Annotated in this window: 107 protein-coding genes, 1 other RNA gene, 2 pseudogenes, 1 riboswitch and 1 other annotated feature (2 of these 112 cut by a window edge); of the genes and pseudogenes, 61 read left to right on the top strand and 49 right to left on the bottom strand. The window is 69.6% G+C overall.

Annotated features, from left to right (window positions below; genetic code table 11):
* Positions 1-1,510: the 3' portion of a hypothetical protein gene (locus tag A3862_RS16975; RefSeq protein WP_236961353.1), read on the top strand. 410 nt of this gene lie to the left of the window's left edge; 1,510 of the gene's 1,920 nt are visible here — the last part of the coding sequence; the start codon falls outside the window, past its left edge; its stop codon occupies positions 1,508-1,510.
* A 37-nt stretch (positions 1,511-1,547) separates the two neighbouring features.
* Here the strand turns inward: A3862_RS16975 and A3862_RS16970 are convergent, their stop codons facing one another.
* Positions 1,548-2,360 (bottom strand): hypothetical protein, encoded by an 813-nt coding sequence (locus A3862_RS16970; RefSeq protein WP_053611495.1) that lies wholly within the window; start codon positions 2,358-2,360, stop codon positions 1,548-1,550.
* A gap of 141 nt (positions 2,361-2,501) precedes the next feature.
* Here A3862_RS16970 and A3862_RS16965 point away from each other — a divergent pair, with 141 nt between their 5' ends.
* Positions 2,502-3,548 carry a saccharopine dehydrogenase family protein gene (locus A3862_RS16965; protein ID WP_111473837.1) on the top strand — a complete coding sequence of 349 codons (1,047 nt, stop codon included), beginning with the start codon at positions 2,502-2,504 and terminating at the stop codon, positions 3,546-3,548.
* Between the two features lie 51 nt (positions 3,549-3,599).
* Here the strand turns inward: A3862_RS16965 and A3862_RS16960 are convergent, their stop codons facing one another.
* From A3862_RS16960 to A3862_RS16940, 5 genes are all read right to left on the bottom strand, one after another.
* Positions 3,600-5,123 (bottom strand): UxaA family hydrolase, encoded by a 1,524-nt coding sequence (locus tag A3862_RS16960; RefSeq protein WP_111473836.1) that lies wholly within the window; start codon positions 5,121-5,123, stop codon positions 3,600-3,602.
* A 35-nt stretch (positions 5,124-5,158) separates the two neighbouring features.
* Positions 5,159-6,469, bottom strand: a complete 1,311-nt coding sequence (locus tag A3862_RS16955) for an MFS transporter (protein WP_043352792.1) — start codon at positions 6,467-6,469, stop codon at positions 5,159-5,161.
* Positions 6,470-6,576: 107 nt separating this feature from the next.
* Positions 6,577-7,647, bottom strand: a complete 1,071-nt coding sequence (locus A3862_RS16950) for a malate/lactate/ureidoglycolate dehydrogenase (RefSeq protein ID WP_053611492.1) — start codon at positions 7,645-7,647, stop codon at positions 6,577-6,579.
* Between the two features lie 120 nt (positions 7,648-7,767).
* Positions 7,768-9,276, bottom strand: a complete 1,509-nt coding sequence (locus A3862_RS16945) for a M81 family metallopeptidase (protein ID WP_111473835.1) — start codon at positions 9,274-9,276, stop codon at positions 7,768-7,770.
* Between the two features lie 32 nt (positions 9,277-9,308).
* A complete protein-coding gene (locus A3862_RS16940; RefSeq protein ID WP_111473834.1) occupies positions 9,309-10,025 on the bottom strand; it encodes a DUF1194 domain-containing protein in 717 nt (238 codons plus the stop codon).
* 243 nt (positions 10,026-10,268) lie between these two features.
* On the opposite strand from A3862_RS16940, the gene A3862_RS16935 reads away from it, so the two are divergent.
* Positions 10,269-10,490, top strand: a complete 222-nt coding sequence (locus A3862_RS16935) for a hypothetical protein (protein WP_043758316.1) — start codon at positions 10,269-10,271, stop codon at positions 10,488-10,490.
* Positions 10,491-10,510: 20 nt separating this feature from the next.
* Here A3862_RS16935 and A3862_RS16930 read toward each other — a convergent pair whose 3' ends face one another.
* The 9 genes from A3862_RS16930 to A3862_RS16890 all read right to left on the bottom strand — a co-directional run bounded on the left by A3862_RS16930 (position 10,511) and on the right by A3862_RS16890 (position 20,057).
* The gene (locus A3862_RS16930) at positions 10,511-11,278 is read right to left on the bottom strand and encodes a DUF1223 domain-containing protein (RefSeq protein ID WP_051975901.1); all 768 of its coding nucleotides are present in this window, start codon (positions 11,276-11,278) and stop codon (positions 10,511-10,513) included.
* Positions 11,279-11,285: 7 nt separating this feature from the next.
* On the bottom strand, positions 11,286-12,302 hold the full coding sequence (locus tag A3862_RS16925; RefSeq protein ID WP_111473833.1) for a lipid A biosynthesis lauroyl acyltransferase: 1,017 nt from the start codon (positions 12,300-12,302) through the stop codon (positions 11,286-11,288).
* Positions 12,303-12,441: 139 nt separating this feature from the next.
* Positions 12,442-13,464: a zinc-binding dehydrogenase gene (locus tag A3862_RS16920; RefSeq protein ID WP_043352778.1), complete on the bottom strand. Its 1,023-nt coding sequence runs from the start codon at positions 13,462-13,464 to the stop codon at positions 12,442-12,444.
* A gap of 11 nt (positions 13,465-13,475) precedes the next feature.
* Complete coding sequence (locus tag A3862_RS16915; protein ID WP_043352800.1) at positions 13,476-13,763, bottom strand: SH3 domain-containing protein; 288 nt, start codon at positions 13,761-13,763, stop codon at positions 13,476-13,478.
* Between the two features lie 33 nt (positions 13,764-13,796).
* Positions 13,797-14,564, bottom strand: coding sequence for an SDR family oxidoreductase (locus A3862_RS16910; RefSeq protein ID WP_111473831.1), 768 nt, complete (start codon positions 14,562-14,564; stop codon positions 13,797-13,799).
* Positions 14,561-15,844, bottom strand: a complete 1,284-nt coding sequence (locus A3862_RS16905) for a beta-ketoacyl-ACP synthase (RefSeq protein WP_043378480.1) — start codon at positions 15,842-15,844, stop codon at positions 14,561-14,563. Before A3862_RS16905 ends, A3862_RS16910 begins: the two co-directional genes overlap by 4 nt.
* A 187-nt stretch (positions 15,845-16,031) precedes the next feature.
* Positions 16,032-17,297 (bottom strand): Zn-dependent hydrolase, encoded by a 1,266-nt coding sequence (locus A3862_RS16900; protein WP_091994677.1) that lies wholly within the window; start codon positions 17,295-17,297, stop codon positions 16,032-16,034.
* 107 nt (positions 17,298-17,404) lie between these two features.
* Complete coding sequence (locus tag A3862_RS16895; RefSeq protein ID WP_043351693.1) at positions 17,405-17,866, bottom strand: tellurite resistance TerB family protein; 462 nt, start codon at positions 17,864-17,866, stop codon at positions 17,405-17,407.
* A gap of 673 nt (positions 17,867-18,539) precedes the next feature.
* Entirely contained in the window at positions 18,540-20,057 is a 1,518-nt protein-coding gene (locus A3862_RS16890) for a CYTH and CHAD domain-containing protein (protein WP_111473830.1), read from the bottom strand.
* Positions 20,058-20,417: 360 nt separating this feature from the next.
* Between A3862_RS16890 and selB the strand changes: the two genes are divergently transcribed.
* A complete protein-coding gene (selB, locus tag A3862_RS16885; protein ID WP_052083859.1) occupies positions 20,418-22,355 on the top strand; it encodes a selenocysteine-specific translation elongation factor in 1,938 nt (645 codons plus the stop codon).
* A gap of 44 nt (positions 22,356-22,399) precedes the next feature.
* Here the strand turns inward: selB and A3862_RS16880 are convergent, their stop codons facing one another.
* The 3 genes from A3862_RS16880 to A3862_RS16870 form a co-directional block, all read right to left on the bottom strand.
* Complete coding sequence (locus A3862_RS16880; RefSeq protein ID WP_078947409.1) at positions 22,400-22,699, bottom strand: hypothetical protein; 300 nt, start codon at positions 22,697-22,699, stop codon at positions 22,400-22,402.
* Between the two features lie 155 nt (positions 22,700-22,854).
* Entirely contained in the window at positions 22,855-23,133 is a 279-nt protein-coding gene (locus A3862_RS16875) for an MSMEG_0570 family nitrogen starvation response protein (protein WP_043758334.1), read from the bottom strand.
* A complete protein-coding gene (locus tag A3862_RS16870; RefSeq protein ID WP_043761260.1) occupies positions 23,126-24,364 on the bottom strand; it encodes an MSMEG_0565 family glycosyltransferase in 1,239 nt (412 codons plus the stop codon). Before A3862_RS16870 ends, A3862_RS16875 begins: the two co-directional genes overlap by 8 nt.
* 289 nt (positions 24,365-24,653) lie before the next feature.
* Between A3862_RS16870 and A3862_RS16865 the strand changes: the two genes are divergently transcribed.
* From A3862_RS16865 to A3862_RS16835, 7 genes are all read left to right on the top strand, one after another.
* Positions 24,654-25,463 (top strand): SGNH/GDSL hydrolase family protein, encoded by an 810-nt coding sequence (locus tag A3862_RS16865; protein WP_043758336.1) that lies wholly within the window; start codon positions 24,654-24,656, stop codon positions 25,461-25,463.
* A gap of 128 nt (positions 25,464-25,591) precedes the next feature.
* Positions 25,592-26,119 carry an ATP-dependent protease subunit HslV gene (gene hslV / locus A3862_RS16860; protein ID WP_043351688.1) on the top strand — a complete coding sequence of 176 codons (528 nt, stop codon included), beginning with the start codon at positions 25,592-25,594 and terminating at the stop codon, positions 26,117-26,119.
* Positions 26,120-26,615: 496 nt separating this feature from the next.
* Entirely contained in the window at positions 26,616-28,304 is a 1,689-nt protein-coding gene (locus tag A3862_RS16855; RefSeq protein WP_043758339.1) for a methyl-accepting chemotaxis protein, read from the top strand.
* A 135-nt stretch (positions 28,305-28,439) separates the two neighbouring features.
* Positions 28,440-30,110 carry a methyl-accepting chemotaxis protein gene (locus A3862_RS16850; protein WP_043351674.1) on the top strand — a complete coding sequence of 557 codons (1,671 nt, stop codon included), beginning with the start codon at positions 28,440-28,442 and terminating at the stop codon, positions 30,108-30,110.
* Positions 30,111-30,174: 64 nt separating this feature from the next.
* Positions 30,175-30,230 (top strand) — a sequence feature (sul1 is cis-regulatory element that is thought to sense ions involved in sulfur or methionine metabolism; They are found in Alphaproteobacteria).
* 60 nt (positions 30,231-30,290) lie between these two features.
* The gene (locus A3862_RS16845) at positions 30,291-31,787 is read left to right on the top strand and encodes a SulP family inorganic anion transporter (RefSeq protein ID WP_111473829.1); all 1,497 of its coding nucleotides are present in this window, start codon (positions 30,291-30,293) and stop codon (positions 31,785-31,787) included.
* A gap of 101 nt (positions 31,788-31,888) precedes the next feature.
* Positions 31,889-33,202, top strand: coding sequence for an ATP-dependent protease ATPase subunit HslU (gene hslU, locus A3862_RS16840; RefSeq protein ID WP_053611483.1), 1,314 nt, complete (start codon positions 31,889-31,891; stop codon positions 33,200-33,202).
* Between the two features lie 227 nt (positions 33,203-33,429).
* Positions 33,430-34,317, top strand: coding sequence for an EamA family transporter (locus A3862_RS16835; RefSeq protein ID WP_111473828.1), 888 nt, complete (start codon positions 33,430-33,432; stop codon positions 34,315-34,317).
* A gap of 9 nt (positions 34,318-34,326) precedes the next feature.
* Here the strand turns inward: A3862_RS16835 and A3862_RS16830 are convergent, their stop codons facing one another.
* From A3862_RS16830 to A3862_RS16815, 4 genes are all read right to left on the bottom strand, one after another.
* On the bottom strand, positions 34,327-34,728 hold the full coding sequence (locus tag A3862_RS16830; protein WP_043351658.1) for a PTS sugar transporter subunit IIA: 402 nt from the start codon (positions 34,726-34,728) through the stop codon (positions 34,327-34,329).
* 175 nt (positions 34,729-34,903) lie between these two features.
* Positions 34,904-35,344 carry an HPr kinase/phosphorylase gene (locus A3862_RS16825; RefSeq protein ID WP_111473827.1) on the bottom strand — a complete coding sequence of 147 codons (441 nt, stop codon included), beginning with the start codon at positions 35,342-35,344 and terminating at the stop codon, positions 34,904-34,906.
* Entirely contained in the window at positions 35,344-37,098 is a 1,755-nt protein-coding gene (locus A3862_RS16820) for a sensor histidine kinase (RefSeq protein ID WP_051975922.1), read from the bottom strand. Before A3862_RS16820 ends, A3862_RS16825 begins: the two co-directional genes overlap by 1 nt.
* A 71-nt stretch (positions 37,099-37,169) precedes the next feature.
* Complete coding sequence (locus A3862_RS16815) at positions 37,170-37,880, bottom strand: response regulator transcription factor (RefSeq protein WP_043378508.1); 711 nt, start codon at positions 37,878-37,880, stop codon at positions 37,170-37,172.
* 304 nt (positions 37,881-38,184) lie between these two features.
* On the opposite strand from A3862_RS16815, the gene A3862_RS16810 reads away from it, so the two are divergent.
* The 3 genes from A3862_RS16810 (at position 38,185) to lepA (ending at position 41,408) form a co-directional block, all read left to right on the top strand.
* Positions 38,185-38,970, top strand: coding sequence for a HugZ family pyridoxamine 5'-phosphate oxidase (locus tag A3862_RS16810; protein WP_052083633.1), 786 nt, complete (start codon positions 38,185-38,187; stop codon positions 38,968-38,970).
* Positions 38,971-38,995: 25 nt separating this feature from the next.
* Positions 38,996-39,232, top strand: a complete 237-nt coding sequence (locus A3862_RS16805) for a hypothetical protein (protein WP_236952957.1) — start codon at positions 38,996-38,998, stop codon at positions 39,230-39,232.
* Between the two features lie 373 nt (positions 39,233-39,605).
* The gene (lepA, locus tag A3862_RS16800) at positions 39,606-41,408 is read left to right on the top strand and encodes a translation elongation factor 4 (RefSeq protein WP_043761264.1); all 1,803 of its coding nucleotides are present in this window, start codon (positions 39,606-39,608) and stop codon (positions 41,406-41,408) included.
* 158 nt (positions 41,409-41,566) lie between these two features.
* On the opposite strand, the gene A3862_RS16795 is transcribed toward lepA, so the two are convergent.
* The 3 genes from A3862_RS16795 to A3862_RS16780 all read right to left on the bottom strand — a co-directional run bounded on the left by A3862_RS16795 (position 41,567) and on the right by A3862_RS16780 (position 45,008).
* On the bottom strand, positions 41,567-41,884 hold the full coding sequence (locus A3862_RS16795) for a c-type cytochrome (protein ID WP_043351655.1): 318 nt from the start codon (positions 41,882-41,884) through the stop codon (positions 41,567-41,569).
* A 223-nt stretch (positions 41,885-42,107) separates the two neighbouring features.
* A complete protein-coding gene (locus A3862_RS16785) occupies positions 42,108-43,391 on the bottom strand; it encodes a PQQ-dependent sugar dehydrogenase (protein ID WP_043378511.1) in 1,284 nt (427 codons plus the stop codon).
* A gap of 114 nt (positions 43,392-43,505) precedes the next feature.
* Positions 43,506-45,008, bottom strand: coding sequence for an NAD(P)/FAD-dependent oxidoreductase (locus A3862_RS16780; RefSeq protein WP_043758350.1), 1,503 nt, complete (start codon positions 45,006-45,008; stop codon positions 43,506-43,508).
* 191 nt (positions 45,009-45,199) lie between these two features.
* On the opposite strand from A3862_RS16780, the gene A3862_RS16775 reads away from it, so the two are divergent.
* Positions 45,200-46,987, top strand: a complete 1,788-nt coding sequence (locus tag A3862_RS16775) for a hypothetical protein (protein WP_043758352.1) — start codon at positions 45,200-45,202, stop codon at positions 46,985-46,987.
* Positions 46,988-46,990: 3 nt separating this feature from the next.
* On the opposite strand, the gene A3862_RS16770 is transcribed toward A3862_RS16775, so the two are convergent.
* From A3862_RS16770 to A3862_RS16740, 7 genes are all read right to left on the bottom strand, one after another.
* Positions 46,991-48,220: a molybdopterin molybdotransferase MoeA gene (locus A3862_RS16770; RefSeq protein WP_043758353.1), complete on the bottom strand. Its 1,230-nt coding sequence runs from the start codon at positions 48,218-48,220 to the stop codon at positions 46,991-46,993.
* Positions 48,217-48,708, bottom strand: a complete 492-nt coding sequence (moaC, locus tag A3862_RS16765) for a cyclic pyranopterin monophosphate synthase MoaC (RefSeq protein ID WP_043351646.1) — start codon at positions 48,706-48,708, stop codon at positions 48,217-48,219. The genes A3862_RS16770 and moaC overlap by 4 nt, the downstream gene beginning before the upstream one ends.
* A gap of 3 nt (positions 48,709-48,711) precedes the next feature.
* Positions 48,712-49,599, bottom strand: a complete 888-nt coding sequence (gene trpC, locus A3862_RS16760; protein ID WP_043758356.1) for an indole-3-glycerol phosphate synthase TrpC — start codon at positions 49,597-49,599, stop codon at positions 48,712-48,714.
* The gene (gene trpD, locus A3862_RS16755) at positions 49,596-50,633 is read right to left on the bottom strand and encodes an anthranilate phosphoribosyltransferase (RefSeq protein WP_043351643.1); all 1,038 of its coding nucleotides are present in this window, start codon (positions 50,631-50,633) and stop codon (positions 49,596-49,598) included. Before trpD ends, trpC begins: the two co-directional genes overlap by 4 nt.
* Positions 50,634-50,668: 35 nt before the next feature.
* Positions 50,669-51,283, bottom strand: a complete 615-nt coding sequence (locus A3862_RS16750; protein WP_043761266.1) for an anthranilate synthase component II — start codon at positions 51,281-51,283, stop codon at positions 50,669-50,671.
* Positions 51,284-51,393: 110 nt separating this feature from the next.
* On the bottom strand, positions 51,394-52,917 hold the full coding sequence (trpE, locus tag A3862_RS16745; protein ID WP_043758359.1) for an anthranilate synthase component I: 1,524 nt from the start codon (positions 52,915-52,917) through the stop codon (positions 51,394-51,396).
* Between the two features lie 3 nt (positions 52,918-52,920).
* Positions 52,921-54,822 carry a peptidylprolyl isomerase gene (locus A3862_RS16740; RefSeq protein WP_043758361.1) on the bottom strand — a complete coding sequence of 634 codons (1,902 nt, stop codon included), beginning with the start codon at positions 54,820-54,822 and terminating at the stop codon, positions 52,921-52,923.
* A gap of 187 nt (positions 54,823-55,009) precedes the next feature.
* Between A3862_RS16740 and tpiA the strand changes: the two genes are divergently transcribed.
* Positions 55,010-55,771, top strand: a complete 762-nt coding sequence (gene tpiA / locus A3862_RS16735; RefSeq protein ID WP_043348827.1) for a triose-phosphate isomerase — start codon at positions 55,010-55,012, stop codon at positions 55,769-55,771.
* A 144-nt stretch (positions 55,772-55,915) separates the two neighbouring features.
* On the opposite strand, the gene A3862_RS16730 is transcribed toward tpiA, so the two are convergent.
* A complete protein-coding gene (locus A3862_RS16730) occupies positions 55,916-56,362 on the bottom strand; it encodes a nuclear transport factor 2 family protein (RefSeq protein ID WP_043758365.1) in 447 nt (148 codons plus the stop codon).
* A gap of 308 nt (positions 56,363-56,670) precedes the next feature.
* Here A3862_RS16730 and secG point away from each other — a divergent pair, with 308 nt between their 5' ends.
* The 4 genes from secG (at position 56,671) to A3862_RS16710 (ending at position 60,980) form a co-directional block, all read left to right on the top strand.
* Positions 56,671-57,090: a preprotein translocase subunit SecG gene (gene secG / locus A3862_RS16725; RefSeq protein WP_043348833.1), complete on the top strand. Its 420-nt coding sequence runs from the start codon at positions 56,671-56,673 to the stop codon at positions 57,088-57,090.
* Between the two features lie 156 nt (positions 57,091-57,246).
* The gene (locus A3862_RS16720) at positions 57,247-58,875 is read left to right on the top strand and encodes a CTP synthase (protein ID WP_043348836.1); all 1,629 of its coding nucleotides are present in this window, start codon (positions 57,247-57,249) and stop codon (positions 58,873-58,875) included.
* Positions 58,876-58,932: 57 nt separating this feature from the next.
* The gene (locus A3862_RS16715) at positions 58,933-59,385 is read left to right on the top strand and encodes a DNA polymerase III subunit chi (protein WP_043758368.1); all 453 of its coding nucleotides are present in this window, start codon (positions 58,933-58,935) and stop codon (positions 59,383-59,385) included.
* Complete coding sequence (locus A3862_RS16710) at positions 59,385-60,980, top strand: S10 family peptidase (protein WP_100793976.1); 1,596 nt, start codon at positions 59,385-59,387, stop codon at positions 60,978-60,980. Before A3862_RS16715 ends, A3862_RS16710 begins: the two co-directional genes overlap by 1 nt.
* 63 nt (positions 60,981-61,043) lie before the next feature.
* Here the strand turns inward: A3862_RS16710 and A3862_RS16705 are convergent, their stop codons facing one another.
* Entirely contained in the window at positions 61,044-62,402 is a 1,359-nt protein-coding gene (locus A3862_RS16705; protein ID WP_043348841.1) for a discoidin domain-containing protein, read from the bottom strand.
* A 166-nt stretch (positions 62,403-62,568) separates the two neighbouring features.
* Positions 62,569-62,761, top strand: a riboswitch (cobalamin riboswitch).
* Between the two features lie 36 nt (positions 62,762-62,797).
* Between A3862_RS16705 and A3862_RS16700 the strand changes: the two genes are divergently transcribed.
* The 9 genes from A3862_RS16700 (at position 62,798) to cobJ (ending at position 72,186) form a co-directional block, all read left to right on the top strand.
* Positions 62,798-62,980 carry a CbtB domain-containing protein gene (locus A3862_RS16700; RefSeq protein WP_043348844.1) on the top strand — a complete coding sequence of 61 codons (183 nt, stop codon included), beginning with the start codon at positions 62,798-62,800 and terminating at the stop codon, positions 62,978-62,980.
* A gap of 16 nt (positions 62,981-62,996) precedes the next feature.
* The gene (locus A3862_RS16695; protein ID WP_043758371.1) at positions 62,997-63,734 is read left to right on the top strand and encodes a CbtA family protein; all 738 of its coding nucleotides are present in this window, start codon (positions 62,997-62,999) and stop codon (positions 63,732-63,734) included.
* Positions 63,727-64,128 (top strand): DUF1636 domain-containing protein, encoded by a 402-nt coding sequence (locus A3862_RS16690; protein WP_043348849.1) that lies wholly within the window; start codon positions 63,727-63,729, stop codon positions 64,126-64,128. Before A3862_RS16695 ends, A3862_RS16690 begins: the two co-directional genes overlap by 8 nt.
* Entirely contained in the window at positions 64,125-65,159 is a 1,035-nt protein-coding gene (gene cobW, locus A3862_RS16685; RefSeq protein ID WP_043758374.1) for a cobalamin biosynthesis protein CobW, read from the top strand. Before A3862_RS16690 ends, cobW begins: the two co-directional genes overlap by 4 nt.
* A gap of 71 nt (positions 65,160-65,230) precedes the next feature.
* Complete coding sequence (cobN, locus tag A3862_RS16680; RefSeq protein WP_043758377.1) at positions 65,231-68,623, top strand: cobaltochelatase subunit CobN; 3,393 nt, start codon at positions 65,231-65,233, stop codon at positions 68,621-68,623.
* Positions 68,620-69,960, top strand: a complete 1,341-nt coding sequence (gene cobG / locus A3862_RS16675) for a precorrin-3B synthase (protein WP_043758380.1) — start codon at positions 68,620-68,622, stop codon at positions 69,958-69,960. Before cobN ends, cobG begins: the two co-directional genes overlap by 4 nt.
* A gap of 116 nt (positions 69,961-70,076) precedes the next feature.
* Positions 70,077-70,649, top strand: coding sequence for a precorrin-8X methylmutase (locus A3862_RS16670; RefSeq protein WP_051044585.1), 573 nt, complete (start codon positions 70,077-70,079; stop codon positions 70,647-70,649).
* Positions 70,649-71,428 carry a precorrin-2 C(20)-methyltransferase gene (locus tag A3862_RS16665; protein ID WP_043758383.1) on the top strand — a complete coding sequence of 260 codons (780 nt, stop codon included), beginning with the start codon at positions 70,649-70,651 and terminating at the stop codon, positions 71,426-71,428. The genes A3862_RS16670 and A3862_RS16665 overlap by 1 nt, the downstream gene beginning before the upstream one ends.
* Positions 71,425-72,186, top strand: coding sequence for a precorrin-3B C(17)-methyltransferase (gene cobJ / locus A3862_RS16660; RefSeq protein WP_043345289.1), 762 nt, complete (start codon positions 71,425-71,427; stop codon positions 72,184-72,186). Before A3862_RS16665 ends, cobJ begins: the two co-directional genes overlap by 4 nt.
* Here the strand turns inward: cobJ and A3862_RS16655 are convergent.
* Complete coding sequence (locus A3862_RS16655; RefSeq protein ID WP_043758386.1) at positions 72,153-72,950, bottom strand: cobalt-precorrin-6A reductase; 798 nt, start codon at positions 72,948-72,950, stop codon at positions 72,153-72,155. The two genes, cobJ and A3862_RS16655, sit on opposite strands and share 34 nt — an antisense overlap.
* Between A3862_RS16655 and A3862_RS16650 the strand changes: the two genes are divergently transcribed.
* Genes A3862_RS16650 through A3862_RS16635 form a run of 4 tightly spaced genes read left to right on the top strand, consistent with a single transcriptional unit; the run spans position 72,949 to position 76,674 of the window.
* Complete coding sequence (locus A3862_RS16650) at positions 72,949-74,184, top strand: bifunctional cobalt-precorrin-7 (C(5))-methyltransferase/cobalt-precorrin-6B (C(15))-methyltransferase (protein WP_043758387.1); 1,236 nt, start codon at positions 72,949-72,951, stop codon at positions 74,182-74,184. The genes A3862_RS16655 and A3862_RS16650 overlap by 2 nt on opposite strands.
* On the top strand, positions 74,163-74,585 hold the full coding sequence (locus tag A3862_RS16645) for a cobalamin biosynthesis protein (protein ID WP_043345283.1): 423 nt from the start codon (positions 74,163-74,165) through the stop codon (positions 74,583-74,585). The genes A3862_RS16650 and A3862_RS16645 overlap by 22 nt, the downstream gene beginning before the upstream one ends.
* Entirely contained in the window at positions 74,582-75,358 is a 777-nt protein-coding gene (cobM, locus tag A3862_RS16640; RefSeq protein WP_043758388.1) for a precorrin-4 C(11)-methyltransferase, read from the top strand. Before A3862_RS16645 ends, cobM begins: the two co-directional genes overlap by 4 nt.
* Entirely contained in the window at positions 75,355-76,674 is a 1,320-nt protein-coding gene (locus tag A3862_RS16635; protein ID WP_043758391.1) for a cobyrinate a,c-diamide synthase, read from the top strand. The genes cobM and A3862_RS16635 overlap by 4 nt, the downstream gene beginning before the upstream one ends.
* 59 nt (positions 76,675-76,733) lie before the next feature.
* Here the strand turns inward: A3862_RS16635 and A3862_RS16630 are convergent, their stop codons facing one another.
* A complete protein-coding gene (locus tag A3862_RS16630) occupies positions 76,734-77,168 on the bottom strand; it encodes a helix-turn-helix domain-containing protein (RefSeq protein WP_078947404.1) in 435 nt (144 codons plus the stop codon).
* A gap of 356 nt (positions 77,169-77,524) precedes the next feature.
* On the opposite strand from A3862_RS16630, the gene A3862_RS16625 reads away from it, so the two are divergent.
* Both A3862_RS16625 and A3862_RS16620 read left to right on the top strand, forming a co-directional pair.
* Positions 77,525-77,863, top strand: a complete 339-nt coding sequence (locus A3862_RS16625; RefSeq protein WP_043758394.1) for an antibiotic biosynthesis monooxygenase family protein — start codon at positions 77,525-77,527, stop codon at positions 77,861-77,863.
* Positions 77,864-78,197: 334 nt separating this feature from the next.
* The gene (locus tag A3862_RS16620; protein WP_043378576.1) at positions 78,198-79,703 is read left to right on the top strand and encodes an undecaprenyl-phosphate glucose phosphotransferase; all 1,506 of its coding nucleotides are present in this window, start codon (positions 78,198-78,200) and stop codon (positions 79,701-79,703) included.
* A 112-nt stretch (positions 79,704-79,815) separates the two neighbouring features.
* Here A3862_RS16620 and A3862_RS16615 read toward each other — a convergent pair whose 3' ends face one another.
* Positions 79,816-80,301, bottom strand: coding sequence for a Fur family transcriptional regulator (locus A3862_RS16615; RefSeq protein ID WP_043347562.1), 486 nt, complete (start codon positions 80,299-80,301; stop codon positions 79,816-79,818).
* Between the two features lie 124 nt (positions 80,302-80,425).
* Between A3862_RS16615 and A3862_RS32375 the strand changes: the two genes are divergently transcribed.
* The 3 genes from A3862_RS32375 to A3862_RS16605 are packed head-to-tail and all read left to right on the top strand — an operon-like array spanning position 80,426 to position 82,229.
* Positions 80,426-80,560, top strand: a complete 135-nt coding sequence (locus A3862_RS32375; RefSeq protein ID WP_257787422.1) for a hypothetical protein — start codon at positions 80,426-80,428, stop codon at positions 80,558-80,560.
* On the top strand, positions 80,557-81,357 hold the full coding sequence (locus tag A3862_RS16610) for a metal ABC transporter ATP-binding protein (protein WP_043378579.1): 801 nt from the start codon (positions 80,557-80,559) through the stop codon (positions 81,355-81,357). The genes A3862_RS32375 and A3862_RS16610 overlap by 4 nt, the downstream gene beginning before the upstream one ends.
* Before the next feature lie 47 nt (positions 81,358-81,404).
* Entirely contained in the window at positions 81,405-82,229 is an 825-nt protein-coding gene (locus A3862_RS16605; RefSeq protein ID WP_051044682.1) for a metal ABC transporter permease, read from the top strand.
* Here the strand turns inward: A3862_RS16605 and A3862_RS16600 are convergent, their stop codons facing one another.
* From A3862_RS16600 to A3862_RS16590, 3 genes are all read right to left on the bottom strand, one after another.
* Entirely contained in the window at positions 82,230-83,093 is an 864-nt protein-coding gene (locus tag A3862_RS16600) for an SDR family oxidoreductase (RefSeq protein ID WP_111473826.1), read from the bottom strand.
* A complete protein-coding gene (gene queG, locus A3862_RS16595; protein WP_043761274.1) occupies positions 83,090-84,187 on the bottom strand; it encodes a tRNA epoxyqueuosine(34) reductase QueG in 1,098 nt (365 codons plus the stop codon). The genes A3862_RS16600 and queG overlap by 4 nt, the downstream gene beginning before the upstream one ends.
* Positions 84,188-84,264: 77 nt before the next feature.
* Complete coding sequence (locus tag A3862_RS16590; RefSeq protein ID WP_043347569.1) at positions 84,265-84,957, bottom strand: glutathione S-transferase family protein; 693 nt, start codon at positions 84,955-84,957, stop codon at positions 84,265-84,267.
* 253 nt (positions 84,958-85,210) lie between these two features.
* Between A3862_RS16590 and A3862_RS16585 the strand changes: the two genes are divergently transcribed.
* From A3862_RS16585 to A3862_RS16565, 5 genes are all read left to right on the top strand, one after another.
* Positions 85,211-86,014, top strand: coding sequence for an undecaprenyl-diphosphate phosphatase (locus A3862_RS16585; RefSeq protein WP_043758400.1), 804 nt, complete (start codon positions 85,211-85,213; stop codon positions 86,012-86,014).
* 303 nt (positions 86,015-86,317) lie between these two features.
* Positions 86,318-88,207: a methylmalonyl-CoA mutase family protein gene (locus tag A3862_RS16580; protein WP_043758402.1), complete on the top strand. Its 1,890-nt coding sequence runs from the start codon at positions 86,318-86,320 to the stop codon at positions 88,205-88,207.
* Positions 88,208-88,247: 40 nt separating this feature from the next.
* Positions 88,248-88,622, top strand: coding sequence for a hypothetical protein (locus A3862_RS16575; protein ID WP_043758405.1), 375 nt, complete (start codon positions 88,248-88,250; stop codon positions 88,620-88,622).
* Positions 88,623-88,757: 135 nt separating this feature from the next.
* Positions 88,758-89,207 (top strand): hypothetical protein, encoded by a 450-nt coding sequence (locus A3862_RS16570; protein ID WP_043347577.1) that lies wholly within the window; start codon positions 88,758-88,760, stop codon positions 89,205-89,207.
* Positions 89,208-89,254: 47 nt separating this feature from the next.
* Entirely contained in the window at positions 89,255-89,974 is a 720-nt protein-coding gene (locus tag A3862_RS16565) for a glutathione S-transferase (RefSeq protein ID WP_043758407.1), read from the top strand.
* A 10-nt stretch (positions 89,975-89,984) separates the two neighbouring features.
* Here the strand turns inward: A3862_RS16565 and A3862_RS16560 are convergent, their stop codons facing one another.
* The gene (locus A3862_RS16560; RefSeq protein ID WP_043758410.1) at positions 89,985-91,742 is read right to left on the bottom strand and encodes a bifunctional protein-serine/threonine kinase/phosphatase; all 1,758 of its coding nucleotides are present in this window, start codon (positions 91,740-91,742) and stop codon (positions 89,985-89,987) included.
* Positions 91,739-92,644 (bottom strand): annotated as a pseudogene (locus tag A3862_RS16555) (YifB family Mg chelatase-like AAA ATPase); the annotation flags it as partial. The gene A3862_RS16560 and the pseudogene A3862_RS16555, both read right to left, overlap by 4 nt.
* Positions 92,645-92,806: 162 nt before the next feature.
* Between A3862_RS16555 and A3862_RS31130 the strand changes: the two are divergent.
* From A3862_RS31130 to A3862_RS31550, 3 genes are all read left to right on the top strand, one after another.
* Positions 92,807-93,259 carry a hypothetical protein gene (locus tag A3862_RS31130; RefSeq protein WP_124262993.1) on the top strand — a complete coding sequence of 151 codons (453 nt, stop codon included), beginning with the start codon at positions 92,807-92,809 and terminating at the stop codon, positions 93,257-93,259.
* Positions 93,256-93,897, top strand: a complete 642-nt coding sequence (locus tag A3862_RS31125; protein ID WP_124262992.1) for a hypothetical protein — start codon at positions 93,256-93,258, stop codon at positions 93,895-93,897. The genes A3862_RS31130 and A3862_RS31125 overlap by 4 nt, the downstream gene beginning before the upstream one ends.
* A gap of 465 nt (positions 93,898-94,362) precedes the next feature.
* Positions 94,363-94,509: a hypothetical protein gene (locus tag A3862_RS31550; RefSeq protein ID WP_164706376.1), complete on the top strand. Its 147-nt coding sequence runs from the start codon at positions 94,363-94,365 to the stop codon at positions 94,507-94,509.
* A 17-nt stretch (positions 94,510-94,526) separates the two neighbouring features.
* Here the strand turns inward: A3862_RS31550 and A3862_RS31120 are convergent, their stop codons facing one another.
* Entirely contained in the window at positions 94,527-95,636 is a 1,110-nt protein-coding gene (locus A3862_RS31120; RefSeq protein WP_124262991.1) for a hypothetical protein, read from the bottom strand.
* A 350-nt stretch (positions 95,637-95,986) separates the two neighbouring features.
* The gene (locus tag A3862_RS16545; protein WP_111473823.1) at positions 95,987-96,550 is read right to left on the bottom strand and encodes a recombinase family protein; all 564 of its coding nucleotides are present in this window, start codon (positions 96,548-96,550) and stop codon (positions 95,987-95,989) included.
* 270 nt (positions 96,551-96,820) lie between these two features.
* Between A3862_RS16545 and A3862_RS16540 the strand changes: the two genes are divergently transcribed.
* The gene (locus A3862_RS16540; RefSeq protein WP_124262990.1) at positions 96,821-97,009 is read left to right on the top strand and encodes a hypothetical protein; all 189 of its coding nucleotides are present in this window, start codon (positions 96,821-96,823) and stop codon (positions 97,007-97,009) included.
* A 421-nt stretch (positions 97,010-97,430) separates the two neighbouring features.
* On the opposite strand, the gene A3862_RS16530 is transcribed toward A3862_RS16540, so the two are convergent.
* Complete coding sequence (locus A3862_RS16530) at positions 97,431-97,673, bottom strand: hypothetical protein (protein WP_111473820.1); 243 nt, start codon at positions 97,671-97,673, stop codon at positions 97,431-97,433.
* A gap of 200 nt (positions 97,674-97,873) precedes the next feature.
* Here A3862_RS16530 and A3862_RS16525 point away from each other — a divergent pair, with 200 nt between their 5' ends.
* A complete protein-coding gene (locus A3862_RS16525; RefSeq protein WP_111473819.1) occupies positions 97,874-99,022 on the top strand; it encodes a phage late control D family protein in 1,149 nt (382 codons plus the stop codon).
* A 38-nt stretch (positions 99,023-99,060) separates the two neighbouring features.
* Here the strand turns inward: A3862_RS16525 and A3862_RS16520 are convergent, their stop codons facing one another.
* The gene (locus A3862_RS16520; protein WP_111473818.1) at positions 99,061-99,336 is read right to left on the bottom strand and encodes a hypothetical protein; all 276 of its coding nucleotides are present in this window, start codon (positions 99,334-99,336) and stop codon (positions 99,061-99,063) included.
* Positions 99,337-99,477: 141 nt separating this feature from the next.
* Here A3862_RS16520 and A3862_RS16515 point away from each other — a divergent pair, with 141 nt between their 5' ends.
* The 6 genes from A3862_RS16515 (at position 99,478) to A3862_RS31115 (ending at position 102,500) form a co-directional block, all read left to right on the top strand.
* Positions 99,478-99,750 carry a hypothetical protein gene (locus tag A3862_RS16515; protein WP_111473817.1) on the top strand — a complete coding sequence of 91 codons (273 nt, stop codon included), beginning with the start codon at positions 99,478-99,480 and terminating at the stop codon, positions 99,748-99,750.
* 315 nt (positions 99,751-100,065) lie between these two features.
* Positions 100,066-100,563, top strand: coding sequence for a hypothetical protein (locus tag A3862_RS16510; RefSeq protein ID WP_111473816.1), 498 nt, complete (start codon positions 100,066-100,068; stop codon positions 100,561-100,563).
* 228 nt (positions 100,564-100,791) lie between these two features.
* On the top strand, positions 100,792-100,971 hold the full coding sequence (locus A3862_RS16505; RefSeq protein ID WP_124262989.1) for a hypothetical protein: 180 nt from the start codon (positions 100,792-100,794) through the stop codon (positions 100,969-100,971).
* A 307-nt stretch (positions 100,972-101,278) separates the two neighbouring features.
* Entirely contained in the window at positions 101,279-101,518 is a 240-nt protein-coding gene (locus tag A3862_RS16500) for a hypothetical protein (RefSeq protein ID WP_111473814.1), read from the top strand.
* A complete protein-coding gene (locus A3862_RS16495) occupies positions 101,515-102,036 on the top strand; it encodes a hypothetical protein (RefSeq protein ID WP_205782294.1) in 522 nt (173 codons plus the stop codon). Before A3862_RS16500 ends, A3862_RS16495 begins: the two co-directional genes overlap by 4 nt.
* A complete protein-coding gene (locus A3862_RS31115) occupies positions 102,036-102,500 on the top strand; it encodes a hypothetical protein (protein ID WP_124262988.1) in 465 nt (154 codons plus the stop codon). The genes A3862_RS16495 and A3862_RS31115 overlap by 1 nt, the downstream gene beginning before the upstream one ends.
* A 422-nt stretch (positions 102,501-102,922) precedes the next feature.
* On the opposite strand, the gene A3862_RS16480 is transcribed toward A3862_RS31115, so the two are convergent.
* Together A3862_RS16480 and A3862_RS16475 are read right to left on the bottom strand one after the other, a co-directional pair.
* On the bottom strand, positions 102,923-104,656 hold the full coding sequence (locus A3862_RS16480; RefSeq protein WP_111473810.1) for a recombinase family protein: 1,734 nt from the start codon (positions 104,654-104,656) through the stop codon (positions 102,923-102,925).
* A 48-nt stretch (positions 104,657-104,704) separates the two neighbouring features.
* Positions 104,705-105,349 (bottom strand): annotated as a pseudogene (locus tag A3862_RS16475) (magnesium chelatase domain-containing protein); the annotation flags it as partial.
* A gap of 146 nt (positions 105,350-105,495) precedes the next feature.
* Between A3862_RS16475 and A3862_RS16470 the strand changes: the two are divergent.
* The 4 genes from A3862_RS16470 (at position 105,496) to A3862_RS16455 (ending at position 108,194) form a co-directional block, all read left to right on the top strand.
* Positions 105,496-105,756, top strand: coding sequence for a PepSY domain-containing protein (locus A3862_RS16470; protein ID WP_043347585.1), 261 nt, complete (start codon positions 105,496-105,498; stop codon positions 105,754-105,756).
* A gap of 41 nt (positions 105,757-105,797) precedes the next feature.
* Positions 105,798-105,896, top strand: an RNA gene (ffs, locus tag A3862_RS16465) — signal recognition particle sRNA small type.
* Between the two features lie 35 nt (positions 105,897-105,931).
* Complete coding sequence (locus tag A3862_RS16460) at positions 105,932-107,797, top strand: DNA polymerase III subunit gamma/tau (RefSeq protein WP_043758413.1); 1,866 nt, start codon at positions 105,932-105,934, stop codon at positions 107,795-107,797.
* Between the two features lie 73 nt (positions 107,798-107,870).
* Entirely contained in the window at positions 107,871-108,194 is a 324-nt protein-coding gene (locus tag A3862_RS16455) for a YbaB/EbfC family nucleoid-associated protein (RefSeq protein ID WP_043347589.1), read from the top strand.
* Positions 108,195-108,408: 214 nt separating this feature from the next.
* Here the strand turns inward: A3862_RS16455 and A3862_RS16450 are convergent, their stop codons facing one another.
* A complete protein-coding gene (locus A3862_RS16450; RefSeq protein ID WP_043758414.1) occupies positions 108,409-110,028 on the bottom strand; it encodes a phosphoenolpyruvate carboxykinase in 1,620 nt (539 codons plus the stop codon).
* A 403-nt stretch (positions 110,029-110,431) separates the two neighbouring features.
* Here A3862_RS16450 and recR point away from each other — a divergent pair, with 403 nt between their 5' ends.
* The 3 genes from recR to fmt all read left to right on the top strand — a co-directional run.
* Positions 110,432-111,037 (top strand): recombination mediator RecR, encoded by a 606-nt coding sequence (gene recR, locus A3862_RS16445; RefSeq protein WP_043347593.1) that lies wholly within the window; start codon positions 110,432-110,434, stop codon positions 111,035-111,037.
* A 104-nt stretch (positions 111,038-111,141) separates the two neighbouring features.
* The gene (def, locus tag A3862_RS16440) at positions 111,142-111,657 is read left to right on the top strand and encodes a peptide deformylase (protein ID WP_043347596.1); all 516 of its coding nucleotides are present in this window, start codon (positions 111,142-111,144) and stop codon (positions 111,655-111,657) included.
* A 7-nt stretch (positions 111,658-111,664) separates the two neighbouring features.
* Positions 111,665-112,280, top strand: the 5' portion of a protein-coding gene (gene fmt, locus A3862_RS16435; protein ID WP_043758416.1) for a methionyl-tRNA formyltransferase. Its footprint extends 314 nt past the window's final position; the window shows 616 of its 930 coding nt (coding positions 1-616); its start codon is at positions 111,665-111,667; its stop codon lies beyond the right edge, outside the window.

Below are 112,280 nucleotides of genomic sequence, written 5' to 3'. Positions count from 1 at the left end.
TTCCGCCGAGGAGGCTTATCCGCCGCGACCGGGTGGACCGGCCATCCTGACGATTCACGGCGATCTGTTCGAGGATCCGGAGGGAAGGCTGGCCTTCATCGGCCTCCGATGTGGGCCGGGCGGGGCGTCCTACGGGCTTTGCCGCCTGGAGCGAACCGACGGGTCGGTGCGCTACGATCCGCTTCCGGACGCGGTGAAACCGTATTGGTTCAGCCCGAGCGGCCGCTACGCAGTCACGCCGCGCCTCGATCCTTCGCCCAGGGAATCCGAAGCGGCAGCGGATGCGGTGGGGGACGAGCCCCGACACCGCGCACAGGCCGTCGAACTCTGGACGACCGAACCCGTCGCCCACGTCGCGACCCTCGTCGCGCGCCCGGGCCCCGAGCAGCACCGCGTCATGACGGAGGTGGCCTGGGAACCGGACGAGCGGGCGCTCTGGGTCAAGTACGGGTTCTTCTGGGATCGGAACACGGAGTTCCAGCGCATCGGCCTGGACGGCGCCCGCTCGCCCGTTTTCGCGTTCGGCCGCTATGCGGGCGCCAAAGCCGTTTCCACATTCGGCGACGTGGCCGATGCCGAGAGGGTCGAGATCCGCTTCTACAGCGACGCAGTCTTCATTCCGCGACCCTGGTGCGCCGATTCGGGACCCGCGCGGCTGATCGCGCAGGACGAGGACGGGTATCGCCCTCTGGCGTCGGCGGGGCCGAGCGCGTCGGCGGTCGGGCGCTTCCTGGCGCGCTCGCTACCGGTGGTCACCGTGGCGGATTTCTCGGCTGCGGCCATCGCGGAATCGTTGGGCTGGCTCACAGGTCAGATCCGGACGGATCTGGCCGCTCTTCTGCGGAGCGACGCCCTGGCGCTGACCTTCAGGGTCGGCGGGAAGGCGATGACGGAGCCGGCCTTCTTCGCGCGGATCGCGCGCGAGCGCATTGCGGTGGCGCCCGGGCTGCGTGAGCTCCTGACAACCTATCTCGAAGTCCAGCCCGCACTCGTGGCCGCCAAGAACCTGTACCGGCAGATCTGGGGGCCCGATGACAACCAGGGAGCGCTGGCGCCGGCGATGCAGGCGCTGCTCCATCTCGATCCGGCGGCCCACGACGTGTTTCGTGACTATCTCGCCCAGCGCGACGGGGAGCACGAGGACTACTCCACCACGGTAATGATGCAGACCTACATCGCCGCGACGGGCTGGCGGGACCGGGCCATGATCGGGTTCGGCGTCTATTTTGCGCTGATCCGGTACAGGGACGGCGTGATCAGCCTGGGCGGAGGCTTCCTCGAGGAACACGGTGTCCTCGATGCCGCCGAGGGGTTGCTGGATCCCGCCGACTTCGCCGTGCTCATCCGCGAGGAACTCGACGGGTTCGCAGCGCGGCCCGATCTCGATTGCCGCCTCGGCCCGGACGCCCTGTCTCGCGAACTCCGAGCCAGCCTCGCGACCACCGCCTATGGCCGGCGGGTCCTGGCGGCGCTCGCGGACCGGCCGGCCGCACCGCCCGGCCCGACCTGAGGCCGCGGGACGCGAAACGGTCCGTCGCGCGATCCCGTTACTTCATGGCTTGGGCGTGGGCGGCCTCGATCGCCTCGGTGAGGAGGGGCTGGGCGCCCTTGCGGCGCAGGGTGGCGGTGGGGATCACCACCGGATCGGCGCAGGCCTGGACGACGTGCGCCAGGTCGAACTGCACCGCGAGGCCTCCGGCCTTGGCGTCGAGCCACGCCATCATGGCCGGGGGCTGGCCGTCATAGGTCTCGGTGACCGCCTCGCGGCATTCCTTGTCCGCATCGACGGACTTCGGATCGCCCGTCCTCGGCCGATAGCCCGCGAGGTAGAGTTCGTGCAGCGTCTTGGAGGCGAGCGTCACCATCTTGGTGCCACCCGCGCCCTCGGCGAGGGCGAGCGTGCCGGTCAGGGATGCGGGCAGCAGGGTGGTCCAATCCACGGGGGCGCCGGTCGTGAGGTCGTAGACGATCGACATCGTGCTGGAGTTCGGATGCGCGCCTCCGCAATACATGCTGTCGGAGATCACGAAGCTCAGGAAACGCGGGCCGCGCATCGGGGTCTCGACGGTCCGCTCCCAGGAGCCGTTCTTCCCATCCTGCGCCTTGCAGTCCCGCGCCGCCGCGAGGGCCTTCCTGTCGAGGCGCTTCACCGCCGCGTTGATCCGCCGCTCGGCGTCGTCGGCCGGCGCAGCGATCTGCGGCATGGCCGCGAGGCCGGGAATCAGGTCGGCCGGCGCCTTCAGGACCACGGGTCCGTCGGCGGCCCAGGCGGGTGTGGTCAAAGCCAGGAGGACCGCGGTCCAACCCGCAGCCCTGCCGCGGGTTCGCCGTGCGCTCGGCCGGACGGTTCGCTTGAACATGGTGCCGCTTCTCCCGATGGCGGCGGGTCCGACATCCGGGGCCGCCCGCCGTGTCGCGATTCGATGTGTCCGTCCCTACCATCGGCGAACGCCGTTCGGCGCGCGCTTTGACACCTGCGGAAGCGGTGGCAGAAGCCCCGCATGACCGCGATCCTGATCTACGGCGCCACCGGCTATACCGGCCAGCTCCTGGCCGCGCAGGCCGTCGGGCAGGGCCTGCATCCGATCCTGGCGGGGCGCGACGCGCACACGCTGCGGCCGCTTGCTTCCCGGCTCGGTCTGGAGATGCGGGTCGCACGCCTCGACGATGCCGACGGCCTGCGCGCCGCGCTCGCAGGTGTGGCGGCGGTGATCCACGCGGCCGGCCCGTTCTCGAAGACGGCGCGGCCGATGGTGGAGGCCTGCCTCGCCGCGGGCGCGCATTACGTCGACATCACCGGCGAGATCGCGGTGCTGGAGGCGCTCGCCGCGCAGGATGCGGCGGCGAAGGCGGCCGGCCTTGTCCTCCTGCCGGCCGCCGGCTTCGATGTGGTGCCGAGCGATTGCCTCGCCGCCCACGTGGCCGGGCGCCTGCCCGGCGCGACGCATCTGCGCATCTCCATCGGCGGGTTCGGCGGCTTCAGCCGCGGCACCGCCCGCACCATGGTGGAGGGCATCGCCTGGGGGACGCGGGTGCGCCGGGACGGACGCATCGTCGAGTTGCCGAGCCCGCCCCGCGGCACCGCCGATTTCGGCGCCGGCCCGCGCCGGACCGTGGGGCTCGGCTGGGGCGACGTGTCCAGCGCGTGGTACTCGACCGGGGTGCCGAACATCGACGTCTACTTCGAGGCCTTCCCCGCCATGGCGGCGGCGGCCGGTCTGCCCGCCGGAATCCGGCGGATCATCGCAGGCGAAACCGCGCAGCGCCTGATCAACCGCGGCATCGACCGGCTGCCCGCCGGCCCGTCCGCCGCCGCGCGGGAAAAAGCCCGCAGCACCTTCCTGGCGGAAGCCTGGGACGGCGCCGGCCGCCGCGCGGCGAGCCGGATGGAGACCGCCGAGGGCTACACGCTGACGGTCTGGACCGCCCTGGAGATCGCCCGGCGCGTCGCCGCGGGACAGGTCGCGCCGGGCTTCCACACGCCCGTCACCGCCTTCGGCGCCGACTTCATCCTGGGCTTTCCGCATGTGACGCGGACGGATCTCTAACCGGCGCTTAGGACTGGCGCAGCGCTCGATCCGATGCGAGCGGCCCAGGGCTCACACGGTCGCGCCGATCTGCCAGGGGGCGAATTCCGAGGAGCCGAAATCGAACTGCTCGCTCTTCGTCCGCTCCCCGCTCGCGACCCGGAGGATCAGGTCGAAGATCCGGCGCCCGGCCTGCTCCACGCTCTCTTCGCCGTCGAGGATCGTGCCGCAATTGACGTCCATGTCCTCCTCGAGCCGCCGGTACATGGCCGAGTTCGTGGCGATCTTGATCGACGGCGACGGCTTGCAGCCGAATACGCTGCCGCGCCCGGTGGTGAAGCAGACGAGATTCGCCCCGCCCGCCACCTGCCCGGTGGCCGAGACCGGATCGTAGCCGGGCGTGTCCATGAACACGAAGCCCCTGGCGGTGACGGGATCGGCGTAGCGCAGCACGTCGACGAGGTTGGTGCTGCCGGCCTTCGCCATGGCGCCCAGCGACTTCTCCAGGATCGTGGTCAGGCCGCCGGCCTTGTTGCCCGGCGACGGGTTCGCGTCGATCTCCGATCCCTCCTTGCGGGTGTAGTCCTCCCACCAGTGCATCAGGTCGACGAGCTTCTGGCCCACCTCCGGGCTGACGGCACGGCGGGTGAACAGGTGCTCGGCCCCGTAGGTCTCGGTGGTCTCCGACAGGATCACCGTGCCGCCGTTCTGCACCACGAGGTCGCTGGCGATCCCCAGAGCCGGATTCGCCGAGACGCCGGAATACCCGTCCGAGCCGCCGCATTGCAGGGCGACGATCAGTTCGCTCGCCGGCACCGGCTCGCGGCGGACCACGTTCGCCTCGGCCAGGATCCCCTTCACGAAGTCGATGCCGGCCTCGACGGTCTTCCGCGTGCCCCCGAGGCTCTGGATGTTCATGCTGCGGATCCGGTCGCCGAGCCCCTGCTCCTCCAGGAACGCGCCGATCTGGTTCACCTCGCAGCCGAGCCCGATCATCACGATGTGCGAGAAGTTGACGTGCCGCGCGTAGCCCGCGAGCGTCCGCCGCAGGAGACGCAGCGGCTCGCCCATCGCCATGCCGCAGCCGGTCTTGTGGGTCAGCGCCACGACGCCGTCGACGTTGGGATAGGGGGCGAGCGGGTCGAGGCCGAGGATCGGGTGGCGGCGGAACGCGTCGGCGATCAGGTCGGCCACGTGCGCGCTGCAATTCACCGAGGTGAGGATGCCGACGTAGTTGCGGGTAGCCACGCGCCCGTCGGGGCGGCGGATGCCCTGAAAGGTCGCCGCCGGCGTGACGAGCCGCGTCGGCTTGGCGTCGACGCCGAACGCGTAGTCCCGGGCGAATTCGCCCATCCCGAGATTGTGGACGTGGACGTGCCGGCCGGCCGCGATGTCCTCCTTCGCGAAGCCGATGATCTGGCCGTACTTGGTCACCGGCTCGCCGCTGCGGTGCTCCCTGACCGCAACCTTGTGGCCGGCCGGGATCCGCTCCGCAGCCGTCACGCCGTCGGCGACCGGGGTGCCCGGCTCGATGGCGCCGCGGGCCACGGCCACGCCGTCGGCCGGCCGGAGGGTGATCACGGGATAGGTGGACATCGGTCTCTCCTGGGATTCGGTGGGGCCGGTCGCCGTCACCGCGCCGCCTCGGGGCGCAGGGCCGGGACGCGGGAGTCGCGGACCGGAAGCGGCGCGATCTCGCCGACCACGAACAGGTAGATGAAGGCGCCCAGCAGGCAGAACCCGCCGGCCACGATGAGGGGGATCACGAACGAGCCCTGGGTGACGGTGAGCATGATGCCCGTGAAGGTCGTGGTCACGATCCCCGCGACGTTCGAGGCGAAGTTCTGGATGCCCCCGATCGAGGCCACGTGGGCCGGGGTCGGCGCCACGTCGCCGGGCAGCGCCCAGATCGACGCCGCCGTGAAGGCGAGGCTGCCATAGGCGACCGCGAAGCACAGCAGAGCCACGTAGACGTTCGGGGCGATGATCGACAGCGTGATCACCGACGACATCAGCATGCCGCCGACGAGGCAGGTCTTGCGGGCCGCGGTGAGGCTCCAGCCGCGGCGGTAGAGCGCGTCCGACGCGAAGCCGCCGAGCCAGCCCGCGGGGATCGACGCCAGGGCCGGCAGGCTGCCCAGCGTGCCGAGTTCGGCCAGTGAGAAGCCGCGCGCCTTGACCAGATAGGTCGGAAACCACGTGATGAAGAAGTAGATCACGAAGTTCAGGCAGAAGAATCCTGCCATCATCCCCCAGACGGTGCGGTACCGGAACAGCGACAGCCACGGCACCTGATTCTGGGCGTCGGCGGCATCGACGGTCTTCGGCCGATCCTGCGCGGCGCGGAGCCGGGCCAGTTCCTCCGGCGAGACCTTCGGGTGGTTCTCCGGCTCGCGGTAGAGCCACATCCAGAACACCGCCCAGACGAAGCCCAGCACGCCGGTGACGATGAAGGATTCCCGCCAGCCGAGCGTCGCGATCACCCAGGAGACCAGCGGGATCGCCAGCGCCGAGCCTACCCGGGAGCCGCTGTCGAAGATGCTGCTGGCGAAGCTGCGCTCGCCGCGGGGAAACCACGAGGCCGCGACCTTGGCGAAGGACGGATAGGCCCCGGCCTCGCCGATGCCGAGCAGCATGCGCAGGCCGAGCAGCGACAGGAAGCCCCGTCCGGCCGCGGTCAGCGCCGTGCAGGCCGACCACCAGACCACCGCGACCACCAGCGAGAGCCGGGCGCCGACCCGGTCGGCCACGTAGCCGAAGGGCAGCTGCATGATCGCGTAGGTCCAGAAGAAGCCCGACAGGATCAGGCCCATATCGGTGGCGTCGAGCCCCAGTTCCTTGGACATGGACGGCGCCGCGACCGCGAGATTGGCGCGGTCGATGTAATTGATCGCGTTGGCGGCCATGCAGAGGCCGATCATGAGCCAGCGCAAACGAGGCATCGCGTTCTCCTCCCGAATGCCGGGGATGGCGTCCCCGGGCCGTGCGGCGCCCCCGTTTTGGCCGGGGGTCGCCGCCGATCGTGGTGTCGCGCCGGGCCTTGTCCGGCTCAGTCGCGGTAGGCGTTCCCGTCGAGGCCGTGCGGCCGGCCGGCGGCCAGGAGGGTTTCCCACACGGGCTCGGGCAGCGGCACGCCCTCGGCGAGGCGTTCGGCGCGCATCCGCCGCTCCGGCTCGCCCGGCAGCAGAACCTCGGCGCCGGGCATCGGCTTGGCGCTCTTGAAGAAATCGAGATAGGCCCGTGTCTCGGCGGCGAGCGCATCCTCGGTGCCGAGGGCGGCGGGCGTGACGTAGATCGACAGCATGCCGTTGCAGATCCGCCGCTGCCCGGGGCCGGCGGTTCCGGAGCCGGTGAGCGCGCCGGCGAGCAGCTCGCACATCAGCGCGAGGCCGGATCCCTTGTGCTCGCCGAAGGCCCGGATCGCCCCGGCGCCGCGCTGGTTGTCGCGCTCGACGCCCTCCAGTGGTCCGAACAGCGTCGCCGGATCGGCGCTCAGGCGGCCGTCGGGCTCGATCAGCGCGCCCTCCGGCAGCGGCTTGCCGCCCCGGGACGCGACGAGCACCTTGCCCTCGGCCACCAGCGAGGTGGCGAAGTCGAGGATGATCGGCTCGGAATCCGGAACCGGGAAGCCGGCCGCGAACGGCGCCGTCGAGAACCGGCGCTCCACCGAGCCGAAAGGCGCCACGAGGAGGCTGCCCGCCACGTTGACGAAATGCACCGAGACGAGCCCCGCCGCCGCCGCCCGCTCGGCCCACTCGCCGATCCGGCCGATATGCCCGGCATGCCGCAGGGCAATGATCGCGACACCGTTCTCCCGCGCCTTGGCGATCCCGAGATCGACGGCGACGGGGCCGGCCGTCTGGCCGAATCCGTAATGGGCGTCCACGAGGGCGAAGTTCGGCGCGTCGGTGACGATCTCGGGCGTGCGGCCGGCCTCGACCTCGCCCGCGCGCAGCCATTCGACGTAGCGGGTGACGCGGACGACCCCGTGGCTGTCGTGGCCGGTGAGGTTGGCCGCCACCAGGAACCGGCCGATCCGTTCGGCCTCCGGCTCGGCGCAGCCCTCGCGCACGAAGATGTCCCGCACGTAGGCGGACAGCCTGTCGGCCGAAATCCGCATTCCGTTCCTCCCTCGCCGCGCTTCACCGAGCGCGTGCGGGATGAACCTAGCGGTCTCGGACGTGCAGGGCGAGCACCCGGGGGTGACGGCGGACGCCACCTGTCGTCCCCGAGGGCTCGGTCAACGATCCGACGGGACCGGGCCGGGCGGATCGCCGTAGGGATAGAAGTCGGCCGCCCGCATCTGCGCGTAGGGGAGATGATCGAGCCGCACCGTCCCGAGGAACGGCTCCGGGGGCTCCACCAGCAGGATCGTGCGGGCGTAGCCGCTGTCGTCGAAGCCGCGCCGAAAATGCACCCGCGACTTGATCGCCACGACGTCGAAATCGGCCGGCTCCAGGCCGAGACGCCACAGCTCCCCCGGGTCGACGATCTGCGCGAGCTGCGGGCTCAGAACGAGCACGTTGCCGCCTCCGAAGGCGACGCAGATCCAGGTTCCGCCGCCACCGCCGCTGCCGGCGACACCGGGCTCCGGTGCCGCGACGACGCGCAGCACGGTTCCGGTGATCCGCACCGGATCGCCCGCGGACGGGTCGCCGCCGCCGCCGACCGACGCGTCGAACGGGTCGCCCACCGCGATCTCCCGCGCCGCCGCCAGGACCGCGGGCGACGCGACGGTGGCGACCAAGGTGCGGGTGAGACCTTGCCGGAGGATCTCGCCCAGCAGCCAGGTCGCCCGGCCGGACCGATCGCTGTGGTCGGCGAGGACGACCGGAACGGCGCCCTCCGCGACCGCCGCCCGGGCGAGGCGCACGCCGTCGGCAATCGTATGGATCGGCGTCGCCTCGAGCAGCGAACGCCGCTGCCGCCACGCGAAATCCGCGACGTCCCGCGCCACGCGGTCGGCGAGGTCCGGATCGCCGTTGGTGATCGCCTGCACGGTCATCCCGCCATCCGGAGCATCGCCCCACGGGAAGCCGAAGAAGACGTTGACGAACACGTCCGGCTCGCGCGCCTCCCAGACGAGGGCGCGCTGCACGAGGTCGGCCCAGGGCGTGGCACCGGTCCATTGGACCACGGTGGGTGACAAGATCGGCACCTTGAGGGTCCGATGCGCAGGCCGGTAATCGCCGCGCACGGCGCGGACCAGCATCCGGGCGGCCCGCTGGCCCTGAAGGTGGCCGTCGTAATGCGGGAAATACTTCACCGCGAAAGCCAGGTCGGCATGGTCGAGGAAGGCCTGATCCTCGTTCCCGTGCAGATCGAAGGTCCCGACGAGAACCGCCGCATCGCCCACCGCCGCGCGGACCTGCCGGGCGATGTCGGCCTCGGGCCGGGGAACGCCGCGCACCGCCATCGCGCCGTGCAGCGCGAGGTAGACGCCGTCGAACGGACCCATCTCCCGCAACTCCGAGATCATCCGTCCGAGGAAATGCGCGTAGGCGTCCGCAGTGATCCAGCCGGAGGCGGTGCCGGTGCGCGGCCAGAGCGGCGAGGTGATGCCGACCAGCGCGACGCCGTCATATTCCCGCGCCACCTGCACGAAGCCGCCCATGTAGCCCTTGGGATCGGTGGCGAGCAGCGCGTCTCCGGCGGCCGGCGAACCGGGATAGATGAAGTCGTCCCGGGTCGTGTCGTTCGGCAGGAACGTCACGGTCTCGTGCGTGAACTGGAGAACGGCGAGGCGCATCGATGGTGGGCCCTCTGGGATCCGGGTGACGATCAGGCGATCTCGCGCACGAGCTTGGCGATGAGCGCGCGGCCGAAGGCCGCGAAGCTCTCGGCGGTCATCACGAAGGCGCCCTCGCCGCCGATGACGACGGCCCGGTAATACGCCGCCAGACCGCCCGACGGGTTGGTGTGTTCCTTCAGAAAGTCCGGCATGCCCTCGGGATCGCTGAGGATCACGATGCCGTTCACCGTGATGCCGGACGCCACGGCGGCGTCCCGGGCCTCCGCGATGGAGCGCCCGGCATTGCCGGTGCCGTCGCCCGAGATGTCGATCACCCGCCGGTCGGCGCGGAACGGCGCCCGCGCCAGCAGATCGGTGGCGAAGGCGATCGCCGAGCCGATGGCGGTGCGGCCATAGAACGGGCGCGGTACGGTCAGCAGACGGGCGGCGAAGGCGGCCGCATCGCCGGCCGAGCCGATCACCATCCAGTCGACCGCCACCTGCTGCTCGCCGGGGCCGGCCCAGTCGAACAGGGCGACACCGATGCGGCCGGTCGGGCCCTCGCCGATGGCGCGGAGCACGCGCGGATCCGCGAAGGCCTCCGCGTAGCCCCTGCGCTCGAGTTCGAACCGGGCCGCGCTGATGCTGAGCGACACGTCCGCCGCCAGGACGAGGAGGAGGTCGACCCCCGGATCGGCCGCATGGGCGCGGCGACCGACCAGCGACAGGGCGGCAAGCATCCCGGACAGAAACGGGCGTCGCCGCATGGTCGACCCTCGATGGCAAGCGCCTGTGCGGAACGGCGGACGCTCACACCTCTGCAACGAGCCTGCCACCCCGCCGGTTCAGGCCGTCCGGCCGCACTGCGCAAATGGGGGCCGCGGCGCGGAAAAGTTCCGCCCCCGGCACGCGGATCTGCGCCGCTTTCCGCCGCATCACGCTCCGAACGCGCTGCCCTACCTGCCGCGGATCGAGGCGCTGATGGCGCCGCCTTTCCAGAGTCCGTCGACATGAAGCTTGTTCGCCGAATCGGTCGCGCCATCGAGAGCGGGATCGTCGGAGCCGTCACCGGTACCGTCGCGCTCGTCAGCCGGACGATCGACGGCGCGATCGGGCTGGTGGGCCGCCTGTCCGACCGGCTCGACGGCCGGCTCGCGGCGCTGGCGCGCGAGTCCCGGGCGCGCCACGAGCGCGAGGGCCGCCGACAGATCGACCCGATCTCGCTGAAATAGGCGTAGCCGGCACCCGGGCGCTACAGCCCGGGTCCCTTCGCGGCGCCGAAGATGCGGCCCGGCCTGCCATCGGCCGCGCCCTGCAGGAGGACGACCCAGCTGTCCGCGTCGGCGATGTGGGCCTGGGCATCGGGCACCTCGAAACTGATTGGCTGGCCCGTCCAGTGGCCGAGGCGCTGCATGCCCCGCACGACGTTCACGTAGGTCGCCGTCCGGCCGCCATTCTCCCCGGCCTGGATCGCGATGGCGCGGCTGCGCAGCACCGGCACGAGCCAGACATCGCCGCGGATCTCGGTCTTGGCCTCCGGGGCCGCCCCGACCTCCACCAGGATCCGGTCGCCCTTCATCTCCCCCCGCACCGGGACCGGCAGCCCGCCGTGCTGGCAGGCCTCGCGGATCAGCCGGTCCAGTGCCGGCCGGTCGGAGCCCACGGCGAACCCGTTGCCGTCAACCACCACTTGCGGTGTGAAGACCTGCCGCGCCCCCCGGCCCCGGGCGTAGGCCCGCTGGCGTTCGGTCAACGGCCGCAGCGCCAGCGTGTCCTTCCAGCCGAGATAGTCCCAGTAGGTCACCGGCAGGGTCAGGGCGACGACGCCGGGCTTGCGGGCCAGATCGCGCAGAACCGGATCCGCGGCCCGGCAGGCGCCGCATCCCTGGCTGGTGAACAATTCCACCACGGCGCGGACCGGCTCGGCCCGCGCCGGCATGGCGGCGAGCGCCGCGCAGGCCAACACGGCGGCGCGGAGCGCGCGGCGGTCGCGGATCGGGGCGCGGGGCCGGGGCGTCATCGATCCATCAGACCGTCTGGGAGGCCGAAGGTGAAATCACGTTGGCTTGAGAAGCCTCTACCGTCGGTTGAGATAGTGCTGGGGTCACTCTTGCCCTCGGCAGCATGTCGGGCCGCCAGCGGCGATGCATCCACAGCCACTGCCCGGGATTTTCGCGCACCCAGCCCTCCACGACGGCTGTCATCGCCTGCATGGCACCGGCCACGTCGATGGTCCCGTCGGCGGCCCGGGGCAGGTCGAGGGGCGGGGTCAGGTCCAGGCGGAAGCGGCCCTCCGGCAGGCGCACGACGCGCACGCCATGGACCGGGCAGTCGTAATGGCGGGCGAGCTTGGCGAGCAGCGGGTTGGCGAGGCAGGGCCGGCCGAGGAAGTTCACCACGACGCCGCGGGTGAAATGCTGATCGATGAGCTGGCCCAGATGGCCGCCATTCTCGACCACGTCGCGCATGGCGAAGACGGCCCCCGGCGTGGATGCGGCCAAGCCGCCCATCGTCTTGCGCCGGACCTCTTGGACCAGGCGCGCCGCGGCCGGATTGTTGGGCGGCCGGAAGACCGCGGTGGCGTCCAGGCCGAACCGGGCCGCGCAGATCGCCGGCAGCTCCCAATTCGCCAGATGCGCCGAGAAGATGAGACCCGGTTCGCCGTCGTCGCGCAGGGCGTAGAAGTGCTCGATGCCCGACACCTCGGTCCGCGTCGGGCCCGTCGCGGCGGGATCGTAATCGAACAGGGTGTCGAGATGGGCGTACTCGGCCCCCGTCCGCCCGAGATTGTCCCAGGCCTCCAGGGCGATCCGTCTCCGCTCCGCGTCCGGCAAGTCGGGGAACGCCGCCCGCAGATTGGCCATCGCGGTGCGGTGCGCCGGCAGGAGCGGTCCGAGGGTGCGCAGCAGCAGCGCCGCGAATGCCGTGGACCGCACCGGCCCGAGGAGGCGCGCCAGAAGGACCAGGGCCCGGATCACCGGAACCATGGCGAAGCCCGCGAGGCGCGGGTACGATCGTTTCAGCAGGAGGGCGAGACGCAGCACAATCAATTCCAGGGATACGGTCCGGGCGGCCCCCCAGCGACCCGTACGGCGACGTTTACGCCAAGTCTCTCGCGGCGCGAAATGCTGATCGCGACACCCGGAGACATTGCAGCGCCCGACGGGCGCGCCGCCGTCGGCGCTACAGGCTGACGAGGATCTTGCCGAACACCCGGCGCGATTCGAGCCGCTCCAGACCCTGCGCGAAATCGGCGAGCGGGTACACCGTGTCGACGACCGGCCGGATGCCGGCTTCCATCTTCGCGAGCGACTGACCGATATTGGCGAGCGAGCAGCCGAAGGAGCCGGTGATGCGGTATTGCTGCTGAAACAGCTGCATCAGGTTCATGGTGGTCGAGACACCCGAGGTCGACCCGCAGGTCACGAGGCGGCCGCCGCGCTTCAGACAGAGCAGGGAGCCGTTCCAGGTGTCGGCGCCGACATGCTCGAACACCACGTCGACGCCCTTGCGCTTCGTCAGCCGGCGGACCTCGCCCTCGAAGCGCTCGGTGCGGTAGTTGATGACGTGGTCGGCGCCGAGTTCCGCGGCCTTGCGGCCTTTCTCGTCGTCACCGACGGTCGTGTAGACGGTGCAGCCGATCGCCTTGGCCATGCGGATCGCCCCGGTGCCGATGCCCGAGCCGCCGGCATGGACCAGCACGCTCTCGCCGGGCTCCAGCCGGGCATTGTCGAACAGCATGTGCTGGACCGTGCCGAAGGCGATGCCCGCACAGGCGGCGTCGGTGTCGCTGACCCCGTCCGGCACCTTCACGACGAGGCGGGCCGGCAGGGTGACCAACTCCCGGGCGAAGCCGTCGAGATGGAAGCCCATCACCCCGGACACGTCCTCGCAGAGGTTGTCGCGCCCCTCGCGGCAGGCCCGGCATCGGCCGCAGGTCATGGCCCCGTAGGGCACGACCCGGTCCCCGGCCGCGAGGCCGGTGACCCCCGCTCCGACCGACTCGACGATCCCGGCCGCTTCCGCGCCGACGATCAGCGGCATCTTCCGCTTGGCGAAGGCCATGCCGCGGAAGCCCCAGACATCGATGAAATTGAGGCCGACGGCGCGGATGCGGATCCGGACCTCGTCGGCGCCCGGTGCGGGCGGCGGCTCGATCTCGGTCAAGCGCAGGTCGCGGTCGCCGAACAGCTGCAGGGCTTTCATCGTCTCTCTCATCACTCCGGCGCCAGATATCGCCGCCGCGCCCAGCCCAGGACCCGTCCGGCCTTCACCCGGCACCACGTGGTGCGGCTCGGCGTGTCGTTGGTGCAGCCGAAGACCAGGGCACGCGTGCGGATCTCGCCGATCTGCTCGGCGGACGGATCCGGCTCGGCGCGGATGCTGAGCGGCTCGCCCGGCGGCAGGCCGGAGATCCGGTAGACCTGCGGCTCCGCCCGGGCGTGGCCCGGGATCAGGACGGCCGCACAGCAGAAGGCGGCGGATAGGGCGAAGCTGGCGCGCATCGTCAGGGTGGTCCGGTTCGGCGGGGCCACCGGTCAGGACCGGTGGACACCCATCATGGCGGTCAGGCCGCCATCGACGGGCAGCACGGCCCCCGTGATGTAGGCGGCGCCCTCGCCCATCAGGAAGGCCGTCAGCGCCGCGACATCCTCGGGCCGCCCGAACCGGCCGGCGGGAATCTGGCGCTCCATCCCGTCCCGGTAGGCGGCGTAGCGCTCCATCATGGCGGTGTCGACGAAGCCCGGGGCGATCACGTTGACGGTCACACCGCGCTTGGCGGTTTCGATCGCCAGCGTGCGGCAATAGGCGATGAGCGCGCCCTTGGTGGCCGCGTAGGCCGCGTTGCCGGCATTCGCCCGCAGGGCGGCGACGGACCCGATCGCCACGATGCGGCCCGACCGCGCCCGGGTCATCTCCCGGACGAGCGACTTGGCGAGCCGCGTCAACGAGAAGAAGTTGACCTGCATGGCCGCCTCGGCCCGCTCCTGATCGAGCATCGCCGCGAGGGCGTCACAGGACTGGCCGGCATTGTGGACGAGGCCGTAATAGCCCGCCGCTTCCGCGATCTCGCAGAACGCCTCCAGCGCCCCCCGATCGCCGAGATCGACGGAATGGGCCGCGAAGGCCCGGTCCGGATGCGCCGCACGCAGGTCGGCCAGCAAGGCCTGCGCGGCCTCGGCGGAGGCGCGATAGGTGAAATCGACACTCAGCCCGGCCTCGGCCAGGGCGCGGACGATCGCGGCGCCGATTCCGGACGCGCCGCCGGTCACGAGGACGCGGCTCTGGGCAGGTGCGGCGCTCACGCGGGCTCCGCGCCGAAGACCAGGCAGGTATTCTGGCCGCCGAAGCCGAACGAGTTCGACAGCACGGTCCGCACCGGCAGGTCGCGGGCGGTCTCGACGATGTCGAGGGCGATGGTGGGGTCCGGCACCCGGTGGTTGATGGTCGGCGGGATCCGGCCGTGGCGGATGGTCAGGAGCGAGACCGCGGCCTCGATGGCGCCCGCCGCCGTCAGGGTGTGGCCGATCATCGACTTGTTCGAGGTCACCGGCAGGCTGGCCGCGCGGGCGCCGAACACGGCCCCCAGGCCCAGGGCCTCCATCTTGTCGTTCTCCGGCGTCGAGGTGCCGTGCGCATTCACCGTGTCGATCGCCTCGGCCGCGACGCCGGCATCCTCCAGGCTGGCCCGGATCGCCGCGATGATCGGCGCGCCGTCGGGACTGGAGCGGGTGCGATGGAAGCCGTCGCCCTTCTCGCCGCAGCCGAGGACGTAGCCGAGGATCGCGGCGCCCCGGGCGATCGCGGCCTCGGCGTCCTCAAGAACCAGAGCGGCCGCGCCCTCGCCCATCACGAAGCCGTCCCGGTCCTTCGAGAACGGCTTCGAGGCCGCTTCCGGCGCATCGTTGCGGGTGGACAGCGCCGAGAGCAGCGAGAAGCGGATCAGCGATTCCGGGTTCACCGACCCGTCGGTGCCGATGCAGAGCGCCGCCGCGGTCTCGCCGCGCCGGATCGCCTCGACGCCGAGCTGGATCGCCGTGGCCCCCGACGAGCAGGCGGTGGAGAGCGAGATCGGCGAGCCCTTGGTGCCGAAACGGTCGGCGATGCGGTCGGCGACCGTGCCGAAGATGAACAGGTCGTGCCAGGGATCGAAGCGGCGCGTCGCGGCAGCCCGCAGCAGGCCGGCATAGTCGACCGGACCGTCGCCGCCCGCGGCCTCGGCCAGGGCCTGCCGCTGGGGCCATTCCATCTCCACCGGCGGGACCGCGATGAACAGCGCGCCCGGGAAATCGCCGCTGGTGCCGATCCCGGCCTGCGCCACCGCTTCCTCGGCGGCGACGGCGGCGAACCGCTCCGACAGGAGCGGCGCGACGAGGGGATCGGTGTCGAGGAAGTCCACCGTCCCGGCGATGCGCGTGCGCAGACCGTCGGTGGGAAACCGCGCGATGGCATGGATGCCGGACCGGCCCTCGGTCATGGCCGTCCAGGTATCGGCCTGTCCCCGACCGAGGGAGGAAACGACGCCGATGCCGGTCACCGCGACGAGCGGCCGGCCCTTGGCGTCGCGGTAGGATCGCGCGCTCATGGAGCGGTCCTTACGGGATTTTCCGCCGCGGTACACCTCCGGACCGAGGGGCTTGCGGCCGCGCTGCCATCATTCCGAGGCGCCGGAGGCGAGCCCGGGACGATGGCAACGTGGTCTCGGATCGGCGACGTCCGAGACTCGGCGCGCCGCTTCTCCTGTGCGGCCGGAACCACCAGGCTGCAGGTTTCTAGGTGCGCGGGGCGTTGGCGAGACGGAGCACGGTCTGCAGCAGCACGTCGGCGCCGGCCGCGCAGTCGGCCTGTGTGGCGGATTCGGCCTCGTTGTGGCTGATCCCGTCCTTGCACGGCACGAAGATCATCGCGGCGGGGACCTTGGCGGCGAGGTTGCAGGCATCGTGGCCGGCGCCCGAAATGATCCGGCGCCGCGCATGTCCCAGGCTCTCGGCGGCCGCATCGATCGCCGCCACGATGGCGGGATCGAACGGCACCGGCTCCTTCCGCCAGATCCGCGTCAGCGCGATCTCCAGGCGACGGCGTCCGGCGATCTCGGCGGCCGCCTCGGCCAGGGCCGCCTCCATGGCGTCGAGGGTCGCCGAGCGCGGGTCACGCACATCCACCGTGAAGGCGACCCGGCCCGGCACGACGTTGCGGGACGGCGCCAGGATCGCGGCCTCGCCGATCGTGGCCACGGCAGAGGGCGCGTGCGCCAGGGCGATCCGCTCGGCCGCGAGGGCGAACTCGGAGAGGGCGAGCAGCGCGTCCCGGCGGCGCGGCATCGGCGTGGTGCCGGCATGGCTCTCGAAGCCGGTGATGACGCCGTCGAACCACATGATGCCCTGGCCGCCCTCGACCACGCCGATGGTCTTGCCCTCGGCTTCCAGGATCGGGCCCTGCTCGATATGCAGTTCCACGAAAGCGCCGATCTCCCGCGTGCCGACGGCCTCGACCCCGCGATAGCCGATGGCGTCGAGGGCTTCCGCCACCGTCGTGCCGGCGGCGTCGCGCTTGGCCAGGATCTCGTCGGTGGTGAAGTCTCCCGCATAGGCCGCCGAGGCCATCATGGCGGGGGCGAAGCGCGAGCCTTCCTCATTGGTCCAGTTGACCACGAGCAGCGGCGCCTCGGTCTCGATCCCGGCATCGTTCAGGCTGCGCATCACCTCGAGGCCCGCCAGGACGCCGAGGACGCCGTCGAACTTGCCGCCGGTGGGCTGGGTGTCGAGATGCGAGCCGAAGGCGATCGGCTTGCGGGCCATGTCCCGGCCCGGCCGCAGGGCGTATTGGGTGCCCAGCGCATCGACCGACACCGTCAGCCCGGCCGCCTCGCAGGCCTCCCGGAACCAGTCGCGGACTTGGCCGTCCTCGGCCGAGAGCGTCAGGCGGTTGATGCCGCCGGCCGGCGTGCCGCCGAACGCCGCGGTCTCCAGGATCGTCGCCCAGAGTCGCGCACCATCGGCGCGCAGGTTGTGGGTCTTGCTGAGGCTCATCTCGGCCATGCCGGTTCCTTTCACGGCGGGTCGCCGTGCGACGGGGTCTTTATAGGCGGGCGCGGCCGGCTGGGCAGCGCGTCCGCGCCGAGCAACCGCGATGCCAACCGGATCTGTCAGACCGGCGGGCGTCGGACCGGATTCGCGCGGAGCAGTCCGATCGCGTCGACCCGCAGGGCTACGGCGATCTCGCCGAGGGCGCTCGCCTCGATGTTGCTGATCCCGTCCTGATCGGCGACGTCCGCGGCGATCAGGAAGACGTTCTCGCGCTGGTTCGCGGGGCGCTCGGCGACCGCCGCCACATGGCGCAGATTCTCTGCCCGGCCGAGCCGGGTCCGCGCCCGAGCGATGCCCTCGTAGAGTTCGGTCTCCAGCATCAAAGCGTCGTAGCCCTTCATCAGGACCGGGTCGGCCTTCAGGCCGAGCAGAGCCGCGTCGAATTCCGGACCGGCGACCTCGCCGTCGGCGACGATGACGTTGGCCGCGGCCGAGACTGCCGCGAGCATCAGCGCCTTGTCACCGGCATAAGCCGTCACGGTACGGCCGACATGGCCGAAGAGGTCGCGCAGAAGGCTCATTCGGGACTGTCGGCGGCAGGGTCGGACGTCGGGAGTGATCGGGAGGGATAGCAGACGGCGGCGCGGAGGAAACCCATCCCCGAAGGTCAGCCAATAAAAGGGGTCGGATCCCGAGACCAGACATCCTTCGGCAACATGGCCATGCGAGTTTTTCGGTCGACCGCGTTCCAAAGCGCGGCCGGCGAAATGCGGCTTCAGCGATTCCCCCTCCGCGGAAGCCGTGCACGTCGTCACGCCGCCGGAACGACGTTCGGGTGCCCCCCAGGCCCGCGCTTCGAGCCGGCGGCGGTCTCCCCCGGGCAATACTCCGCTGCTATCGACAGGGCCGCGGGCCGGCGGGCGCCGGATCTGTAACCCACGCCGATAAACGCCCCGGGTCGGTCGGCGCTCCGTCCGTCAAAAAGCGCGTTCCGTGGCTCGGCGCGACGCGGATCGACCCGTTCGACCTCCGGTACGATTCGGGCGCTCGCCCCGTCGACGCGGGTCGCCGTTGCGGCGCCGGGCTCCCCCGACGGTCAGAGTTCTCGAAGATCCCGAATCCGCGTCTCCGGATCAGACGCCCCCGGAGACGACGAGCCGCCGGGCGCGCAGGTCAGCATGGCCTGCGCGGCACCGCTCTCACGAGGGGCGCCGCGCAGACCCGGCTCCGGCCCGCAGTGCGGCCCGGATCGCGTCAGCGCCAGAACGGCTTGACGTCGAGGAGGTCGGACCGGGCCTCCGCGGCGGCGTCGAGCAGCTTCTGCGCCCCGGGGTCGTCCGGTCCCGGCATCGGCGGGCCGGACAGGCTCTCGGTCATCGACCGGGCCGTCTCCAGATCGTTGAGTGCGCCGAGATGGTCCTGCAGGTCCGAAAGCGCGGCGCCGAACTTCTCCTGCCGGCGGACCGCCTTTTTCTTCCGGTAGAGATCGGCGAAGAACTCGGCACCGTAGCGCAGCTTCTTGGCGGCGATCCGGGCCCGATGGCGGGTATGCGGGTCGAGGTGTCGGAGACCGCGCCCGCGCTTCTTCAGCCGCGACCGCGCCTTATCGAGCACCTGCGCCGCGAAGTGCCGCCCGTCGACGGCGGCGTCGGGCCCGTCGGCCCAGGACCCCGCCTCGACCCAGCCGGCCAAGTCGATGATGAGCGCGCGCCATCGCGGGCTTTCCAGGGTCGCCATCACGGCCTCGTAGGCGACGGCGCGCTCCGCTTCGGCCCGCTGGCGCAGCGCGTCGAGGCCGGGCTCGTCGGGCCGCTGCTTCGCGAGATCCGGAAGCGTGTCGCTGAGGAACACGTCGAGGTTGCGGGCGTGACCGAATGGCTCGGTGACCTGCTTGATCGAATCGTTGAAGCCCGTGGCCCGGGGATCGGCCTGCAGCATCGGACCGAACAGCGACAGCGCCGAGCGCAGGCGCCGCAGGGAGACGCGGATCTGGTGCAGGGCCTCGGGCGGGCGCCCCCCCTCCAGGAAGGCGGTCTCGTTGAAGCGCATGTGGCGCAGGCAGGCGCGTGCCACGTGACGGAAGACGTCCCCGGCACTCGCTCCCTCCGGCAGGTCCACCGGCTCGGCCTTCACCACCGCCGGGCCGCGCCCCTCGAGCAGGGCGTAGCCGACGGCGCTCTTCGCGCGCACGCCGAGGCGCAGCGGCACGGTCTCGGCGAGGGACTGGGCCAGGACGAACAGGTCGGCCGGGTCGCCGTCCTGGAGTTCCAGCTCGACTTCGCAGAGCGGTGCATGGCCCCGCGCAGTCTCGACCTGGCCCTCGTCCAGCGTGACGAGAATCCGGGACGTGCCCTGCTCCACCGGGATCTCCCGGCGCATCACGACGGTGGAGAAGACCCGCTCCAGCGGGGCGTCGGCCTTGCGCAGGATCCGCGCCGCCGCCGTGTCGGCCCAGGCGGCCGGGTCCGGCGCTTCCCCGGCGATCTCGGTTTCCCACTCGGCCCGGTCGAACAAGCCGACGCCGCCGCTCCCGGCCTTCACGGTCTGGACGTGCCGGCCGCCCTTAGCGCGCACCCGGAGGGTCAAGCCGGCCTCGCGAAGCGCGCCGTCGGGGGTGTCGTAATAGGTGGTGACCAACCGTTCGGGCTCGGCTGTCGCCGCGTGCTTCAGCCGGGGGTGGGACGCGAGCGCCGTCAGGTCCGCACCGGCGCAGTCGAGCTTCAACTCGACCTCGCGGGGTTCCTCGGCGGCGTGGCTCTCGGTGTCGCTCATACGCTCCTCTTGATGACCTGCCTCGCCTAACGATGCACAGATGCCCCTGGGTTGCATCGGCCCCCGCGGCATCGGCATCGGGGCGTGACCGTCCGACGCACCCGATCCACCAAAGGCGGCAGGCCTCCCGGCGTCAAGCAGAGAGCGCGGCACTCCGGCACGGAAGCCCCATGCTGCACTGCGTTAAAAACGCGCTTTCCCGGAACGGCACGACGTGGCAAGACAAATTGTCCACAATCCATCTGCCGCGCACGCCCCCGCCCCGACCGTCCGGCGGCCAACGGCGCCGCAACGCGCCGGCGCGGCGGATTCTTCTTTCGCGCGAGCGGTGCGCCCCGGGTGGACGGCGGCACCGCGGAGATGGTCCGGTCGGTGACTGCATTGAAGACACTCCTCGTCGGCGTGATCGGGCACGTCGATCACGGCAAGACGGCCCTCGTCCGGGCGCTCACGGGCGTCGAGACCGACCGGCTGAAGGAGGAGCGCGCCCGCGGCGTATCCATCGTGCCGGGCTTCGCGCTGCTGGCGTCCGATCGCGGTGAGATCGACCTCGTGGATCTGCCGGGCCACGAGCGGTTCGTCCGCGCCATGATTTCCGGCGCCACCGGCATGCGGGCCGTCCTGCTGGCGGTGGACGCGCACGAGGGCATCAAGCCGCAGACGGTGGAGCATCTGGAGATCGCCCGCCTCATCGGCGTGCGCCGCGGCGTGCTGGCGCTGACCAAGGCGGACCTGGCGACGCCCGAGACCGTGGCGGCCCGCGCGGCCGAGATCGCCGCCGCCGCCGCCCGCGCGGGGATCGCGGCCGGTCCGGTCATCGCGACGTCGACCGTCACCGGCGCCGGCCTGCCGGAGCTGTCGGCCGCCCTGTCGGGGCTGCTGGACGAGACGGAGCCCAGCCGCGACGACGGCTTCCCGTATCTTCCGGTGGACCGGGTCTTCTCCCGGCCGGGATTCGGCACCGTCGTCACCGGGACGCTGCGGCGCGGACCGCTCGCCGTCGGCGACACGGTGGAGATCGCGCCCGGCGGCCGCACGGCGGTGGTGCGTGGCCTCCAGATTCACGGACGTGCGGTGGAGCGCGCCGAGCCCGGGCGCCGCACCGCCGTCGCCCTGCGCGGGATCGACCTCGACGAGGTCGCCCGCGGGCAGGCTTTGTCGCCGCCGGGCCTGCTCGCCCCGAGCGCTTGGCTCGACGTGGCGATCACCGCGGCGGCCGGTGCGGACGCCCTGGCGGGCGGCTCGGCCTGTCGCCTTCTGTTCGGGACCACCGAGGTCGAGGCGCGGCTGCGCCTGCTCGACCGTGATGCCCTGGAGCCCGGCGCCAGCACCCAGGCCCAACTCCATCTCGGCGAACCGGTCGCCGTGCCGGCACGGGAGCCTTTCGTGCTGCGGCTCGACTCGCCCTCCGTCACGGTGGCAGGCGGGCGGATCCTCGATCCGGCGAGCCGCCGCCGTCGGCGCCACGACCCGCGGGTCATGGCGGACCTGGCCGCACTCGCGGCAGGCCATGCCGGAGAGGCGATCACGGTCCGCCTCGGTCAGCTGGGCGCGGCCGGGGCACCCCTCACCGAACTCGCCCGGATCGCCGGCATCGCGCCGGAGCGCGCCCGGCAGATTCTCTCCGAAGCGGGCGCCCGCGCGATCGGCAACCGCTACATCGGCGCCGCGGCCTTCGCGGCCCTGCGCAGCGGCACGCTGGCGGCCCTCGCCCACCATCACCGCGACAACCCGATGGATCACGGGATCGCCCTGGAGCGGCTCGCCCGTGCCCTGGCGCTGCCCGAGACGGTGACCGGTGCGGTGCTGCGCGACCTCGCGGCCGCGGGCGCTGTCGCCCAGGCGGGCGCCCTGTGGCGGCGAGCCGAGTTCGACCCGGCCCGCAACGAGAGCGAGGCCGCCCGCCGGCTGGAGCAGGTCTTCCGCCGCGCCGGACTCAGCCCGCCCGACGAGGCGGAGGCCATCGGACGCGACGTGCGGCGGCGCGAAGCGCTCACCTACCTCGTGGGCGCCGGCACGGTGATCCGCGCCGTCGACCGGGTCCAGCGCCGCGCCGTCCTGTTCCACCGGGAGGCGGTCGCCACCGCCAAGACCCGCCTCGTGGAGGCCTTCCCCGAGGCCGGGACGCCCGACATGGGCTTCCTGGCCCGGGAAGCGGGCGCCACGCTGGGAATCTCGCGCAAGTTCTCGATCCCCCTGCTGGAGCACCTCGACGCGACGGGCTTCACCCGCCGGGCGGGGGATCGCCGGGTGATCGTGGCCCTCGAACCCGCGCGCGCCGCACCGGACGCGGGCTGACGGCCGCCGGGGCACTCCAACGACGCCGCGGACCAGTAAGCGGACTAGTAGTCAGCGCCGAACCAGTCGCCGGCCCCCGGCTCGTAGCAGGTGTAGCCGATCAGGCAGTTCGGGTTGTCGCGGGTCGGACGGAAGGCGCGCTTGGCGATCTCGGTGGGCTCGCAGAACGACCGGTCGCGGACGAACCGGTCGTAGGTCATGCCGCCGGTCCCCAGGACCAGGGCGCCCCGGGCCTGAACGAGGCGGATCGTCTGCTGGCAGGTCATGGCCGTGCTGGACGGCCGCGTCTGCGCCGCGGCGGGTGACGCGGCCAGGACCAGGGCCGCCGCAATTCGGGTCATCATCGCCGACGCCTGTCCTCGTCCCATCGATCCTGCGGACAACCCGCCGGGGACGCTCACCCGTCCTGCGTCGCCTCGCCGCAACGCCGCTCGTCGGGGACGGCGCTCCCGTCCCCTGAGGTCCGAAGCCCCGCGGCCGGGCCGATCGAAGCCCGGCGTCAGACCTCGAAGGATTCGACGTACACGGTTCCCGGCGCCTGCCGGCGCGCGGTTTCCTCGATCCGGGCGAGCTGCGCCTCGGCGCGGCCGCAGGGAAACCCGTAGCGGGCGCGGACGCGCGCGCTGGCGATGCCCAGGGCAAGGCGGCTCAGGGCGACGAATTCCGCGACGGGATAGTCCTGCCCGACCGCGAGGTGCTCCTTGATCACCAACGAGGGCGCGTAGCAGGCCTCGCGGGTGCCGTCCGGCCAGCGGATATGGAAACGCATCTCAGGCATCGCGGGGGATCCGAAGGGTGTTCCAGGCCGCGGCCCCCGTCGCGGCCGGCAGCACCGGCGCGTCCCGGGGCGCCAGTTCCGCGTAGGTCGGCAGGTGGCGCGCGGCGCAGGCGTCCCAGACATGGGCCCGGGCGACCTCCCGGCCGGCATTGCGCAGGCGCCCCCGCCGGCCCGGTTCGAGACTCGCCTCCATGGCCGCCGCGATGGCGCCCGTGTCTTCCGGGTTCACCGACAGGGCCTCGCCGGGGGCGAGATACTCGGTGAAGGGCGGACGGACGGAGACGATCACCGGCGTGCCGCAGGCCATGGCCTCCAGGACGCACAGGCCGTAGCCTTCCATGAGCGAGGGAAACACCAGGGTATCGGCGATCCGGTAGAGGCTCGGCATGTCTGCCTGGTCCACCGGGCCGGTGCGGATCACCGGACGGCCGGTGCCGACCGCGAGCCCCTCGCGCTCGAGGGCGGCGCAGCAGCGGGCCTCGTATCCCGCATGGTCGAGCAGCGAGGCGCCGCCGGCCACGACGAGCTGCGCGCCGGGATGGGCGCGGCGCAGGGCCGCGAAGGCCTCGATCACCGCCAACGTGTTCTTGCGCGCCTCGAACCCGCCGACGCTGAGGAAGACCGGGCCGCCGCCGAGTCCGAGACGTCGACGGAGGGCCTCGTCCTCCGGTCCGGGATCGGGCGTGTAGGTCGCGCTATCCACGCCGGTGCCGACCACCTCGGCCCGGGCGCCGTATTCCACGGCCAGCGTCGCCGCCCAGGTCCGGCTGAGGCAGAGCAGGCGCCCGGCATCGAGGATCGCCCGCTCCTCCCACTGCGCAAGCTGCGCATCCGTAGACGCATCGATGTGGTGCACGGTGCGCACGAAGCCCGGGATGAGGCGGCGGCGGGTCAACGTGGCGAGGGCGTTGCCGCTGATGCAGCATTGGGCGTGAAACACATCGAAGTCGCAGGCGGCGGGGGTGGAGAAATGGGCGAGGTAGTCGGCGATCCGGGCACCGACCAGCGCGGCAGCCGATCCGCCCGCCGGCTTAGCCGCGACCGAGATCGCCGGACATCGCGCCGCGCGGAAGAAGCCGCGTCCGGTCGGATCGGGGGCGTGGACGACCGCCTCGTGGCCGAGCCGGCACAGGGCCTCTCCGAGAGCCAGAGCGTGGGCCACGCCGCCGCGCGGATGGGTCGAGTGCGTGAGGATCGCGATGCGCAAGCGGCCGACCGGGGGACGGTTCATGGAGGCCTCAAGCCGGTCGGGGATCGCGCCCGAAACCCTGACCACGCGCTCCGCCGCCCTCACGGAGATGCGCCCAGCACCGGTCGCATGGTTCATGCCGAATGCGGCAGCATCCTGCCGAAACGTCGCGTCGGCGCCGTTTCGGGGGCCGGCCGGTCGCCAGCCCCAAAAGCCGCCTAATTTTGCGTTACGAATTCAGTGTGTTTTCAAGCTCGGCACGGAACCGCTCTTTTCAGCACCGTGTGTCAGACTGTATCTAACGCTCACGAGAGCCGGAGCCGTCGGTCCCGTGTCCAAGTCGCTGAACACTGCCTTCCCCGCCCGCAAACTGCTGCGCCGTCTGGGCTTGCTCAGCGCCTTGCTGGTCCTGCCGACGGCGGTTCTGGCCTATGCGGACCTCCTGCCCGAATCGCTCGACATGCTGGGTCTCGACCTGCGTGAGAGCCCAGACCTGCCGCACGTCGCCCGTCAGATCGCCATCGGCGCACCGCTGAAGATCGTGGCCTTCGGCTCGTCCTCGACGCAGGGTATCGGCGCGTCGACCCCGGCCAACGCCTACCCGGCCCGCCTCCAGATCGACCTGCGCAAGAAGCTGCACGGAATCGACGTCGCGGTCATCAATCGCGGGATCGGCGGCGAGCACGTCGACGACATGCTGGCGCGGCTCGACCGGGACGTTATCGCGGCCGAACCGCAGCTCGTGATCTGGCAGACGGGCAGCAACGACCCGCTGCGCGGGGTCTCGGTCGAACATTTCCGCGAGGCCACCGTGTCGGCCATCCGCCGGATCCGCGAGGCCGGGATTGACGTGGTGCTGATGGAGCCGCAATGGTGCCCGAAGCTGGAAGCCACGCCGGGCGCCTCCCGCTTCCGTGACGCGGTCCGCAGCATCGGCGACGACCTCGACGTTCCGGTGATCCGCCGTGCCGATCTCATGCACGGCTGGGTGCGCGAGGGTAAGCTGACCACCAAGCAGCTCTTCGCCGCCGACGGGCTCCACATGGCCGATCGCGGCTACGCCCTCCTGGCCGAGGCCGCGGCGCAATCGATCCTGCAGGATGCGGGTCCTGTGCGGAGCTTCGAGCCTGTGGCCGAATAGAGGGCGCCCCACCGCCCCTTCCGGCTGGACTCGGCCGGCGAAGCTCCCCATCTCGGCGCGATCGAGAGCGGAGCCGAACCTTGAGCCAGGACGCATTCAGGTACGAAGACCGGGGCGCGGTGCCCCAGATGCACGCGACCACGATCCTGATGGTGCGCAAGGGCGGCCGTGTCGTCATCGGCGGCGACGGTCAGGTCAGCCTGGGCCAGACCATCGTGAAGGGGAATGCCCGCAAGGTCCGGCGCCTGGCCAAGGGCGCGGTGATCGGCGGCTTCGCCGGCGCCACGGCTGACGCCTTCACCCTGTTCGAACGCCTCGAAGCCAAGCTTGAGCAATATCCCGGTCAGCTGACGCGGGCCTGCGTCGAACTCACCAAGGATTGGCGGACGGATCGCTACCTCCGCCGCCTCGAGGCGATGATGCTGGTCGCTGACCGCGATGTCAGCCTGCTTCTGTCGGGCTCCGGCGATGTGCTGGAACCGGAAAGCGGCGTCATGGCCATCGGCTCGGGCGGCAATTACGCCCTGGCGGCCGCCCGCGCGCTGGAAGACGGAGACCTCGATGCAGAGGCGATCGTCCGGCGCGCCATGGGCATCGCCGCGGAGATCTGCGTCTACACGAACGGCAATCTGGTGATCGAGACCCTCGAAGCCTGACCTCCCGCGGCTGCGGCCTGAGCCGGCGTCGATACCGTACGATCGACGCCGCTTCTCGCACCGTGGCCGCCCGCATCCGGATCGTCGGGGCGCTCATGCCCCGCCGGGGCGGGCTAAGCAGTGCATCCCCATCGCACCCGCAGCGGGCTCTGCCCTGCAGGTCGTATTCGCGTGCAATGAGGAAAAGAAGCGGCTCCAGCCGACTTCATGAGATCCCCTCGATCCTAAATTTCACAATGAAAATTCGACGATCAATCAATTTATTGATGTAAAAACGGTCAGATTAGATAAATTTCGTGCGCTTCATCTACTGCGTACGAGAGCTTCCGGATCCATCACTGAAATTTGAGCGCCGGGTCCGCCATCTCGCGGCACAGCTCCAGCCGAGATTTACAACGACGACTGCATCGGTAAGGGAATTTTCACGCTGTAAAATGCATAGTCGGCCCATAATAAGCAAAATTCGTCGCGCAACATGCGCGCTGAGGGCTGAACTATGCGATCGATTAATGACGTCCGCATCGTGACGAAACTGACCGCCGCCTTCGGCAGCTTAGCGGCGGTAACGGTTGGGATCAGCGCGATCGGATACAGTCATCTAACGTCGATCGAGCGGGTCAATCATCTTACGGAGCATACCTACCAGGTCATCTCTGCGCTCGACGGCGTGACGCAGTCGATGCTGAACCAGGAAACGGGGCTCCGCGGCTACCTGCTCTCGGGCGACCCGAAATTTCTGGAGCCGTTCCGCAACGGCCAGAAGGCCTACAAGGCGGCGCTGGAGACCGCGCAGGCGCTCACGGTGGACAACGCAGCGCAGCAGGCGCGCCTGGCGGCCGTGAACAGCTTGGCCGCGACCTGGTCGAACGACATCGCCCGGAACGAGATCGCCCTCGTCGAGGCGGGCCAGCTCGACGCGGCGCGCCAGATCGAGGCGAGCGGCGCCGGGAAGGCGTCCATGGACGCCCTGCGCGCGAAGCTTGCCGACGCGGACCAGGCCGAGCGGGAGCTTCTCGCGGCCCGCAGCGACGAACAGGGGCGCTCGTTCAGCGCGGCCTATCTCGCCAGTCTTCTCGGCAGCGTGGCCAGCGTCGTCATTGCAGTGCTCCTGGCGTTCCTGGTCTTCGCGATGCTGACCCGCCCGCTCGGCCGGCTCGTCGCGGTGCTCCAGCGGATGGCCCGGGGTGAGATCGAGGCCGAGATCGCAGAGGCCCGACGCGGCGACGAGATCGGCGCGGTCGGGCGGGCCGTGGAGGGAATCAAGACCATGGTCGCTAGGAAGGCGGCCGAGGATGCCGAGATCAAGCAGATCGCCGACACCGCGGCGGCCGCCGAGCGGCGGCGGACCATGATCGAGCTGGCCGACAGCTTCGATCGCGCCGTGGGCGGGATCGTCGGGATGGTGTCGTCCTCGGCCACGGAGCTGCAGGCGACCGCGCGGACCATGTCGGCGACCGCCTCCGAGACGTCGAGCCAGTCGACCACGGTGGCGGCAGCCGCCGAAGAGGCGGCCACCAACGTGAACACGGTGGCGGCGGCGGCCGAGCAGCTGGGCTCCTCGGTCCAGGAAATCGGCCGGCAGGTGGACGGTTCGGCCCATCTGGCGCAGCGGGCCGTCTCGGACGCCGACCAGACCGGCGCCCTGGTCCAGGAGCTGAGCAATTCCGTATCGCGGATCGGCGACGTGGTCGGTCTGATCTCGAACATCGCCGGCCAGACCAACCTGCTTGCGCTGAACGCCACCATCGAGGCCGCCCGCGCCGGTGCCGCCGGCAAGGGTTTCGCCGTCGTCGCCGCCGAGGTGAAGGCGCTGGCCGAGCAGACCGCGAAGGCGACCCACGAGATTTCCGGCCAGATCGCGCAGATCCAGGCGGTGACCGGTCAGGCCGTGACGTCGATCGGCGGCATCACCGAGCGGATCCGGGAGATCAGTGGCGTCGCCACCTCGATCGCCGCCGCAGTCGAGCAACAGGGCGCGGCCACGCAGGAGATCGTCCGGAATGTCGCGCAGGCGGCGGTCGGCGCCGGCGAGGTGACGAGCAACATCTCGGGTGTCGCGGGCGCCGCCGAGGAGACCGGCATGGCGGCCGGCCAGGTGCTCGACGCGGCGTCCGAGCTTTCGCGGCAATCGGAGAAGCTGACCGCCGAGGTCGACCGGTTCCTCGTGAGCGTCCGCGCGGCGTGAGCGGTGCCGCGCAGCGGGCTTCCGGCGACGGAGGCCCGTTCGTCAAAACAAATAATGCCGACGGCGATTAGTTTACGCGGCTTTGACGAATAACCGGCATTTTAGCGCCAATCGAGCCTCTGCGGTTGGATCTCAATGAAAATCGGCGGAAAACTTCTGGGCTTCGTCGGCGCGTGCAGCCTGACGACGCTGATCGTAGCCGGGGTCAGCGTCGCGACGCTGAGAAGCTTCGAGCACTCCCTCACGAGCGTCGAGAACGCCTCAATCCGGGCGCTCGACGCCGCCAACTTCAACCGCCTCGCCGCCGAAGTGACCATGGATTCGCGGGGCGTCTACGCCTCCGCAGACCGGACGGAGGCGGCCAAGTACACCGCCGGCATCCGCAAGGGTCTGGCCGAGATGGACGCGCTCCGGGCGGACTGGGCGCCGCGCGTCACCGAGGCCGAGCGCCCGCTCTTCGACGCCATGGTGCGCAATGCCGAGGCGTTCCGGACCCTGCGCAGCGCCCTCGCGGAGGCGGGCGACACGACCGGCCCCAAGGCGGCCGCCGAACTCGGCTTCAACGACGCCAATCGCGCCAACCGCAAAGTCTTCCAGGCGAGCATCGATGCCCTGGTGAAGCAGGGCCGGACCGAGATGGCGGCGATCAAGTCGGACACCCAGGCGCTGTTCCAGGCGCGGACTCTGCTCCTCCTCGGCCTCGCGCTGGCCGGAACCGCGATCTGCTGCGCTCTGGGCCTGCTCATCGGGCAGCGGCAGATCGCCCGGCCGCTGCGGGCGGTCTCGGAGGCGATCCAGCGCCTCTCGCGCGGCGACCTGACCCTGCCCGCGATCAAGCCGGGGCGCGACGAGATCGGGGCGATCTGGACCAGCATGCAGGTCTTCAGCGACACGATGCGCGAGGCCGAGACCCTCCGGCACGAGCACGAGCGGATGCGGGTCGATACGGCGGCGCGCAAGCGTTCCGAGATGGCCGGGCTCGCCGATCAGTTCCAAAGCAACCTCGGCGGGCTGGTCGATCACCTGGCCGGAGCGGCAGCCGGCTTGGAACGCGCCGCCGCCACCATGGCGGGCAACGCCGATCACGCCGGCACGCAGTCCCAGGCCGTGACCCGCGCCGCCGAGACCACCGCCTACAACGTCGAGGCCGTCGCCGCCGCCACCGAGGAACTCGCCGCGACGGCGAGCGAGATCGGCGTTCAGGTCACGCAGACCTCCACCGCGGCCGAGGGGGCCGTCGAAGCGACGCGGCGGACCCGGACGAGCGTCCAGGCCCTCGCCCGCAGCGCCGAGGGCATCGGGCAGGTCGTCTCCCTCATCTCCACGATTGCCGGCCAGACCAACCTGCTGGCGCTCAACGCGACGATCGAGGCCGCCCGCGCCGGCGAGGCCGGACGCGGCTTCGCGGTCGTCGCCACCGAGGTCAAGGATCTGGCCACCCAGACCGCCAAGGCCACCGAAGAGATCGCCGGGCAGATCGCCGCCATGCGGGCGGCGACCCACGAGGCCGTCGCCGCGATCGAGGAGATCGGCGGCACGATCGAGCAGGTCCACGGCATCGCCCTCGGTGTGGCCGCGGCCGTCGAGGAGCAGCAATTGGCCACGCAGGAAATCGCCCGCAGCGTCTCGGAGGCCGCGAGCGGCACCCGCTCCGTCACCGAGACCATGGCGCTGGTCCTGGGTGCAGCCCGCGAGACCGGCGCGAGCGCCGCGGAGGTGCTGGCGGCCGCCGCCGACATCGCCCGCCGCTCCAACGGGCTGGGGAGCGAGGTGGCGGGCTTCGTGGCGCAGGTCCGGGCGGCCTGACGGTCCCTCCGCTGCGCGCGGATGTTGCATTGCAGCGCGCAGGCCCCTAGGGTCCGCGCATTCGCAAGGACCCGGTGAAAGCCCGGGTGGCTCTTCCGGCCGCCGATCCGCCGGACCACGCATTCGAGACGCGCCATGACCCGCCAGCGACGCGGGCACGCCGCTCGTGCGGAATCAAGCATGTCACTCAGCTCACCCGGACAGACCGGGTTTCTCCGGTCGTGGACATCCAAAATCCGCGGCGACACCCTCTCGGGGATCGTCGTCGCCCTCGCGCTGATCCCCGAGGCCATCGGCTTCTCGGTCATCGCCGGCGTCGACCCGAAGGTTGGTCTCTACGCCTCCGTGGTCATCGCCTGCACCATCGCCTTCGCGGGCGGCCGCCCCGCCATGATCTCGGCCGCCACCGCCGCCACCGCCGTCGTGATGGTCGAGCTCGTGCGCGACCACGGGGTGCAGTACCTCTTCGCCGCCACCATCCTGATGGGCGTGATCCAGATCCTGGCCGGCCTCCTCCGGTTGGGCCGGCTGATGCGGTTCGTCTCGCAGTCGGTGATGACCGGCTTCGTCAACGCCCTGGCGATCCTGATCTTCCTGGCGCAGATGCCCGAACTGACCGGCGTCACGCCGGCGACCTACGGGCTCATCGCCCTGGGCTTGGCGATCATCTACGGCGTGCCGCGGATCACCCGCGCGATTCCCGCCCCGCTCATCGCCATCGCGGTGCTGACGGCGATCACCGCGATCTTCCACCTCGACGTCCGCACGGTCGCCCATCTCGGCGCCCTGCCCTCGGCGCTGCCGAGCTTCGCCCTGCCGGACGTGCCCCTCACCTTCGAGACCCTGCGGATCCTTCTGCCCTACGCGGCGACGTTGGCCGCGGTCGGCCTGCTGGAGAGCCTGCTCACCGCGCAGATCGTTGATGACCTGACCGACACGGGCAGCGACAAGAACCGCGAATGCATGGGCCAGGGCGTGGCCAACATGGCCTCCGCGGTGTTCGGCGGCATGGGCGGCTGCGCGATGATCGGCCAGTCGGTGATCAACGTCTCCTCGGGCGCCCGCGGCCGCCTCTCGACGCTGGTGGCCGGCGCCTTCCTGCTGCTGCTCCTCGTGGCGCTGCAGGATCTGCTCGCCGTGGTGCCCGTGGCGGCCCTGACCGCCGTGATGATCATGGTCTCGATCAACACCTTCTCCTGGCGTTCCCTGGCCCGCCTGCGGACCAACCCGCTGCCATCCTCCGCGGTGATGCTGGCCACCGTCCTGGTCGTCGTGGCCACGAAGGATCTCGCCATCGGCGTGCTGGTCGGCGTGCTGCTCTCGGGCGTGTTCTTCGCCGGCAAGGTCTCCCGTCTCAACCGGATCACCTCCAGCCTCTCGGCCGATGGCCGGACCCGCACCTACGCCATCACCGGGCAGGTGTTCTTCGCCTCCGCCGGCACGTTCTCCGAGGCGATCGACGTGCTGGAGCCGGTCGAGCGTCTCGTGATCGACGTCAACGCGGCGCATTTCTGGGACATCTCGGCCGTCGCAGCCCTCGACCGGGTGGTGCTGAAGGCCCGCGCCCGCGGGCGCCTCGTCGAGGTCGTCGGCCTCAACGCCGCCAGCTCGACCCTCGTCGAGCGGTTCGGCCAGCACGACAAGCCCGGCGTTACAGCGGTGCCGGCAGCGCATTGAGGCGGCTATCGGCCCACGCGGCGCCCCCTTGCGCGGGGCCGCGTGGGACCCCATTCCCGGCGCGGGGCCGATTTCGGGCCGGGAACAGGGATGGCACAGCGGTGACGACGTTCTCTCCGCGCGAGATCGTGTCCGAACTCGATCGCTTCATCGTCGGGCAACACGACGCCAAGCGCGCCGTGGCGATCGCGCTGCGCAATCGCTGGCGACGCCAGCAGCTGATCGGTCCGCTCCGCGAGGAGGTCGCGCCCAAGAACATCCTGATGATCGGGCCGACCGGGTGCGGAAAGACCGAGATCGCCCGCCGCCTCGCCCGGCTCGCCAACGCCCCGTTCCTCAAGGTCGAGGCCACCAAGTTCACCGAGGTCGGCTATGTCGGCCGCGATGTCGAGCAGATCATCCGTGATCTCGTCGAAGTGGCGATCGGCCTGACCCGGCAGGTAAAGCGCGAGGGCGTGAAGGCCAAGGCCGAAGCCGCGGCCGAGAACCGCCTCCTCGACGCCCTCGTCGGGCCGACCGCCAGCCAGGCCACCCGTGACAGCTTCCGGCGTAAGCTCCGCAACAGCGAGCTCGACGACAAGGAGGTGGAGCTGGAGCTGACCTCCGGCGCCCCCACGGGCATGCCGATGTTCGAGATTCCCGGTGTGCCGGGGGCCTCCATGGGCGCGATCAACATCGGCGACATGCTCGGCAAGGCACTCGGCGGCCAGCGCGGCAAGCCGCGCCGGATCCTGGTCCGGGACGCCTATGCGCCCCTGATGGCCGAGGAATCCGATAAGCTCGTCGACGACGAGGCGCTGGTCCGCGAGGCGATCGGCGAGGTCGAGAACAACGGCATCGTGTTCCTCGACGAGATCGACAAGATCTGCGCCCGCGAGGGCCGGTCCTCCGGCGACGTGTCCCGCGAGGGCGTACAGCGCGACCTTCTGCCGTTGATCGAGGGCACCACGGTCGCCACCAAGCACGGCCCGGTGAAGACGGACCACGTCCTGTTCATCGCCTCGGGCGCCTTCCACGTCTCGAAGCCGTCCGACCTCCTGCCCGAGCTGCAGGGCCGCCTGCCGATCCGCGTGGAGTTGCAGCCGCTGACGGTGGACGACTTCAAGCAGATTCTCACCGCCACCGAGGCGAGCCTGATCAAGCAGACGGTCGCGCTGATGGAAACGGAGGGCGTGACCCTGTCCTTCACGGACGACGCCGTCGACGCGCTCGCCCGGGTCGCGGTCGAGGTGAATTCCTCGGTGGAGAACATCGGTGCCCGCCGGCTCCAGACGGTTCTCGAACGGGTGATCGACGAGATCTCCTTCACCGCCACAGACCGCTCCGGCGAGACGGTGCCGATCGACGCGGTCTATGTGCGCGAGCGGGTTCAGGACTTGGCGTCCAACGCCGATCTGAGTCGGTTCATCCTCTAGGACCTGGACGTCATCCGCGCTCCGGTTTGCGGCCACGCCGTCATTCCGGAGCGCCGCGCCGGAGCGCCACGCCGGAGCGCCAGAGGCGAGCCCGGGCTTCGCGACGCGGTCCCGGAACCTCCAGTCATGATTGAGGGTGGCGTGAGCCATGCGGCCCGGCGCGGCCCTTGGCGGCCGCCGCGTCTGCTAGGCCCGCGCCGGGGCGCGGTGCTGGGGAATGTCGACGCGTGTCACGCATAAGATTCGGCCTCGGCGACACGATGCTCTCGGTCGCCGCGCTGGTGACCGGCATGGTCTCCCTCCAGAGCGGAGCGACCTTCGCCAAGAGCCTGTTTCCGGCGGTCGGTGCATCCGGGACGTCCGCCCTGCGGGTCGGCTTCTCGGCACTGATCCTCGTTGCCGTCTGGCGGCCGTGGCGGCGCAGCCTCCCGGCGCGCGAGGCCGGCTGGATCGCCCTCTACGGGACGGCTCTCGGGCTGATGAACCTCCTGTTCTATCTCGCACTGGCACGGCTGCCCCTCGGACCGGCCGTGGCCATCGAGTTCGTCGGGCCGCTGGCCGTCGCTCTGATCGCGTCGCGCCGCCGGTCGGATTTCCTGTGGATCGGCGTGGCGGTCGCCGGACTCGCGCTGCTCCTGCCGATCTCCGGTCAGGACGGACTCGATCCGATCGGGATCCTGCTCGATCTCGGCGCGGCCCTGTGCTGGGCGCTCTACATCCTGTTCGGACAGCGCGCGGGGCGGATCGACGGCGGCCAGGCCGTGTCCCTCGGCATGTTCACGGCGGCCATCGTGGTGGCGCCCTTCGGCCTGTCGGAGGCCGGACCGGCCCTGCTCACCCCCGGCATCCTGGCCGCAGGCCTTGGCGTGGCAGTGATGTCGAGTGCCCTGCCCTATTCCCTGGAGATGTTCGCCCTGCGCCGGCTCGACCGGAAGAGCTTCGGCGTCCTGATGAGCCTGGAACCCGCCGTGGCGGCCTGCGCCGGCCTCGTTCTCCTGGGGGAGCGAATCAGTCCCATCCAATGGCTGGCGATCGGATTGGTGATCGCGGCCTCCGTGGGAATCACCGTGAGCACGCGGCGGACGACCCCGACCGCGGCCGTACTGGAAGCCTGATCGTGAAGACTACTTCCCCGCCAGAACCCGCGAGGCGACGTTGATGTATTTGCGGCCCGCTTCCTGGGCGTGAAGCACGGCGTCGCCGAGCTTCTCCTCGTCGCGGACGCTGGCCAGCTTGATCAGCATCGGCAGGTTGATGCCCGCCACGACCTCCACCGAGCCGCCGTTCATGCAGGACAGGGCGAGGTTCGACGGCGTGCCGCCGAACATGTCGGTGAGCACGACCACGCCCTCACCGGTATTCACCCGACAGACCGCGGACATGATGTCCCGCCGTCGCAATTCCATATCGTCTTCCGGCCCGATCGTGATCGTCTCGATCTGATCCTGCGGGCCGACCACGTGCTCCAGAGCGGCCTTGAACTCGGTCGCCAGTAGCCCGTGAGTTACGAGCACCATGCCAATCATCGACACGTGTTCCAACGTCCTGTGAATGCCGCCATGTTGTGCATCGCACAGCCCCCCACAAGGCGAACGCGACTTTTTTGCCCGGACATTTCCGCGATCATGCCACGGCCGCAGCGGCTGCGCCATGGGGGTATACCAGTCTTAGGCGAATCGAACCGCCTGTGCGGCTGCGAAGTCACGGCCGATGCTTTCGCAGTGCCGCACGGATGAGCAGCGGCGCGAGGCCGGCGGCGCGCACGCCCCGGTCGAGAACGAGGCGCGGCAGGGTCAGGCCGAGGAGCGCCGCCGCCTCGGGAGGCTCCGGCAGGCGCGGTGCCGTCTCCACGAGATCGACGGCAAGATCCAGAACCACATCCGGGCGGAACGGGATGCCGAGCTCGGCCACGGGCAGGATCCCCTGCCCCCGGATCTCGACCCGTCCGGCGAGGCTCGGATGGGGACAGGCCACGAGTCGCCCTTCGCGCACCGTGCAGACGACGCGGTCGTCGGCCACGAAGGCCCCGTCGGCCGCGGCGGCGAGCAGGAGCGCGAGACTGGATTTGCCGGCGCCCGACGGGCCGCGAATCAGGATCCCGGTCTCGCACAGCGCGATACAGGCGCCGTGAAGGGTGAGCATCAGGCGTGGAGTTGCCGCGGGGCCGCCGGCAGGCGGACCACGAAGCGGGCGCCGCGCACGGTGGGCTCGCCATCCTCATCCGGGGCGCCGGGCCGGTTCTCGGCGCGGATCGTGCCGCGATGGGCCTGGACGATCTGGCGGGAAATGGACAGGCCGAGCCCTGAATTCTGGCCGAAGCCCTGCTCGGGCCGGTCGGTGTAGAAGCGCTCGAAGATCCGCTCCAGGGCGTGCTCCGGGATGCCCGGACCCTCGTCCTCGCAGATCATCTCCACCTCACCGCGGACCCGGCGCAGCACCACCCGGACCTTCGCGTCGCTCGGCGAGAACGACCGAGCGTTGTCGAGGAGGTTGTTGACCACCTGGCCGAGCCGGCTGTCGTGGCCGATGATCGTGAACGGCGCGTCCTGCTCCGATCCGATCGATTCGACGTCGAGCTGGATCAGGCAGTCCTTCGGGCGCCGCCGCTCGTTGGCCACGGAGACGACGGTGGTGAGAAGCCGCCGGAGATCCACGCGCCGGGCTTCGGCGCGCGCGAGTTCCGCATCGAGCCGCGAGGCGTCCGCGATGTCGCTGATCAGCCGGTCGAGGCGCTTCACGTCGTGCTGGATGATCGCCATCAGGCGGCCGCGGGATTCGTCGGTCTTGGCGAGGGGCAGGGTTTCCACCGCGCTGCGCAGCGACGTGAGCGGATTTTTCAGCTCATGGCTGACATCGGCCGCGAAGCTCTCGATGGCGTCGATCCGCCGGTAGAGCGCCTGGGTCATGTCGCGTAGGGCGCCGGACAGATGGCCGATCTCGTCGGTCCGCTCGGTGAAATCGGGGATTTCCTCGCGGGTCTTGATGCCCATCCGGACCTTCTCGGCGGCCTCGGCAAGGCGGCGCACCGGCCCCGCGATGGCGCCGGCCAGCAGGAACGACAGCACCACCATCACCGCCGAGGCGACGAGGAAGACCTGGAGCAGACCGAACCGCTCCGAGGCGATGACCCGGTCGATGGCATCGCCCTGGGTCGAGATCAGCAGGGCGCCGCGGACGGAGCCGGCCCGGTGGATCGGCACGGCCACCGACACGGTGGTCTCGCCGAGCTTGTTGCGGCGCACGAGGCTGCCGCGGTTGCCGCCGAGCGCCGCCTGGACCTCCCGGAGGGAGTGGCCGTTCACCGGCCCGGTCTCCTCGGCGGTCTCGGTCCGGCTGCGGAACAGGCCGCCGAGCTTCGCCTGGATCGTCTCGAAGGCGGATTCGAGCATCCCGGGCTTGTGGGGCTTGGGCTCCAGCGGATCGGGCCGGCTGGCGTCGCCGCGCTTGAACAGGGTGCGGGTGTCGAACAGGAGGCCGCCCTCCTGATCGTAGACCCGAGCGCGGTTGCCCGTCGGCGTCACGAGGCGCGACAGGAGCGGCGCCACTTTCTCGGGGTTGAGCGAGAAGGCGAGCGGCTGCGATTCCTCCTCCGCCGCCTCGCCGGCCTGCTGCTGGAGCAGCTTGTCGGGATCGATGCGGATCGTGTCGGTGTCCACCGAGGCCGAGGCGGCGATCGCCCCCGCGATGATCTCGCCCTGGATGGCGAGGCTCTGGATCCGGGCCTGGATCAGGCCCTGGCGGAACTGGTTCAGGTAGAGGAACCCGACGAGCAGCGCGATCAGCCCGACGAGGTTGAGGACGACGATGCGGCGCGTCAGGCTCGACGAGGCGCGCTGGCCGATTGCGTCCCACACGGCGCGGGGCAGGCCGAGCGGTCGGGACAGAATCTGGGCCAGGGAGGCGCGGGGCGGGGCATCCTCGGTCTGGGGCTGGGTGGTCCGGGCGGTCACGGGGCGGATCCTGGAGATCACGCCTCCTTGAAGCGGTAGCCGACGCCGTAGAGCGTCTCGATCATGTCGAAGCTCTGGTCGGTAACCTTGAACTTCTTGCGCAGCCGCTTGATGTGGCTGTCGATGGTCCGGTCATCGACATAGACCTGATCGTCGTAGGCCGCGTCCATCAGGGCGTTGCGGCTCTTCACCACGCCGGGGCGCTGCGCGAGCGCCTGCAGAATCAGGAACTCCGTGACTGTCAGGGTCACCGGCTCGCCCTTCCACGTGCAGGTGTGGCGCTCGGGATCCATCATCAGCGCGCCGCGCTCCAGCGACCGGGCCGCCACCTCGGCCTCGCCCCGGGGCGCGCTGCCGGGGGCCTCCTTGGCGAAGCGCCGGAGCACCGCCTTGACCCGCTCCACGAGGAGCCGCTGCGAGAACGGCTTATGGATGAAGTCGTCCGCGCCCATCTTGAGGCCGAACAGCTCGTCGATCTCCTCGTCCTTCGAGGTCAGGAAGATCACGGGAAGGTCGGATTTCTGCCGCAGGCGTCGGAGAAGCTCCATCCCGTCCATGCGCGGCATCTTGATGTCGAAGATCGCGAGATCGGGCGGCGAATGGCGCAGACCGTCCAGGGCGGAGGCGCCGTCCGTGTAGGTCTGGATGCGGTAACCTTCGGTCTCCAGCGCGATCGACACAGAGGTGAGGATGTTCCGGTCGTCGTCGACGAGGGCGATGGTCGGCATGCGCGGTCCCTGACTGAACGGGCTCAGGCGCAGTCCCGGCTCTACGCACAGGCCGCGCCGCATCCCGGCCCACGAGGGGCAGACGAAAACGCGAACCGGGCAGTTTCGGCGCAGCCCGGCACACGCAAAGGGACAGGTGCTTTAGTACGACCGATCGGAAAAAGCGAGCGGCGGTCATAGCTTGGCCGTAACAGCGGCACGCCGCGGCCCATCTGACGCGGTTCAGACGCCTCGCGCGCGCTGCGGCAGATCGCTAACATGGCGGCGGAATGCGGCGGCAATTCGGACCGGGGAGGAATCGCGGATGGGCGAGACGATGGACACGGGTCCGGGTCCCGGCGGACCGGCCCGTCCGCTGCCCGCCGAAGCGGCGCCGTTCGACGCGATCGGCCTGTCGCGGATGCTCCTGCGCAGCATCCGTTCGGGTGCCCTCGCGACCTTGGATCCGGACGGCACGCCCTTCGCGTCCCTCGTCACCATCGCCACCGACATGGACGGCACGCCGCTGATGCTGCTGTCGCGGCTGTCGGCCCATACCCGCAACCTGCTCGCCGAGCCGCGCTGCTCACTGCTGTTCGCGCAGGGCGGCAAGGGCGATCCCCTCGCCCATCCCCGGCTGACGGTGGTCGGCCGCGCCGTCCAGACAACTGAGGCGCGGGCGCGCGAGCGGTTCCTGGCCCGCCACCCGAAGGCCAAGCTCTACGCCGATTTCCCCGATTTCGGCTTCTTCGCCCTCGCGCCGGACGCCGGCCATCTCAACGGCGGCTTCGCCAAGGCCGCGACGCTGACCCGGGACCAGCTCCTCCTCGATCTCTCGGACGCGCAGCCGATCGTGGCCGGCGAGCGCGGCGCCGTGGAGCATATGAACGCCGACCATGCGGACGCGTTGGCGCTCTACGCCGCGGGCGCGGGCGGCGAGGCCGGGCTGCCCTGGCGGCTCACCGGCCTCGACCCCGAGGGCATGGACCTGATGGCGGGCGATCGCACCGTCCGGGCCCCCTATCCGGAGCGCGTCACCGACATGGGTGCGCTGCGCAAAAGTCTCGTTGCCATGGCCGCGCGGGCGCGCGCGACCGGTGCGGACGCGTGAACGCGCAAGGACTTCACGATCAGGCATGGCGAAAAGTCGCTGCGTGCCCCATATCGGGGCGATGAGCGATACCCAGACTGATACCTACCCCTTCAGCCTCGATGTGGAGCCGGTCGGCGAGAGCGGCTCCCTGTTCCAGTGGAGCATCCGCAAGCACGGCAAGCTGCACCAGCGCTCGGACCGGAAACATCCGACCGAGGCCAAGGCGCGCTCCCATGGCGAGGCCGAGATCGAGCGCCTGATCCGCGACCGCGGTCGCTGATCGGACGGACGATCGTCGGCGACAGTCCCGTCGTTCACCCGGGGGCCGGCACGTTCCGGCCCCCGTCGTTTGTCCGCGGATCGGACGACCGGGTCCATGCCCTCCGTCATTCCGGGACCGCGACGCGCAGCCCGCGACCGGGACACCCGGCGGGATCCGAGGGCGCCAGCCGGTGCGGTTCCGGTATTCGGGCCCTTCTGCGCCCGCCTGGAATGACGGGACGGGACCCTCATCGCGACGGCGCCAGTCCTCAGGCGCTTAGGCCGCGCTTGGCGCCTTCCCGCGGCGCTGCTATCTCGCGCGGGAGCCGATCTTCTCGAATACGTCCCGACGTCAGAGGGTGCGCGCCGGCGTGCGCCCGAACGGAATGCCGATGACAGCCCCGATCGAATCCATCCGCAATTTCTCGATCGTCGCACATATCGACCACGGCAAATCGACCTTGGCCGACCGGCTGATCCAGGCCACCGGCACCGTCGCGCTCCGCGACATGAGCGAGCAGATGCTCGACTCGATGGATATCGAGAAGGAGCGCGGCATCACCATCAAGGCGCAGACCGTGCGCCTGGAATACAAGGCGCAGGACGGCAAGGATTACGTCCTGAACCTGATGGACACGCCCGGCCACGTGGACTTCGCCTACGAGGTGTCGCGCTCGCTTGCCGCCTGCGAGGGGTCCCTCCTCGTGGTCGACGCCTCGCAGGGCGTGGAGGCGCAGACCCTCGCCAACGTCTATCAGGCGCTCGACGCCAACCACGAGATCGTGCCCGTCCTCAACAAGGTCGACCTGCCGGCGGCCGAGCCGGACCGGGTGAAGGAGCAGATCGAGGAGGTGATCGGCCTCGATGCCTCCGACGCGGTGCCGATCTCGGCCAAGACCGGGCTGAACATCGAGGCGGTGCTGGAGGCGATCGTCACCCGCCTGCCGCCGCCGAAGGGCAAGAGCGACGCGCCGCTGAAGGCGCTCCTCGTGGACAGCTGGTACGACGCCTATCTCGGCGTCGTCGTGCTGGTGCGGATCATCGACGGCACCCTCAAGAAGGGCATGACCATCCGCATGATGGGTGCCGACGCGGTCTACGGCGTCGACCGGATCGGCGTGTTCCGGCCGAAGATGGCCGATATCGACGCCCTCGGCCCGGGCGAGGTCGGCTTCTTCACCGGCTCGATCAAGGAAGTGGCCGACACCCGCGTCGGCGACACCATCACCGAGGACAAGCGCCAGACCACCGAGATGCTGCCGGGCTTCAAGGAAGTCCAGGCGGTGGTGTTCTGCGGCCTGTTCCCGGTGGACGCGGCCGAGTTCGAGAACCTCCGCTCGGCCATGGGCCGGCTGCGGCTCAACGACGCCTCCTTCTCCTACGAGATGGAGTCTTCGGCCGCCCTCGGCTTCGGGTTCCGCTGCGGCTTCCTCGGGCTCCTGCACCTGGAGATCATCCAGGAGCGGCTTGAGCGCGAGTTCAACCTCGACCTGATCTCGACCGCGCCCTCGGTGGTCTACCGCCTCAAGATGCGCGACGGGGAGGTGAAGGAACTCCACAACCCGGCCGACATGCCGGACATCATGAAGATCGAATTGATCGAGGAGCCCTGGATCCGCGCCACGATCCTGACGCCCGACGAGTATCTCGGCGGCGTTCTGAAGCTCTGCCAGGACCGCCGGGGCGTCCAGATCGACCTCAACTACGTCGGCAAGCGCGCCATGGTGGTCTACGACCTGCCGCTGAACGAGGTGGTGTTCGATTTCTACGACCGGCTGAAGTCGATTTCGAAGGGCTATGCCTCCTTCGATTACCACGTCTCGGATTACCGCGAGGGCGATCTCGTGAAGATGTCGATCCTGGTGAATGCCGAGCCGGTGGACGCCCTGTCGATGCTGGTCCACCGCACCCGCGCCGAATCGCGCGGCCGGGCCATGTGCGAGAAGCTCAAGGACCTGATTCCCCGCCACCTGTTCCAGATCCCCGTCCAGGCGGCGATCGGCGGCAAGATCATCGCCCGCGAGACGATCAAGGCTCTGTCCAAGGACGTCACCGCCAAGTGCTACGGCGGCGACATCTCGCGCAAGCGCAAGCTTCTGGACAAGCAGAAGGAAGGCAAGAAGAAGATGCGCCAGTTCGGGCGCGTCGAGATCCCGCAGGAAGCGTTCATCGCGGCGCTGAAGATGGACGATTGAGGCGCCGCGTTGGTGAGGCGCTTTCCGTCATCTGTCACGAGGAAGACGCGAGAGCCGATCTTGCTTGTGCGTTCGAACGTGATGGCCGATTCTGAAATCGGAACCGGCCTTCTCCGTCGTTGCGAGCGCAGCGACGATGCGGGGCGCAAAAAGAGCGTCTACCCCGGCGGCAGCACGTCGATCTGAATCCCCGCATAATACGCCGCCAGATTGGCGATATCCGCGTCCGACAGCTCCTTCGCGACCACGTTCATGATCTCGTTCTGCCGCTTGCCGTCGCGGTACTCGGTGAGCGCCTTCACGAGGTAGGGCTCGACCTGACCCGCGAGGTTCGGCGCCTCCGGCAGCTTCGAGAGCCCGTCCATCCCGTGGCAGGTCTGGCAGGCGGTCGCGCGCTTCTTGCCCGCAGCGGCGTCGCCGGCCTCGGCCGAGAGCGGGACGAGCGTGGCGGCGAGGAGGAGAAGCAAGCGAATCATCGGGGCGGGCTCGAACTCTCGGACCGGTGGAGACTGGCACCCGCGCTTCCGGACGGGGCGCGGGTCCCCTCTCCCGTGCGGGAGAGGGACAGGGTGAGGGATCGGATCTTTCCGGAGACGGCGCACCCCTCATCCCAACCCTCTCCCGTCCGGGAGAGGGGGTGCGTCGCGCCCGTTCGCGACGGGGCGTCCCTCTCGGTGAGGGGCGCCCCGTCACAAGACACTACTTCTCGTACGAGATCCGATAGATCGCCCCGGCGGAATCGTCCGAGACCAGCAGCGAGCCGTCGAGCATCACCGCCACGTCCACCGGGCGGCCGAGATACTCGCCGTCGCCGGTGAGCCAGCCCTCGGCGAAGGGCTTCACCGATTCCACCTTCCCGTCGGCGCCGAGCTTGGCGAACATCACCCGGGCGCCCACCGGCTCGGTGCGGTTCCAGGACCCGTGCTCGGCGATGAAGATCCCGCCCTTGTAGGAGGCCGGGAACTGCTTGCCGTTGTAGAAGGTCATGCCGAGATCGGCCGCGTGCGGCGGCAGCTCGGCCTGCGGCGCGACGGCGTCGGCCGGCGGGGTCTGGTCCTTGTACTCCACCGTGCGGACCGCACCGCCGCCGAACCACGGGAACCCGAAATTCTCGCCGGCCTTGGTGGCGCGGTTGAGTTCGCCCGGCGGCTTGTCGTCGCCCATGCCGTCCACTTGGTTGTCGGTGAACCAGAGGGACTTGTCGGTGTTGAAGTCCATCCCCACCGAGTTGCGGATGCCGGTGGCGTAGACCTCGCGGTTCTTGCCGTCGGCATCGATGCGGATGATGCCGCCGATGCCGGTCTTCTTGTAGAGATCCATCTTCTCGGGCGGCGGCACGTTGTAGGGCTGGCCCAGCGCGATGTAGGTCTTGCCGTCCGGCCCGACCCGGCAGACCCGGGCGGTGTGGTTGAAGCTCTCCTCGGAGGCCGGGATCAGCGCGCCCTGCTTGACCAGCACGCCGGCGGCGACGTCCGGATTCTCGTAGAAGAACTCGGCGGCCGGGAAGGCCAGGACGCGGTTCTGCTCCACCACGGTGAGCACGCCGTCCTTCGAGAAGCAGACGCCGTTGGGGATCTTGAACGCGATGCCCGGCGCGAAGGGCCGGACCTCGTCGGCGACCCGGTCCTTGTCGCGGTCGGTGACCGTGAAGATCTTGCTCTTGCGCGTGCCGACGAACAGCACCCCGGCATTCGGGCCGACCGCGATGGCGCGGGCATCCGGCACCACGGCATAGAGATCGATCTTGAAGCCGTCCGGCAGCTTGATCTTCGACAGGTTCTTGCGGATCGCGTCGGCGCGCCGGCCGGTCTGCGGGATTTCGGCGGCGGCCTGCGTGTCCGTGCTGTGGAAGCCCTCGAGCTTCTCCAGATCGTCGGTCTTGGCCTTGGTCTCGGCAGGGGCGGCGCCCTGCGACAGGGCGGGCAGAACCGCCGCCGGCATGGCCACGCCCGCGACGAGCGCGGCGAGAAGCAGAGATCGCATCGAAACAAATCCTCCCGGCGGCCCTCGGTTCAGGGCATTACCGGAAGGGAACGATAGGGGCGCGGGAGAGACCGGCAAGCCGCGTCGGTGACGCGGGCCCGGTGCTGTTGCGCGTCAGGCGACCTTGCGCGGCACGAGACGCTCGCTGCCCAGCGCCGCCTCGGCCCCCGACACGCCGGCCTCCGTGTACTCGGCGTCCTCGTTGACCCGCCAGACGTCGTGCCGCCGCCGGCCGCAGAGGATGTTCTCCACGGTCAGCATCGCGGTCATCATCGCGTGGTCCTGGTTGTTGTACTTGTGCATGCCGTTGCGGCCGACGAGGTGCAGGGTCGGGAAATCCCGCTCCAGCTCCCGCCGCACGGTGACGACGTGGCCGGCATATTCCTCGTCGTAGACCGGGTAGGCCTTCGGCTGGCGGACCACGCAGGCATCGACCACGTCGGCCGGGTCGATCAGGCCGATCTGACCGATCTCGCGCTTGGCGAGCTCCACCAGCTCGGCATCGTCGGCGTTCCAGAGGCCGTCGCCCTCGAAGCAGAAATATTCGAGGCCCAGGCAGGTATGGTCCGCGTCCGGCACCATCTCGGGGGACCACGAGCGGAAATTCTGCACCCGGCCGACCTTCACCGACGGGTCGTGGATGTAGATCCAGTTGTCCGGGAAGTTCTTGTCGGACTTGGCGATGAGCGCCACCGTCAGGAAATCGCGGTACTTCAGCGCCCGGGCGTTGAAGGTGCTGAGCGGCCGCGGGCGGATCGCGTCGACCAGCTCACGGACCGGCGCGGACGAGATGACGTTGCGGGCCGTGAAGGTCTCGCGGCTGCCGTCGGCGCGGCGGGCCGCCACCGTCCAGATGCCGGTCCCGGCATCGTAGCTGAGGGAATCGACGCTGCGGTCGAGGCGCAGGTGGCCGCCCTGGGCCTCGATCTTGGCGGCGGCGGCCTCCCACATCATGCCGGGTCCCCGGCGCGGATAGCGGAACGACTCGATCAGCGTCTTGATGACGGGACCGCCGGCCGGGGCCCGCTTGCGCAGGCCCAGGGAGCGCTTGATGCCGTCGCGGATCGCCGCGCCGAGGTCGAGCCCCTTGATGCGCTGCGCCGCCCAGTCGGCCGAGATCGCGTCGCAGGACATGCCCCACACCTTCTCGGTGTAGGTCTTGAAGAAGATCGCGAACAGGCGCTCGCCGAACTGGTTGCGCACCCAGGCGTGGAAGGTCTTCGGCTCCTCGATCGGCCGCAGGCGGGCATAGAGGTAGGAGGCGACGCAGGCCGCACTGGTGAAGACGCCGAGGTTGCGGAGCGCCTCGAAGGCCTTGAGCGGGTAGGCGTAGTACCGGCCGCGATAGTAGATCCGGGACAGGCGCGGCCGCTCGATGAAGTCGTTGGGAAGGATCTCGTCCCAGAGATCGACCACGGCCTGCGACTTCGAGAAGAAGCGGTGGCCGCCGATATCGAACAGGTAGCCGTTGTGGGAAACGGTTCGCGAGATCCCGCCGACCTGCGCCGGATCCCGCTCCAGGACGGTGACGGAGCGCCCCTTCTTCGACAGCAGGTAGGCGGCGGTCAGACCCGCGGGCCCCGCGCCGATCACCAGCGTCTCGGTGTGGTGGCTCATCCCATGCTCCGGCGATTGGTGCGGCGCGCGACGCGCAGGACGCCGACCGGACGGCAGGATGCCGGGTCGTGGTTAAGGAATCGCTGGCGCGGCGGCGGGAACGCGCCGCCGATGTCCCTTGACCGCGCGTTAAGCCGAACCGCGCCAGCATGACGGCGAGGGCATCGACCGCCCGCCCGGGTGATCCAACCATGCCGGCTCCGGCGCCCCTGCCCTCCCGACCGCGCCGGCGGATCGAGACCCGCACGCTCCTGTGGGTACTCGCCGCCCTCTGCATCGCGACGATGAACGCGCCCCACGCGGTGTGGGAGACGATCCGGCACCTGCGGGTTCCGGATACCGACGACGCCATGCGCCTCGTGGAAGTCCGCGACCTGCTGGCCGGACAGGGCTGGTTCGACAACGTCCAGTACCGGTTCCTGGCCCCGGCCGGCACGCCCAGCCACTGGTCACGCCTCGTGGACGCACCCATCGCGGCGATGATCCTGGGACTCACGCCCCTGACAGGTCGCGCGCTGGCGGAAGGCCTCACAGCCGCCTTCTGGCCCATGGTGCTGTTCGGGCTCTACGGCTGGGTTCTGTATCGCGGCGTCCGGCACAGCTTCGGGAGCCGGGCCGCGCTCCTGGCCCTGGTGGCGGCGACGCAGACCTTCGGTGTCACGATCCAGTTCCAGGCAGGCCGGGTCGATCATCACAATCTGCAGATCATCGCGATCCTCGGCCTCGCCTTCTGCATGATCGGCGGCGATCTGAAGCGGGGCGTGATCGGTGGGATTCTGGCCGCCGTCTCCCTGGCGATCGGGCTTGAGGGGCTGCCCTTCGTGGCGCTGGCCGCCCTGTATCTCACGGGCGACTGGTGCCTGCGCGGAGCGCCCGCCCGGGCCCCGCTGGCGGGCTTTGGCCTCGGGCTCGGGGCCGCCGCGCCCGCATTGTTCGCCGTGCAGACAGCGCCTTCCCTCTGGGGTGTCTCGCATTGCGACGCGCTCTCGCCACCGTGGCTCTGGCTGACCGTGGGCGGCCTCGTCTTCGCCACCGGAGTCGCCGTCGCGGGAGAGCGCATGGCGACGATCCGCGCCCGGCTCGCCCTCGCAGGCTTGGCCGGATGCGTCCTTCTGGTCGGGTTCGTCGCCGCCTTCCCGGCCTGCCTCGGCGGCCCCTTCCCGGACATGCCGCCTCTCGTGCGGATCCATTGGCTGCTGACCGTCAACGAGATGGCGCCACTGACGAAATTCGTGGCGCGCGGCCAGTGGGAGGCGCTGGTCTTCTATCCCGTCGTGATCCTCGCGACCTTCACCGCAACCGGAATGGCCTGGCGCGGGCCCGAGCGTCGGGCTTGGTCGGTGATGGCGCTATTCCTGTGGCCCGGGCTGATCCTCGGCATCATTCAGTTCCGCGGCCTCTACATCGCCTCCGGCTTCGTGCCGCTGGTGGCGGGCATCATCCTCGATCGGGCGCTGGCGCGCGCCGCAGGCCCGCCTGCCGATGGCCGGCGCTGGCAGATCGCGCTCCTCGGCGCCGGAATGATCAGTTGCCTCTGGATGATCCCGGCGCTCCTGTTCGGAGCGTTGGCGCCGGACCTGCGCACCGCGCCGGATGCGGCCGAGGTCACAGCCTGCCTCAGCGATGCCGCCGTAAGCCCTCTCGCGGCCCTGCCGGAGGGCACCGTGCTGGCGCCGATCGTCCTGGGACCGTCGATCCTGTTGCGGACACCGCATAAGATCGTGGCCGCGCCGTATCACCGGGCGATTCCCGGACTCACGGCCGCAATCGAAGGGCTGGGCGGTACCGAGGCCGACCTCGACCGGGTGCTGACGGAGTTCGGCGTTCAATACCTCGTCGCCTGCCCGGCCCGGCCGGCCGACGATCTTCAGGCCGAGACGGCCTTCGCCACGCGACTCGCCCAGGGCAGCGTCCGGAGCGCCCGCCTGATGCCGCTGGACCTGCCCGGCCCTCTCAAGGCGTGGCGCGTGATGCCCTGAGCGTCAGAACAGGCGACGATCGAGACGGATGATCCGGCAAAGATCGCCGGCGGTCGCGGCCGGCGCGTGCGGCGCGCGGATGAGCAAGGCCTCAGAGCGTCCGAGAACGCCCAGCATGGAGGAATCCTGGCGCTGCTCGGCGGTCGCGATGGGCAGCTGGCCAGGTTCCACGGTGAGGCTCGCGCGCATGTAGTCGGCGCGGCCGTCATTCGCCGAAAGGTCGCGGCCGAGCCTCGCCGGCTCGCTGCGGTCGGCGCCCGCCTGCGGATCCCCCTGGAGCGCACGGATGGCCGGAACCACGAACAGCAGCCCGCAGACGATCGACGAGACCGGATTGCCCGGCAATCCGATCACCAGCATGTCGCCGAGGCGGCCGTGCATCAGCGGCTTGCCCGGCCGGAGGGCGACCCGCCAGAACCCGAGTTCCAGTCCCTCCTTGGCGAGCGCGCTCTGAACCAGATCGTGGTCGCCGACGGAGGCGCCCCCGAGGGTGATGAGCAGGTCGGCCCGCGCCTCGCGGGCCCGACGGAACGCATCCGCCAGGGCGGCGTGGTCGTCGGCCGCGATTCCGAGATCGATGATGTCGGCACCCGCCTCCGCCGCGAGGGCCGCCAGCGCGAGGCTGTTCGAAGCGACGATCTGGTCCCAGCCGGGCGTCGCCCCGGGCTCCACCAACTCATCACCGGTGGCGAGGATCGCAACCCGCGGCCTCCGCCGCACGGAGAGGCGCGGATGGCCAGCCGCCGCGGCCAGCGCCAAGCGCCGGGCGTCGAGGCTCATGCCGGCCGGGATCAGGGTTTCGCCCGCGGTGAAATCGAGGCCCGCCCGACGGATGAACCGCATCGGCTCGACCGGCTCGAGGACGCGCACCGTCCCATCCTCCGCGGACGCATTCTCCTGGATCAGGATCGCGTCCGCACCGTCCGGAACCGGCGCGCCGGTAAAGATCCGCACCGTCTCGCCTGCGCCGATGCGTCCCGAGAAGCCGTGTCCGGCCGCACTGGTGCCGATCATCCGCAGGGATGCCCCCACCTCTGAGGCGTCGGCGCTGCGCACGGCGTAGCCGTCCATGGCCGAGGCCGGGAACGGCGGCTGTGTGCGGGAGGCGCCGACATCCGCGGCGAGCGTCCGGCCGGCAGCCTGCGCCAGCAGCACGGTTTCGGGTTCGACCGGACCGGCGACGCTCGCGAGAACGCGCGCCAGCGCCTCGGCGACCGGGATCAGGTCGCTCATTCCTGCGGGGCCCGATACGCGCCCGAGCGACCGCCGTCCTTTGCGATGAGGCGTATGCCCTCGATGCGCATGCCGCGATCGACCGCTTTCACCATGTCGTAGACCGTCAGGCAGGCCACCGAGACCGCGGTGAGGGCCTCCATCTCGACACCCGTCGGACCCTGCACCCGGACTTCGGCGGCGATGCGCAGGCCCGGCAACGCCGCGTCGGGCTCACACTCGACCCGGACCTTCGACAGCAGCAGCGGGTGACAGAGGGGGATCAACTCGTGGGTGCGCTTGGCCGCCATGATGCCGGCGAGTCGCGCCGTGCCGATCACGTCCCCCTTCTTGGCGTCGCCCTCGCGGATCAGCGCCAGGGTCTCGGGCCTCATCACGATCTGGCCTTCCGCCCGGGCGGTCCGGTCGGTGGCGGGCTTGTCGGTGACGTCGACCATGTTGGCCGCGCCGCTGGTGTCGAGATGGGTCAGCGTCGAGCCCGGCTCCATCGCTTAAGCCTTCTTCCGCGGCTTGCCGCCCTTGGTCTCCGCATCGCCGAACAGCAGGGTCCGGGCCGCCTTCGCGACGTCCGGCTGCCGCATCAGGCTCTCGCCGACCAGCACCACGCCGAGGCCGTTGTCCCGGAGACGCACCACGTCGGCATGGTCGCCGATCCCGCTCTCGGCCACGGCGATGCGATCGGCCGGTATGCCCGGCGCGAGCCCGATCGCGGTCTCGAACGACACCTCGAAGGTCTTGAGATTGCGGTTGTTTATGCCGATCAGGGCCGTACCGAGGGGGATCGCCCGGATCAGCTCAGCCGCGTCATGCACCTCGACCAGGACATCCATGCCGAGGAGATTCGCCGTCTCAACCAGGGCCACGGCCTCGTCGTCGTCGAGGCAGGCCATGATGACCAGAATGCAGTCGGCGCCCCAGGCCCGCGCTTCGTAGACCTGATAGGGCTCGAACAGGAAGTCCTTGCGCAGCACCGGAAGCCCGCAGGCTTCGCGCGCCGCCGTCAGGTACTCGGGCCGGCCCTGGAACGAGGGCTCGTCGGTGAGCACCGACAGGCAGGTCGCGCCGCCGGCCTCGTAGGCGGCGGCCAGGGTGGCCGGATCGAAATCGGCGCGGATCAGACCCTTGGAAGGCGAGGCCTTCTTCACCTCGGCGATGAGCGCCGGGCGGTCCTCGGCGAGGTGGGCGCGGATCGCCGCCGCGAAACCGCGCACCGGTTCCGCCTGCGCGACCCGCCGTTCCAGCTTGGCGAGCGGCACGCGCAGCTTCGCTTCGGCGATCTCGCGGCGCTTGTAGGCCTCGATCCGCGCGAGGACGTTCGGCCGCTCGGGCGGCGCCTCGGCGCCGGTCTGCTGGGTCGCGTCGTGCGTCAGCGAGCTCATCGGCCCTCCTCCCCGTTGGAGTGGTCGTTCGAAGCCCGGACAAGGCGGGCGAGCGTCGCCCGGGCCGCCCCGGAATCGACGGCATCCTGCGCCCGCGCGACGCCGTCCGCCAGGGCCTGCGCGGCACCCGCGACGACGAGGGCCGCCCCCGCATTGAGAACCGCGATATCCCGGTAGGCGTTCTGGGCGCCGGCCAGGACGGCCTCGAGCGCCCGGGCATTGTCGGCCGGATCGCCGCCGCGCAGTTCCTCGGGCGCGCGCAGCGCCAGCCCGAATTCCCGCGGGTCGATGGTGAAGCGAGACAGCCTGCCGTGATCGAGGGCCACCACCCGCGTCGGACCCGTGACGGTGATCTCGTCGAGCCCGTCGGACCCGTGGACGGTCCAGACCCGGCGGCTGCCGAGTTCCGAAAGGACGCGCGTCAGCGGCTCGGCCAGCGCCTCCTGGGCGACGCCGAAGAGCTGATAGCCGACGCCGGCCGGGTTGCTGAGCGGGCCCAGCAAATTGAAGATCGTCCGGACAGGCAGTTCGGAGCGAACCGCCGCCACGTGTCGCATCGCCGGGTGATGGGCCTGGGCGAACAGGAAGCAGAGACCGGCCTCGTCGAGGCAGCGCACCTGCCCGGCCGGATCGAGGCCCAGACGGACGCCCAAAGCCGCGAGCACGTCGGCCGCGCCCGACCGGGAGGTCGCGGCGCGGTTGCCGTGCTTGGCCACCGGCACGCCGCAAGCGGCCACCAGGATGGCGGCCAGCGTCGAGACGTTGACGCTGCCGGAATGGTCGCCGCCGGTGCCGACGACGTCGATGGCGTTCGCGGGCGCCGCGACGCGCGTCATGCGTTGCCGCATGGCCTCGGCGGCGCCGACGATCTCGTCGACGGTCTCGCCGCGCACCTTGAGGGCGGTGAGGAAGGCGCCGGCCTGGACCGGCGTCACCTCGCCCGACAACAGGTCGTCGAAGGCGGCACGGGCCTCGGCACGGTCGAGGGCGAGGCCCCCGGCGACCTTCGCGAGATGGGGTCTGAAACGATCCATGGCTTCTGACGGAGGGCCGCCCCGGCCTCCCGGCGTCAATGCACGTCGGCACGCGTCCTGTCACGCGCCGTATTCCAGGCCGTGGCAAGATCGAGGAAGTTCTTCACGATCTCCGTGCCGTGCTGCGACCGGATGCTCTCGGGATGGAACTGGACGCCATGGAGCGGACGCTCGGCATGCTCGAGCCCCATGATCAGGCCGTCCGCCTCCGCGGTGACCCGCAACGCGGCCGGGCAGGTCGCACGATCGACCACGAGGGAGTGGTAGCGGGTCGCCTCGAAGCTGTCGTTCAGGCCGCGGAACAGGCCGCGGGCTCCGTGCCGGATCGTCGATACCTTGCCGTGGAGCGGCAGGGGCGCCCGCACGACATCGCCGCCGAACGCTTGTCCGATGGCCTGGAGACCCAGGCACACGCCGAAAATCGGGATCTCCTCGGACAGATCACGGACCACGTCGAGGCAGATACCCGCCTCCGTGGGCGTGCATGGCCCGGGCGACAGCACGATCGCGTCCGGCGCCCTGGCGCGGATGTCGGGGATCGTGAGCGCGTCGTTGCGCACGACATCGACGGTCCCGCAGAGCGGACCGATCAGGTGCACGAGATTCCAGGTGAAGGAATCGTAGTTGTCGATGACGAGGACGTTGGGCATCGCGGCGGCACGCTCGGGCATGCAGGCGATGTGACCGCTCGCATTCGCGCGGTCAACCATCCCCGTCGTTCGGCAATCGGATCGGGCGCGGAACCGGTTCGCGGCCCCGCCTACTGCCCCCGTTTCGCCTGCGCGGCGAACCGCACCGCCTCCTCGGCGGCGCGGAACAGCGCCTTGGCCTTGTTGACGCATTCCTGCTGCTCGGAGGCAGGATCCGAATCGTACACGATCCCTGCCCCGGCCTGGACGTGCATCTGACCATCCTTCACCACCGCGGTGCGCAGGACGATGCAGGTGTCCATCTCGCCCCGGGCACCGAAATAGCCGATGCAGCCCGCATACGGCCCGCGCTTCTCGCGCTCCAGCTCGTCGATGATTTCCATGGCCCGCACCTTCGGCGCCCCCGAGACCGTCCCGGCCGGGAAGCCCGCCGCCAGCGCGTCGAGGGGATCGTGGCGTGGATCGAGGTCGCCCTCGACATTCGACACGATGTGCATGACCTGGCTGTAGCGCTCGATGAAGAACGAGTCGGTTACCCGGACGCTGCCGATCCGCGAAACCCGGCCGGCATCGTTCCGGCCGAGATCGAGCAGCATGAGGTGCTCGGCCCGCTCCTTCGGATCGGCAAGGAGTTCCTCGGCGAGCGCGGCATCCTCGGCCGGGGTTGCGCCGCGGCGGCGGGTTCCGGCGATCGGGCGAACCGTGACGGTCCCCTCGCGCACCCGGACGAGGATCTCCGGCGACGAGCAGACGATCTGGAACGTCTCGAAATCGAGATAGCACAGGAACGGCGCCGGATTCGTGCGCCGGAGGGAGCGGTACAGGCTGAAGGCCGGCAGGGTGAACGGCGCCGAGAAGCGCTGGGACAGCACCACCTGGAACACGTCGCCCGCGACGATGTACTCCTTGGCGCGCGCCACCATGGCGGCGAACGCGTCCGGCGACGTGTTGGAGACCGGCTCGGGATGGGCGACCGCCGACAGGTCCACCCGCGCCTCGATCGGCAAGGGACCTTCCAGGGCGGCGGCGACCCGGTCGAGACGCTGAAGCGCCTCCTCATAGGCGGCCCGGGCCGTCGTCCCGGCCGTGGGCCTCACCGGCGACACGACGGTGATCAGGTCGCGGATGGAATCGAAAACCACCATGACCCGCGGACGCATCAGGATGGCGTCCGGCACGCCGAGGGGATCCGGGTTCGGCTCCGGCAGCCGCTCCATGGCGCGGACCATGTCGTAGCCGAGATAGCCGAATAACCCGGCCGCCATCGGCGGCAGATCCTGGCCGTCGGCTTCTTCGCCGATGGCGCTCTCGGCGATCAGCGCCCGCAGGCTCGCCAGCGGTGCCCGGTCATCCGGCTCAAACCGGGTAAGGTCGGCACCGCGCGCGATCGCGGGCGCGCCATCCCGGCAGCGCCAGATCAGGTCCGGGTCGAGGCCGATCATGGAGTATCGGCCGCGCACGGCACCACCCTCGACCGATTCGAGGAGGAAGGCCGGACCGGAATGGCCGGCGCGCAGCTTGAGGAACGCCGCGACCGGCGTCTCCAGATCCGCGACGAGGCTGACCGCGACGAGGCTCGGCTGCCTGGCCTCGTAGCGCGCCGCGAAGGCCGCATAATCGGGCGCTTCGGCCATGCCTCAATACTCGCCGCCGATGGCGCGGCGCAGGGCCGCCGGATCGACCTTGACGCCCGCGTTCTTCTGAACCTCGCTGATGTACTGAGACAGGACGTCGTCGGCGAGGGCGGCCTGGAAGCTCTGCGTGATCTGCTTGTCGCTGGGGCTGTCGGCAACGAAGGCCGGAACCGTCGCCGCCGTGACCTTGAACACCGCGCGCGAATCTCCGGCCGCCGCCGTACCGGCCTTGCCGACCGGGGTCGCGAAGATCAGGTTCACGTCATCCGGCTTGAGCATGTCCTTGGCTTGATTGCGTGCGAGATCCTGGGCCTCCTGCAGGTTGACGCCGACCTCCTGCGCTGCGGCCTCCACGGTCTCGCCCTTGTTGATCTTCTCGACCAGCTCGCGGCCCTTGGCCTGAAGGCGCTTGGCGATCTCGGTCGCGGTCCAGCCGGCCTTCACGCCGTCCTTGACCTCGTCGAGGGGCTTGTCGTGGGCGGCATCAATTCCGGTGACGTCGTACCAGACATAGCCGCCGGTCTTAGTGCGCAGAGGCTCGTTGTCGCCGCCGATCTCGGCGCGGAACAGGGCCGGCACAGTGGTGTCCGGATCGGGGATGTCGGCGACCCGTTGCCCGTCCGGTCCCTTGCCGTTCACGTCCACGGCCTTGACGCTGACGATCTTGAGACCACGCTCCGCCGCGATGTCGGCGAGGGGCTTTGCACCGGCCCGCTGATCCTCGATCGTGTCGCGGGTGGTCTCCATCGCGTCGCGGGCGCGGGCCAGGGCGAGGCCCTTGCGGATCTCACCCTCCACGGCCTCGAAGGGCTTCACCGTCCCGGGCTCGATCTTGGTGACCCGCAGCAACACCGTGCCGAAGCGGCCCTGGACGGGCTGGCTCACACCGCCCTCCGGCAGCGCGAAGGCCGCGTCGGCCACCGCCTTGTCGAACAGCTCGCTCTTCGTCAGCGTTCCCAGGGTCAGGTCCTTGTCGTCGGTGCCGCGCTCCGTCGCCACCGCCTCGAACGTCTTGGCGCCGTCGGTGATCGCCTTGCGGGCCGCCTCGGCGGCAGCCGGGTCGGGGAAGACGATCTGCTGGATGGTGCGTTTCTCGGGCGCGCCGTAACGATCCTTGTTGAGCGCGTAGGCGGCGCGGGCGTCGGCCTCGGTGATCGCGTCCGGCTTCGCCATCGCCTCGGGTTCGACCACGAGGAGGTTGACCGCGCGGAATTCCGGCGCCCGGAAACCGGACTTGTTGGCCTCGTACCAGGTCTTCAGCTCGTCGTCGGTCGGCTCGGGGATCTGCCCGGCGACCGAGGGCGTCAGCATCAGGTAGGCGGCGGCACGGCGCTCGGTGGTGTAGCGGTGGACCGCCTCCCGCATGGCGACCGGCACATGCAGGTCCGACGACACCGCCTCGGCGAGTTGCAGACGGGCGATCACGGAGCGCTGCTCGCGCACGAACATGCCCTCGTTGAGACCCGCCCGCTGCAGGGTCTGGTAGAAGAGCTGCGGCTCGAACTGGCCCTGCGCGTTCTGGAAGCTCTTCTCCTCGTGGATCGCCTTGATCACCGCGGAATCCGGCACGACGAGGCCGAGATCGTGGGTCTTCTGATCGAGGGCGGCCTCGGTGATCAGCTGAGACATGACCTGCCGGTCGAGGCCGAGCATCCGCGCCTGATCGGGCGTGAGGGGACGCTTCAACTGCGTCTGATAGCGCTGCAGCTGGTTCTGATAGGCTTGGCGCACCTGCTCGGCGGTGATCGGCGTGCTGCCAACGGTCGCCACCTTGTTGCTCGCGCCGCCGCGGAAGAACTCCTCGACGCCGAAGATCCCGACGCCGGCGATCAGCAGCGTGAAGATGATCGTCAAGACGATCTTGCCGAGCCAGTGCTGGCTGGCGTTGCGGATGCCCTGAAGCATGGTCTGTGATCAAGTACCTTCGGCAGCCGTCCCGTCGCCGGGCCGGCGCTGTTCCTGAGAGCCGACCGCGATAGACCATTCGCGTCCACAGGCAAAGACTCAGGCGCTTCGGCGCGTTTGCGCGCTCAAGCTCGCTCTGGTAGGCCCCGGCAACTTCGGGAAACGCCGCGGCGGAGCGAGGGCAGGAATGACGCAATCGGGGCGCAGGCCGCTTGTCGCCGGCAACTGGAAGATGAACGGGACCCGGGCATCCATCCAGGTGGTCGAAGCGATTCGCGACGGGCTCTCGCCCGACCTCGCGGCCCGCATCGACGTGCTGATCTGCCCGCCCGCGACGCTGATCGGCTCCTGCGTGGCGGCGGCCGCCGGCTCGCCCATCGCCATCGGCGGCCAGAACCTCCATGCCCGCCCCAGCGGCGCTTTCACCGGCTCGATCTCGGCCGAGATGCTCGCCGATCTCGGCGCGCAATACGTGATCGTCGGTCATTCCGAGCGTCGGGCCTACCACCACGAGACCGATGACGGCGTCCACGCCAAGGCGCTGGGTGCCCGGCGTGCCGGCTTGTGCGGCATCATCTGCGTCGGCGAGACCATCGAGGAGCGCGAGCAAGGCCGGGCCCTCGACATCGTCCGGGCGCAGCTCGCCATCGGCCTGCCGAAGGGCGCCACGGCGGCCGATACGGTGATCGCCTACGAGCCGGTCTGGGCAATCGGCTCGGGCCGGACACCGACGCCGCGCGACATCGCTGAAGTCCACGCATCCCTGCGCGAGATGCTCGACAAGCTCGTGGGCGACGAGGCGCACAAGATCCGCATCCTCTATGGCGGCTCGGTGAAGCCCGGAAATGCCCGCGAACTTCTGTCGGTGGACAACGTCGACGGCGCCTTGGTGGGCGGCGCGAGTCTCGTGGCCGCGGATTTCCTGGGGATCTGCGCCGCCTACGCCTGAGCGCGCCTCTGACGGTTCGATGCGCTCGCGGCGCTTGCCGTCGTCACGCGTTGCAAAGAGACTTCAGTCTTTGCAGGGCCTGAGTGGGGCGGCACCGGACTGCTCCGCTGGCGCGGGCGGAGCGGCGATCGCACGGAGGCGCTGTCAGATCTTGAAGGCCTGACGCGCGAGCAGCCGCCAGCGGCCGTGATCCCGGTGCCAGACCTGCATCACGCCGATATGCACCGGCGCCGTCTTGCCGCCCGAGACGACTTCGCCCGTGAAGACATGGCGGGCGACGGCGTCGTCGCCGACCACCGAGACGGAGCGGTCCGACAGGGTGATGCTCGGGAAGGCCGAGCGCTTGCTGGTGAGCGTTTCGACGAACGCCGTCTTGTCCTGCACCTGACCGCTGGAATGTCCGTAGCTCAGACCGTCGAGGACCAGGGCGTCGAGGGCAGGCCCGTCCGCGGCCAGCAAGGCTTGGGTCAGAGCGTCGACGGCCTGCTCCACGGCGGCGGCGTCGGGCCCGGCGGCCGTGCCGGGGACGGCGCGGATCAGAACGGGCGCGGCGATGGCGGCAACGAGCGCCACCCGGCGTGACACGGACATGGTTGGCCTCCCGGACGGGGCGGCGCGTTCGATCGGCCGCTCTCTCCCGTCCAGAAACCACGCGGCGCGGCCGAAGGCGAGGGGCGCCGCCGACAGCCGGCCGCGCGCGTCAGGTTGGCGGCGGACGGCCGGTGGTGTATGCCGTCGCCCAATTCCGGCCGGTCCGCCCGCAAAGTCGCCCACGAGGCTTCCGCTGCACGCATGCGTGCCGGGGAGCACCGGAAGCGACGGCGGGCTCCGGCCCTCGTGCGTTCGTCTCCCGGTGCCCGCTGCCGGCGCGCGGCGCTGAAGAAGATCCCGGAACACCGATGCAGACCGTCCTGATCGTCGTCCACCTCATCATCGTCCTCGCGCTGATCGGCGTCGTGCTGCTTCAGCGCTCCGAGGGCGGCCTCGGGCTCGGCGGCGGAGGCGGCGGCGGCGTCGCGGGGTTCATGACCGGCCGTGGCCAGGCCAACGCCCTGACCCGGGCCACGGCGATCCTGGCGGCCCTGTTCTTCACCACCAGCCTGGCGCTCGCCATCCTGTCGCATCGCTCCGCGGCGCCGAAATCGATCCTCGATACCGGCGCGCCGCAGACGTCGGGCCAGCCCGCCAAGCAGCCGACCGGCGCCGACAACCTGCTCGACACGCTCCGCCAGCAACAGGACCGGGTGCCCGCCACGGCGCCGGCCCAGCCGGCCGCGCCCGCCCAGCCGGCGGTCCCGGACGCGCCGCAATCCCGCTGACGGGCTGCGCCCGGAACGGCGCAGCGTCTCATTCCATCTCCGACGGGCCGGCACTCAGCCGGTCCGTGCCATGCGTTCCATGATCCCCAGCCCATGCGCGGGCCGGGGCACGGGTCGTTTGGCAAACGGCAGCAGCTTCTTTATGGACCGAGGCCCATGACGCGGTACGTTTTCATCACCGGCGGCGTGGTCTCCTCCCTCGGCAAGGGGCTCGCCTCCGCAGCCCTGGCGGCGGTGCTGCAGGCCCGCGGCTACCGGGTCCGGATGCGCAAGCTCGACCCCTATCTGAACGTCGATCCGGGCACGATGAGCCCGACTCAGCACGGCGAGGTGTTCGTCACCGACGACGGCGCCGAGACCGATCTCGACCTCGGGCATTACGAGCGCTTCACCGGAGTCCCGGCGAGCCGGGCCGACAACATCACCACGGGCCGGATCTACCAGGACATCATCGCCAAGGAACGCCGCGGCGACTATCTCGGCGCCACGATCCAGGTGATTCCGCACGTCACCAACGCGATCAAGGACTTCGTCCTCGACGGCAACGACGCGTTCGATTTCGTGCTCGTCGAGATCGGCGGCACCGTGGGCGACATCGAAGGGCTGCCGTTCTTCGAGGCGATCCGCCAGCTCGGCCAGGAACTGCCCCGCGGCACCTGCTGCTACGTCCACCTGACGCTCTTGCCCTACATCCCGTCCGCGGGCGAACTGAAGACGAAGCCGACGCAGCATTCCGTGAAGGAGCTGCGCTCCATCGGCATCCAGCCCGACATCCTGCTCTGCCGCTGCGACCGGGACATCCCGGTCGATGAGCGCCGCAAGCTCGCGCTGTTCTGCAACGTCCGCGAGACCGCGGTGATCGAGGCGCGGGACGTGGCGTCGATCTACGAGGTGCCGCTCTCCTACCGGACAGCCGGCCTCGACCGCGAGGTGCTCGGCCATTTCGGCCTGGAGCACGGCGAGGAGCCGGATCTCGGCCGCTGGCGGACGATCTCCGAGCGCGTGCGCAACCCCGAGGGCGAGGTCTCCATCGCCATCGTTGGCAAGTACACGGGGCTCAAAGACGCCTACAAGTCGCTGACCGAGGCGCTGACCCACGGTGGCATCAGCCATCGGGTCAAGGTCAACCTCGAATGGATCGAGGCCGAGGTGTTCGAGCGCGAGGATCCCGCGCCGTTCCTGGAGGGCCTGAACGGAATCCTGGTGCCGGGCGGGTTCGGCCAGCGCGGCGCCGAGGGCAAGATCCGCGCGGCCCGCTACGCTCGCGAGAAGCGCATCCCCTATCTCGGGATCTGCTTCGGGATGCAGATGGCCGTCATCGAGGCCGCCCGCTCGCTCGCGGGAATGCCGGACGCCAATTCCACGGAGTTCGGCGAGACGTCCGAGCCGGTGGTCGGCCTGCTCACCGAGTGGCTGCGCGGTAACGAGCTGGAGCGGCGGGCTGCGGCCGGCGATCTCGGCGGCACGATGCGGCTCGGTGCCTATGAGGCGAAGCTCGATCCCACATCCAAGATCGCCCAGATCTACGGGTCCGAGCAGATCTCGGAGCGCCACCGCCACCGCTACGAGGTCAACATGGCCTATCGCGAGCGGCTGGAGGCCAAGGGCCTGCGCTTCTCCGGCGTCTCCCCCGACGGCCTCCTCCCCGAGACCGTGGAGCATGTCGGGCACCCGTGGTTCATCGGCGTGCAGTTCCACCCGGAGCTGAAGTCGCGCCCCTTCGAGCCGCACCCGCTGTTCAAGGGCTTCGTCGGCGCCGCGATCGAACAGAGCCGGCTGGTCTGAGCCGCGGCGGCGCGCCGCTGCTCGCGCGGCGGGCCGGAGCCCTATATCCTCGGCATCGTGACCGAGATCCTCTTCTACCATATGCAGCGGCAGCCCCTGGAACGGGTGCTGCCGAGCCTCGTCGAGCGCTCGCTGGACCGCGGCTGGCAGGCCGCGATCCAGGCCGCCAGCGAGGAGCGTCTGCAGGCGCTGGACGACCACCTCTGGACCTATTCCGACGAGAGCTTCCTGCCGCACGGGACCGATCGCGAGCCCGACGCGGCGAGCCAGCCGGTGGTGCTGACACTTCGGGACGTGAACCCGAACGCGGCCTCGATCCGCTTCCTCGTCGAGGGCGCCGACCTGCCGCCCGATGCCGGCGCGTATGAGCGGATCTGTATCCTGTTCGACGGGACCGATCAGGACGCCCTTCTGAGGGCGCGCGAGCAGTGGAAGCAGGCCAAGGAGGCGGGCCACACGGTCGCCTACTGGCAGCAGGACGATTCCGGACGCTGGAACAAGAAGGCGTGATGGTGGCCCTCAACAGACGTCTCGCGCGCGCCGCGCTCGGCTTCGGCATGCTCATCGCCCTGCCCTCCGCCGGCTGGGCAGAGGAGGCGCCGCACGGACATCCGCCCGCGGAGAGCAAGCCGGCACCGCGCGGGCCGGACGGACGACGCCTGCCCCCGGATTCCGTCACGAAGCAGAGCGTCACGCTGCCTGACGGCAGGGTCCTCGACTTCACCGCCACGGCCGGCAGCCTGCCGCTCGTCGACGAGGCCGGCAAGCTGCAGGCCGAGATCGCCTTCGTGGCCTACACGGTGGCGTCCAAGGACGGCCAGGAGCGCCCGGTGACCTTCGCGGTCAATGGCGGCCCGGGCGCCGCGTCGGCCTACCTCAACATCGGGGCGATCGGCCCCTGGCGGCTGCCCGTCGGCGGCGACAGCATCAGCCCGTCGCAGCCGGTCACGCTCACGCCCAACGACGGGACGTGGCTCGGCTTCACCGATCTCGTCTTCATCGACCCCGTCGGCACCGGCTACAGCCGGGCCGCGGACGGCAACGGCAAGGCCTACTGGTCGATCGAGTCCGACGCCGCGACCCTCTCGGCAGCCATCGCCCGCTACCTGCGCAACAACGATCGTCTAGCGAGCCCGAAGTTCTTCGTCGGCGAGAGCTATGGCGGGTTCCGCGGCCCGCTGATCACGGAGAAGCTCCAGGAAGAGATCGGCGTCGGCCTGTCGGGCATGGTGCTGCTCTCGCCGGTGCTCGACTTCGGGTGGCTGGAGACCCCGCGGGCCAATCCCTGGGGCTACGTGCTGAAGTTGCCGTCGCTGGCGGCCGGCGCGCTGGAGCGGGCCGGGACGGTACCCACGCCGGCCTTGCTGGGGGATGCCGAAGCTTACGCATCCGGTGCCTATCTAACGGATCTCCTGAAGGGGCCGAGCGATTCCGCGGCGGTTGCGCGGATGACCGAGAAGGTCGCCCCGCTGGTCGGGCTCGATCCCGCCCTGGTCCGCGCACAGGCGGCGCGCCTCTCGACCCGAAGCGTCCAGCGGGAGATCGATCGTGCCGAAGGTCGCGTGACGAGCGCCTACGATACCGGCATCACCGGCTGGGACCCGAATCCGGCCGCCGCGCAATCGAGCTTCGAGGATCCGCAGCTCACCGCGCTCCAGGCGCCGCTGACCAGCGCGATGCTCGATCTCTACGCGCGCACGCTGAAATGGCCCGTGGCCAACATGCGCTACGAGCTCCTGAACAATGCGGTCAATCGGGGCTGGAGCTGGGGCTCGGGACGACAGGCACCGGAGGTGCTCTCGAACCTTCAGGGCACCCTGGCCCTCGACGGGCACCTGCGTGTCCTCGTGGCGCACGGATTCACCGATCTCGTAACCCCGTATTTCGCCTCGAAGCTCCTGCTGGCGCAGGTCCCGGCCTACAGTGCCGGTCGCCTGAGCCTCGCAGTCTATCCCGGCGGCCACATGTTCTACACGCGTCCGGATTCCCGCGCCGCCTTCAAGGCGGATGTCGAACGGATGTACATGGACGCTCTGAAGGTCCGCGATGGCGGCTCGGCGCGTTCGGCCGGCGCACCCGCGGAACGTCTCAGGACCGCACCGTGACGTGTTCGGCCGGGATGCAGGCAGCGGGGTCGTCGCCGGTCGGATCGTGACCGGCGCGACCGATCAGACATCGTCGAAGGCGAGAGCTTCGGCCGGGTACTCCACCATGCTCCGGCGCTGAGCGTCGGTATTCTGCCACTCGCCGACCTTCATGTACCGGCCTTCGCGATCGCGAACCTCGACCACTTTCCCGATCGTGGGAATCGACTGGAAGCCCTGCGGCCAATTGGACGCGAAGTAGAACACCTGCTCGACGCGCTCCGAGAGGTGGCAGATCGCCGGCCCGAAGGTTCCGAGCCCGAAGACGAGGTAGCGGCCGTTCACCAGAGCGGCGACGTCGGAGATCAGCGATTCGCTCTGGATCTCTACGGGCAGGCCGCGCTGCGCCGCATAGGCCTCCACTTCTGCAATGACCGGGTTGAGACGGTTCTCGAAGACGAGCTTGACGGAACGAATGCGGCCCTCGGCCTGCAGCCGGTCGATGACCATCCGGTAGAAGGCGAAGGGCGGCTGCGGATAGTGCGGGTCGACCCAGGTGCTGAAGATGTCGCCCGACCGGATATGGATCAGGAGCTGATCGTCGGGCTTGGCCGCAAATGTCCGCGGCAGGCCGTTGAACAGGGGCCGGATCACATCCTGAACGATCGCGCGCGAGTCGATCGGGCCCTGCAGCGCCGTCACCCGCTCGAACTGCGTCGGATCGAAATACAGCCCGGACAGGAAGTAACCGTCCGGCGGAAGCGGCTCGTCCGGCGGAATGAACGTGATGCCGTCGCAGGTCAGCCTCTGGGTCAGAAAGATCACCTTGCTGCGGTCGACCTTCGGGACCTTGATGTATTTCAGGTTGAGCGCCTTCGCGATCGAGACCGCGATGATGTACTGCACGAGGCAGTTCCCGAAGGCGCCGTTCTCGAACAGCGACAGGCCGACGAGGTTGCGGCTTGCCTGGCCAGGCGCGGATTCGAGATTGTAGGTGACGTAGACGTTAGCGCCGGGCTTCTCGTTCAGGAGCGTGATGTCGAGCCCGAGCAGCGCCCGCAGGGCGATGAGGTCGATGGCGGCTTCATCGGCGCGGATGTCGACGCCTGCGACGAGCGCCGGATCCGGCACCGCGATCCGCACGAGACGCGCCCAGGCCCGCTCGTCGGCGCCGATGGCGGCCACGAGGGCGCCCGGCTTGGCGATCCAGCCGACGATGTCGGGCGCGGACCACGTGACGCCGTCCTGCGAGACCTCGACGGCCACATCGCCGACCTCGGGCGCGACAGTATCCTGTACGGGTCGCAGCGCGACCGCGCGGATCGGAAAGCGACCGTCCAGATCGATCTCGAGCCAGGCGGTGCCTTCGTCCTGTACGATCCGGGGGCCGCGGCCGGTGGCGAGATCGACGAGGACCGGGCTCGGATCGTCTGCGAGGGCCATCGGGTCTCCGAGAACTGAGCGGAGGCGCCCATGCCGGGCCGGCCGGGCATCCGGTGCGGCGGTGCCCGCATCGGGGCGCGGACGTCAAGCCCGGCCACCCGCGAAGGGACGCACGGGAATCCGAACGGATCTGGCGCCGCTCCGTTGTGTCGTCGCCGGCATGCGTCTACAACGTGTCGGTGACGGTGCCCTGGCAACGGGGTGAAAAGGGAATGCGGTGAGGGGTTTCGCCCCGATTCCGCGGCTGCCCCCGCAACTGTGAGCGGCGAGCGCCTGCCAAGCGCCACCGGAGCGATCCGGGAAGGCGGTGGGCGCGCCGAGCCGCGAGCCAGGAGACCTGCCGTCGCAACAGGATCCCGCAATGCCGCCGGTGGGGCGGCTGGAGACACTCGACGATGACCGCTCAGACCCTCGCCCCCGTCGCCGCCGGTACCCGCTCGTCGGAGCGTCCGGTCGCCGTCGCGCTCGCGGCCATGCTGGGCCTCGGCCTGCTGTTCATGGCGGGTTTCTCGCCGGCGATCGCGTTCCACAACGCGGCGCACGACTTCCGCCATACCCAGAACTTCCCCTGTCACTGACGCCCTCGGCGCAGGGATGATCATTCGGCTTCTGTCGGCGGCCCTGGCCGCCGGCTTCTTCGCGGCTGCCGTTGTGACGGGCCTCGAACTCACGCTGACCTCGCCGCTGATCGTCGCGGCCGAGCGCTACGAGCAGCAGGAACCCTCGCATCAGGCCGCGAAGGCCCTTCCGATCGTGCTCGCCCATGCCGGGCATGACCATGCCGCGCCCGACGCGGCACCGGAATGGCAGCCCGGCCCCGGCCTGCCGCGGATGGCCTTCACCGGTCTTGCGACCCTCGTCGGCGGCGTCGGCTACGCCCTGCTGCTCGGCGCGGTGATGATCGCCTGCGGCCGCGAGCCGACGCCACAGGTCGGTCTCGCCTTCGCGGTGGCGGGCTTCGCCAGCGTCGCCCTCGCGCCGGGCCTCGGCCTGCCGCCGGAACTGCCCGGCAGCGCCGCTGCACCGCTGGCCGCGCGGCAGGCCTGGTGGGTGATGACCGCGGCGGCGACCGGAATGGGGCTCTACCTGATCACGATCCGCCGTGCTCTGATTACGATCCTGGGTGGCCTCGTCCTGATCATAACCCCCCACGTCGTCGGCGCCCCGCAGGCACCGGAGGCCGCGTCGGAGCTTCCGGCCGCGCTGGCCGCACAGTTCGCCGCCCGGTCGCTGGCGATCAGCTTCGTCTTCTGGATCCTGATCGGGTTGGGGCTCGGCTGGGCGTGGCAGGCGTTTTCCCGCGACACGCAACGGGGAACGGCCCGTGCCTGAGACCGTCCTGTACGTCTGCACGACCTGCCGCCGTCCGGACGACGATCCGGATGGACCGCGCGCCGGAGCACGCCTTCTGGAGGCGCTGCAGGCCGGGAGCGCCGGCACGCCGGACCTGCGGGTCGAGGCGGTGGAATGCCTGTCGGTCTGCAAGCGGCCCTGCACCGTGGCGGTCGCCTCGGCCGACCGCTGGACCTACGTCTACGGCGACATGGATCCGGCCGCCTCGGCGGAGACCATCCTCGCCGGACTCGCGGCCTATGCGGCGACCTCGGACGGCATCGTGCCCTGGCGCGAGCGTCCGGAGGCCTTTCGCAAGGGCGTGATCGCCCGCATCCCCCCGTTCCCTGAACCCCGCCCGCTCCCCGCCGGCACCCTGGAGGCCGCGGAATGACCATCGTGAACAAGATCCCCTGCACCATCGTCACGGGCTTCCTCGGAGCCGGCAAGACGACGCTGGTCCGCCACGTGGTCGAGAACGCCAGGGGGCGCCGCCTCGCCATCCTGGTCAACGAGTTCGGTGACGTCGGCTTCGACAAGTCCTTCCTCGCCGCCTGCGGGGTCGAAGGCTGCACCGAAGAGGCTATCGTCGAGCTGCCGAATGGCTGCATCTGCTGCACGGTCGCGGACGATTTCGTTCCGGCGCTGGAGACTCTCCTCGGCCGCGCCGAGCCGCCGGAGCACATCCTGATCGAGACCTCGGGCCTCGCGCTGCCGAAGCCGTTGGTTCAGGCGTTCCAGTGGCCGGCGATCCGCTCGCGGGTCACCGTCGACGGGGTCGTCGCAGTGGTCGACGGCCCGGCCGTCGCCGCCGGCGTCTTCGCGGACGATCCGGAGGCACTGGCCGCCCAGCGGGCCGCGGACCAATCGGTCGATCACGACAATCCGCTGGAAGAGGTCTTCGAGGACCAACTCCTCTGCGCCGACCTCGTGGTCCTCAACAAGGCCGACCTCATCGATGCCCCGACCCGCGCTCGGGTGCGTGCCGAGGTGGAAGGCCACCTGCCCCGGGCCGTGAAGGTGGTGGAGACCGAGAACGGCGTCATCGACCCGCGGGTGCTGCTCGGTCTCGCGGCGGCCGCCGAGGACGATCTCGATTCCCGTCCGTCGCATCACGGCGAGGGCGAGGATCACGACCACGACGACTTCGAGACCGTGGCGCTGCCCGTCCGCCCCGCGATCACGGCGGGCGATCTGGCGGCCCGGGTCGAGAAGGCAGCCGAGATCCCGGGCGTCCTGCGGATCAAGGGTTTCGCCGAGGTCGAGGGCAAGGCGATGCGCCTCGTGGTGCAGGGGGTCGGCCGGCGCGTGGCCCACCATTTCGACCGGCCGTGGAAGTCTGGGGAGGCCCGGGACGGCAACCTCGTGGTGATCGGCCTCAAGGGGTTCGACCAGCGCGCTGTCGCTGCGGCCCTCGCGGGATGACGGCCGCCGCGCGCGCCTGCGCGGCTGACGGCGGCGCGCCGGTGCGCGCGGCCGCGGTTTAGGGGCCGTCGATGCATCTCGTGCGCATCGATACCGTCTCGCTCGACGAGGGTGAGGCGGCGGTGGATCTCGGGCAAGAGCCCGGCGATCTGGTTGTGCTTTCGTTCACCGACAGCGACCTCGCGGCGGTCGGTCAGGCCCACGCCGCAGAGCCCGGTCTGCCGAGTCTCCGGCTCGCGAAGCTCGCCAAACTGCGGCATCCGCTGTCGGTCGATCTCTACGTCGAACGCGTCGTGGCGCACGCCAAGGTCGTGGTGATCCGTTGCCTGGGCGGACTGGATTACTGGCGCTACGGGATCGAGCGCTGCGCCGAAACCGCGCGGGCGCACGGCGTCGTGCTCGCGGTCCTGCCGGGCGACGACCGGCCGGACCCCCGTCTCGCGCCGTTCTCCACCGATCCCGCCCTCGCCGGGGAACTCGACGCCTATTTCCGTGCCGGTGGTCCCGGCAATCTCCGGCGGATGCTGCGATCCCTGGCCATCCGGCTGGGCGCCGAGGGGGCGGTCGAGCCTCCGCAGCCCCTGCCCCGCGGCTTTCCCTGGTGTCCGGGTTGCGGCGCTCTTCCCCTCGAAACAGCCATTGCCGCGGCTGAAACGGCGATCCCGCTCGACGGCGCGCCGTCGCCCGCCCATCCGCTGGCCCTGCTGCTGATCTATCGCTCCGCCGTGCTGGGCGGCGACACCGAGCCGTTCGTCGCACTCTCAGCCGCCCTGCGCGCCCGCGGGATCGGGGCTCTGCCGTTGGTCGTGTCGAGCCTGAAGGAGCCCGAGGCCGCCGCGGCAGTCGCCGATGCGGTGCGGGCGCGCAGGCCCGACCTCGTCATCGCAGCCACGGCGTTCTCCGCGCGTGAGGACGGCACCGACTTCGTCCTCGACGGCGCCGGCTGCCCGGTCATTCAGGCCTTCACGGTAGGGTCACCGCGCGTGGCCTGGGAGGCGTCGGCCCGTGGCCTCGGTGCGTCCGATCTCGCCATGCAGATCGCGCTGCCGGAATTCGACGGCCGGCTCTCGGGCTTTCCGATCTCCTTCAAGGAGGAAAGCCCGGAGGTCGCCGGCTTCACCCAGCGGCGGGCCGTGCCCTACCCCGCAGGCATCGCCGCCCTGGCAGACCGGGCCGCGGGATGGCTGCGGCTGGCCGCCCTGCCCCGACCGGCGCGCCGCGTGGCCCTGGTCCTGTCCGACTATCCGGCCCGGGGCGGCCGGGCCGGTTTCGCCGTCGGTCTCGACACGCCCGAGAGCGCCCGCGCCATCGCCGCCGACCTCGCCGCCGCGGGCTACGCGACGGGGGCGCTTCCGGAAGCCGGAACGCTGATGGCGGATCTCACGGAGGGTCCGGCCGCGTTCCGCGTGCCCCTCCCCGCCTACCAGGCCTGGTGGAACACCCTCCCCGAAGAGACGCGCGCCTCGATCACCGCCGTCTGGGGCGAGGCCGAATCCGATCCGGCCTGCGTCGACGGCGCCTTCCGGTTCCGGATGCTGACGGGCACGACCGCATCCGATCGGAGCGTCGCTCCGGATCGCACCGGGGACGGGGCGATCCGTGACCGCGGTCGGCTCGACGTCTTCCTGCAACCGGACCGCGGGCGCGATCCCGATCGCAAGGCCGGCTACCACGATCTCGACCGGGCTCCGACCCATGCCTATCTGGCGTTCCATCTCGGCCTGCAGCAGCACTTCGACGTTCTGGTGCAGCTCGGTACGCACGGGACAACCGAGTGGCTGCCCGGCAAAGCCGTGGCCCTGTCCCCCACCTGCTTGCCGGCGCTGTGCGTCGGCGGCCTGCCGGTGGTCTATCCCTTCATCGTCGATGATCCGGGCGAGGCCGCGCCGGTCAAGCGGCGCCTCGGCGGCGTCGCGCTCGGTCACCTGACGCCGGACGTCGCCGTCCACGCGTTGAAGCCGGAGGCCGCACGCCTGCGCGAGTTGGTGGAGGAATACGCCGCCGCGAGCGTGCTCGATCCCCGCCGCGCCGAACTGGTGGCCCGCACCATCCTCGAGGAGGCCGAGGCCGCCGGATTGCTCGACGGCGCCGGCATCGGCGCGGACACGCCGATGGACGAGGCGCTGACCCGGCTGGACGCGCACCTCTGCGACCTCGGCGAGACCGTCTTCCGCGACGGTCTCCACGTCTTCGCCCGAGCCCCGGGCGAGGCCGCGGAGGCGGTGCTGGCAAGCGCCGCCGCCGAGCGGACCGGGCTGCTCGCAGCCCTCGACGCCCGATTCGTCCGGCCGGGGCCCTCCGGCTCGCCGTCCCGCGGGCGCAGCGACGTGCTCCCCACCGGACGCAACCTCGCAACCCTGGACCCACGGGCCATCCCGAGCCGCGCCGCCGCGCTCCTCGGTGAGAGGGCCGCCGCCGCCGTGGTGACCCGCTACCTTCAGGACGAGGGTGCCTATCCGGCCCGGATCGTCATGGATCTCTGGGCCTCGCCGACACTGCGCACCGGCGGCGAGGATGTGGCGCATGCCCTCGCCCTCATGGGCGTGCGGCCGGTCTGGGACCATGCCAGCACCCGCGTCACCGGTTTCGAGATCCTTCCGCTGGCGATGCTCGACCGGCCCCGGATCGACGTCACCGTGCGGGTCTCCGGAGCGTTCCGCGACACGTTCCCGGAGACCCTGGCGCTGCTCGACCGGGCGACCCGCGCCGTGGCCGACAGGGACGAGGCCGACGACGAGAATCCGCTGGCGGCGGCCCGCCGACGCGGCGAGACGGCCGTTCGGGTCTACGGCGCCGCGCCGGGCCGCTACGGCGCCGGTACCGCCGCAACGGCCCTCGACGGCACATGGGATGGCCGCGCCGATCTCGGTCGCGCCTATCTTGCGGCCAGCACGCACGCCTATGGCGACCGCGAGGCGCCGGATGCGGACTTCTCCGCCCGGGTGGCGGGAGCCGACGCCTATCTCCACGCCTTCGACGTGGCCGAGCGCGATCTGTTCGACGGGGATGCCGCTGTGGACGCGATGGGCGGCTTCGCGGCCGCCGCTGCCCTGGAGGGGGCGAGCCCCGCGCTCTACAGCCTCGATGTCTCGCAGCCGGAGCGACCGAAAGCCCGAACCGCCCGGGAGGACGCGGCCCGCCTGATCCGAGGCCGCCTCGCCGATCCCCGCTGGATCGCCGCCCAGCTCCGTCACGGCTATCGCGGCGCGCAGGAACTGGCTCAGGGGCTCGATGCGGTTTTCGTCCTCGCCGCCGCCAGCGATGCGGTGTCCGATGCTGGCTTCGAGACGCTGTACGCCGCCTGGATCGCCGATACCGAGGTGTTCGAGCGCCTGCGGGCCGCCAACCCCGCGGCCACCCGGGCGATCCTGGAACGGTTCGACGCTGCCCGGGACCGGGGACTCTGGCACAGCCGGCGCAACGCTCTTCCGGCGGACGCCTTGCTGCACGAGGCCGCCGAATGAGCGTCGCTCCGCGCCCGCATGGACGTGCGCTGCCCGAGGCGGCGAGCCGTCGGGGCTGGTGCCCCGGCCTGACCCGGCCAATGCCCACGGGCGACGGCTTGCTGGCGCGGGTACACCCGCCCCTGGGCGTCCTGACCCTCGGTCAGGCCCGCGCCGTGGCGGAGGGCGCGCGGCGCTTCGGGAACGGGCACCTGGATCTCACCGCGCGGGCGAATCTCCAGATCCGGGGCGTCACCGAGGCGACGCAGGCTTCCCTTGCCGCGTGGCTCTCGGCCCAGGGCCTCGGCGACGTGCGGGCCGATGGCGGGCCTCAGCGCTTGACGCTCACGAGCCCGCTGGCGGGCCGCGATCCGGAGGAGGCCATCGACGTGCCGGGACTGGCCCGTGCCGTCGAAGCGGCGGGGCTGACGATTCCCGGCCTGCCGGCCAAGACCCTGGTCGTGATCGAGGGACGCGTCGATCGGGCGACCGCGGAGGCCGATTGCGCCGTGATCGCTAACGCACCCGGCCGCGTTGCGATCACGATCGCTTGCGGCGAGGGGCGGCAGGATCTTCTGACCTGCGGGGAACGGGAAGCGCCAGACGTGGTAGCCGCCGTGCTCACCGCCTTCGCGCGGACCGGCCGGCGCCGGATGCGCGATCTGTCGGAAGACGAGAGGGCGACGCTGACGGAGGCGCTGCGGAGCGGAAAGCGACCACACGTCGCAGCGCGCGGAGGCGAAAGCGTATGGCCCGGCCAAGCCCGGCAGCCACGAGGCGGACAGGACCTTCAGATCCTCGCCATCGATGCGCCCTTCGGTCGCAGTACGGCCGACGCCCTCGACCGGCTCGCGGATGCCGCGCTCACGCTCGACGCGGACGAGCTTCGACTGTCGCCGACCCGCGGTTTCATGCTCCTGGCCCCCCCGGACGTCCCGGCAGCGGCGGTGCGAGAGGCCCTGTCGGTGGACTTCATCGTTGCCGCCGACGACCCGCGGCGGGCGATCGATGCCTGCACGGGTGCCCCGGGCTGCGCCTCCGGGTCGACCCGGACCCTCACCGATGCGGCGCGCCTCGCGGCGGCGTTCGCTCCCCTGGCGGCGTCGGGCCGCGCCGCGCACGTCTCGGGATGCGCCAAGGGATGCGCCCGACCGGGCCCGGCCGACCTGACCCTCGTCGGTCGCGATGGTCTGTACGGCGTGGTGATCGGCGGTGCCCCCGCCGATGAGCCGGCGATGCATCTCCCTATCGAGGCCGTGCTGGAGCGGTTAGGAAGAGCCAAGATCGTCGGGCTGTCCGCCGCCTTCGCGCCGGAGACGACCTGGACGGACAGCGGGAGGACCAGGAGACCGGCATGAGCGCGAGCCAGAACGCCCTGCGCCAGACAGGATCGGAGCCGGCCGCGGCCCACGAATCCCCGTCCCGCTATGAGTATATCCGCGACGGCGGCGCGATCTACGCGCGCTCCTTCGCGATGATCCGCGCCGAGGCGGATCTCGGACGCTGGTCGGGCGCCGCCGAGCGCGTCGTCGTGCGCATGATCCATGCCTGCGGGATGACCGACCTGCCGACCGATGTGGAGATGTCGCCGGGCTTCGCGGAAGCGGGCGTCGCGGCCCTGAAGGCCGGCGCGCCGATCCTGTGCGATGTCCGCATGGTCGCCGACGGCGTCACCCGGGCACGGCTGCCCGCCGATAACGACGTGGTCTGCACGCTCGGCGATCCCCGCGTGCCGGAGCTCGCCCGGAGCCTCGGCACAACGCGGTCCGCAGCCGCCATGGAGCTGTGGCGCGAACGCCTGCCGGGTAGCGTCGTGGCGGTGGGCAACGCGCCGACCGCCCTGTTCCGCCTTCTGGAGCTGCTCGACGCCGGCGTCGCGCCTCCGGCCGCGGTGATCGGTATCCCGGTGGGTTTCGTCGGCGCGGCCGAATCGAAGGAGGCGCTGGCCCGGGACGGTCGCGTGCCGTTCGTGGTCGTGCACGGGCGGCGCGGCGGCAGCGCCATGACGGCCGCCGCTATCAACGCGCTCGCCAGCGAGGTCGAGTGATGGACGGTTTCGAACGCCTCGACGGCCCGACCGAGGAGCTGTCCGCGGCGGCGATGACGGGAACGCTCTACGGGGTCGGCATGGGCCCGGGCGATCCGGATCTGCTGACCGTGAAGGCGCAGCGCATCCTGATGCGCGCGCCGGTGCTGGTGCATTTCTGCAAGCGCGGCCGGCGGGGCAACGCCCGCACCATCGCGGACGCGATCCTGCGCGATCCGGCCCGCGAGATGGCACTGGCCTATCCCTACACCACCGAGATTCACCCCGAGCATCCGGAATACGTCACCGCGCTGGCGGGCTTCTACGACGAGGCGGCCGGTAAACTCGCCGACCACCTCGGCGCCGGGCGCGACGTCGCGATCCTGTCGGAGGGCGACCCGTTCTTCTACGGCTCGTTCATGCACCTGTGGCGGCGCCTGAAGGACCGCTTCCCCGTGGAGGTGATTCCGGGCGTCACCGGGATGTCGGGTTGCTGGACTCGGGCCGGTACGCCGATCACCTGGGGCGACGACGTCCTCACCGTCCTGCCGGCGACCCTGTCGCTCGAGGCCCTGACGGAGCGCCTGCGCGGCACCGACGCCGCCGTCGTGATGAAGCTTGGGCGCCATCTGCCGAAGGTGCGCGCCGCTCTGTCGGCCGCCGGGCTGCTCGCCCGTGCGGTCTATGTGGAGCGCGGCACCATGGCGGGCGAGCGGGTGGTGATGCTGGCCGACAAGGCCGACGACGATGCACCCTACTTCTCCATGGTCCTTCTGCCCGGAGAGGGACGGCGGCCGTGAGCGGAAGCCTTGCCGTCGTCGGCCTCGGCCCGGGCGATGCCGCGCTGCTGACCGAGTCCGCCCGCCGGGCGCTGGATGCGGCGGAGGATGTCGTCGGCTACTTCCCCTATGTCGCCCGCGTGCCCGAGCGACCCGGCCTGGTCCGGCATGCCAGCGACAATCGGGTGGAGGTCGACCGGGCGCGCCACGCGCTGCAGCTCGCCGCCTCCGGACGACGGGTCGCGGTCGTCTCCGGCGGCGATCCGGGGGTCTTCGCCATGGCGGCGGCGGTGTTCGAGGCGGTGGAGCAGGGCGAGCCCGACTGGCGCGACCTCGCGATCACCGTGGAGCCGGGCGTCACCGCCATGCTGGCCGCCGCTGCCCGGCTGGGCGCGCCCCTCGGCGGCGATTTCTGCGCGCTGTCGCTCTCGGACAACCTGAAGCCCTGGCCGGTGGTGACCGCGCGGCTGGAGGCGGTGCTGCGCGCCGACTTCGTGATCGCGCTCTATAATCCGATCTCCGCCGCCAGGCCCTGGCAGCTCGGGGCGGCTCTGGAGATCGCGTCCGGGATCCGCGCGCCCCACACGCCGGTGATGTTCGCCCGCGCCATCAGCCGGCCGGACGAGGCGATCCGGGTCGCGACCCTCGCCGAGGCGCGCGACGTGCCGGCCGACATGGCCACGATGGTCATCCTGGGCGCCTCGACGACGCGGCTGATCCCGCGCGCCGGCCGGACGCCCTTCGTCTACACGGCCCGCAAGGTTGAGGAACCAGCGTGATCGCCCGCCTCCAGCCAGCGGAGGGCGCCCGCAGCGTCCGGGACGCTCGGTACGTCGGGCTTGCCCGGCCGGCGCACCATGACGACGGGGATTCCGAGGGTGCGCGCCGCCGCGATCTTGCCGTAGGTCGCCGCCCCGCCGGCATTCTTGCTGACGAGAATCTCGATGCCGTTCGTGCGCATGAGCGCAGCCTCCGACGCGACATCGAAGGGCCCGCGGGCTTCCAGGGCGGTGAGGTGCGGCACCGGCAGGATCCCGCCCAACGGCTCGACCGTCCGCGCCAGATAGGTGTGTTGGGGGGCCGCCGCGAAGACCCCGGCCTCCTGCCGGCCGATCGTCAGGAACACGCGCCGCGGCGCGGATCCGAGGGCGGCGACCGCCTCATCCATCCGGTCGACCTCGATCCAGAGATCGCCGGGCTCGCGCGTCCAGGCGGATCTGCGGATCGCGAGGATCGGCACCGCCGTCAGGGCGGCTGCGCACGCCGCATGGTGCGACATCGTCGCGGCGAAGGGATGGGTCGCGTCGATCAGGCAATCGATCGCGTCGGCTTTCAGGTAGTCGGCGAGGCCCTCGATCCCGCCGAATCCGCCGATCCGGGTCGGCACGGGCTCGGGCTTCGGCGCGGCCGTCCGGCCGGCCAGCGAGAGCGTCACGGACAGATCCGCCCGACCAGCGAGCGACCGGACCAGGGTGCTCGCCTCGCCGGTCCCGCCGAGGATCAGAATCCGCATCGTGCCGCTCGTCAGGAACGCCGTGTCCATGGACGCCTTGTCCATGAGCCCTGAGGCGCTGTCGAGCTTACCCTGGCTGTCGATCGTCGGCATCGGCGAGGACGGGCGGGCCGGATTGACGCCGGCCGCCGCCGCCGCGCTCGATGCCGCCCGCGTGGTCTATGGCGGCCGACGCCATCTCGCCCTCGCGGGTCCGCTCGTCGCGGAGACGCGGCCCTGGCCGAGCCCGATCCACGAGGCCTATCCGGAGATTCTCGCGCGGCGGGGGCAGCCGACCTGCCTCCTCGCCACCGGCGACCCCTTCCACTATGGCATCGGCGCCGAGATCGCCCGGATGGTGCCGGCGGCCGAGATCCGCGCCTTCCCGCAGCCCTCGGCCTTCAGCCTCGCCTGTGCGCGGCTCGGCTGGCCGCTGGCCGAATGCGCGCTGGTCACGCTCCATGGCCGCGCGCTGACCCGGATCGTGCCGTATCTCCAGCCGGGGGCGCGGGTGCTCGTCCTGTCCTGGGACGGCACGACCCCCGGCGCGCTCGCCGCATTGCTTTGCGCGCGGGGCTTCGGCGCGTCGACGCTGACGGTGCTGGAAGCGATGGGCGGCCCGAATGAACGGGTCGGTACGACCCGCGCGGACGCGTTCGACCGCGCCGACATCGACGCGCTGAACACGGTGGCGATCGCGGTGGCGGGGCCCGGTCACGCCCTTCCCCTCGCCCCGGGCCTCGACGACGGCCTGTTCGAGAATGACGGCCAGCTCACCAAGGCCGAGATCCGGGCTCTGACCCTATCGGCGCTCCGTCCGCATCCGGGCCTGCATCTCTGGGATGTCGGCGCCGGCGCAGGCTCGATCGCGATCGAATGGATGCTCCGTCACTGGAGCCTGCGCGCCACGGCGATCGAGGGACGCCCGGACCGGGCCGAGCGCATCCGTCGCAACGCCGTCGCACTGGGGACGCCGGACCTCTCCGTCGTCGTCGGCACCGCCCCCGGGGCACTCGAGGGCCTGCCGACGCCGGATGCGGTCTTCATCGGTGGCGGCGTCTCCGAGCCCGGGGTCCTGCCAGCGGTGCTTGCGGCCCTCCGGAGCGGTGGTCGCTGCGTGGCCAATGCCGTCACCCTCGAAGGCGAGGCCGCGCTGCTTGCGGCCTTCGCGGCGCAGGGCGGAAGCCTGCGTCGCTACGGTGTCGAGCGGGCGAGCCCGGTCGGCGGGATGCATGGCTGGCGCACCGCCATGCCGGTGACCCAATGGGCCTGGACCAAGCCGTGACCGGATTGCTGGTCGCCGGGATCGGCTTCCGTCGGGGGACCGACGCCGACGAAATCGCGGCGCTGATCGAGCGCGCGCTCGCGGCGCTCGGCGCCGACCGGTCGAGCCTGACGGCCGTCGCCACGGCGGCCGACCGGGCCGCAGAGCCGGCGATCCGCGCGGCGACGGCACGGTTCGGCCTGTCGCCCCAGCCCGTGGCAGCCGCCGCGCTGCAGGCGCGCGACGCCGAGATCGTCACCCGCTCGGCGCGGATCGAACAGCTGCGCGGCGTCGGCTCGCTGGCCGAGGCGACGGCCCTGGCCGGCGCCGGGCCGCAGAGCCGCCTCGCCCTGCCGCGGATCACGAGCGCCGGCGCCACTTGCGCCCTGGCCGTCCGATGCGACACGACACGGGACACATGACCGTTCATTTCATCGGCGCCGGACCCGGCGCGGCCGACCTGATCACGGTGCGCGGGCGCGACCGCATCGCGGCCTGTCCCGTCTGCCTCTACGCCGGATCGCTCGTGGCCCCCGAGATCCTGGGCTGGTGTCCGCCCGGCGCCCGGATCGTCGACACGGCCCCCCTCGACCTCGACGCCATCATGGCGGAGATCCGGACGGCGCACACGGCCGGACAGGACGTGGCACGCCTCCATTCCGGGGACCTGTCGATCTGGAGCGCGCTGGCCGAGCAGATGCGCCGCCTCGACGCGCTGGCGATTCCCTATACGGTTACGCCGGGCGTCCCGGCCTTCGCCGCCGCAGCCGCCCTGCTGCGCCGCGAATTGACGGTCCCCGGCGTGGCGCAGACCGTGGTCCTGACCCGGACCTCAGGCCGCGCGAGTGCAATGCCCGAGGGGGAAACCCTGTCGGCCTATGCGGCCACCGGGGCGACCCTGGCGATCCACCTGTCGATTCATGTGGTCGAGGCGGTCGCCGCGGAACTGATCCCGTTCTACGGACCGTCCTGCCCGGCGGCGGCTGTGTTCCGGGCCTCCTGGCCCGACGAGCGGGCGCTGGTCGGCGATCTCGCTACGCTGCCCGGCCTCGTCGCGGCGGCCGGCCTGGAGCGCACCGCCCTGATCCTGGTTGGGCCCGCCCTCGGCGCCGAGGGCTTCCGCGAGAGCGCGCTCTACGCGCCCGATTACGACCGGCGATACCGGCCCGGCGGCACCGTGGGCCAGCCGTCGTGAGCGCCCCCGGCCTCCTCGTCGCGGCGCCGCGCTCCAGCTCCGGCAAGACGACCGTGACCCTCGCCCTGATGCGCGCCCTCACCCGGCGCGGCCTGCGGGTCCGCGGCGCGAAATGCGGTCCAGACTACATCGACCCGGCCTTTCACCAAGCCGCCACCGGCCATCCGAGCTTCAATCTCGACAGCTTCGCCATGGCGACGCCCCTCCTCGACACGCTCGCGGGCGAGACGGCGGCGGCGGCGGATCTGGTGATCGCCGAGGGCTCCATGGGCCTGTTCGACGGCGTCCGGGCAGCCGAGAACCGGACCGGGGCGAATGCCGACATCGCGGCGCGCTACGGCTGGCCGGTCGTGCTCGTGGTGGACGTGTCGGGCGCGGCGCAATCGGCGGCTGCAGTAGCGCTGGGCTGCACGCTCTACGATCCCCGCGTGCGGATCGCCGGGGTCATCCTCAACAAGGTGGCGAGCGACCGCCATCGCCGGCTCGTCGAAGCCGGCATGGAACGCGCTGGATTGCCGGTGCTCGGCGCCCTGATGCGCGACGCGCAGCTGGTCCTGCCCGAACGCCATCTCGGGCTCGTCCAGGCCGGCGAGACCGCGGATCTTACCGCCCGCCTCGACCGGCTGGCCGACCTCGCGGAAGCCGGTATCGACCTCGACGCCGTCACGGCCAGTGCGGGCGGCACCGTGCCGGCCTCCGGCGGCCGGCTACCGCGGCCGCCCGGACAACGCGTGGCGGTCGCTCGGGACGCGGCGTTCAGCTTCCTCTATCCACACCTTGCGACCGGGTGGCGGTTGGCCGGTGCCGAACTCGTCCCCTTCTCACCCCTCGCCGACGAAGGCCCACCGGAGGATTGCGACGTCTGCTGGCTGCCGGGGGGCTATCCCGAACTGCATGCGGGCCGGATCGCCGGCGCCGTCCGTTTCCTGGACGGGCTGCGCGACTTCGCCAGGACACGCCCCGTCCACGGAGAGTGCGGCGGCTACATGGTCCTCGGGCAGACGCTTCAGGACGCCGACGGCACCACCCATCCCATGGCGGGCCTCCTCCCGGTGGCGACATCCTATCACCGCCGCAAGTTGCATCTCGGCTATCGCGTCGCGCGGCTCTGCGGATCCGGCATGCTCGGAGAAGACGGGGCGCGCCTCATCGGCCACGAGTTCCACTACGCCACCGAGCTCTCGCCGATCGCACCGGAGGCATCAGCGCTCGCTCGCGTTTCGGATGCGGAGGGTGTGGACCTGGGGTTTGCCGGACATCGGGTCGGCCCCGTCACCGGCAGCTTCTTCCACCTGATCGCGTCTGACGCACCCTGAAACCGTCCCGGATGCAGCCGCCTCCGGGGCGCGCCGGGCGAGGCCCGCCAGCCCGCCTGTCAGGCCGGATCCGCCGCCGGCGCCGCCGTGCGGTTCTGCGCGAGGCGCGCGGCGCTGCGGACCAGCGCCAGCACATCGCGGCGCATCTGCTCATCCTCGATCTGGGCGTAGGCGCGCAGAAGCTCGATGGCACCGTGGGCGCTGAGGAAGCCGAACACGTCCTCCTGGGCGTTCTCGCGGGGCTCGGTCTCCTCGAAGAACGCGGAAACCGGAACTTCGAGAAGGCGCGCGATCTCCCGCAACCGGCCGGCGCCGACCCGGTTCTGACCCTTCTCGTATTTCTGGACCTGCTGAAAGGTCACCCCAACCGCATTGCCGAGAGCGGTCTGGCTCATGCCCCGCGCCTTGCGCAGGGCTGTGATGCGAATCCCGACGAGACGATCGACGTCGGTGGTCTGCTTCGGCATCGTTTGCCCAGGGGAATCCTTCTCCATGGAGTGGGATGCATCCTCCTGCGAATGCGGTGTTTTCGCCTCGCTATCGCGCCGCTTCACCGCCCGCCCCTAAGTCGCATGTCGTGCACGCCGTGTGGCCGGTCATCCCTGCCGCTCATGCGGCTATAGCCCTGATCCCGACACAGGTGGCGTGCACCGCAGTTGGACACCAAGTTGTCAAGCTTCGCAAGTCAAAGGTTACAGCTTCTAGTTTAAGTACACACATCTTTGCAACATTGTTGCGGAAATGTCGATGGCGATGATTGGGCAGCTTAAGTGGTGCGCCTTGTCGCCGCGCAGGTGTTCCCCTTAGGACCGCCGATGCTTGTAGGATTGGTAGCGCGCAGGAGAGACGCATGTTCATCGCGATGAATCGCTTCAAGGTCGTCAAGGACGCGACGGCCGACTTCGAGGCCGTCTGGCTCGGCCGCGACAGCCATCTCGGCGAGATGCCCGGCTTCGTGGAATTCCACCTCCTGCGCGGCCCCGAGCACGAAGACCACGTCCTGTACGCCTCGCACACGATCTGGCGGTCGCACGCGGATTTCGAAGCTTGGACCCGATCCGAGCAGTTCCGCAAGGCGCACGGTCGCGTGCCTTCGACCAAACCCCTGTATCTCGGTCATCCCCAGTTCGAGGGTTTCGAGACGATCCAGACCGTCGCCAGACCCGCCGACGCCGAGGCGACGTCTTAAAGCTCAACCGAGAGTCCTTGCCCGTTCCGCATGCGGGGCGGGCGCAGGGCCGGTTGAAACTTCGGACGAAGAAACGCGCTTGAATTGAAACGACGCGTTCGATGACGGCCGAACTCCAACATTGGCGGCCGCCGCATGCGTCATGCCGGCGCTCAGCATTAATCATGTATTGCAACGGCTGGGCGCGCGCTCTAGGTCGCAGCCTCCCTCCGTGACAGCGAATGCGACCCTGCCGGGCCCGCGGCTTGCTCCGTCACCGTCACCAGGCGGCGCCGAAACCTTTCGTGTCTCAGACTGGTACAGAGTCCGACTAAGACGGGACGTTGCGGGTCAGATGTTTCACGATCGGCTTCCGGAGACGTTTCAGGCGCTGCCCACCTCGGCGGAGCGCCGACGCAACGTATGGTCGGCGCTGCTGCCCCGGCGCGGTCGTGCGCTGGCGCGGATCGCCCTGTCGACGACGCTCGCCGCGACCGATCTCGTGGCGATCGTGATGGTGGCCCTGGGCGTCGAGTTCGCCTACCACGCCCTCGCCCAGGACAGCGCATTCTGGGCGAGCAGCGTTCGCGGCCTGCGCCTGTCGGCGCTGCTGGGACTGGTGATCATCGCCGCGAACGTCCTGCGCGAGGAGTACAGCCTCGAGAACGTCATGGCGCAGAAGCCGGGCGTTCAACGGGTGGCCTCCCTCTGGCTGGTCGCCTGGGCCGCCGTGCTGGTCGTGAGCTTCATGACCAAGACGACCAACGATTATTCGCGCCTGATCTCATTCGGGACGTTCGCCGTGGGCCTTCCGGTCCTGATCGCGGCCCGGGCATCGGTGCGGCGCCTCGTGCGGGCGCGGCTCAGTGCCGGCTCGGCCACGGCCAGCCGGATCCACCTCGTCGGCTACGAGGAGGACATCGCGCGCTTCTACGCCGGCAAGGAAGCCGATCATCTCGGCTCGCGGATCATCGGGACCAGCTACCTTCGACGGGTCGATCCCGGCGCCGACGTGGCCACCCGATACGACCAGCTGCAGGAGGATCTCGACCTCGCGGTCTCGGTGGTGCGATTCCTCCGGCCGGACGACGTCTTCGTGCTCGTGCCGTGGGCCGACACCGCGGAGGTCGAGCGGTGCATCGACGCGTTCCTGCGGGTGCCCTCGGCCCTGCATCTGCGCCCCGGCGCCGTCCTCGATCGCTTTCCCGATCTGCAGGTCGCCCGGGTCGGCGGAGTCTCGGGGATCAATATCGGTCGTCGGCCGCTCAATCTGGGCGAGGTGATGCTGAAGCGCCTCCTCGATCTGACCTTGGCGACCATCGCCCTGGTGTCGCTGTCCCCGCTGCTGGCGGCCATCGCCGTTGCGATCAAGCTCGACAGCCCCGGCCCGGTTTTCTTCCGGCAGAAGCGCTACGGTTTCAATCAGCAGCCGTTCGGCGTCTTCAAGTTCCGGTCGATGCGCACGGATGCGAATGCCGCCTTCCGGCAGGCGACCCGCAACGACAGTCGGATCACCCGGGTCGGCGCGATCCTGCGCCGGACCAATCTCGACGAGCTGCCCCAGCTGATCAACGTCCTGCGCGGGGAGATGTCGCTGGTCGGTCCCCGCCCGCATGCGCTGGCCCACGACCGGAGCTTCGAGCGGCGGATCGCCCTGTATGCACGCCGCCACAACGTGAAGCCTGGGATCACGGGTTGGGCTCAGGTCAACGGCTACCGGGGGGAGACCCAGACCGACCTCGCCATGGAGCAGCGCGTCGCCTGCGACCTGCACTACATCGACAACTGGTCGATCTGGTTCGATATCCAGATCATGATCCAGACGGTGATTTCGCGCCGCGCATACCAGAACGCGTTCTAAGGCGCGGGCGCGAGGCGGTCGGGAGGCGCCATGCCCGCAGGCGTGGCACGCCCCTGGATTGCTCCCCTCCGTCAGCGCGGACGGGATGGATCAGGCAACCTGGTCTCGCGGCTCAGGGTGCCAGCTTCCGCTGACGACAGGTGCCGCAATCGCCCTCGACCTCCAGGATACTGTGGGTCGGCGTGAATCCGGCCCGCTCCAGAGTGCGCCCGAGGCTGCCCTCGACCTCCTCCGACGAGGCCTCGTCGACGCCGCCGCAGGTCCGGCAGATCAAAAAAATCACCCCCTCCCCGGGCGCGTGGCCGTGCGCGCAGGGGATGAAGGCGTTGCGGCTCGCGATCCGATGGACCAGCCCCTGATCCATCAGGAAATCGAGGGCGCGGTAGACCGAGACCGGGGCCACACGCTTGCCCGGCGCGCTCAGCCGCTCGGCGATGTCGTAGGCGCCCTGAGCCTTCCCGGCCTCGGCCACGGCCTCCAGCACCTCGCGGCGCAGGGGCGTGAACTGCAGACCGCGCTCGCGACAGAGGGCCTCGGCCCGCGCGAGAATGTCACCGGTGCCGGCGTGGCACGCGTCGTGACCCTCGTGACGGTGCATGATTGCTCCAAACATGATCCGCAGGTTGTCCCGCGGGTTTGTTACAGTGTATCACCGCGGCCCAGGACCGCACCAGTAGCTCCGCGTGGTGCCCGCGCCGGTGTCAGTGCGCGACGAGGATTCCTTGCCGACCATTCCCAGCCCGAGACGCGCGGCCCGACGATCGCTGTTCCAGAGCGGGATCGGCCTGCGGCTGGCGCTCGCCGCGACGCTCGCGGCGCTGGTCTGGCTGACCATCGCCTGGGCGCTTTCGGCATGAGCGGCCGGAATCCGGATCCGATCCGCCTCGTCGGCCTCACCCTCGGTTACGACCGGCATCCAGCGGTCCACCACCTCGACGGGACCGTGCGAGCGGGCGACCTGCTCGCGCTGGTCGGACCGAACGGCGCCGGCAAGTCGACGCTGCTGAAGGGCATGGCCGGAGAGATACGCTGCCTCGACGGCCGCATCGAACGTGCGGGCGCCCTGGCCTACATGCCGCAGGCGGACGAGATCGACCGGAGCTTTCCGCTCACCGTCATGGATCTCGCCGGGATGGGTCTCTGGCGGCAGGCGGGGGCGTGGCGCAGCCTCGTCCGGCGGCGGCCGGCCATCGAGGCCGCGCTGGCGGCGGTCGGTCTCGAGGGCTTCGCGGCGCGGCCGATCGGCACCCTGTCGGGTGGTCAGTTCCGGCGCGCGCTGTTCGCCCGGCTGATCCTGCAGGATTGCCCCGTCGTGCTCCTCGACGAGCCGTTCACCGGGATCGATGCGCGGACGGTCGACGATCTGCTGGTGCTGATTGCGACCTGGCACAAGGAGGGGCGGACCGTGATCGCCGCCCTGCACGACCTCGCGCAGGTCCGCGCGCATTTCCCGACGACGCTGCTGCTCGCCCGGGAGCCCGTGGCCTGGGGGCCGACCGCGCGGGTCCTGACCGCCGAGAATCTGGCCCGCGCCCGCAACCTGTCCGAGGCCTGGGACGAGGGCGCGGCGATCTGTGAAGGACCGCGGAAGCCCGCGGAGCCGGCGCACGATCACGGCCGGGCAGCGCATCACCATCACGAGGACGCCGCGTGACCGATCCGTTCGGGTCTCTGTTTGCGCCGTTCGTCGAATTCGGCTTCATGCGCCGGGCGCTGGCGGGTTGCCTCGCCCTGTCGGTGTCGGCACCGCCCATCGGCGTCTTCCTGACGCTGCGCCGCATGAGCCTCATGAGCGACGCGATGAGCCACGCGATCCTGCCGGGGGCTGCGGTCGGCTTCCTGGTCGCCGGCCTGTCCCTGCCGGCGATGACGCTGGGCGGCCTCGTCGCCGGCCTCGCGGTGGCCCTGCTCGCGGGCGCCGTCACCCGGGCGACCACGATCCGGGAGGACGCCAACCTCGCAGCCTTCTACCTCATCTCGCTCGCCGCCGGCGTGCTGCTGGTCTCCCTGCGCGGATCGCAGATCGACCTCATGCACTTCCTGTTCGGCTCGGTCCTGGCCCTGGACGATTCCGCCCTCTGGCTGCTCGGCGGCATCAGCACGCTGACCCTGCTGGCGCTCGCCGTGATCTACCGGCCGCTCGTGATGGAATGCGTCGACCCGCTGTTCCTGCGGAGTGTCAGCCGCAGCGGCGGTCCCGTGCACCTCGCGTTCCTGGCGCTCGTGGTGGTCAACCTCGTCGGCGGGTTCCAGGCCCTCGGGACCCTGCTGGCGGTCGGCCTGATGCTGCTGCCCGCAGTGGCGGCCCGGTTCTGGGCCCGCGACTTGGCCGGACTGATTCCGGTCTCGATGCTGATCGCCGCCCTCGCGAGCGTCTCGGGGCTCAGCCTGTCGTACCAGTACGACCTGCCGAGCGGCCCGGCCATCGTTCTGGCGGCGGGGGCCCTCTATGTCGCCTCGATGATGGTGGGGCCGCGCGGCGGCCTGCTGCGCCGCCTCGTGCGGCCGCGTCACCTCGAAGCCTGATCAGGGCTGGTCCTTCAGGGCCGCGAGACCTTCGCGGTAGGTCGGATAAGCGAGGGCCACGCCGAGCTCCTCGCGGATCAGCCGGTTCCGCACGCGCTTGTTCTCGCCGTAGAAGCTGCGCGCCATCGGCGACAGGGCGGCGGTCTCGAAATCGATCTCGGGCGGCAGCGGCAGGCCGGTGAGGGAGGCGGCGTGCTCGGTCACCGTCTGGGGCGCGGTCGGCTCGTCGTCCGTGACGTTGTAGATCGCCCCCGGCCGCGGGCGGTCGATGGAGGCCAGCAGCGTCGTGGCGATGTCGTCGACATGGATGCGGTTGAAGACCTGCCCGGCCTTCACGATCCGCTGCGAACGACCCTCGCGCAATTTCACGATCGGGTTGCGCCCGGGTCCGTAGATGCCCGAGAGCCGGAAGACCTGCACGGCCTTCCCGGTCTCGGCGCCGAGCGCGAGCCACGCCGCCTCGGCCTCGAGGCGCACCTTCGACCGGGCGCTGCGTGGCGCCGCGGGTGTCGCCTCGTCGATCCACGCGCCGCCCTGGTCTCCGTAGACGCCGATCGTCGAGAGATAGCCGATCCAGCCGATCCGGCTCGCCGCGATGGCGTCCCCGTAGCGGGCGAGAACCGGGTCGCCGGCCTCGCCGGGGGGGGCCGAGGCGAGCAGCACGTCCGTGTCGGCGAGATCCGCGGCGATCCGGGGATCGTCGGCCTCCGGCCCGAAGGCGCGCATGGCGAACCCGGTCTCCGCCGCGACGCGGTCGGCGGCCGCGGGATCCGTGACGCTGGCGCGGACGGTCCCGAAACGCGCTCGCGCCCGTTCGGCGAAACGGCGGCCGGTGAAACCGAGCCCGAAGACGAAGAGATTCATGGGGCGGATGTCTCGCCCACGGGCGATTCCGTCAAGGCGGCGGCGGCCGTCCACTCGTCGCGGACATGGGTGTCGGTCTCGTGGTCGCCATGAAGGCGGCAGAGCGCGTGCACGGCATCCGGCGCGAGCAGCCGGCCGCAGGCCCAGACCGCCATGCCGCGCACCAGGGGAGACGCGTCATCGAGCGCCGCGACAGCCGCGCCCGCCAGATCGGGATCGCCGGAATTGCCGATCGCGATCATGACGTTGCGCAGGAAGCGGTCGCGCCCCGTGCGCTTCACCGGCGTGCCGGCGAAGAACGACCGGAACGCCGCATCGTCGAGACCGGCGAGATCCGCCAGCGCCGGGGCCGCCAGATCCGCGCGCGCGGCGAGCCGATTCTCCGCCGCCGTACGGGCGAACTTGTTCCAGGGACAGACGGCGAGGCAGTCGTCGCAACCGAAGACCCGGTTTCCGATCGCCGGCCGGAACGCGGCAGGGATCGGACCGGCATGCTCGATCGTGAGATACGAGATGCACCGGCGGGCATCGAGCCTGTAGGGGGCCGGAAAGGCGTCGGTCGGGCAGATGTCCAGGCAGGCGCGGCAGGAGCCGCAATGATCGCGCTCCGGCGGGTCGGGCTCGAATTCCGCGCTCGTGTAGATCGCCCCGAGGAGCAGCCAGTTGCCGTGCCCGCGGGAGATCAGCACCGTGTGCTTGCCCTGCCAGCCGAGGCCGGCCGCCTCGGCGAGGGTCTTTTCCATGACGGGGGCGGTGTCGCAGAAAACCTTCACGCGCACGTCGCCCTTGGCGGAGAGATACCCCCCCAACTCTTTCAGACGACCCTTCAAAACCTCGTGATAATCCCGCCGCTGTGCATAAGCGGCGATGGCCCCGCGATCCGGCCGGGCCACGAGGTCCAGGGGATCGTGCTCGGGCCGGTAGCTCATCGCGAGCACCAGGATGCTGCGCAGGCCGGGCCACAAGTCCACCGGGCTCGCCCGCTGGTCGGCCCGCTCCGCCATCCACTCCATGGTGCCGTGCGCGCCCTCGGCGAGCCAGGTCGACAGGCGGCCCGGAAGGTCCGGGAGCCTGTCGGGACGGGTGACGCGCAGGCCGCAGAAGCCGAGCGCCCGGGCCCGGGTCTCGACGAGGCGGCGGAGATCGGCGCCGAAATAGGTTCGTCGGGCGGTCAGAAATCCAGATCCGCGTAATGGGCGGCCGGTGCCATGCCGGGCACGCGGTCGGCGAGCAAAGCGCGGAACGAGGGCCGCGACTTGACCCGCGCGTACCAGTTCCGGGCCATCTCGTCCTCGTCCCAGGGCACGTCGCCCAGGTAGTCGACGCAAGACAGATGGGCGGCCGCCGCCAGATCGGCATAGGTCAGGTTGTCGCCGGCGATCCATCGCCGCCTGGCGATCAGGTAGCCGATGTACTTGAGGTGGTAGCGCACGTTGGAGCGCGCGGCGCGGATCGCGTTCATGTCGGGCGGGCCGCCGCCCTCATGAGCCGACATGAAGCGCTTCGAGATCTTCTCGTTCACGAGGTAGGCCGTCACCTCGGACTCGAACTTGACCAGGAACCAGTCGAGCAGGCGCCGGACTTCGACGCGCTCGACGGTGTCCTCCGGCAGCATGCGCCGCCCCGAGAGCCCGAGGCCGCGGGTCTCGTCGAGATACTCGGCGATGACGCCGGCACCGGGGACGACGAGCCCGTTCTGCTCCAGCAGCACGGGTGTGACGCCCGCCGGATTGATCAGCAGGAAGTCGTCGCGCCGTTCCCAGGGCCGTTCCTCGAACAGCGTCGGCTCCATGCCCATCTCGGCGAGTACGAGACGGATGAACCGGGAATTCGCGCAGAAGGGGAAGTGGTAGAGGGTTGCCATCGAGGCCGTGGAGGACGTTCGGTCTGCCAACGCGGCCTGTCCCGCGCTCGTCGAGGGCCCTGATGCGCAGGTGTTCGGCGCGCAGGACTTCGGACCGAGCGTTATTGCCCGACCGTTTCCGAGCCCTTAACACGCCCGGCCCGGCCCGGTAACCGCTCGTCAACCCTAATGGGCGAAGCCTCGGGCTCAACCATTTCGCGTGGCAGGCGGCGGCTCGACGGGGGCCGCAGCGCCCACGGCACAAGGCGTCACGATGGATCCGGCAAGCATCGGCAAGGCAGTGCTGCTCGCCCTTGTGGAGGGGGCGACCGAATTCATCCCGGTCTCGTCGACCGGCCACCAGTTGCTGGTCGGCCACTTCATCGGCTTCCACTCGCCCAACAACACCTTCGAGGTGCTGATCCAGCTCGGCGCGATCCTGGCGATCCTGCTGGTGTATTTCCGCCGCCTGCTGGCGATCGCCACGGCGGTGCCGTCCGATCCGAGGGCGCGCCGGTTCGTGCTCGGCATCCTGGTGGCGTTCCTGCCGGCGGCGATCATCGGCGGCCTCTTCTCCAAGCTGATCAAAGCCTACCTGTTCAATCCGTGGATCGTGTGCGCGACCCTGGTGGCCGGCGGCCTGGTGCTGCTCGTCATCGACGACACCGACCTCGAGGTGAAGAAGAAAGACGTCTACGACTTCACCCTGCCGATGGACCTGAAGATCGGCATCTTCCAGTGCCTCGCCATGATCCCCGGCGTGTCGCGCTCGGGCGCCACCATCGTGGGCGCGATGCTGATGGGCGCCGACAAGCGCTCGGCCACCGAGTTCTCGTTCTACCTGGCGATGCCGACGATGGCGGGCGCCTTCGCCAAGGACCTGCTCGACAATTACAAGTACCTTTCGAGCAACGATGTCGGCCTGATCGTGATCGGCTTCGTCGTGTCGTTCATCTCGGCGCTGTTCGTGGTGCGGGTGCTTCTCGACTACGTCTCCCGCCACGGCTTCTGGCTGTTCGCGTGGTGGCGGATCATCGTCGGCGCCCTCGGCTTCGCCGGCCTGATCATCCTGGGCTGACGGGCCGGTCCCTCTCGGGCCCGGACGACCGGATCGGCGGATCCGCCTCGGCGGCTTGATCCGTCCGGTCGTCGGTCCGGGCGCCGTAGACGGGCCCGCAATCCGGAAATGCTGGCTTTGCCGAAGCCTGCCGGGTCGGCATGTCCGGTTTCCGGGCTCCCCGTCGCGCCGCCGGGACCATCAAAAATCGGTGATGGGCGGCTTCAGCTTTCCTCAACCATCGGGCGATTGCCAGCGGCGGAGCGGCGTGCGAGGCAAACGCATGGAAGCGGTGCAGAAGACGCCGCGCTCTGGGACGTTCCGATGGAAGACACACCGCTCGCCGACCTCTTCGAGCCCGTAGACCGGGCGCGCTGGCTCGGCCTCGTCGAAGGCGTCCTCAAGGGCGCCGATTTCGAGAAGCGGCTGGTGTCGCACACGGCCGACGGCCTGCGGATCGAACCCCTCTACGGACCCGCCGCCCCGGCGGCCCAGCCGGTGCGTGAGCCGGGCCCCTGGCGCATCGCGCAACGGGTCGATCACCCCGATCTCGCCGCCGCCAACGCACAGGCGCTCATCGACCTCGAAGGCGGGGCCGACGCCCTCGTCCTGGCCTTTGCGGGCGCCGCGGGCGCCCGCGGCTACGGCCTGACCGCCGCGAGCGTCGAAGACCTCGACGCGGCGCTGAAGGGCGTGATGCTGCCCCTGATCGCCCTGCGGATCGACGCCGGCGGGCGCGGCCTGGAAGTGGCCCGGCTGGTGAGCGCGCTGGCGCAGCGCCGGGGCGAGGATCTCTCGACCTACGACCTCGATCTCGGCATCGATCCGGTCGGCGTTCTGGCGGCGACCGGAAGCCTCGGAGCGGTCTGGAAGGACATCGCCCCCCGTCTCGCCGAGACCGTCGCGGAGCTGGAAGCGGCGGGTTTCACCGGCCGAGCCTTCCTGGCCGACGGACGGCCCTATCACGAGGGCGGCGCCGGAGAGGCGGCGGAACTCGGGGCTGTGCTCGCCACCGCCGTCGCCTACCTGCGCGCCCTGGAGGATGCCGGTCACGACCTCTCCACCGCCCGTGACCGCATCGCGATGCTTCTGACGGCCGATGCCGACGAGTTCGTCACGGTCGCGAAGTTCCGCGCGATGCGACGCCTCTGGGCCCGGGTCGAGCAGGCCTGCGGGCTCGATCCCAAGCCGCTGCGGCTCCATGCCGAGACCGCGTGGCGGATGATGACCAAGCGCGATCCCTTCGTGAACATCCTCCGCACCGGCATGGCGGCCGCCTCGGCCGGCATGGGCGGCGCGGACAGCGTCGCGGTGCTGCCCTACACCCAGGCCCTCGGATTGCCCGACGCCTTCGCCCGGCGCGTCGCGCGCAACAGCCAGATCGTGCTCATCGAGGAATCGCATCTCGCGCGCGTCAGCGACCCCGCGGCCGGCGCCGGGGGATTCGAGGCCCTGACCGCCGAACTCGCCGAGGCGGGCTGGGCGGCATTCCAGGCGATCGAGGCGGAGGGCGGCATCGTCGCCTCGCTCAGCGTCGGCAAGCTGCAGCGGCGGATCGAGCTGACCCGCGAGGCCCGGGCCAAGGCCGTGGCGAACCGCCGTGAACCGCTCACGGGCGCGAGCGAATTCCCCAACCTCTCCGAGAAGCCCGCGGCCGTCCTCGACGTGCCGCCCGTGGCCGGGCCGCGCGGGTCCAATTTCGGCGCGGGTTCGGCCGTCGCCTGCGACGCGCTGCCGTCCCTGCGCCTCGCGGAGCCCTACGAGGCCCTGCGGGACGCCTCGGATGTCTGTCTCGCCAAGACGGGCCGCCGGCCGGCGGTGTTCCTCGCCAATCTCGGCCCTGTGGCGTCGTTCAACGCCCGTGCGACCTTCGCGGCCAACGCCTTCGCGGCGGGCGGGATCGAGGCGCTGTCGAACGAGGGCTTTTCCGACGCTGAGGCGGCAGCGGCGGCGTTCCGGGATTCCGGTGCCAGCTTGGCCTGCATCTGCTCCACCGACGCGATCTACGCCGAGCACGCCGTCGCGACGGCGGAAGCCCTGGCGAGGGCCGGCGCCGGTCCGATCTACCTCGCGGGCAAGCCGACGGACCTCGCCGAGCCGCTGAAGCAGGCGGGCGTGGCCGCCTTCCTGCATGTCGGCTGCGACCTGCTTGCCCTCCTCAACGCGGCCTTGCGCGCGGCTATGCGGGGTCCTGCGCCGCAGACCCCACGCTGAAAGGCGCCAATCCTCGCGAACCCGCTTCGTCCCGGATCCGATGACGTCTCGCTTCGCTCTCGCCCTGTTACTCGCCGGCATGAGTCCCGCCGCCGCCGCGCCGCGCCAAGCGGCCCCGCCCGACCGGTTCGACGGCACTTGGAGCGTCGAGATCATCACCGAGACCGGGAGCTGCGACCGCGCCTATCGCTATCCGGTGCGGATCGAGAACGGACGGGCGCGCTTCATCGGGACCGCCTTCGTGGTCGAGGGCGGGGTGACCCGGAACGGGGCGATCCGGGGATCCATCTCGAACGGGGCCGCCACCGCCGACGTGCGGGGACGGCTTGACCGGAACGGATTCGGGGCCGGCACCTGGGTCGCGTCCGGCGCCCTCTCCTGCCGCGGTCACTGGAACGCCGAGCGGCGCGGCTGAGGCCGCGTGTGGCCGTCGCGAAACAGTCCGGATCTCGCCCTGAATCGGGCAGCTCGACTGTGCCGAAAGCCCCGATCCCGACGCAATCATGAGCGAGACCTGAACACCGTTCGGACACCCGACGAGGCCGCCCGCATGAAGACTTCGATCCTCGCCACCTTCGCTGTCCTCGCTCTCGTCTCGGGGGCCGAGGCGCGTCCTCACCGGCTTCCGGCTGCGTCGAAAGTGAACACGGCGGAGGCCGAGAAGGTGCTGGCGCCGCTGCGGCAGGCCGCCACCGAATGCTTCGCCGACACGGTGCTGTCGAACCCGAAGGCGACCGCCGAGGCGCGGGCGGGCCGCTGGTACGAGGCCGTCGGCATCACCGGCTTCCTCTGCCGCCCGGAAGTCGCCGCGATGATCCAGGCTCATGACCGCCTGTACGGCGCAAAGACGGGCGAGCGTTATTTCAAGGGCGCCTACGTCAAGCATCTCGACCAGCAACTCGCCGAGCGGCTCCAGCCGATGTTCGCCCGCAAGGCCGTCGCCAGCGCCGAGCCGCCGGTGGAGAAGGCCTCGGCAGAGGACTCGGCCGAGGGCAACTGAGCGGGAACCGTCCGGGCGTCCGTGTCTTCCCCGAGGCGGAGACGGCGATGCCTTACGAACTGCATTACTGGCCGATGATCCAGGGGCGCGGCGAGTTCGTCCGCCTCGCCCTCGAGGAAGCCGGCGCCGACTACATCGACGTCACCCGCCAGGATGACGAGGATGGCGGGATCGGCCCCATGCTCGACCGCCTGTCCGATCCCGGCAACCCGCGGCCGCCCCTGGCGCCGCCCTTCCTGCGCGATGGTGACACCGTCATCGGGCAGAGTGCCGCGATCCTGCTCTATCTCGGGCCGCGGCTCGGCCTCGTCGGCGCGTCGGAGCGCGACCGGATCTGGACCCATCAGCTCCAGCTCACCATCGCGGACGCGGTCGACGAGGCGCACGACACGCACCATCCCTTGGGTGTCGGCCTGTACTACGCGAATCAGAAGCCCGAGGCCCTGCGCCGGGCCGCGGAATTCCGCACCGAGCGCATCCCGAAATTCTTCGGCTATTTCGAGCGCGTTCTGGCGGGGAATGGCGGCGGTCGGCTCGTCGGCGCGGATCTGTCCTACGCGGACCTGTCGCTGTTCCAGCTCGTCGACGGCCTGCGCTACGCCTTTCCCAAAGCCACCGCCGCAGCCCTGCGCCCCAACGCGAACGTGGCGCGGCTCCACGAGACCGTGGCCCGGCGACCGCGGATCGCCGCCTATCTGGCCAGCGACCGCCGGATCCCGTTCAACGAGGACGGCATCTTCCGCCGCTATCCCGAACTCGATCCCTGAGGCGCAGGCCTCACCGCCGCGGCCCGGCGATCAGGATCGCCGCGAGCGTCAGCGCGACGAGCCCCAGCACCAGCGACAGCAGGCGCCAGAACAGCAGCGGATCGCGCTCCAGCAGAGACGCCCGCCGTCCGTCCGTGAAGGCCGGATTGGGATGCCGCAGGTCGTGGACGAAGGCGGACAAGGCCGTGTAGCGCCGCAGCGGATCGGGATGAACGGCCTTGCGAAGCGCCCCGTCGACCCAGACGGGAAGCAGCGGACGCACCGTGAGAGCCGACATGTAGCGAAGCCGCCGTTGCGCCGCGCGCGTGCGCGCCCGCGGAACGGCGTCGCCGTACGGCAGCCGTCCCGTCAACATCTGGTAGGTGATGACGCCGACCGCGAAGATGTCGGACCCGGCATTGGCCGGCGCGCCGAGGAAGCATTCGGGCGCCGTGTACTGGACCGTGCCGAGGATCTCCGCAGGATCGATCCGCGGATCGCCCTCGACGACGCCCGCGACCGTCGTGGCTCCGAAATCGATGATCTGGACGGTCCCTGCGGTATCGATCAGGACGTTGTCGGGCCGCAGATCCTGATGGACCATCTCCCGCCGGTGAAAGGCCTGCACGCCCCGGGCGAGCTGCTCGACGAGGCCGCGCACCGTTTCCAGATCGGGGGTCGCGTGGTCTCGCATCCACTGGGTCAGGGTCTGGCCCTCGACGTAGCGCATGACCGTGTAGAGGTGGCTGCGGCGGCCGGCCCGGGGATGGGCCTTGAGCACGTGAGGATTGTCGATCCGCCGCGCGATCCACTCCTCCATCACGAAGCGCTTCCGCTGGGCCGGGTCGTCCCGCAGGTCCAGGGACAGCACCTTCAGCGCGGCCTGGGCACCCGTCTCCGCCTCGACGGCGAGATAGACGCGGCTGCGGGGTCCGGAATGGAGGATCCGCACGAGACGGAAGCCGTCGAGTTCCGCGGGCGGGTCGAGGAGGGGCGCGGGGTCCAGCCCCTCGGCCTCCCCGAGGAGATCCGCCGGCGCGCCGGCCGGTACGGTCTCGACCCGCACGATCTGGATCGTCAGGTTGTCCTGACTGCCGGCGGCCAGAGCTGCCTCGACGATCGCCCGCGCCGCCGCGTCGAGCGTCGCGGCTCGCGCGATCGCCGCAACCACGTCGCGGGGCCGGACATGCTCGTGGACGCCATCCGTCGTCAGCACGAAGGTGTCGCCCGCCTCGATGCCGACGACGTGGTAGTCGATCTCCACACGGGCATTCGCCCCGAGGGCGCGGCCGAGATAGGATTCCGCTGCGGAGACGACGACGCGGTGGTCCTCGGTGAGCTGTTCGAGGGACCGGCCGGACACGCGCCAGATCCGGGCATCGCCCACGTGGAAGAGGTGGGCCATGCGCGATTTCAGGACGAAGGCGTCGAAGGTGGTGACGTAGCCCCGGTCGGCATCATTCGGATCGGCGCCGCGCCGGGTCTGGGCGTAGAGCCAGGAATTGGCCGCCGCGATCACGCGCTGGGCCGAGGTCTTCACCGACCACGTGTCCGGCGTGGCGTAATAGTCGCTCAGGAAGCTCTTGACCGCGGTCTCGCTCGCCGCCGCGCCCACCGCGCTGCTGCTGATCCCGTCGGCGAGCGCCACCGCGATCCCCTTCAGACCCAGAGCGGGTTGAACCGGCACCAATATGCCATTGAAGTCCTGGTTGGCCGCCTTCCGGCCGGCGCTGCTGTACTGGCCGATCGTGACCGTCAGATCGCCGGAGACGTCCGATCCGGTGCTCAAGCGGCGGCTGCCGCGCCCGCGCCGCGCCCGCGGTACGAGAGGGCCTCCGCGAGATGGAGCCGGCGCACCTGTGTCTCGCCGTCGAGATCGGCCAGGGTCCGGGCGACACGCAGCGTGCGGTGAAAGCCGCGTGCGGAGAGGCGCATGGTCTCGGCCGCCTGCCGGATCAGCGCCGTGCCGTCCGCGTCGGGGCTCGCGACCTCTTCGATGAGGTTGGCCGGACAGGTCGCGTTGGTGCTGGAATCCGGCAGGCCCCGCGCGGCATAGCGGCTCCCCTGCAACGCGCGGGCCGCCGAGACCCGGGCCGCGGACTCGCGGGAGCCCTCCGCCGGGGCCGGCAGGATCAAGTCGGCGGCCGTGACCGCCGGCACTTCGATGCGCAGGTCGATGCGGTCCAGCAACGGGCCGGAGATCCGCGCCTGATACTGCGCCATGCAGCGCTCGTTCGGGCCGCGGCGGCAGGCGTAGCCCGGCTCGAGGCCCTGGCCGCAGCGACAGGGATTCATTGCGGCGACGAGTTGGAAGCGCGCCGGGTAGGTGACCCGGTGGTTGGCGCGGGCGATCATGACCGCGCCGGATTCCATCGGCTGACGCAGGCTGTCGAGAACCTGGGGCGAGAATTCGGGCAGCTCGTCCAGGAACAGGACTCCCCCATGGGCGAGGGATACCTCCCCCGGTCGCGCCCCGAGCCCGCCGCCCACCAGCGCCGCCATCGAGGCGGAATGGTGCGGCTGCCGGAACGGCCGGCGATTCGACAGGGCCCCATCCTTGAGCTCGCCCGCCACCGACTGAACCATGGAGATGTCGAGGAGTTCGCGCGGACTGAGCGGCGGCAGAATCGAGGGCAGGCGCGCCGCCAGCATGGATTTGCCCGAGCCGGGGGGCCCGTTCATCAACATGTTGATGGCGTAAAGACCCCTTAGCGCTTTCAGCACGGATCGCGTCTGTGGCAAAAATACCTCGTGAGAGAACATTTGGTGAATGGCGGAATTACGGATGCAACCTTCAGCGAGATTTCCGACATGTGTTAGAGGCCGTGGCGGGTCACAACCTACGAGACTGTTTTGGATCTGGAAGCAGGCAACGACGACAGCCCTCCCCTACCCGGGGGCGGGTTCAAGCTCGTCAGGCAGATCATCGGCAAACTGAAGGATTGGGCGGCCCTCACCATCATCGCCCTCTACCTTCTCGCGCTGCCTGCAAGCTGGGCATTGAAAGATCCAACCTTAGCTTTTGGGATGGCGTTTGCCTTCAGCGTCGTCATTGCGGTTCTCCGCGCATTCCAGATGTCCCTGGAGTCTCGGAATTTGACCGCACGTATCGATGCCGATCGCGATCTGAAGTTGCAGAAGGCCCGCAACGATCTTGAGGTGAAACTTGCCCGATTGAACAAGCCGGGTGGCGCGGCTCCATCGCCCGTTCCGGGTGTCGGGGGGCGCTCGTCGCCTACCCTAACAAACTCGACATCGAAGAGAGCGGTCGCTCCGCCGAAGCCGAAACCGCTGGGCAGCCGTTGAACTTCGAACAGGTTTCTTGCGTTGCCCAGCACTTTCGTTTAACGAAAATTTGGGGAGTTCCGGCGTTGTTAGGTGAAACGATGTCTGGAGGCTTCATCGTGTTGGCGGTGGTTTCCTTCATCCTGTCTGGTGTATTTTTGCTCGCTGCATTGGGCTTCTTCAAGCTCATTCACGACATGCGCATCAACGCGCTTCGTGAAGCAGATCAGATGTTCGAAGACCATTTCGCAGCGCTTGATCGCTTTATCAAAGATCCAGCATCTCCGGAGAGGCTCGCGTCGCTTGCTCTAGACATGAGCAACACCACGCGGGATCCAAAGTTTGGGCAATTTGCAAGCAGCAGGTTGCTTGAGATCAAATCTGGCAACTCGCCGAAGCCCGATGGCCGGACCTCTGAGGCATTGACCGAGCTAGAAGAATTGTCTCGTCACCGTCCTGATCTCGTTCGCGAGTTCAACAAGGCGGTGGCAGGCGCATTTTTCGGCGCTGTTTATCGACATGTCGCTGAAGAGATGTCTCCGTTTCGAGCCTACAGAGAGGCTAAGGCAGCCAAAGCCGCAAAAGTGGGTCGCAAACCCGATGCTACCGCGAGAGACCTGCTTGCATCGGATGTTCTAGACTGGTGCAAGGCTGCCTAAAGGGCGGATCAGGCGACATCCGCGATTTGGGCCGAACGGCTTTGCCGGTTCCGATCCGCCTGATCGCTCTCCTCGTTGTACCCCGGACGGATCTGACAGGATGCCTCCTCGACACCGGCATCCAGTTCGGGCCCAGACGCAGTCACGCGCTGTAAGGCCGACCGTGCCGGCACACGCTGCGCCTGGGTAGCGCTCCACTCGCCCCCACGAGCCGTGCGAGCGCCACGCGCATCCATCTCGGCCGCGATGGAACGGTGGGTGCCCCGCCCCTTGACCTGTAGATCTAGGATGAAGGGCGCCCCCCCCGCGAAGACATCGGTGTCGGCCTTGATTGGCGTTGTCGATCTCGATGCGCGAGCCGGTCGCGGCCGAGCGTCTCGGTTCAACGGTTGAGATCCGGTTAACGTTAAGCCCGCTTTAGCCGGTCTCGGGCAACACTCAGGCATCACCGTCACGGGATGCCTCATGCCGGACCCTCAGACCCTCTACGCCGTCGCCGCCGTCATCACGGCGCTGTCACCCGTCGCCATCGCCGCCATCGTGGAGACCGGCCGATTGCTCCGGAGCCGCAGGGGGCGTGGCAAGCCCCCGTCCGACCCGCCGGACAAGTGAGGCGGCTCAAGTGGCAATTACTCCAGGGCTATGATGGGAGGGAGCGGCTCCATGAGACATCCATGGATGGGGATGTTTCGGGCTCTTCGGTCGATCTCACCCAATAGCAGCACGCCTGCGCTGATGTATTTCGCTCTAACTCTCCGAATTGCACGATGGTCCCGCCCCCATGTACCCAGGGTCTCGATGTTCGACGGCCTCAAAAATTCGCGGAGATCGCGGAGTTGAGCGTGAGCATCACCCAACATGTCCCAAGCTCTGCGGATCCGGAAAACAACCTCTTCGAGGCTGTCTTGGAATTCCGTCGCGACCGCCAGGACTGCATCTTCATCATCTGCCCTAAGGCCTTCGAGCAACTTCTTCGCCGTGATCAAACGTGCCTCTGTTCGGTCATCGAGGGATTTCAGAGCAGGCAACCCGCCGAACTCGAACCTTTCCTTCACCACAGGGACTTCCTGCGTGATGACCTCGCCGTCCTTGTCGTACCTATAGTTGCCAAATGCATCCATGACGGGCGCTTTGACTACATCAAACCAATGTAACTGACCCGTCCCACCCATGTGACGGTTTATTTCCGAGATAGCTTTTTTGGGGATGACGGTGCGAATAAGATCTTTCGTACGATCCGCCAATCGAGCTCTCGCATGCAACTCGTCTATCCGAGCTTCCGCCCAAGAAATCTTGTAACAATTCCGGATCATGAACTCGAAATTCTGATCCGCGGCAGCATCGCGCCTGTATCTTGCAACCGCTTCCGAGAAATCGCCTAAAAAGTGGTGCCCGCATTCCCGCCCAATTGCTCGAATTGCATGTTCTTCCTCGAACCACGCGAGCATGCCCTCCCAGTACTTGGGGTGACGAGGGGAGCAGATCGGACAGGGAGCCATCAGAACATGCTTCCTCAGCCTCTCTGGGACAACAAATTCGGTGAGAATTCGTGGTCGCGCGCCCCTAGGGGGACTTGTGCTGAGATGAAATTTCCAGTCCTGAGGCTTTCCAGTTAGCCTGAGGTGCTCGAGAAAGTCATCCTTGATGTCTTTTCCCGGGAAATGCTCGAACACCTTGATGGACGGGTCGTCTTTTACCTCGTACGCCGGTTCGGAAATCTTACGTTTGGTCTCGGGCATGAAGCAACCCTTCATCTATTGCTACATTTCGCCATGATCCCTGATCGGAAATTTTCTTGGGTACGCACTACAAACGCCTGAACCAAACAGGAACTTAGCGGAGCCGTTGCGGTCCGTCTAGATGTTGTGGCGCAGGTTCGGCAGAGTCACAAAATGTGGAACGCGGCGCGACCCCTTGTCCAGCCGATCGGACGAGCCCTCCACAGCAATTTCGGCTTTCGTCCCTTTTTGGGCTACTTTAGTTCCGGTCGAGGCCAGTGCTGGGCGCTCAACCGCAGAACGAGGAAGGGCGCTCCGGTCCCCCGGAACGCCCCGCCTTTGTTTGTTTGTCTCGCGCGGAGACGTAGTGCTCAGGCGGCCCGCGCCTTCGGGTTGAGAGCGCGGTGGACCGACATGCGGCTGATCCCCAGATCCTTGGCGATGGCAGACGGCCCCATGCCAGATGCGGCCTTCTCACGGATCGTCTCGGCCGAGATGGTGGCGGGGCGTCCCTTGCCCTCGTAGACCCCGGCAGCCTTGGCCTTGGCAATGCCTTCAAGCTGACGCTCACGGCGTAGGTTGGTCTCGAACTCAGCGAACACGCCAAGCATCCCGAGGAACGCCTTACCAGCCGCCGTCGAGGTATCCACCGGCTGCTCAGTCGCCCGAAGCGCCACACCCTTGGCGTCCAGCTTCTGCACGATAACGGCCAGGTCCGCGATCGAACGAGCCAGGCGGTCGATCCGGGTGACTACGATGGTGTCCCCCTTCCGGGCGAATTCGATCAGCGTCTGAAGCTCGGTGCGGCCCTCGGTGGTGGTGCCGGATTTCTTCTCGGCCCGGATGATCTCGCATCCGGCAGCGCGCAGGGCGGCTTCCTGGATGCTCAGGTCCTGATCCGTCGTCGAGACCCGCGCGTAACCGTAGACCGCCATGACCCGCTCCGCTGTAACAGAACCCTCTAGACCCTCCCGGTCTATAGTCCCATAAATCCTCAGTCAACCGTTTTGTTACGTAGCGCGGCTGTATCACAGACGTGTCGCCCAGCCGTGTACCCTTCCGTTACGCCCCGGCCATGCACGCGACGATCGCGGCGGCCCAACAAGAAGAAGACCAACATGACATCAATCGACAGATGGGGGCCGTTTGCCCCCGGCCTATCGGACTGCGAACGGCTCGCACGCCTCAGGTCATTGCGGGCGATCGTGCATCTGCTCTTGGGCCGGCGCGGCGATGTGCTGGAGCGGGCGATCGAGTGCGCGGAGGAGAGCGCGATCGACCTCGACCTCTTGCACGCGGCCCTGAGCCGCCTCCCGTCCCTGGACTACCGGAAGGTGCTGGCAAGCTACGCCGCCATCTCGCGGCCGTCACAGCCCTGCGGGGGTCCGGCATGACGGGTCACCCGGTTCTAACCGCCCTCGCGGACCTCAACGTCCTGAGCCCTGCGGACCTCGACTTCATCCGGCGGCACGGGCGCTCGTATCGAGGCATCCCGCTCCCGAGCCACATCGAACCCTGGCGACCGGGCCATTGCCTCGACACCGCTGACTTTCTTGAGGAAGAGGGCCATGGCCGGTTCGTGCGCGGATGGGCCCTACGCCCCGGATCGCGCGCGCCTCTGATGCACGCTTGGGTCACGGCTGACGGCGCGAAGGCGATCGACGCCTCTTGGGACAACCAAGTCAGATGCGCTTACTGGGGCTTGGATCGGAGGCACGAGGACACGCTGAGACGCCTCACAGACGTTGTAAACGAGGCGATCGACGAGCGCGGGCGCGCCTCGTGGTACGGCTCAGTTTTCGGCGGGAGCTTCCGCTAGGCGCTGCCGGCGTCGGCCGTAGCCCGGCCCGATCGACCGGCCCGGAGATCGAGCAGGTTGCCCAGCGCCTCGACCGCATCCGCACATGCGTCAGCCATCACGGCATCGGCGTTCGCCTCAGCGACGAGGCCGTGAGCGAAGATCTCTTCCAACATCAAGCGCAAGCGCTCGCTCGTGTCGGGGCCCAGCTCCGCCAGTCGCGCTTCCGCGCGCGCGAGATGTCCGTCGAGCCCTGCCACGCCTTTGCCCCCGCCCCGGTGTTCCCCAGAGGTAGACCACGAAGGAGTCGGTGAAGCAAGGAGGAAATGAAGTAACAATCCAATGGATGTGTAGTTTTCGAGTTTTTTTATTGGCATCCCCCGTGGGTCTGGGGAAACGTGTCTAGAAATCGCACCCCTAAAAGGCCCCTTTTTCCAAACAGCAACAAGAAGAAACTACAATGTCAGTCGGCTACACGCCTATCTTCCGCATCGAGCAGGAAGGGGTAGACATCACCAGCCGGTTCAACGACCGGCTCATCAGCATCGAAGTCACCCTCGGGCCCGGCATGGGCGAACAGGACAAGTGCGAAATCGTTCTCGACGATCGAGAATGGAAGATCGCTGCCCCAACCGTAGGCCGGAAACTCGAGATTTATCTTGGCTACAAGGAGGTTGGTCTCGCCCAACAGAACGTGTTCGAGATCTCGACGGTCGAATACCTATGGCCCCCTAAGTCGATCAAGATCACGGGTAACGCCGCCGGTATGACCGGCAGCCTCAAGGTGGCGAAGATCAAGGAATTCGAGGGCAAGACGCTGGGCGACATCGTTGGTGACATCGCCAAGACCGCCGGTGTGGAGCCCATGGTCGAGGTCGGTCTCGCTGAGACCGTGGTTCCCTTCCTCAACCAGACACAGAGCAGTTTTCACCTGCTCCAGGAGCTAGAGCGCCGCTACGGGGCCATCGCGAAATTCGAGAACGGCAAGCTGATCTTCGTGCCCCGCGAGGGCAACGAGAGCGCGGGCGGCCTCACCTTGCCGATCCTGCTCCTGAAACCCGAGCATTTCGCCAAAGGCGCGGTCCGGCACAACCAGCGCGGAGCCTATAGCTCAGTGCGCGCGGCCTACATGGACCCCGACACCCACCAGCCCGTCTGGTTGGAGACGCCCAACAAGTTCGCCCCCACGGACGAGAACGGCAAGCCGATCGACGCCCCCTTCCGGATGCCGGCTCCACAGCGGACCAAGGAAGAGGCGCTGAAATGGATGCGGGCGACCCTGGAGACCCTGCGGCGGTCCATGGGTGAGGCGAACTTCGAGCTGTCGAAGGGCGACCCATGGATCCGGGCGAACCAGCGCATTCTGGTTGCAGGAATGCGCGAGGGCGTAAACGGCGATTACCTCGCCGAGACCGTCACGCACACGTACACCAAGAGCACCGGCCTGTTGACGAAGATCATCGGGAAGCCGCCGGGCGACGACGCGATCGACGTCCTGTCTGAAGCCCTCAGCGAGAAGGCCCTCGACGCCGGAAAGGAGCTCCAATCCCCGACACCGGGCAGGAAGCTGGGCGCCCCCTACGTGCCCCCAGTGTTCGACGCGACATGAAAGTGACGGCGGCGGGTTTCGGCCCGCCGCTGAACGCCTCAGGCTTGCTTGGCATCATCGGGATCCAATTCTTGGATGCCCTTCGACGTCATTCCGAGAGTGAGGAAATGGAAGCCGTTGTCATCGCTCAGTCTTGCGACGGCCGGCTTCTGATGGCTAGCGACACTCGGGTCGCCTCTTAGGTCGGTGAACCTTTCCAACATTTTGGCACGAGCATCCTCAACGCTGGCAAAAGACCGAACGGTGTCCAAGATGCCTGCATCGCCCGGCTCGCTGCGGTAGAATTCCATCACGAAGACGGTAGTTTCGCTCAACGTCACCTCCTGTGGTGCCCCTGCATATGGCAATGGCCAGCCTCGCGCGAGAGCTACGGGCAGAGCCTCTTGGGTGCTCCCCTTGTAGCCCGCCCTGCCGTCGCCCATCTCGTTATATAACGAGAACGAAAGCGGAACAGTATGGCCCTCACGAATGCGCAGCGGCAGGCCCGGCACCATCAGCGGAGGAAGGCCCGGCTGGCCCTGGCCGCAATGGTGGAGGCCTTTCAGCTCAAGATGCGGGATCAGGTGGCGGAGGCTGGAGGAAACCCGGACTGCCCCACCGACGTGTCTGACCATGTGGGCCGGATCATGAAGACCCAAGAGGGCGCCGAGATGCTGTTGCCCTTGCTGGCCCAAGCCCTCGACGTGCCGGTCATGCCGAAGGCGGAGAAGGCGGAGAAGGGGGCGTAGAACCCTGCCGGTTCGCCGACAAATCCTTATAAAAGGCTGGAAAATGTCTTTTCGGAGCCTATCAAGGCGCTGAGTTGCAGATAAGTCGTTGCAACTCCAAATGAAATCACTCCCGTATTAAAATAAATAATACGGTTTCAATTATCCTGTGTCTCGACAAAAGAAACCCCAGCCACGCGGGGAAGCGGGACCGGGGCAACAAGGTAAATCAAGCGAATGACAGATAGCAATACAGAGCCCAAAAACCAAGAGGATCGAAAGCGGTTTGCCGCTCGCAAAGGCGCCTTTTGCAAGGCTGTACGAGCTGACACGGGGTTGAAGCTGGCATCGAAGTTGGTGGCTCACAGCCTACTCGACCACCTCAACTTCGGGGATACCTTCGTCTTTCCCAGCATCGCCACTATCGCCAGGGAGAACGGCATCAACATCAGCACCGCCCGGCGGGGCGTTGAGGATCTCAGGTCCGGCGGATGGTTCGTCGTCTCGCCTCGTTGGGACGACAAGGGCGACCGCACGTCGAGCGAGTTCCGGCCGGTGTGGGAACGGATGAGCAGGCCCCCGCAGGTTGTACAGCCTGTCGCTTCCAAGGCTCCGCCATCCGTATCAGTGGCCCCGACGCCGGCCATCGTGTGGGTGTCCGGCGTGATCCAGCTCAACGCGAAGCAGTACGCCACCCTCGAAGAAAGTCTCGGGGACCGACTCGAAGCCTTCCTAAACATGATCCAGCGCGAAGGCGTCGCCTGGACCTCTGAGAACTGGCGCGACAGCACCAACAAGCTGCTCGACGAATGGTTAGAGCCAGAGCCGTTCTAGGTACTGGCAAGTTGCCACCACCCCCTAGCAGGATGCCAGTACCCCCCTGGCAGAATGCAACCACCCTCCTGGCAAAATGACATGACAGGTACTGGCAAAACGCCACCCTAATTATACCAAGGGAATTCTCCCAATGAGTTCCCCCATGGAATTCAGTAGAAGGTGGAAACTTAGTGCTGTACCTCGCGCGCGAGCGCTCGACGGGTCCGGCATGGGGTGGACACCATCTTGACCGAGATCCTAGGCGGCAGGGCGGCGGAGACCTTCCTCGCCTTCGGCACCACCATGACCAGCTCGACCATGCCGGACCGCCTCGACCTGGACAGGCAGCTCGACGACGACGTTGTGCGCTTCGCGCCACCACCATGCCGGATCGATCGACATGGCCTCCACGGACCCATTCCTTGAAAAAAGTATAGCCTATGCTAAATTATGTACAGGCAGGGATGCCGGAATGTGAACGAGGGCTTAGCCCTCCGGGTGTGGGGCCGGACCCTGCGGCCCGTCAGGTGCAGGTCACTACGCAACTGCGCGAGAGCGCGTCCGGACTGGCATCGAGCCCGGCCCACCGATGAGGCGGTTCAAACCCGCCACGGTAGCAAACCTGCAGAAGCGCAGCCGGCGACCACCCCGTTCCAGGCGTTCGCCACGGGTCATCTGCTCTTGTTCTGCCGGCATCCTCCCATCATCCCCCAACCCATAACGGGAACAATTCATGAACATCATCAATGCTGGACGTCGAAAGGTGCCCAAGGATGCGAGGCAAATCGGCGTCGTCTGCACCAAGGAACTGCTCCGGGCGATCGACGATGCCGCCGCTGCTCACGATCAGCCCCGCGCCGCCTTCGTCCGGACGGTCCTGGCGGCTCGCCTGCGGGAGCTAGGCACCCTTCAGGACGGCGCCCCGATCTCGAACCTCGACGCCCGCCGGCAAGCCGCAGGAGACGCCCTGTGACCATGCATCAGGATACCGCCGCCGGCCTCATCCGGTCCGCCGCCCAGCAAGGGGGCTTCACGCTCACCCCGGAAGCCGAGGCCACCGCCGCCGCCAAGCTCGCCCCCATGCTGCAATACGATCAGGAGGCCGGCACCTACGTCTACGCCCACCACTCGCCGGACACCTGCACCATCGTGGATGGCCAGCTCGTTGACGTGCCGGTCGGGACCTTCGTCCTGAACGTCGCCCAGCGTCACGGAACCCGCTCCCAGCCGGCCGGCTCCCCCGAGACCAAGCTCGCCCCCGCCTACGTGCGGACCGATACCATGGGGCAGCTCGCCCGCGCCTTCGATGCCGGACAGGCGGCGGCGGCCAAGTCGGCGACCGACAAGCTCGTGGCCGACATCCTGGCGAGCGGCCGGAACCCGTGGCTGACCGGCAACCGAACCCATCAGGCGGCGATCCAAAGTCGAATGCCGGCAGTCGCCGACAAGATGAAGATTGAGGCCGACCCTCTTAGAACGCAGGTGAAGTGATGTTTTCGAGCAACTGGAGACAGCGCGAGCAGAACTCCAAAGATAGAGAGGCTGAACGGCTGGAGCGCGAAGCAGATCCTGTTTATCAGGCCGGACGCGCTGCACAGAAACAACTCATATGGGATCAGGAGGCCGAGTATAGGGCGGAGCAGGAACGCCTACGCCTAGAGCGCGAAGGCCCGTTGCGCCCGGTGGCGGCACTGTTCCGCGAGCGCTTCCGCGATGATCTCCCCGAGATCTACACGGTGCTGCGGAAATCGGACGGTCTCCCAAAGTTGCTCCGCCTCCTGAAGCCGATGGTGGAGGAGGATTTGAAGGCCCGCCGTGAAGCTGCGGAAGCCGCCCGGATCGAGGCCGAGAAAGCCAAGATGCTGGCCGATGCCGAGCGCCGACTTCGGGAGCAGGCCGAACGAGACGCCAAGCGCAAGGCGAAGGCAGCTCAGACTGAGGGGGCGGAGGCGTGAGCTCCCCCGAACCCCCCTTCTCCGCCCACGAGATCGTCCGGCCCGGAGAGACCATCGTCGGCGCCCGGCACCTCAGCGAGGATGATCTCGACCGCCCGGTTGGCGTGGGTCTCGTGGGCCTGGCGCCCGGCCCTCTGAGCGCGCATGTCAGCGTGCATAACGCGGCGATCCGCTGGGCGACGGACGGCGGTCTCGCAACCCCTGACCGCTTCGGCAGCTTGGCGCCGGCCGGAACCGCGATAGACGTTCACGATGCGCACGGGCTTCGGCTCGTTGGCGCTGAGCCTGGTGCCAGCGCCACCGTCACGCTGAAACGACCGGCCTCAAGCCGCTAGGAGACTCCAGGACGGGCGCGATGGCATTTCGGCTACATCGGCCGCCCCCGACCCGGCGATGGCCGTTCCTGACTCGTTCTGGCGATCCTAGGGCCGGTCCACCCGAGGAGCATCGCCAGCAGGCGCGATAGGCACGGCGAGAACGCGCTGAACAGAGCGCTCAACCGAAAGGGGATGCGAAGTGACGGCGAAGTATGCCTCCTCCGTCATCGGGGTCGAAAATGCCGGCAGTTCCTCGGTCAGTCTCTTGGCCTCGACCTGCCACTCCTCCGGTGCGCGCGTGTGGTCGTCGCGCTCGTCGTACTTGATGACCGTCTCGCCGCTGTCCTTCCATTTGAAGATCAGGAAGCCGGTTCCGTAATGAACCGTGACGGACGACAGGCTTTGCCGCAGCAGTACGTTCACCCGATGGCGATCGGGTGCGTGGTCGGCAAGAAGGCCGCGAAGTTCGTCGAACCTGCGGGAGACCGCCGCATGGTCCGAGACCGCCTTCGTGCGCAGCAGCTCAAGCTCGCGACCCCGGAAGACCTCAATGGCCTTCTCCTCAGTCACAAGTGCGATGCCCAGGGTTGGGGAGGTTGACCCTTCCGCGATGGCCCGGACGAGGTTGTCCCGCCTCGCCTCCGCCTTCTGGATTGCCTCCCGAACCTTTTCCAGGGGGTCACCCAGGCTCCCATACGGACCGTCGATGCTCCGGACCTGAAACAGCCAATCGGCGTCGGCTTGGATTGCGCCCTCGACGTGATCCAGCCGGACGGCACGATACCGACACCCTCCGCCGGCCTTCGCCTTCGTGCAAACCAGCGAAGGGCGCCCGGCCTTGGCCTTCGCCCCTTTCGAGACCCGCGTCATGGTCCCACCGCACATTGGGCAACGGGCCAGCCCGGCGAGCATGTTCCTGATTTCGCCGGCCGCGTGTCGTCCGCGCTGAGGGTTATTCGACGAAGCCCGAAGGGCGCGAACCGTCTCCCGCGTCTCATCGTCGACGATGACCGGAAAGTGGCCCTCGACCGGCGCTTGGCGCGTCCGCACCTTCCGACCTTCTACATGCTCTTGGGTGTAGGGCTGCAGCACGCCCCCTGCGGCGGGGTTGTCCAGAATTTTGATGATCGAGGTTCGGTGCCAGTGAGCGGCGACGCGCGACCCGTTGCCGAATGGCGGCACCCCATCCCGGTTGAGCGCGGCCGTGATCGCGTGCTCACCAGATCCCTCGGCTGCCATCGCGAAGATCCGGCGCACTACCGCCGCACGATCCTCGCGCACCCGCCACGTTCGATCGGGCGTCATCTCCAGCCAAGCCGGCGCGCGAGCCGTCAGCGGTCGTGAACCGGCGGTGTCGCGCTTGTTCGCCCATGCCGCCTTCAGGCGCCTCGACTTCGTCGCGCTCTCCTCGTTCGACCGGATGAAGATCATCAGGGCGAGCATCAGCGACATGGGATCATCGTCGATCCCATCAGCCGTGTAGGCCTTGCCGTCGCTGAGCGTGACGACGGTGATCCCAGCTTCGACAATGTTCTCCAAAGCCCGCAGCGCCTTCCTAGCTGCCTGCCGGGAGATGCGGTCCAAGCTCTCCACCAAAAGGTAGGAGCCCTGCGGGACGGTGCCGTCTTTCACGGCCTCCAAGAACTCGCTCAGTCGGCCGGTTTCGGCATTCCGCCCCCGGAAAGCTGAGACGCCAAGATCCTCGAAGGTCAGCTTCTCGTCGAGGTCGAGACCATGGCGAAGGGCATAGTCCCTGGCCAACGCCGTCTGACGACGCGAGCTGTCGCCCTTGGCCTGCTCAGGCGTCGAGAACCGCAGATACGAGTACGCCTTCGGCATGGCCGACCTCCCGGGGCAGCAATGCCATGGGGGTCTCTAAGACGTCAACATGAAGAGGTTGTGGCCGCCGGCCGCCGCGATCTCCAGGGCACGCTTGGCGCCCTCCTGGCCCTTGATGTCGGCAAGATCCGGGAGCGGTCCCGCCAGCGCGGCGACGGCAGGCTCCGGCCGGGCCATGACCTGGCTGCCCTTGAAGTGATTGGCGAGCTGGATGAGCGAGCGCGGCGCGAGCACATCCAGCTCGCCTCCGGCCCAGGCCGCCTCCGGACCGGTGGAGGCCGGGCAGATCAGCCCGAGCCCCCGCTCCCCCGCCGCCATGGCGGCCGGCAGCACGCCGCTGACCGCCGTGATGCTGCCGTCGAGGGCGAGTTCGCCGAGCACGCAGTAGCCGGCGAGCGCGTCGGCCGGGATAGCGCCGATCGCCGCCATGACGCCGAGCGCGATCGGCAGGTCGTAGTGCGAGCCCTCCTTGGGCAGGTCGGCGGGCGCGAGATTGACGGTGATGCGCTTGGCGGGCAGCGCCAGTCCGGAGGCGATGAGCGCGCCGCGAACCCGCTCGCGCGACTCCGCCACCGCCTTGTCGGGCAGGCCCACGATGGTGAACACCACCGAGCCCGGGATGATCTGGATCTGCACGTCCACCGCCCGCGCCTCGATGCCCTCGAAGGCGACGGTGGCGACGCGGGTGACCATCGATGCACTGCCCTCGCCGCCATATTCCGGTGCGGCCAAGATGTGCGGCAGATTCGGGAGCGGCTCAAGGGGACCGCTGCCGCGACGGAACTCCGGTGCCGCATTCCTGTTCAAAGCCGGAAACCCTCGACGGACTGGAGAAAGCCATGCGTCTGACCACGCCCCTCCTCGCCCTGACCCTGATCGCCGGCACCGGCCTCGCAGCCCACGCCGACGAGAAACTTCCTCCCGACCAGCAGGCCAAGGTCGAGGCGATGCTGAAGCAGGAGGGCTTCACCAAGTGGAAGGAGATCGAGCTCGACGACGGCATGATCGAGGTCGACGATGCGATTGACGCGAACGGCAAGCAGTTCGATCTGCATCTCGATCCGAAGACCCTGGCCATCGTGAAGCGCAAGGCCGAGTAGGCGGCGCTTGCGTTCGGCGAACGGCGCGGCCATATAGCCGTCGGGGGGTTGGCGAGGGACGTTTCACTCGCCAACCGGGTCAGGTCCGGAAGGAAGCAGCCCTAACGAGACCGAGCGGGTCTTCGTCCAGCCTCCCACCTCATTCCCGCGCGCGGAAGCTCGATCCCGACACGGCATGGACGCTACGACCGGCACGCCTGACGACGAGCCGGGCCTGCCCGGGTTTCCAGCGCCCGCCGTCGCGGCGACGCCCTACCGGGTGCTCGCGCGCAAGTACCGCCCCACCAATTTCGGCGACCTGATCGGCCAGGATGCCATGGTGCGCACCCTCGCCAACGGGTTCGCGGCCAACCGCATCCCGCAGGCCTGGATGCTCACTGGCGTCCGCGGCGTCGGCAAGACCACCACGGCCCGCATCTTGGCCCGCGGCCTCAACTATGCCCGCGCCGGCCAGCCCGACACCGGCCCGACCGTGTCGATGCCGGAACTCGGCCTCCACTGCGCGGCGATCATGGAATCCCGGCACATGGACGTGCTGGAGATGGATGCCGCCTCGCATACCGGCATCGACGACGTCCGGGCGATCATCGATGGCATTCGCTACGGGCCGATCTCGGCGCGCTACAAGGTCTACATCGTCGACGAGGTCCACATGCTCTCCGAGAAGGCGTTCAACGCCTTCCTGAAGACGCTGGAGGAGCCGCCGCCCCACGCCAAGTTCGTGTTCGCGACCACGGAGATCCGCAAGGTCCCGGTGACGATCCTGTCCCGCTGCCAGCGGTTCGACCTCCGCCGGGTCGAGGCGCCGACCCTGCATGCGCATCTCGCGAAGGTCTGCGCGGCCGAGGGCGTCTCCGTCGAGGACGAGGCTCTCGGCGCCATCGTCCGCGCCGCGGAAGGCTCCGTGCGCGACGCGCTCTCGCTCCTCGACCAGGCGATCGCCCACGGCGCCGGCACGATCACCGCGCAGAGCGTGCGCGACATGCTGGGCCTCGCCGATCGCGCCCGGATCCTCGACCTGTTTGAGGCGGTGATGCGCGGCTCGGTCCCGGCCGCCTTTGCGGAATTGCGGGCGCAGTACGATTCCGGCGCGGACCCGTCGGTGGTCCTCTCCGATCTCGCGGCGTTCACGCATCTGGTCACCCGGCTCAAAGTGGTTCCGGAGACGGCCGCCGACCCCACGCTCAGCGAGACGGAGCGCGTCCGCGGGGCGGAATTCGCCGAGAAGCTCTCGATCCGTGCCCTGTCGCGGGCGTGGCAGATCCTGCTGAAGGCGATCCCCGAGGTTCAGGCCGCACCCCGGCCCCTCGCGGCGGCCGAGATGGCGATCGTGCGCCTCGCCTACGCGGCCGACCTGCCCACCCCCGACGAGGCCTTGCGCCAGCTCAAGGCCGAGGCAGCCGCTGCGCCCGCGCACGAGCCCCCTCCCGTGCCGGCGCGGCCGCCGCTGCCGCCGATCCCCGACCTGCATGGCGGCGGCTCCGCGGCGCTGGCCGCCGCACCCCGGACGGCGACGGCGGTGCCGGCGCCTATGACAGCGCCGACCGCCATGAGCGTGCCGTCTCCGAGACCGGTGCCCGCAGCCCCCCCGGCGCCGCGTCTTGGGCGATTCGAAGACCTGATCGCTCTGGCCGACGCCAATCGGGACATCCTGCTGCGCACCGCGCTGGAGCGCGACGTGCATCTGGTGCGCTTCGAGGAAGGTCGGATCGAGTTCCGCCTCGCCCCGGGCGGCCGCCCGAGCCTCGCCACCGATATCGCCGCCGCCATCGACCGATGGACCGGGCGGCGCTGGTCGGTGGCCCTGTCGAAGGAAGAGGGCGCGCCGACCCTCGATGCAGCCGCCCGGGCGGCGACTGAGACGCGCCGCGAGAACGCCGCCGCCGACCCCTTCGTGCGCGAGGTGCTGACACGCTTTCCCGGGGCTGAGATCGTCGATGTGCGCGAGACCGCGCCCGAGGCCCTGCCCTCCGCCGAGCCGGACGTTCTCGCGGACGGCGATGCCGCGCCGGTCGGCGAGGCCGAGGATGACGACGCCTGACGCGCGCCCGACCGACGGTGGCGCCGGAGCCGCATCATACCCAGATCAGACGGGGAAACGGAAAGAGAGCCGCATGCGCGACCTGATGGGCATCATGAAGCAGGCTCAGGCCATGCAGGAGAAGATGGCCAACCTGCAGTCCGAGATGGACGGGATCGAGGTTACCGGCGCCTCCGGCGGGGGATCTGTCCGGGTGACGATGACGGCCAAGGGCCAGATGACGGGCGTCAGCATCGACCCGTCCCTGATGGTGGCGGACGAGCGCGAGATCCTCGAGGATCTGATCGTGGCGGCCTGCAACGACGCCCGCGGCAAGGCCGAGGCGACCATGCAGCAGCGCATGGCGGAACTGACCAAGGATCTGCCCCTGCCGCCCGGGATGAAACTGCCGTTCTAGGTCGGTCTATTGCCGTTCATCCCGTCCCCGATCCGCATCCGGCGGTGCGGCCGCGCCATCGCGGAGACTTTCGGGGCTCGCGCGGCCGGCTGAAGGTCTCTTCGGCGGCCTCCGCGACCTTGCGGCACCTCGCGAGGCTGGCGCGGTTCGGACATGCGTGGGTCGCTCCGGCCCGATGAAGGCGGGCGGCCCCTCGGGCCGCCCGATCGCGTTTTCAGGCCGCGATCGCCTGAGCGGACGGCCCTGCGGCACGCACGTCGGCATCGACATGGGTCTCGAACCGCTTGAAGTTGTCGTCGAACATCTTCACCAGACGCGCCGCCGTCTCGACGAAGGCCCCCTTGTTGGCCCAGGTCTTCACCGGGGTCAGGATGTGCGGCTCGACGCCCGGCACGGAGACCGGCACCGCGAAGCCGAAATACGGGTCGCGGCGGAACTCGGCCTGGGCCAGGGAGCCGTCCAGCGCCGCACTCAGCAGACGGCGCGTGACCCGGATCGGCATGCGCCGGCCGGTACCGACGCCGCCACCGGTCCAGCCCGTGTTGACGAGCCAGCAATCGACACTGTGCTTGGCGATCAGGTCGCGCAGCAGGTTGCCGTAGGTGCTCGGGTGCCGCGGCATGAACGGCGCACCGAAGCAGGTCGAGAAGGTCGCCTCCGGCCCGGTCAGGCCGCGCTCGGTGCCGGCCACCTTGGCGGTGTAGCCCGAGAGGAAGTGGTACATCGCCTCGGCGCCGGTGAGCTTGGCGATCGGCGGCATCACCCCGAAGGCGTCGCAGGTGAGCATCACGATGTTCTTGGGATGCCCGGCCCGGCCGGTGGCGCTGGCATTCGCGATGAAATCGAGGGGATAGGCGCAGCGGGTGTTCTCGGTGAGCGAGGAATCGTCGAAATCCGGCGCGCGGGTGGCAGGATCGATCACGACATTCTCCATCACCGTGCCGAAGCGTTCGGTGGTGGCGTAGATCTCCGGCTCGGCGTTGCGCGAGAGGCGGATGGTCTTGGCGTAGCAGCCGCCTTCGAAGTTGAAGATGCCGGAATTCGACCAGCCGTGCTCGTCGTCACCCAGGAGCTGGCGGGAGGAATCGTTCGACAGCGTCGTCTTGCCGGTGCCCGAGAGGCCGAAGAAGATCGCCGAGCCGCCCTCCGCGTCGAGGGCCGCGTTGGCCGAGCAATGCATCGGCATCACGCCCTGGCCGGGCAGGATGTAGTTCAGATAGGTGAAGACCGACTTCTTCATCTCGCCCGCGTAGGCGGAGCCGCCGATCAGGACGAGCTTCTTCGAGAAGTCGATGGCGATCACGGTCTTCGACCGGCAGCCGTGCCGGGCGGGATCCGCCTGGAAGCTCGGCAGGTCGATGATCGTCATGTCGGGCACGTAGGACGCGATCTCGGAGCGGTCCGGCCGGATCAGCAGGTTACGGATGAACAGCGAGTGCCACGCGAACTCGGTGAACACCCGGGCCTTGACCCGGTAGGCCGGATCGGCGCCGCCGTAGAGGTCCTGGGCGAACAGCTCCTTACCCTCGGCGTGCTTCAGGAAATCCTGGCGCAGGGTCTCGAACTGATCGGGCGTGATGGCACCGTTGTTGTCCCACCAGACTTCGCTCTCGGTCCCGGCGTCCCGGACCACGAACTTGTCCTTGGGCGAGCGGCCGGTGTGGCTGCCGGTGGTCGCCACGAGGGCGCCGCCGCGGGCGAGCTGGGCCTCCTTGCGGGCCAGCGCCTCCTCGTAGAGACGCGGCGCCTCGAAATTCCAGTGGACGGCCTTGAGGTCGCGGAAGCCGGTCGCCTCGGCGCCGTGGGCCGCGTTGTGATCACCGATGTTGGTCAAGATCGTATCTCCCGGGCCCCTGTTCGACCGTCGACGCGATTGTGCCGGACGGCTCCGCCGTCCGGGTTTGCCCGGGAGACGTCCGTGCGGTCGTACAGGACCGCCGCACGCAGGATCTCCGTTCCCGGCTGCTTCCCGTCTCTCCATCGAGTAGGCGGCGAAGCTTCGCTGTCATTATGGGCTCCGCCAGGGGCCCGCAACGTGGACAAACAGATTAGAGCACAGTTGTGGACTCAGGAACCCAAGTCTGTAAGCAGTTCCGTTCATCGCACAGCGTAACGCTATCGGCGGAGCGGCGCTGGAATACCCATATGCCGGACACGCACGCGTACACCCTTGCGCGCTGCCCGGCGGCGTCTATGCCCATCCGGACCTGACAGCCCCTTCCTCATCAAGAGGCACGATGCCCCAAGCCGTCGCCGGCCCCGAGATCGAACGCCTGATCCAGCTGCTGGCCCGCATGCCCGGCCTCGGACCGCGCTCGGCGCGGCGGGCCGCTCTCCAGCTCATCAAGAAGCGCGACACGCTGCTCGGCCCCCTCGCCGACGCCATGCGGGTGGCGGCCGACCGCATCATCGTGTGCTCGAGCTGCGGCAACGTCGATACGTCCGACCCCTGCACGATCTGCCGCGACGCGGAGCGCGACCCGACGACGCTCGTGGTGGTGGAAGATGTCTCCGATCTCTGGGCCCTGGAGCGCTCGGGCGCCGTGAAGGCGCGCTACCACGTGCTCGGCGGCGTCCTCTCGGCGCTGGACGGCGTGCGGCCGGAGCACCTGAACCTCGCGAGCCTCGTGGAGCGCGTGGCCCGGCCCGAGGTGACGGAGGTCATCCTGGCTCTCAACGCCACCGTCGACGGCCAGACTACCGCCCACTACGTCACCGAGTCGATCCGGCACTGCAACGTGAAGGTCACGCGCCTCGCGCACGGCGTACCGGTCGGCGGCGAACTCGACTATCTCGACGAGGGCACCCTGTCGGCGGCGATCCGCAGCCGCACGGCCTTCTGACGGGCGATCACGCGGATCGAGCCGGTATTTGACCGGTCTTCGGCCGCATCCTATTCGACGCTGAGCCTGGACCCGTCCCGGCGCCTTCCCTGCCGGTTTCCGCCATGACCATCCGCCCGCTCGTCATCCTCCCCGATCCCGTCCTGCGCCTGGGTTCCGAACCGGTCGGCCCGATCACCGGCGAGATCCGCACCCTCGTCGCCGACATGTTCGAGACGATGTACGATGCCCCCGGCGTCGGGCTGGCCGCGATCCAGATCGGCGTGGCCAAGCGCGTGGTCACGATCGACACGTCGAAGGAGGAGGGCGTCCGCGACGCCCGGGTCTTCATCAACCCCGAGATCGTCTGGTCCTCTGAGGAAAGGCGGGTCTACGACGAGGGCTGCCTGTCGATCCCGGACTATTACGCCGAAGTCGAGCGTCCGGACCGGGTGCGCGTGAAGTTCCGCGACATCGACGGCAACGAGCAGGAGATCGAGGCCGACGGCCTGCTCTCCACCTGCATCCAGCACGAGATCGACCATCTGAACGGCGTGCTGTTCATCGACCATCTGTCGAAGCTGAAGCGCGACCGGGTGATCAAGAAGTTCACCAAGGCGGCCAAGCGCGACGCGGCCTGACCCGGCCATGCGCGTCGTCTTCATGGGCACGCCGGACTTCGCTGTGCCGACGCTCGCGCGGCTCGCGCAGGACGGGCACGACATCGTGGCGGTCTATACCCGTGCGCCGGCGAAGGCGGGCCGCGGCATGAGCCTGCGCCCCTCCCCGGTCCACGCCCTCGCCGAGACCCTCGGCGTGCCGGTTCTGACGCCCGCGACGCTGCGCACGCCCGAAGCGGCCGAGACCTTCGCGGCGCACCGGGCCGACGTCGCCGTCGTGGTGGCCTATGGGATGCTCCTGCCGCAGGCGATCCTCGACGCACCGAAGCACGGCTGCCTGAATCTGCACGGATCCTTGCTGCCGCGCTGGCGCGGCGCGGCGCCGATCCAGCGCGCCGTGATGGCGGGCGATGCCGAGAGCGGCGTCGGCGTGATGCGGATGGAGGCGGGCCTCGACACCGGCCCCGTGGCCCTGGAGGCGAGAATACCCATCGCGCCAGGTATGATTGCGGGCGAGCTGCACGACGCGTTGATGCCCCTCGGCGCCAACCTGATGGCGCAGGCCCTCGTCCGGCTCGATGCGGGCACGCTGACGTTCACACCCCAGCCGGAGGAGGGCGTCGTCTACGCGCACAAGATCACCA

Origin of the sequence: Methylobacterium sp. XJLW (assembly GCF_003254375.1) — a bacterium.
GTDB classification, from domain to species: Bacteria; Pseudomonadota; Alphaproteobacteria; order Rhizobiales; family Beijerinckiaceae; genus Methylobacterium; species Methylobacterium fujisawaense.
Note: the sequence above shows the minus strand (reverse complement) of the source record. Positions and strands in the feature narration are given on the sequence as shown.

What these genes read in the sequence shown, in the direction of transcription:
- A3862_RS16880 (WP_078947409.1), bottom strand. Translation starts at nt 22,699, where the DNA reads ATGATGACCCGAATTGCGGCGGCCCTGGTCCTGGCCGCGTCACCCGCC.
- A3862_RS16600 (WP_111473826.1), bottom strand. Translation starts at nt 83,093, where the DNA reads ATGAATCTCTTCGTCTTCGGGCTCGGTTTCACCGGCCGCCGTTTCGCC.
- A3862_RS16650 (WP_043758387.1), top strand. Translation starts at nt 72,949, where the DNA reads ATGGACGCCTTGTCCATGAGCCCTGAGGCGCTGTCGAGCTTACCCTGG.
- cobW (WP_043758374.1), top strand. Translation starts at nt 64,125, where the DNA reads ATGACCATCGTGAACAAGATCCCCTGCACCATCGTCACGGGCTTCCTC.
- trpE (WP_043758359.1), bottom strand. Translation starts at nt 52,917, where the DNA reads ATGGCCGAAGCGCCCGATTATGCGGCCTTCGCGGCGCGCTACGAGGCC.
- A3862_RS16795 (WP_043351655.1), bottom strand. Translation starts at nt 41,884, where the DNA reads ATGATTCGCTTGCTTCTCCTCCTCGCCGCCACGCTCGTCCCGCTCTCG.
- A3862_RS16785 (WP_043378511.1), bottom strand. Translation starts at nt 43,391, where the DNA reads ATGCGATCTCTGCTTCTCGCCGCGCTCGTCGCGGGCGTGGCCATGCCG.
- def (WP_043347596.1), top strand. Translation starts at nt 111,142, where the DNA reads ATGACCATCCGCCCGCTCGTCATCCTCCCCGATCCCGTCCTGCGCCTG.
- trpC (WP_043758356.1), bottom strand. Translation starts at nt 49,599, where the DNA reads ATGAGCTCGCTGACGCACGACGCGACCCAGCAGACCGGCGCCGAGGCG.
- A3862_RS16655 (WP_043758386.1), bottom strand. Translation starts at nt 72,950, where the DNA reads ATGGACACGGCGTTCCTGACGAGCGGCACGATGCGGATTCTGATCCTC.
- A3862_RS16665 (WP_043758383.1), top strand. Translation starts at nt 70,649, where the DNA reads ATGGACGGTTTCGAACGCCTCGACGGCCCGACCGAGGAGCTGTCCGCG.
- A3862_RS31550 (WP_164706376.1), top strand. Translation starts at nt 94,363, where the DNA reads ATGCCGGACCCTCAGACCCTCTACGCCGTCGCCGCCGTCATCACGGCG.
- trpD (WP_043351643.1), bottom strand. Translation starts at nt 50,633, where the DNA reads ATGGATCGTTTCAGACCCCATCTCGCGAAGGTCGCCGGGGGCCTCGCC.
- A3862_RS16570 (WP_043347577.1), top strand. Translation starts at nt 88,758, where the DNA reads ATGAAGACTTCGATCCTCGCCACCTTCGCTGTCCTCGCTCTCGTCTCG.
- A3862_RS16620 (WP_043378576.1), top strand. Translation starts at nt 78,198, where the DNA reads ATGTTTCACGATCGGCTTCCGGAGACGTTTCAGGCGCTGCCCACCTCG.
- A3862_RS16730 (WP_043758365.1), bottom strand. Translation starts at nt 56,362, where the DNA reads ATGTCCGTGTCACGCCGGGTGGCGCTCGTTGCCGCCATCGCCGCGCCC.
- A3862_RS16750 (WP_043761266.1), bottom strand. Translation starts at nt 51,283, where the DNA reads ATGCCCAACGTCCTCGTCATCGACAACTACGATTCCTTCACCTGGAAT.
- A3862_RS16610 (WP_043378579.1), top strand. Translation starts at nt 80,557, where the DNA reads ATGAGCGGCCGGAATCCGGATCCGATCCGCCTCGTCGGCCTCACCCTC.
- A3862_RS16565 (WP_043758407.1), top strand. Translation starts at nt 89,255, where the DNA reads ATGCCTTACGAACTGCATTACTGGCCGATGATCCAGGGGCGCGGCGAG.
- A3862_RS31115 (WP_124262988.1), top strand. Translation starts at nt 102,036, where the DNA reads ATGTTTTCGAGCAACTGGAGACAGCGCGAGCAGAACTCCAAAGATAGA.
- A3862_RS16470 (WP_043347585.1), top strand. Translation starts at nt 105,496, where the DNA reads ATGCGTCTGACCACGCCCCTCCTCGCCCTGACCCTGATCGCCGGCACC.
- A3862_RS16625 (WP_043758394.1), top strand. Translation starts at nt 77,525, where the DNA reads ATGTTCATCGCGATGAATCGCTTCAAGGTCGTCAAGGACGCGACGGCC.
- hslV (WP_043351688.1), top strand. Translation starts at nt 25,592, where the DNA reads ATGCACGCGACCACGATCCTGATGGTGCGCAAGGGCGGCCGTGTCGTC.
- A3862_RS16455 (WP_043347589.1), top strand. Translation starts at nt 107,871, where the DNA reads ATGCGCGACCTGATGGGCATCATGAAGCAGGCTCAGGCCATGCAGGAG.
- A3862_RS16630 (WP_078947404.1), bottom strand. Translation starts at nt 77,168, where the DNA reads ATGGAGAAGGATTCCCCTGGGCAAACGATGCCGAAGCAGACCACCGAC.
- A3862_RS16905 (WP_043378480.1), bottom strand. Translation starts at nt 15,844, where the DNA reads ATGAGCGCGCGATCCTACCGCGACGCCAAGGGCCGGCCGCTCGTCGCG.
- A3862_RS16970 (WP_053611495.1), bottom strand. Translation starts at nt 2,360, where the DNA reads ATGTTCAAGCGAACCGTCCGGCCGAGCGCACGGCGAACCCGCGGCAGG.
- A3862_RS16875 (WP_043758334.1), bottom strand. Translation starts at nt 23,133, where the DNA reads ATGCCTGAGATGCGTTTCCATATCCGCTGGCCGGACGGCACCCGCGAG.
- A3862_RS16940 (WP_111473834.1), bottom strand. Translation starts at nt 10,025, where the DNA reads ATGCGGCGACGCCCGTTTCTGTCCGGGATGCTTGCCGCCCTGTCGCTG.
- A3862_RS16965 (WP_111473837.1), top strand. Translation starts at nt 2,502, where the DNA reads ATGACCGCGATCCTGATCTACGGCGCCACCGGCTATACCGGCCAGCTC.
- tpiA (WP_043348827.1), top strand. Translation starts at nt 55,010, where the DNA reads ATGACGCAATCGGGGCGCAGGCCGCTTGTCGCCGGCAACTGGAAGATG.
- A3862_RS16705 (WP_043348841.1), bottom strand. Translation starts at nt 62,402, where the DNA reads ATGGCCCTCGCAGACGATCCGAGCCCGGTCCTCGTCGATCTCGCCACC.
- A3862_RS16700 (WP_043348844.1), top strand. Translation starts at nt 62,798, where the DNA reads ATGACCGCTCAGACCCTCGCCCCCGTCGCCGCCGGTACCCGCTCGTCG.
- A3862_RS16935 (WP_043758316.1), top strand. Translation starts at nt 10,269, where the DNA reads ATGAAGCTTGTTCGCCGAATCGGTCGCGCCATCGAGAGCGGGATCGTC.
- A3862_RS16830 (WP_043351658.1), bottom strand. Translation starts at nt 34,728, where the DNA reads ATGATTGGCATGGTGCTCGTAACTCACGGGCTACTGGCGACCGAGTTC.
- A3862_RS16645 (WP_043345283.1), top strand. Translation starts at nt 74,163, where the DNA reads ATGGGCCTGGACCAAGCCGTGACCGGATTGCTGGTCGCCGGGATCGGC.
- A3862_RS16480 (WP_111473810.1), bottom strand. Translation starts at nt 104,656, where the DNA reads ATGCCGAAGGCGTACTCGTATCTGCGGTTCTCGACGCCTGAGCAGGCC.
- A3862_RS16915 (WP_043352800.1), bottom strand. Translation starts at nt 13,763, where the DNA reads ATGCGCGCCAGCTTCGCCCTATCCGCCGCCTTCTGCTGTGCGGCCGTC.
- A3862_RS31120 (WP_124262991.1), bottom strand. Translation starts at nt 95,636, where the DNA reads ATGCCCGAGACCAAACGTAAGATTTCCGAACCGGCGTACGAGGTAAAA.
- recR (WP_043347593.1), top strand. Translation starts at nt 110,432, where the DNA reads ATGCCCCAAGCCGTCGCCGGCCCCGAGATCGAACGCCTGATCCAGCTG.
- A3862_RS16580 (WP_043758402.1), top strand. Translation starts at nt 86,318, where the DNA reads ATGGAAGACACACCGCTCGCCGACCTCTTCGAGCCCGTAGACCGGGCG.
- moaC (WP_043351646.1), bottom strand. Translation starts at nt 48,708, where the DNA reads ATGGAGCCGGGCTCGACGCTGACCCATCTCGACACCAGCGGCGCGGCC.
- A3862_RS16825 (WP_111473827.1), bottom strand. Translation starts at nt 35,344, where the DNA reads ATGCTCACCCTTCACGGCGCCTGTATCGCGCTGTGCGAGACCGGGATC.
- A3862_RS16950 (WP_053611492.1), bottom strand. Translation starts at nt 7,647, where the DNA reads ATGCGGATTTCGGCCGACAGGCTGTCCGCCTACGTGCGGGACATCTTC.
- A3862_RS16845 (WP_111473829.1), top strand. Translation starts at nt 30,291, where the DNA reads ATGTCACTCAGCTCACCCGGACAGACCGGGTTTCTCCGGTCGTGGACA.
- A3862_RS16890 (WP_111473830.1), bottom strand. Translation starts at nt 20,057, where the DNA reads ATGAGCGACACCGAGAGCCACGCCGCCGAGGAACCCCGCGAGGTCGAG.
- A3862_RS16810 (WP_052083633.1), top strand. Translation starts at nt 38,185, where the DNA reads ATGGGCGAGACGATGGACACGGGTCCGGGTCCCGGCGGACCGGCCCGT.
- A3862_RS16605 (WP_051044682.1), top strand. Translation starts at nt 81,405, where the DNA reads ATGCGCCGGGCGCTGGCGGGTTGCCTCGCCCTGTCGGTGTCGGCACCG.
- A3862_RS16930 (WP_051975901.1), bottom strand. Translation starts at nt 11,278, where the DNA reads ATGACGCCCCGGCCCCGCGCCCCGATCCGCGACCGCCGCGCGCTCCGC.
- A3862_RS16870 (WP_043761260.1), bottom strand. Translation starts at nt 24,364, where the DNA reads ATGAACCGTCCCCCGGTCGGCCGCTTGCGCATCGCGATCCTCACGCAC.
- A3862_RS16460 (WP_043758413.1), top strand. Translation starts at nt 105,932, where the DNA reads ATGGACGCTACGACCGGCACGCCTGACGACGAGCCGGGCCTGCCCGGG.
- A3862_RS16545 (WP_111473823.1), bottom strand. Translation starts at nt 96,550, where the DNA reads ATGGCGGTCTACGGTTACGCGCGGGTCTCGACGACGGATCAGGACCTG.
- A3862_RS16780 (WP_043758350.1), bottom strand. Translation starts at nt 45,008, where the DNA reads ATGAGCCACCACACCGAGACGCTGGTGATCGGCGCGGGGCCCGCGGGT.
- A3862_RS16770 (WP_043758353.1), bottom strand. Translation starts at nt 48,220, where the DNA reads ATGAGCGACCTGATCCCGGTCGCCGAGGCGCTGGCGCGCGTTCTCGCG.
- A3862_RS16815 (WP_043378508.1), bottom strand. Translation starts at nt 37,880, where the DNA reads ATGCCGACCATCGCCCTCGTCGACGACGACCGGAACATCCTCACCTCT.
- A3862_RS16900 (WP_091994677.1), bottom strand. Translation starts at nt 17,297, where the DNA reads ATGGCCGAGATGAGCCTCAGCAAGACCCACAACCTGCGCGCCGATGGT.
- A3862_RS16740 (WP_043758361.1), bottom strand. Translation starts at nt 54,822, where the DNA reads ATGCTTCAGGGCATCCGCAACGCCAGCCAGCACTGGCTCGGCAAGATC.
- A3862_RS16515 (WP_111473817.1), top strand. Translation starts at nt 99,478, where the DNA reads ATGGCCCTCACGAATGCGCAGCGGCAGGCCCGGCACCATCAGCGGAGG.
- A3862_RS16500 (WP_111473814.1), top strand. Translation starts at nt 101,279, where the DNA reads ATGAACATCATCAATGCTGGACGTCGAAAGGTGCCCAAGGATGCGAGG.
- cobN (WP_043758377.1), top strand. Translation starts at nt 65,231, where the DNA reads ATGCATCTCGTGCGCATCGATACCGTCTCGCTCGACGAGGGTGAGGCG.
- A3862_RS16920 (WP_043352778.1), bottom strand. Translation starts at nt 13,464, where the DNA reads ATGAAAGCCCTGCAGCTGTTCGGCGACCGCGACCTGCGCTTGACCGAG.
- A3862_RS16775 (WP_043758352.1), top strand. Translation starts at nt 45,200, where the DNA reads ATGCCGGCTCCGGCGCCCCTGCCCTCCCGACCGCGCCGGCGGATCGAG.
- lepA (WP_043761264.1), top strand. Translation starts at nt 39,606, where the DNA reads ATGACAGCCCCGATCGAATCCATCCGCAATTTCTCGATCGTCGCACAT.
- selB (WP_052083859.1), top strand. Translation starts at nt 20,418, where the DNA reads ATGGTCCGGTCGGTGACTGCATTGAAGACACTCCTCGTCGGCGTGATC.
- A3862_RS16960 (WP_111473836.1), bottom strand. Translation starts at nt 5,123, where the DNA reads ATGTCCACCTATCCCGTGATCACCCTCCGGCCGGCCGACGGCGTGGCC.
- A3862_RS16955 (WP_043352792.1), bottom strand. Translation starts at nt 6,469, where the DNA reads ATGCCTCGTTTGCGCTGGCTCATGATCGGCCTCTGCATGGCCGCCAAC.
- A3862_RS16670 (WP_051044585.1), top strand. Translation starts at nt 70,077, where the DNA reads ATGATCCGCGCCGAGGCGGATCTCGGACGCTGGTCGGGCGCCGCCGAG.
- A3862_RS16590 (WP_043347569.1), bottom strand. Translation starts at nt 84,957, where the DNA reads ATGGCAACCCTCTACCACTTCCCCTTCTGCGCGAATTCCCGGTTCATC.
- A3862_RS16525 (WP_111473819.1), top strand. Translation starts at nt 97,874, where the DNA reads ATGTCAGTCGGCTACACGCCTATCTTCCGCATCGAGCAGGAAGGGGTA.
- A3862_RS16945 (WP_111473835.1), bottom strand. Translation starts at nt 9,276, where the DNA reads ATGCGCCTCGCCGTTCTCCAGTTCACGCACGAGACCGTGACGTTCCTG.
- A3862_RS16855 (WP_043758339.1), top strand. Translation starts at nt 26,616, where the DNA reads ATGCGATCGATTAATGACGTCCGCATCGTGACGAAACTGACCGCCGCC.
- A3862_RS16720 (WP_043348836.1), top strand. Translation starts at nt 57,247, where the DNA reads ATGACGCGGTACGTTTTCATCACCGGCGGCGTGGTCTCCTCCCTCGGC.
- secG (WP_043348833.1), top strand. Translation starts at nt 56,671, where the DNA reads ATGCAGACCGTCCTGATCGTCGTCCACCTCATCATCGTCCTCGCGCTG.
- A3862_RS16805 (WP_236952957.1), top strand. Translation starts at nt 38,996, where the DNA reads ATGGCGAAAAGTCGCTGCGTGCCCCATATCGGGGCGATGAGCGATACC.
- cobM (WP_043758388.1), top strand. Translation starts at nt 74,582, where the DNA reads ATGACCGTTCATTTCATCGGCGCCGGACCCGGCGCGGCCGACCTGATC.
- cobG (WP_043758380.1), top strand. Translation starts at nt 68,620, where the DNA reads ATGAGCGTCGCTCCGCGCCCGCATGGACGTGCGCTGCCCGAGGCGGCG.
- A3862_RS16615 (WP_043347562.1), bottom strand. Translation starts at nt 80,301, where the DNA reads ATGCACCGTCACGAGGGTCACGACGCGTGCCACGCCGGCACCGGTGAC.
- A3862_RS16710 (WP_100793976.1), top strand. Translation starts at nt 59,385, where the DNA reads ATGGTGGCCCTCAACAGACGTCTCGCGCGCGCCGCGCTCGGCTTCGGC.
- A3862_RS16695 (WP_043758371.1), top strand. Translation starts at nt 62,997, where the DNA reads ATGATCATTCGGCTTCTGTCGGCGGCCCTGGCCGCCGGCTTCTTCGCG.
- A3862_RS16850 (WP_043351674.1), top strand. Translation starts at nt 28,440, where the DNA reads ATGAAAATCGGCGGAAAACTTCTGGGCTTCGTCGGCGCGTGCAGCCTG.
- A3862_RS16895 (WP_043351693.1), bottom strand. Translation starts at nt 17,866, where the DNA reads ATGAGCCTTCTGCGCGACCTCTTCGGCCATGTCGGCCGTACCGTGACG.
- A3862_RS16575 (WP_043758405.1), top strand. Translation starts at nt 88,248, where the DNA reads ATGACGTCTCGCTTCGCTCTCGCCCTGTTACTCGCCGGCATGAGTCCC.
- A3862_RS16585 (WP_043758400.1), top strand. Translation starts at nt 85,211, where the DNA reads ATGGATCCGGCAAGCATCGGCAAGGCAGTGCTGCTCGCCCTTGTGGAG.